Source organism: Mycobacterium sp. NGS18, from assembly GCF_059813185.1.
This window is the reverse complement of the sequence record NZ_JCALEC010000002.1, coordinates 287,858-402,732: the sequence shown is the minus strand read 5'-3', so window position 1 is coordinate 402,732 and position 114,875 is coordinate 287,858. Positions and strand designations below refer to the sequence as shown.

Genomic DNA, 114,875 nt, shown 5'->3' with positions numbered 1-114,875 from the left:
CCCGGGCGTGTCGCCGCGCCCGCCCACGCGGGACGGTCCGCCATCCGGTCAGCACAGCTTCAGACGTTACCGGGTAGGCGGTCACATGCCGAGATCAGCCCACCCCCATCCGTCACTCACCCACCGCCGGTCCCGGGCCCGGTGGGGCAGGATAGAAAAGACAAGACCGGCGAAGCGATCGGTCCGGTGTCGTTCTGGCCACAAGCCGGGAGACACGTCCTGACCTCCAAACCAAGGAGTAATGCGTTGACTACCGAGGCCGTGCGCCAAGATCCGGTCAAAAAGCCAAGCGGCGCAAGTGAATCAGACCGCGTGCGAGTGATCCGCGAAGGGGTGGCGTCCTACCTTCCCGACATCGACCCCGAAGAGACCTCCGAATGGTTGGAGTCCTTCGACGAACTGTTGGACCGGTCCGGTCCGTCCCGCGCCCGCTACTTGATGCTGCGGCTGCTGGAACGCGCCGGCGAGCAGCGGGTGGCGATTCCGGCGCTCACCTCCACCGACTACGTCAACACCATCCCGACCGAACTGGAGCCCTGGTTCCCCGGCGACGAGGACACCGAGCGCCGCTTTCGCCGGTGGATCCGCTGGAACGCCGCGGTGATGGTGCACCGTGCGCAGCGGCCGGGAGTCGGTGTCGGCGGGCATATCTCGACCTACGCGTCGTCATCGACGCTCTATGAGGTCGGCTTCAACCACTTCTTCCGCGGCAAAGACCACCCCGGCGGCGGGGACCAGGTTTTCATCCAGGGCCACGCCTCCCCCGGCATCTATGCGCGGGCGTTCCTGGAGGGCCGGCTGAGCACCCACCAGCTCGACGGCTTCCGGCAGGAGCACAGCCATCCCGGCGGTGGGCTGCCGTCCTACCCGCATCCGCGGCTGATGCCGGACTTCTGGGAGTTTCCCACGGTGTCGATGGGGCTGGGCCCGATGAACGCCATCTACCAGGCCCGGTTCAACCACTACCTGCACGACCGCGGCATCAAGGACACCTCCGACCAGCACGTGTGGTGCTTCCTGGGCGACGGCGAGATGGACGAGCCGGAGAGCCGCGGCCTGCTGCATGTCGGCGCGCTGGAGGGCCTGGACAACCTGACCTTCGTGATCAACTGCAACCTGCAGCGCCTCGACGGCCCGGTGCGCGGCAACGGCAAGATCATCCAGGAGCTCGAATCGTTCTTCCGCGGGGCGGGCTGGAACGTGATCAAGGTGGTCTGGGGCCGCGAGTGGGACGCCCTGTTGCACGCCGACCGGGACGGCGCCCTGGTCAACCTGATGAACGTCACGCCCGACGGCGACTACCAGACCTACAAGGCCAACGACGGCGGCTATGTGCGTCAGCACTTCTTCGGCCGCGACCCGCGGACCAAGGCCCTGGTCGAGGATCTGTCCGACCAGGACATCTGGCACCTCAAACGCGGCGGGCACGACTACCGCAAGGTCCACGCGGCCTACCGGGCCGCCGTCGAGCACAAGGGCCAGCCGACCGTCATCCTGGCAAAGACCATCAAGGGCTACAGCCTGGGCAGCTATTTCGCCGGCCGCAACGCCACCCACCAGATGAAGAAGTTCCGGCTGCAAGACCTCAAGGACTTCCGCGACGAGATGCGAATTCCCGTCTCGGACGCCGAACTCGAGGACAACCCGTATCTGCCGCCGTACTACCACCCCGGCGAGAACGCCCCGGAGATCCGCTATCTGCTGGACCGCCGACGCAGCCTCGGCGGTTTCGTTCCGCACCGCCGCACCCAGGCCCGCGCACTGACGCTGCCCGACTCGAAGCCGTATGCGGCGGTCAAGAAGGGATCGGGCACCCAAGAAGTCGCCACCACCATGGCAACCGTACGGGTGTTCAAAGAGTTGTTGCGGGACAAGGAAATCGGGGACCGGCTAGTCCCGATCATCCCCGACGAGGCGCGCACGTTCGGGATGGACTCGTGGTTCCCGTCCTTGAAGATCTACAACCGCAACGGGCAGCTGTATACCTCCGTCGACGCCGAACTGATGTTGGCCTACAAGGAAAGCGAAGTCGGCCACATCCTGCATGAGGGCATCAACGAGGCCGGCTCGACGGCGTCGTTCACTGCGGTCGGGACGTCGTATGCCACCCACGACGAGCCGATGATCCCGATCTACATCTTCTATTCGATGTTCGGCTTCCAGCGCACCGGCGACGGCCTGTGGGCAGCCGCCGACCAGATGGCGCGCGGTTTCGTGCTGGGCGCCACCGCGGGGCGCACCACCTTGACCGGTGAGGGCCTGCAGCACGCCGACGGACACTCGCTGCTGTTGGCCAGCACCAACCCGGCGGTGGTCTCCTACGATCCGGCGTTCGCCTACGAGGTCGCCCACATCATCGAAAGCGGGCTGGAGCGCATGTTCGGCGCGAACCCGGAGAACGTGTACTTCTACATGACCATCTACAACGAGCCGTATGTCCAACCGGCCGAGCCGGAGGGCTTCGACCCGGCCGGCCTGCTGCGGGGTATCTACCGCTACCGGCAGGCCGCGGAGCCCCGATCCCACACCGCCCAGATCCTGGCGTCCGGGGTGTCGATGCCCGAGGCGCTACGGGCCGGCGACATGCTGGCCGCCGACTGGGATGTGGCCGCCGACGTGTGGTCGGTGACCAGCTGGGGTGAGCTCAACCGGGACGGTGTCGCCGTCGAACGCGAGCGGTTGCGCAACCCGGACCGGGAGGCCGGGGTGCCGTATGTGACTCAGGCACTGGCGGAGGCGAGCGGCCCGGTTGTCGCGGTGTCGGACTGGATGCGCGCGGTGCCCGAACAGATCCGGCCCTGGGTGCCCGGCAATTACGTCACGCTGGGCACCGACGGGTTCGGCTTCTCCGATACCCGCCCGGCCGCGCGGCGTTACTTCAACACCGATGCCGAATCAGTGGTGGTCGCGGTGCTGGCGGCCCTGGCCCGCGACGGGTCCATCGACGCCTCGGTCGCGGCGACGGCCGCGGACCGCTACCAGATCGACGACGTGATGGCCGCGCCTGAGCAGACGTCGGACTCGGGCGTCGCTTGACACGCGCCGCTTGTTGTCGGGAGTGACCAGAAATCAGGCGTAGCTTTTAGGGATGGTTGACAACAGCCCAAGTGGGCAGGTCCTGCCGCGGTCGACCCTGGACCTGCTCAGCGCCGTCCCCGACACGCTGCTGCGCCGGCTCAAGCACTATTCGGGCCGCTTGGCCACCGAGGCGGTCTCGGCGATGGGCGAACGGCTGCCGTTCTTCGCCGACCTGGAGGCCTCCCAGCGCGCCAGCGTCGCCCTGGTGGTGCAGACCGCCGTGGTCAACTTCGCCGAGTGGATGCACGACCCACACGGCAACGTCAGCCACACCGCGCAGGCGTTCGAGCTGGTGCCGCAGGAGCTGACCCGGCACATCGCGCTGCGGCACACCGTGGACATGGTGCGGGTCACCATGGAGTTCTTCGAGGAGGTCGTGCCGCTACTGGCCCGCTCCGAGGAGCAGGTGACGGCGCTGACAGTGGGCATTCTCAAGTACAGCCGCGACCTGGCCTTCACCGCCGCCTCCGCCTACGCCGACGCCGCCGAGGCTCGCGGCACCTGGGATTCCCGGATGGAGGCCAGCGTGGTGGACGCCGTGGTGCGCGGCGATACCGGCCCGGAGCTGCTGAGCCGGGCGGCGGCACTGAACTGGGACACCACCGCGCCGGCCACGGTCGTGGTGGGCACCGCACCGCCGGGCCCGGACGCCTTCTCCGGTCAAAAGGCCAGCCAGGACGTCCGCGACGTCGCCGAACGCCACGGCCGGGCCGCGCTGACCGACGTGCACGGCACCTGGCTGGTGGCGATCGTGTCCGGCCCGCTGTCGCCGACCCAGAAGTTCTTCGCCGACCTACTCGGCGCGTTCTCCGACGGGCCGGTGGTGATCGGACCGACCGCACCGACCTTGACCGCGGCCTACCACAGCGCCAGCGAGGCGATCTCCGGCATGAACGCCGTTGTCGGCTGGACCGGAGCGCCGCGGCCGGTGCTGGCCCGCGAGCTGCTGCCCGAACGGGCTTTGATCGGGGATCCCTCGGCGATCGCGGCCCTGCACACCGATGTGATGCGGCCGCTGGCCGAGGCCGGGCCGTCGCTGACCGAGACGCTGGACGCCTACCTGGACTGTGGCGGCGCGATCGAGGCGTGCTCACGGAAGTTGTTCGTTCATCCAAACACCGTCCGTTACCGACTCAAACGAATTGCCGACTTCACCGGGCGAGACCCCACCCAGCCGCGCGACGCCTACGTGCTGCGGGTGGCGGCCACCGTCGGGCGGCTGGCCAATCAGGCCCAACATGCCAGCTTCAGCAGTGCACCGGTGACATACGCCACGCCGCCGGTGGGCGGGAGCGCACCCGGCGAGCATCGGGTCGGGTGAGGCGGGGCGTACGGTTCGGCTCAGCAGCACGTCCTCAACCGGGCAGTTGTCGCGAAGAGGTATCAAACACGTCGCATCAGATGGCACGTTTGTAGGACTTCCACAAAAACATAAGACAATGTTCATGTTCTAGGACATCCTGCAAACCGCGCTTCACAATGTTCTCTTAAAGACGTGATTGCGTTGCTCGCTCCCGGACAGGGATCCCAGACTCCCGGCATGCTGTCGCCGTGGCTGGAACAGCCTGGTGCCGCCGGCCAGCTGGCCGCGTGGTCGGAGATCAGCGGTCTGGATCTGGTCGCGTTGGGCACCACCGCGACCGCCGAGGAGATCACCGACACGGCGGTCACCCAACCGCTGGTGGTGGCCGCGACGCTGCTCGCCTACGCCGAGCTGTCCCAGCGCCGCAACAGCCCGCTGGGCGCGGACGTGATCGTGGCCGGCCACTCGGTCGGCGAGATCGCCGCCTACGCCATCGCGGGCGTGATCTCCCCCGACGACGCCGTCATGCTGGCCGCCACCCGCGGCCGCGAAATGGCCAAGGCTTGCGCGCTCGAGCCCACCGGTATGGCTGCGGTGCTCGGCGGCGACGAGACCGAGGTGCTGACCCGCCTCGAGCAGCTCGACCTGGTCCCGGCCAACCGCAACGCCGTCGGCCAGATCGTCGCGGCGGGCCCGGTGACCGCGCTGGACAAGCTCGCCGAAGACCCGCCCGCCAAGGCCCGGGTGCGCAAGCTGGCCACCGCCGGCGCGTTCCACACCCAATTCATGGCGCCCGCGCTGGAGGCCTACTCCGCCGCCGCGGAGCAGGTCGCAGCATCCGATCCCGCCGCTACACTGTTGTCCAACCGCGACGGGCAGCCCGTCACCTCGGCGGCCGCCGCAATGGAGAACCTGGTCGCACAGCTGACCCGGCCGGTGCGCTGGGATCTGTGCACCGAGACGCTTCGCGCCCGGGACATCAGCGCGATCGTGGAGTTCCCGCCCGCGGGGACATTGGCCGGCATCGCCAAACGCGAACTTCGGGGGACCCCGACGCACGCCGTCAAATCCCCCGCAGATCTGGACGGGCTGCCTGAGTTCTAACCCTTTTCAAGCCCGCTCCAACCTGCACAACCAGATACGCAGTAATCACCCCGCACACCCCGTGCGGATCCAACCGAAGGGAATCACAGTGCCTGCTAGTCAGGAAGAAATCATCGCCGGTCTTGCCGAGATCATCGAAGAGGTGACCGGTATCGAGCCGAGCGAGGTCACCGTCGAGAAGTCGTTCGTCGACGACCTGGACATCGACTCGCTGTCCATGGTGGAGATCGCCGTGCAGACCGAGGACAAGTACGGCGTGAAGATCCCCGACGAGGACCTGGCCGGTCTGCGCACCGTGGGTGACGTGGTGGGCTACATCCAGAAGCTCGAGGCCGAGAACCCCGAGGCCGCCGCGGCCCTGCGCGAGAAGTTCGGTTCGGAGAGCTAAGTGACCAAGCCCTCCACGGCCAACGGCGGTTACCCCAATGTGGTGGTAACCGCCGTTGAGGCCACCACCTCAATCGCGGCGGACATCGACGGCACGTGGAAGGGTCTGCTGGCCGGCGAGAGCGGCATCCGTACCCTCACCGGTGACTTCACCGAGAAATGGGACCTGCAGGTCAAGATCGGCGGTCAGCTCAAGGACCCAGTCGACGACCATATGGGCCGCCTGGACCTGCGCCGCATGTCCTACGTCCAGCGAATGTCCAAACTGCTCAGCGAGCGGCTCTGGTCGAACGCCGGCACTCCGGACGTCGACAAGGACCGCCTGGCGGTCGTCATCGGCACCGGGCTGGGCGGCGGCGAGAAGATCGTCGAGACCTATGACCTGATGAATGAGGGCGGCCCCCGCAAGGTGTCGCCGCTCGCCGTGCAGATGGTCATGCCCAACGGCGCGGCCGCAGTCGCCGGGCTGGCCCTCGGCGCCCGCGCCGGGGTGGTCACGCCGGTCTCGGCGTGTTCGTCGGGCTCTGAGGCCATCGCCCACGCCTGGCGGCACATCGTCATGGGTGACGCCGACATGGTCGTCTGCGGCGGCGTGGAAGGCATGATCGAGGCGCTGCCGATCGCGGCGTTCTCGATGATGCGCGCGATGTCGACCCGCAACGACGAGCCCGAGAAGGCGTCAAGGCCGTTCGACAAGGACCGTGACGGATTCGTGTTCGGCGAAGCCGGTGCGCTGATGATCATCGAGACCGAGGAGCACGCCAAGGCCCGGGGCGCCAAGCCGCTGGCCCGGTTGATGGGCGCCGGAATCACCTCCGACGCCTTCCACATGGTGGCTCCCGGCCCCGACGGCAAGCGGGCTGGACAGGCCATGAAGCGGTCGCTGGAGTTGGCGGGCCTGACCGCCAAGGACGTCGACCACGTCAACGCCCATGGCACGGCGACCCCGATCGGTGACACCGCCGAGGCGAACGCGATCCGGGAAGCCGGCTGTGAGCACGCCGCGGTCTACGCACCGAAGTCGGCGCTGGGCCACTCCATCGGCGCGGTCGGTGCGCTCGAATCGGTGCTGACGGTGCTCTCGCTGCGCGACGGGGTCATCCCGCCGACGCTGAACTACGAGACGCCGGACCCGGAGATCGGCCTGGACGTGGTAGCGGGGGCGCCCCGCTACGGCGAGTACCAGTACGCGATCAACAACTCATTCGGGTTCGGTGGTCACAACGTGGCACTCGCCTTCGGGCGGTACTGACACTTCCCGTCACAAGAGGAGTTCGGAACACCCATGTCAACACTGGCTACTGGCAACGGTTTACCCAACGTCGTCGTCACCGGTTTTGCCATGACGACCGCTCTGGCCGCCGATGCAGAGTCCACTTGGAAGGCTTTGCTCGACGGCCAGAGCGGGATTCGAGAGCTCACCGACCCGTTCGTCGAGGAATACGACCTGCCGGTCCGCATCGGTGGGCGCCTGATCGAGACGCCCGAGGCATTCGATGAGGGACTGAGCCGAACCGAGCTGCGTCGGCTGTCCTACCTGCAGAAGCTGTCCACCGTGATCAGCCGGCGGGCCTGGGAGCACGCCGGTTCACCCGAGGTCGACAAACGCCGGCTGCTGGTGTCGATCGGCACCGGGATGGGCTCTTCCGAAGAGCTCATCTGGGCCTACGACGGCATGCGGGAACGCGGCCTGCGGGCGGTCTCCCCGCTGACCGTGCAGAAGTACATGCCCAATGGTGCGGCCGCGGCGGTCGGGCTGGATCAGCACGCCAAGGCCGGGGTGATCACCCCCGTTTCGGCGTGTGCGTCGGGCTCGGAGGGCATCGCGCACGCCTGGCAGCAGATCGTGCTCGGCGAGGCCGACATCGCGATCTGCGGCGGGGTGGAGACCCGGATCGAGGCGGTGCCGATCGCCGGGTTCGCCCAGATGCGCATCGTGCTGTCGACCACCAACGACGACCCACCGGGTGCCTGCCGCCCGTTCGACCGGGACCGCAACGGGTTCGTGTTCGGCGAGGGCGCCGCGGTGATGATCATCGAGACCGAGGAGCACGCGAAAGCCCGCGGCGCCAACATCATCGCCCGCATCATGGGCGCCTCGATCACCTCCGACGGCTACCACATCGTGGCGCCCGACCCCGACGGCGCGAGCGCTGGTCGGGCGATGACGCGGGCTATCGAGCTCGCCGGCCTCACTCCCGGCGACATCAGCCACGTCAACGCGCATGCCACCGGAACCTCGGTGGGCGACGTGGCCGAGGGCCACGCCATCAACAACGCGCTGGGCCCCCACGGCGGCGACGCGGCCGTGTATGCGCCGAAGAGCGCGCTGGGCCACTCCGTCGGCGCGGTCGGCGCGGTGGAATCCATCCTCACCGTGCTGGCCCTGCGCGACCAGATCATCCCGCCGACGCTCAACCTGGCCAATCTCGACCCCGAGATCGACCTGGATGTGGTGGCCGACAAGCCGCGCGCCGGTGACTACCAGTACGCGATCAACAATTCGTTCGGATTCGGCGGGCACAACGTGGCGCTCGCCTTCGGCCGGTACTAACGGTCGCCCCAGCGTGACAAGAATCGATTAAGGAGACGCGCGATGACGACCATGGCTCCCGAGACGGTGGGCGAATCACTCGACCCGCGCGACCCGCTGCTGCGTCTGTCGACGTTCTTCGACGACGGCACGGTGGAACTGCTGCACGAGCGTGACCGCTCCGGAGTGCTGGCGGCCGGCGGCACCGTCAACGGCGTGCGCACCATCGCGTTCTGCACCGACGGCACCGTGATGGGCGGTGCGATGGGTATCGAGGGCTGCGACCACATCGTCAACGCCTACGACACCGCGATCGCCGAGCAGAGCCCGATCGTGGGCCTGTGGCACTCCGGTGGCGCCCGGTTGGCCGAGGGGGTGCGCGCCCTGCACGCGGTGGGGCGGGTCTTCGAGGCGATGATCCGGGCGTCGGGCTACGTCCCGCAGATCTCGGTGGTGGTGGGCTTCGCCGCCGGCGGCGCCGCCTACGGCCCGGCGCTGACCGACGTCATCGTGATGGCCCCGGAGGGCCGGGTATTCGTCACCGGCCCCGACGTGGTGCGCAGCGTCACCGGTGAGGACGTCGACATGGCCGCGCTCGGCGGCCCTGACACCCACCACAAGAAGTCCGGTGTGTGCCACATCGTCGCCGACGACGAACTCGACGCCTACGAGCGCGGCCGCCGCCTGGTCGGATTGTTCTGCCAGCAGGGTCATTTCGACCGCAACAAGGCCGAGGCGGAAGAGATCGACCTGCACGCGCTGCTGCCGGAGTCGGCGCGGCGCGCCTACGACGTGCACCCGCTGGTGCACCGGCTGCTCGATTCAGACGCACCCTTCGACGAGTTCCAGGCCAAGTGGGCGCCGTCGATGGTGGTCGGGCTGGGCCGGTTGTCGGGGCGCACCGTCGGGGTGCTGGCCAACAACCCGCTGCGGCTCGGCGGCTGCCTGAACTCCGAAAGCGCTGAGAAGGCAGCCCGTTTCGTGCGGTTGTGCGACGCGTTCGGGATTCCGCTGATCGTGATCGTCGACGTGCCGGGCTACCTGCCCGGTGTCGGCCAGGAGTGGGGTGGCGTGGTACGCCGCGGCGCCAAGCTGCTGCACGCCTTCGGCGAGGCCACCGTTCCGCGGGTCACGCTGGTCACCCGGAAAACCTACGGCGGGGCCTACATCGCGATGAACTCCCGCTCACTGGGCGCCACCAAGGTGTTCGCCTGGCCGGACGCCGAGGTCGCGGTGATGGGCGCCAAGGCCGCGGTCGGCATCCTGCACAAGAAGAAGCTGGCCGCCGCCCCCGATCACGAGCGCGAGGCCCTGCACGAGGAGCTCGCCCTGGAGCACGAGCGGATCGCCGGCGGGGTGGATTCGGCCATCGACATCGGCGTCGTCGACGAGAAGATCGATCCCTCGCACACCCGCAGCAAGATCACCCAGGCGCTGGCCGAGGCTCCGGCCCGGCGCGGGCGCCACAAGAACATCCCGCTGTAATTTTTTCTTGCCGCGAGCGTGCAGAGTTGTCCGCCAAAACCCCAGGTGGGGCCGGAGGGCTGTGCCCGCTCGACGGGGTCATCGCGTGGTGTACCCGCCGTTGGCGAAGATGGTCTGGCCAGTGATCCAGTGCCCGCCGTCGAGTAGGAACGCCACCAACGGCGCGATGTCCTCGATCCGGGTCAGCCGGTTGCCCATCCCCTGCGACTTGTGGAACTCCACCCGCTCCGGGGTCTCTTGCGGATAGAAGAACGGCGTGTCCATCGGGCCGGGGGCGACGCTGTTGACGTTGATGCCCCGAGCGCCGAACTCCTTGGCCGCCGCCCGGGTGAAGTGCTCCACCGGGCTCTTGGAGCCCGCATAAGTGGAGTAGCCGTCGGTGAACGCGCCCAGCAGCGCGGTCACGATCGTCACCACCGAACCGTTGTCGTTGAGGCGCTTACCGGCCTGCTGCAGGAAGAAATACGCCGATTTGGAGTTGATGTCGAACATCGAGTCGTATTCGGCCTCAGTGGTTTCCAGCATGGGCTTGCGTAACACCTTGCCGACGGTGTTGACCGCGAAGTCCACCCCGCCGAATGCGTCCACCGCGGCGTCGAACAGCGCGGTGACATTGGCCGGGCGGGTCAGGTCGCCCTGGACCTTGATCGCCTTGGCGCCGGCGGCCTGCACCGCGGCGACGGTCTTGTCGGCGTCGGGTTCGGAGCCGTCGCTGTTGTAGTGCACCGCGACGTTGACGCCGCTGTTCGCCAGGGTGGTGCTGATCAGCCCGCCCAGGTTCTTGGCCCCGGCCGCGACCACCGCCGATTTGCCCGCAAGGTTGCTCATTGGGTTGTCCCTCCTGTCTCGGATTCCGAAGTTAGTCGGGGGGACCACAAATGGGAAACATTGATATGCGACCTTTCGACAACCATTCGTTGTGGCTAGGGTGGTGTCGGTGTCCACCGTCCCGGATCTGCGCCGGCTGAGCCACTTCATCGCCGTCGTGGACGCCGCCGGCTTCACCCGGGCCGCTGCCCAGCTGCATCTGTCCCAGCAGGCGCTGTCCAGCTCCGTCCGCCAGCTCGAGAAGGACCTCGGAGCGACGCTGCTGATGCGCTCCGGTCGGCGCATCACGCTCACCCCCGCGGGCCAGACGCTGCTCGATGAGGGGCGCACCCTGCTGGCGGCGGCCCGAACGATCACCCAACACACCCGGGCCGCGGCCAGCGCCGAACCGGATGTGTTCGTGGTGGGCCACTCCCCTGCGATCACCAACCATGACGTCTACGCGCTGATCGAACCCGCGATCGCCGGCGCGCCCAGCACCTCGTTCACCGTCCGGCAGATGTTCCCCGACCAGTTGGTCAACGGGGTCCGCGACGGCGCCGTGCACCTGGGACTGCGTCGCGGCGTGGTGCCGCAGGAGCGACTCGCCACAACGGTGATCCGTTACGACACACTGCGTGTCGCGGTGCGCAGCGACCATCCGCGCGCCGGGCGCACCCACCTCGACATGGCCGACCTGGCCGGTGAATTCATTGCACTGTGGGCACCGCCCGGGGCGTCGTACTACAGCGACTTTCTGGTCAACGCCTGCCGGCGCGCCGGCTTCGAACCGCAGTACCGGGTCAGCCGGGTGCAGGGCTGTCCGCCCGAGGTTGCCGCGATCACCGAGGACGCCGCCGCGTTCGTCACCGCCCCGCCGGGGTCGGCCGTCGACGGCGCCGTCACGGTGATCGATCTCGCGGAACCGCTGCTGGTGCCCCTGCAGGCGCTGTGGCAGCCGCACACCAGTTCGGCGGTGCGAGATCTGATTCTGCGCTGACCGGCCACCGAGCACACCGTTGGCGTCATGAATCGTTCGTAAGGCCTTGGCGAATCAATGATTTCGCGTTCCCCACAACCGATTCGACAGATCCGACGGTGGGTGCCCACCATTCCACCGCCCAGTTCAGGGCGCCGAGGACCAACATCTGCGCGATGTACAGATCCAGTTCGGGTCGCAGTAGACCCGCCCGGGCCACATCGTTGATGAGTCGGCGCCAGATTTCGCCATACCGTTCCTCTTCGACGATCTGCCGCTTACGAATCGCCAGTGGCACCTGACCGGCATTGCGGATCCACGCCCTGGCGTAGTCCGAGGCCTGCAGCACGTGGCGTAGATGCGCCTCAGCGCTGGTCAGCAATCGCGTCAGCGGCGGCGTTCCGTCGGGCAAGCCGTCGAGAACCGTAGCGACATACTCGCGCATACCCACGATGCCCGACCACATCACCTCCTCGACCAACTCGTCGCGCGAGGCGTAGTAGTGGTAGATGGCAGGGGCCTGCAGCTGGGCTTCAGCAGCCACGTCGGTCAGACGAAGCCCGGCATAGCCGTTTTCGGACAGCACATGAGCTGCCGCGTCGAGAATTCGCTCGCGTGTCGACATCGATTCAGAAGATGATTCGCCCTCGCCCGCGGGCTCGCTGATCGCTACGGTGCGCCGTCGACTCTGAACCACAGAGCGATGATAAGCGCGGCCCAGCCGGCCCAAGGCCGCCGCAGGCGCCCTTGATTTCCATTCGTGCGCTACCGCGAAGGTCGATGTCGCGAGAACCGTCCTCGCCGATGCGCCACACGTTGGTTAATCTATCATAAAAAATATGCCGGGTTGGTGAGTCGATGCCGATGAATCGGTACCGCGACCGTGCCTTTCCACGTGGTGCACGAGGGGGTTGTGCTGCCGCTCGCGAACGGGCAGCGAGACGACGCCCGATGACGCAGCTACCCGCATATTCGTCGGCGCCAGTCCTTCCGCGATCACGAACACGCACGTTGCTCGATATGATCGAACGGTGCCCAGCGAGCCAAAGGCCCCCACCAAGGACCAGTCGAAATCGGACCGCACCCGGTCACGCATCCTGGACGCCACCGCCCACGTCCTATGCGCCAAGGGCTTCGCCGGAACCCGGCTGACCGATGTGGCCGCACACGCGCAATTGCAGGCACCCGCAATCTATTACTACTTCAAATCGCGTGAGGATCTCATCGAGGAGACGGTGTTCCGCGGCATCCATGACCTGCGAAACCACCTGAAACGAGCGCTGGATGAATTGCCGCCCGATACCTCGCCGATGGACCAAATCCTCACCGCGGCCGAAATACACCTTCGCCACGGACTAGAACTCTCCGATTATGCCCGCGCCTCCATCCGGAACTCCGGTCAGATCCCTGATCGGCTGCGAGCCCGTCAGCAGAAGGAACTCACCGCCTACAACCGCATCTGGAAGCGGCTGATGACCGCCGCGGCAGCCGAGGGCCAGATCCGCGACGACGTCGATCCCAAACTCGCGCAACCGCTTATTCTCGGTGCCCTCAACTGGAGTGCCGAGTGGTGGGATCCCCGCCGGAATTCGGTTGACACGTTGGTGGCCAACGCGCAGGTGTTCATTCGGCACAGCCTGAGTCCCGCGCCAAAGCCCGCCAGACGCAGGGCAAAGGGTCCTGTCTCGGGCTGAGTCGACGCAGCGGAGCTGTAGACCTATGAGTCTTCTCGGAAGTCGATGACCATGCGGCCGTCTATTTGACCACGTTTCATGCGCTCGAAGATGTCATTGACATCGTCGAGTCTTGCGGGTGTCACCTTCGGCTTGATCAGGCCGCGGGCGTAAAAGTCCAGGGCCTCAGCCAAGTCCTGTCGGGTTCCGACAATTGAGCCCCGGATGGTCAAGCGATTCAGCACAATGTCAAAGATCGGTGCCGGGAAGTCTCCGGGTGGTAGACCGTTGAAGACGATCGTCCCGCCGCGCCGCACCAGTCCCACCGCCTGACCGAAGGCCTCCGGGTGCACGGCGGTGACCAGAACGCCGTGCACTCCGCCGGTAGCCTCGCGTGCCTCGACGGCCAGGTCGACGTTGCGTGCGTTCAGGGCGATCTCAGCGCCCAACTCGGTGGCCAGCGCCAATTTGGAGTCATCCACATCGACGGCCAGCACGCGCAATCCCATCGCCAGCGCGTACTGCACGGCAATATGGCCGAGGCCACCGATACCCGAGATCGCCACCCACTCACCGGGGCCGGCTTCCGTTTCCTTCAAGCCCTTGTACACGGTGACACCGGCGCACAAGATCGGCGCCACCTCCAGCGGGTCGGCACCCTCCGGGATGCGTGCCGCGTAGGCGGTGTCGACCAGCATGTAGGTACCGAAGCTGCCATTGACGCTGTAACCGCCGTTGCGCTGACTCTCGCATAGTGTCTCCCAGCCAGTGCGGCAGAACTCGCACTCACCGCACGCCGACCACAGCCAGACGTTGCCGATCCTATCGCCGACCTGAATGTCATCGACGCCGTCGCCGAGTGCGACGACCGTGCCGCAGCCCTCATGGCCCGGAATGAAGGGCGGCTGTGGTTTGACGGGCCAATCGCCGTGTGCCGCATGCAGGTCGGTGTGGCACACGCCGGTGGTCTCCAGCTTTACCAGTGCCTGGCGATTGCCGGGTTTGGGCAGAGTCAACGTGGAAATCTGCAGGGGTGCACCGAATTCGGTGACAACGGCGGCCTGCATGACTTCGGTGACGACATCTGAGGTGTCGACGGTGTCGGTCATCGTCTCGTTCCTTTCTTGGCGAAGTTCGGGAGGCGGGTTTCGCGGCCAGTTTCAGAACAGGCCGGTGGGGGTTTGGGAGTAGGAGACCAGCAGGTTTTTGGTCTGCTGGTAGTGGGCGAGCGCCATCTTGTGGTTCTCCCGGCCGATGCCGGACTGCTTGTAGCCGCCGAACGCAGCATGCGCCGGATAGGCGTGGTAGCAGTTGATCCACACCCGGCCGGCCTGGATGTCGCGGCCGGCCCGGTAGGCGGTGTTGCCGTCGCGGCTCCACACTCCGGCGGCCAGGCCGTAGAGGGTGTCGTTGGCGATGCCGATCGCGTCGTCGTAGTCGCTGAACGAGGTCACCGAGACCACCGGGCCGAAGATCTCCTCCTGGAAGATCCGCATCTTGTTGTGCCCGCCAAAGATCGTCGGCTGCACGTAGAAGCCGCCGGACAGATCGCCGCCGAGTTCGGCGCGCTCGCCGCCGGTGATGACCTTGGCGCCCTCCCCCTTGCCGATCTCGATGTAGGACAAGATCTTTTCCAGCTGGTCGTTGGAGGCCTGCGCGCCGATCATGGTGGCCGCATCCAGCGGGTCACCTTGGCGGATCGCCTTGGTGCGGATCGCGGCCAGCTCCAAAAACTCGTCGTAGATGTCGGCCTGGATCAGCGACCGCGACGGGCAGGTGCACACCTCACCCTGATTGAGGGCAAAGCCCGCGAAGCCTTCCAGAGCCTTGTCGCAGAAGTCGTCGCCGGCCGCCAGCACATCGGAGAAGAAGATGTTGGGACTCTTGCCGCCCAGCTCCAAAGTGACCGGGATGATGTTGTGACTGGCGTACTGCATGATCAGCCGCCCGGTGGTGGTCTCGCCGGTGAACCCGATCTTGGCGATCCGGTTACTGGACGCCAGGGGCTTGCCGGCCTCCACCCCGAATCCGTTGACCACGTTGAGGACTCCGTCGGGCAGCAGGTCACCGATCAGACTCATCAAGAACAAGATCGACGCCGGGGTCTGCTCGGCGGGCTTGAGCACCACCGCGTTACCGGCGGCCAGCGCCGGCGCCAGCTTCCAGGCCGCCATCAGCAGCGGAAAGTTCCACGGGATGATCTGCCCGACGACGCCCAGCGGCTCATGGAAGTGATAAGCGACGGTGTCGTCGTCGAGCTGGCTCAGCGAGCCCTCCTGGGTGCGGATCGCCGCCGCGAAGTAGCGGAAATGATCCGCAGCCAGCGGGATATCGGCGGCCAGCGCCTCGCGGATCGGCTTGCCGTTGTCCCACACCTCGGCGACCGCCAACTGTTCACGGTGCGCGTCGATGCGCTCAGCGATCCTGCTCAAGATCTCCGCCCGCTGGGCCGGGGAGGTCTTGCCCCACCCCGGAGCGGCCGCATGCGCAGCATCCAGCGCCATGTCGATGTCGGCAGCCGTCGAACGCGGAATCTCGCAGAACGGCTCACCGGTGACCGGGGTGATGTCCTCGAAGTACTCACCACCGACCGGCGCCACCCACTGGCCACCGATGAAGTTCCCGTAGCGCGACTCATAACTCATCAGTGCGGTGGGAGAACCCGGACGGGCGAAAACGGTCATCGAAGCTGCTCCATCTCCCTCGGCCGACACTCGTCGGACAGATTGCGTGCGGTGTACGCGCCCAGACCCATAGCTATTTCACCGTCAGGCCGGCATCGACCGGCAGCGTGACGCCGGTGAGGTAGCGGCCCGCGTCCGAGCACAGATACACCATCGCCTCGGTCACGTCGAGGCACTCCACCACCGGCACCGGCAGCAGATTCTCCAGCGCCGCACCGAACTCGGGGTGTTTGGTGATGTACTGCTCAACCTCGGGGTTCTGGATCATCGGTGTGGCGACCCCGGTCGGGTGTACCGAGTTGACTCGGATCCCACGTTCAGCCAGTGTTGTTGCGTAGTAACGCATCAGCCCGACAACGCCATGCTTGGCTGCTGTGTATCCGGCGCCGCCGTGGCTCTTCGTCGCGAATCCACGTCCGACCGATTTGAGGCCGGCCGCTGAACTCGTGATCACCACAGCACCCCCATCGCCGTGCCGGAGCAACGCCGGCAACGCTGCCTCGATGGTGAAGTAGACCCCGTTGAGCATCACGCCGATGGAATCCAGATAGGCAGCCAGCTGCCGTGATTCGTCGCCGAACACCGGTCCGATACCGGCGTTGGCCAGTACATAGTCGATCCGGCCGAACTCGCCGACCGCGTTGTCCACCACCACTTCCAGCTGTGCAAGGTCTTGTACATCAGCTTGCTCCGCGATGATCCGCCGCCCGGTGCTTTCGACCAAACTGACGGTTTCGTCCAGGTCCTCCAGCGTGCTCAGTGCGTACGCGACACTGTCGAGTTGCCGGCACAGATCGATCGCGATGATGTCAGCACCCTCCTGGGCGAAGCGCACGGCATGAGCACGGCCCTGCCCCCTGGCGGCACCGGTGATGAACGCCACCTTGCCTTCGAATCGGCCAGACATCATGTCGCCTCTCGCGGAACGAATTGTCGCCGAACATATCTGCCCGTCCTGCCTCATTGTGGTGTTCATCGCCAGAATGGGAAGGCCAACGAGGGCCTTCGTTGAGGTTGCACAACACCGCCGGCGATCTCTGTGCCACATGACATGGCCCGCAGAGGATCTGCCCGCTTAGCTACTTTCATGGCTCTCGTCCGGTTAGAACGCAGCAAGGGTGTCGCGCAACTAGTGCTCGCCCGCCCGGAGCGGCGCAACGCTCTTGACGAGGAACTCATCGAGGACCTCACCACGGCGATCGCCGAACTAGAGGCCGACGGTGAGATCGGGTGCGTCGTGGTCCGCGGCGACGGCCCAGGCTTCAGTTCGGGCATCGACGCCTCCACCCTGACCCGGCTGAGCACCCCCGAGGGTCTCAGGCGGATCCGCTCCGCGTTTGTGGCGGCCTATGACCGACTCGAGCAGCTGCCGATTCCGACCGTCGCGAGCGTGCACGGCTGGGCAATCGGAGCGGGATTCGAGCTTGCGCTGGCGTGCGACCTGCGCGTAGTCGCTGCCGATGCGACACTGGGTCTGCCCGAGACCCGGATGGGCGTGGTGCCCGACGTCGGCGGCACCGGCCGGCTGACATCGCTCGTCGGCGCTGGCAGAGCCAAGGAGCTGATCCTTACCTCGGCGATGATCGACGGGACGCGCGCGGGCCGCCTCGGTATCGCCAACCGCGTCGCACCCGTCACCAAACTGGCGGCAGTCACCGCGGCGTTGACCGACGAATTGCTTGCTTGTTCGCGCACGGCGAATGGACTGGCCAAACGCATCATCGATGGCTCTGCGCGGCCGACGTGGGAGGACACCCTCGACGCGGAGCTCGACGCCCAACTGCATTGCATCGGGACACCAGAGTTCAGCGCGGCCTGTGGCCGATTCCTCGCCTCGCCGGGCGCCAACACTCCCCAGGCGCGACGATGAAGCGCTTCGAGATCCAGATTCCAGTGGGCGGAGCCACGATCGCGGCGTGGCACTACGCCGCAGACGGTGCCGACTCACGACCGTGCGTGGTGATGGCCCACGGTTTCTGCGGCACCCGGGACGCCGGGTTGGTGGGTTTCGGCGAGCGATTCGCCGAAGCCGGCATCGACACCTTGTGTTTCGACTACCGCGGGTTCGGCGCTTCGGGAGGACGAGCACGGCAAGTCGTGGACTTCCCCGACCAGCTCCGGGACTACCACGCGGCCATTGATTCCGCGCAACGGCTGGCGCACATTAGCGGCGTTGCGGTCTGGGGTACCTCGCTTTCGGGAGGCCACGTCTTCGCGGTCGCCGCCCAACGCCACGACCTCATCGGGGCCATCGCCTTGACTCCGATCGTCGACGGACGCAAGTCGGCACTGCGGATGCGCCGATCTGTTCCGCCCCGTGCCGCGATTCGCTTGGGCACAAGCGCGATCCGAGATGCGATCAGGGCTCGTACCGGACGTCCTCCCCTGTTGGTACCCGCAGCAGGTACGCCGCGCAGTGTCGCGATGCTCACCACGCCGGACGCGCTTCCCGGCTACCTGGCTATCGCAGAGCATGCACCACTGTGGCGCAACGAGTTCGCAGCACGCGTACTGCTGGCGATACCGCGCTACCGACCGGGTCTGCATGCCGACCGCATCACCTGTCGCATGCTCGTGCAGATCGCAGCCGCCGATCGCAACGCACCACCCGACCTGGCGGAGGCGGCCGCCCGGCGTGCCGACGCTGTGGTGAATGAATATGCCGGTGCCGGCCACTTCGATGTCTACGACACCGGCTCGGCCTTCGACGCCGTGGTCACAGACCAGATTTCGTTCCTCGCGTCTCTCTCTGAAAGGACCGCACGATGATCGACCCGACCAACAGTCATCCCCGCGCCTGCGTAATCGGAGCCGGCTCGGCCGGCCTCGCCGCGTGCGCCGGTCTCAAGGGGGCGGGCATCGCCTTCGACTGTTACGAGAAGAGTGACCGGGTCGGCGGCCTGTGGGTTTTCGACAATCCCAGCGGGACGGCTGCCGCGTACCGCACACTCAGTTCCAACGCACCCAAGGCGTACATGGGCTATCACGATTTCCCCATGGCCGCGGACCTGCCCGCTTACCCTAGCCACTGGGACTTCGCCCGCTATTTCGACGACTATGCGCGACACTTCGGTCTGCACAAGCACATCAGCTTCCAAACCGAGGTCACCCATGTAGCCCCGCTCGCCGACGGAGGCTTCTCGGTGAACCTGTCCGATGGTAGTACCAAAGAGTACGACTACGTGTTGGTCGCAAACGGCCACCACTGGGATCCGCGAATGCCGGAACCGATGTTCCCCGGGACCTTCGACGGAACGATCATGCATTCTCGTGAGTACCGCGACGCAGCATTCATGGCGGGCAAGCGGGTCACCGTGGTTGGTATCGGCAACAGCGCCGTCGATATAGCCTGCGAGGCGGCCCATGTCGCCGACAAGACTTATCTGTCAGTACGGCGCGGCGCCCACATCATGCCCAAGTACGCCTTCGGGATGGCACCACCCAATTGGCTGTTGAACTCTGCCTCACACAAACTCGGACGCATAATGCTCGGGGCACTCATGCGGCTGGTGAACGGGCGCGGCCAGGACTACGGGCTCCCGGTACCCGATCATGCATTCGGCAACGCGCACCCGACGATGTCTGCCGGCATCATGGATGAACTGCGACTGGGAAGAATCCAGCCCAAGCCTCAAATCGCCGAACTTCTAGGTGATCAGGTTCGGTTCGTCGACGGCTCGGTTGAGCAGGTCGACTTGATCATCTGCGCCACGGGATACAACATCACGTTCCCCTTCTTCGATGAATCGTACGTCTGTGCGCCCGACAATCAGATCGCGCTCTACCACCGAGTCGTGCATCCCGACCGGCCCGGACTGTTCTTCGTCGGGCTTTGCCAGCCGCTGGGCGCCATCCAGCCACTCGCCGAGTTGCAGGGCAAATGGATCGGCGAGCTGCTGTCGGGCACTTGCGCATTGCCCAGCCCGGAAGACATGCGCCGGGCAATCGCAGCAGACCAGATCGCCCTGCGAAAGCGCTTTGTCGACTCCACTCGTCACACGGTTCAAGTCGACCACAATCACTACCTCAAGGCATTGCGGCGCGAGATCGGTGTGGGCCGGCGACGTGTACGCCGGCCACGTACAAGCCTGGATATCGGACAGGCCCCACGACTGGCGGCTACCACGAATCGGTCAACCTGACCGACAGGGATTCGTTGGCCGGTAAGATGATTTCGGTGGTCGACCGGCTCCCCGCTAACGAGGCCATCATTGTTTGCGCACAAGATCTTCTGGCGCGCCTCGATGATGTGACAGTGCAGCTGTCCAAGCAGCTCGCCGGATCCGTACCCGAGTTCTTCGAGGACGAGGACCTCGTTCGGGAGGTCGAGGCTAGCGCCTACGGCAATGTTGCAGCGATGTTGTCGGTATTCAGGGCCGAGAACACCGCGGAAGACGTGCCGATCCGCGCGGAGGTCACGGCATTCGCCTCCGCAGTCGCCCGCCGCCAGATTCCGTTGGAGTCACTCATCCAGGCTTACCGGGTGGGGCAGACCCTGTTCTCACGACTGTGGATGGATGTCCTGGCCGAACACATCAGCGATCAGCTCGTGTTCATCGAGGCATTGCATCGCAGCTTCGACGAACTGAACATCTACCTTGATCGCGTCGTGGCACAACTCGTCGGCGACTACGAGCGGGAGCGAGAACGCTGGCTGCGCGGCGAAGCCGCACGCCGTGCCGCCTTGGTCGGTCGCCTGCTACGCGGCGACCGCATACCGATCGACCATGCCAGCCGCCAGCTGGACCACGACCTACGCGCTCCACAGACGGCTCTGGTGGCATGGACGGCCTCGCATGGTGAGGTCGAGCGGCAGCTGGCAGCCCTCGAAACACGCCTGGCCGCTGTGGCGTCTGGCGCCGGCGTTTCGCGAATGCTGATGTTGCCGGCCGGCACCTGCACGATGTGGGCGTGGATCGCCGGCGACATTGATGCCGAGAAGCTCGCCGATGCCGGCGGTAAGCCCGACAACCCCGAGGTCCTGGTCGCCGCCGGGCAGACCATCCACGGCGACGACGCGTTCCGGGTCAGCCACGAGCAGGCCCTGCGCGCCCGCCATGTCGCGTCACACATGACCTCGCCACCTCCGCTCACGCTGCACGCGGATGTTGCCACGGTTGCCTTGCTGGCCAACGACTACGACGAGGCTCGTCGCTTCGTCAGCCGCACGCTCGGCAACCTTGCCTGCCGGAATGCAGTTGCAGCCCAGTTGCGGGAAACTCTGCGGGTCTTCCTTCAGGAGGGCGGCAATACTCGTCAGGCGAGCGAACGACTCTTCATGCACCGGAATACCGTGCTGTACCGGTTGCGGCGGGCCGAGGAGTTGATCGGTGTTCCACTAGGCAAGCGGCGTCTGGCCGTGGAGCTGGCACTGCTCTTTGTCGAGATGTTCGGCGACGACATGTTGCCGCCGGATTCCCCATTCGAGGCCAACTTCGGTGACGGCGCTGATGACTCAGCGAACGCTCCCATCGAACGGATCTGAGACCGGTGGCAGATCGCAGCTAAGCTCCGCAGTCGACCGCAGCCCGGTGTCGCTGGCGAAGTTCGCGTTTGAGGACCTTCCCGGCCGCAGACATCGGCAGCGACGCGACGAAATCGACGCTCCGCGGGGCTTTGTAGCCCGCGATGTACCGTTTGGAATCTTCCCTGATACCCTCCGGCGTTGCCGTGTGCCCCGGTTGCAGAACGACCACCGCATGAACCCGTTCGCCCCAATCCGGGTCGGGGACCCCGATGACCGCGCACTGAGCCACTGCCGGATTCCGGGCGATCGCGCTTTCGACCTCGACCGAGTACACGTTCTCGCCACCGGTCACGATCATGTCTTTTATCCGGTCAACAATGAACACGTAGCCGTCTTCGTCCATGCGGCCACCGTCGCCGGTGTGCATCCAGCCGTTGCGAAGGGCCTTTGCAGTTTCATCGGGCTTGTTCCAGTAGCCGAGCATGACGTTGCCGCCACGGACGACGACCTCACCGATGGTTCCCCGCGGCACTTCCACCCCAGCCTCATCGACGATGCAGACCTCGCAGTTGGGAGCAGCCCGGCCGGCCGACTGCAGCAACCCCGCAATGCCGTGATCCTCGGGTCCGAGCAACGTTGCAATCGGCGCCAGTTCGGTCATTCCGTAGGCCTGGGTGAACGCGACCTGCGGCATCGCGACGCCGGCACGCTCGAGTAGCGGCTTGGGGATCGGAGATCCGCCATAGAGAATCGCACGGAGACTGGACAGGTCCAGTGCGGCCAACCCCGGGTAGTCGACGATCGCCTGAACCATGGTCGGCACTAGCGCGATGTCGGTTACCTGATGGGATTCGACGGCCGACAGCACCGCGTTCGGTTCGAAGCGCGGGACCACCACATGGGTACCACCGAGCAATGTCGTCACACCCCAAGCGGTTAAGCCCGCCAGGTGGAACATCGGTGCGGCATGCAGACAACGGCTGTCCTGCCGCGATCGGAAAACATGGCCTGATGCGACCGCGCCGAGCCACGAAGTCATGATCGCGCCGTGCGACAGCATCACGCCTTTGGGTTCCCCGGAAGTTCCACCGGTGTAGAAGATCCCGGCCAGCTCGCCGCCGCCGCGACGCGCATCGGGTACTCCCTTGGCGTCGGCGATCAGCTGCTCGTACCCAACTGTTCCTTCAGGGGGCGCATCTTCGCCGCAGTAGATCACGGTCGACAGATCCTCGCAGTTCGCGCGGATCGCGGGGAGCATTTCCCGGTGTGCGTCGTCGATGATGAGGCACTTGGTGCCGGAATCCCGTAGAGCATAGCCGATCTCAGACGCGCTCCACCGGATATTGAGCGGATTGAGCACCGCGTCGGCCCACGGAACGGCAAGTAGGTACTCGTGATAGCAATGCGAGTTCAGGGCCGAGATTGCGATCCGATCGCCGGATACCACCCCGAGTTCACCGAATCCACCGGCCAGCTTCTCGACCCGCCGGGTCACCTCCCGAAAGCTCTGGGCTCGCCCGCCCCCGACGATCATCGTCTTGTCAGGGGCTTGTTGGCGCCCGCGATGGAGTCCCTGCGTCATGTACATCTTCTGGCCTCCGAGCCCCTCGCCTCAATCACGTAACAGATACTCAAACAACCATAGATAAGCAGAAGCGTCCGTTGGCGCAGTTGTTTCGACACTGTGCGATCGCCGCATTCCTGTCGATCACTTTGGTACACCGCACAATTCGCATCCCGTTGATACCGCGCATCAGTTCGGCGGGCCATGCCGGCGGGACCTGGTGGCGAATCCTCGAATTCGCTCCGATACCCCGGGGTCACACAGGGCGATCGACTGCTCGCGCGTCTCGCAGACAAGCTGTTCACCGAGGGGCGACTGAACCGCCGAGTCGACGAGCTTCCGGGTTGCCACAACCGGACCCCGCCGCCGGCCCAGCTCCCGAGCGAGTGCTGCGGCCTCCTGCATCAGGTCATTGTCGGGGACACAACGCCAGATCAAACCCCACTCTTCGGCCTGCGCCGCCCCGACCCGGCAGCCGGTGAGCATCATCCCGAGTGCCCTCGCCCGGCCAAGCACACGAGCCAGGATCCAACTAGCCCCCGCGTCGGGAACAATGCCGAGGGCACTTACCTGGGGCACCAGAAAGTATGACGACTCCGCCGCGACCACCATGTCGGCGAGCAACGCCAACCCCAAGCCGCCGCCCGCACAGGGACCGTTGACCGCGGCTACCACCGGTACCGGAGCATCGATGATGGCCTGGCACAACGGGTTCAGGCTTGCCGCCATACCGCTCTGCACCGCAGCGGGCAGGTCCCCGCCGGCGCAGTCCAGGTCGATCAGGTCGTATCCGGCGCAGAACCCGGCGCCGGCACCGGTTATCACCAGTGCGTGTACGTCATCACGTCCACCGAGCTCAACCAGCGCGGCACGGATTTGGTCCATGACACTCCAGGTCAGCGCGTTGAGCCGGCCCGGGCGGTCCAGGGTGATGGTGGCAGTCCCCGCGTCGATCGTGGCGCCGATCATGTCAAATGTTGAACCCGCCGGAACAGACCAGAGTCTGGCCGCTGATGTAGTCGGATTCCGGTGTGCACAGCAGGTACACGGCGCCGGCCGCATCCTCCGGAGTGCCGCTGCGACCCAAGGGGATCGACTTCTCCATCTGCACCAGGAGATCCGGATTCACGCCAACCCTGATCTCCCGGCCCTGAATGTCGATACTGCCGTCCTCATCTCCTGCGGTGCTGGTGAGCCGAGTTCGAATCAGGCCAAAAGCGACGGTGTTCACGGTGACGTTGTAACGCCCCCATTCCTTGGACATCGTCTTGGTCAGACCCGTGACTCCGGCTTTGGCTGCGGCGTAGTTCGCCTGCCCTGGGTTTCCGCCCAGTCCCGCCACCGAGGAGATGTTCACGACCTTGCGGCAGGGAGTCGCCAACCCGGCATCTTTGGTCGATCTGACGAGTCGGGAGATCACCGGCTGCGCCGCCCGCAGGATCCGAAAGGGTGCTTTCAGGTGAACGTCCAGGATTGCCTCCCACTGCTCATCGCTCATCTTCTGGATGACCGAATCCCAGGTGTAACCCGCGTTGTTGATGATGATGTCGAGGCCGCCGAAGGTGTCCACCGCGGTGTTGACAAACCGCTCCGGGAAGCCCTCGTCGGTGACGCTGCCCGAGACCGGGACAGCTCGGCCACCCGAATCACAGATGGCGCCCGCTGTTTCGGTAGCCGGTTCATCGTCCAGATCGTTCACGACGACGGCCGCACCCTCCGCGGCCAGTTTCATCGCGATGTGGCTCCCGATGCCGCGGCCGGCCCCGGTGACCAGCGCTACTTTTCCGTCCAACTTTCCCATGACGTCCTCCTGTTGAGTGTTGATGTCAGAGCGCCACGACGGCGTCGCCCGACAACGTGACTGTTCCGTCGGCAAGGGTGACCGTCAGCGAAAGCGTCGCTCGCGCTTCGCCGTCGACCGTGTCGAGCGCGACGATCCGTGCTCGCGCCGTGGGCTCCGAATTCACTGGAGTGACCGCGGCAAAACGCACTCCGTACTCCCGAATCGACTCGGGAGGCACCCAGTTGGTGAGTATTCGGCCCAGGTATGCCATCGACAGCATGCCGTGGGCGAAGACGTCGGCCAAACCGGCGGACTGTGCTACATCGATGTCGATGTGGATCGGGTTGTGGTCACCGGAGGCGCCGGCGAACAGCGCCAGGGTGGTTCGACTGATCCCTGCGAGCCGCAGTGGATCAAGTTCCGCCCCTACTTCGGCAAGTACTTCGCTTGTCATTGCTGCGCCTCCGGATGCCGCACCACCAGAACGGATTTCAGGTCGGCGACTCTCTCGCCGTCAGGGCGGACGACGCTGGTGTCCTTTACCACGAACTCCAGCGCGCCTCCCTTCTTCGAATAGACGTCGACAATCCTTGGCCTCGCGATGAGCTCATCTCCGGCGTACGCCTGGGATCGGTACGCGAATCGCTGTTCGCCATGCAGGACATGGCGCAGATCGATACCCAGGTCACTGACCCAGTCGAAAGGGTCTGGGCGGTCGAGCTCGATCGCCAACAGGAAGGTGGGCGGCACCGGCAACGCCGGGTAGCCGGCAGCCTTCGCTGCTTCCAGGTCGGTGAAAATGGGATTCGTCTCGCCGATGGATTTGGCGAAGAACCTCAGCCGTCCCGCATCGACGACCAGCCGAGTAGGCGACAGCTCGGTTCCGATCACGGATTGGTCCACCGCCATGGTCAGCTCACCTTCTCGTAGAGGCTGACGACAGCGGCACCGCCGAGCCCGATGTTGTGTTGCAGGCCGAGGCGGACACCGTCGACCTGTCGCGGTCCTGCCGTCCCACGCAGCTGCCAGACCAATTCCGCGCACTGCGCCAGGCCAGTCGCGCCAAGGGGGTGTCCCTTGGAAAGCAGCCCGCCGGACGGGTTCGTGACCACGCGTCCGCCGTAGGTGTTGTCCCCATCGGCGATGAACTTCTCCGCGGTTCCCTCCGGCGTCAGTCCGAGGGCCTCGTAGCTGAGCAGTTCATTGGTGGTGAAGCAATCGTGCAGCTCCACCACCGCAATGTCCTCCGGTCCGACACCGGCTGTCTCGTAGACCTGCTGAGCTGCGAGCTTGGTCATGTCGTAGCCGACGATCTTCATCATCGAGCGGTCCGCAAAGGTCGATTCCGGATCGGTCGCCATCGCTTGAGCGCGTACTGCGACCGCTGGTTGCAGCCCGTGCCTTCGCGCGTAGCTCCTGCTGATGAGGACGGCCGCGGCCGCGCCACAGGTGGGCGGGCAGCACTGCAACCTGGTCAACGGCCCGTAGATCACCGGCGCCGCAAGCACCTCCTCGGCCGACACCGGATCCCGAAACACCGCATACGGGTTGTGCGCGGCGTGGGCCCTCGCCTTCACGGCGATCTGGGCGAAGACGGCCGGATCCATCCCGTACTGGTCGCAGTACTCACGGCCGGCTCCGCCGAAGTACTGTGCGGCGAAGGGGGCGTCGCTCTCGCCCTGGATCCCGTGTACCACCGTGTCGAAGCTGGCGAACGGCGTCGGACGGTCGGTGTAGGACATCGCCAGGGCGCCGCGCTGCATCTGCTCGAAGCCCAGTGCCACCACAACGTCAGCGACACCGAACTCGATCGCCTGGCGCGCCAGAAACAGTGCCGAGGACCCGGTGGCACAGTTGTTGTTGACGTTGACCACCGGTATCCCGGTGGCCCCAACCCTATACAGTGCTGCCTGACCGGAGGTCGAGTCACCGTAGACATACCCGACGTAGGCCTGCTGTACCGACTCATACGACAGGCCCGCATCCTTCAATGCGGCCCGAGTCGCCAACTCCCCCATCACATCGTAGGTCTCGCTATTGCGTGGAGTAGTGAAGGGGATCATCCCGACTCCCGCGATCAAGGCGGAAGGACTCATGTGTGTTCAACTCCTCAACTTTGGTGCGCGCGCCATGGTGGTACGCCCGCGTCTCCGTGCCGGCCTGATATCGGCCGGGCACAAACTCTTTCGGCGCCCTGCTGGGCGATGTGAACGGCCGCTGGCCGTCCAGACTTCGTTCATGTCTGGCAAAGCTCGGAGCTGCGACCAGCGCTGTCTGGGCATCGAGTTCTCACTTGATACTGGCGCTCAGGTCGCCCGACATGGCCCGCAGCTGCGGACCCCACGTCGACCAGTCGTGGTCTCCACCCTCCTGAAAGTCGAAGTGCCCGTTGTCGCCACCGACCGCGCGATAGTGCCGATAGAAGGTCAGATTGCTGCCGTGGGCCAGGTCGCAGTAGCCGAGCATCGCAGCAGGGTTGCTGCACACCGGCGTCGCCGGGCTGTAGACCCAAAGTCGGGTCTTGTTGGCGACCAACATTGCCACGTGCACGTCTGGGTCATGCCACTTCCATCGACCGAATTGCTGTGGTCCCCACATTCTTTGAGTATCCGCACCGCCGAACTCCGAGAGGCCCGCTGCGATCGCGCCGGATACGTTCGTCTTGGACGGGGTCAGGAAGCCCGACAACGAACCCGCGTAGCGGTATCGATCGGGGTGGAATGTCGCGATGGTCAGAGCACCGGTCCCGCCTTGCGCGGCGCCGACGATGCCGTGCCCGCCCGGAGCCAGACCTTTGTTGGCAGCCATCCAATCCGGTAGCTCGTGGGAGAGGAAGGTTTCCCACTGACGGCCCCCGTCCTGCTCCCAGTCGGTGTAGAGGGACCACGCCCCTCCTGCAGGCGCCACAACTGATATCCCCTTGCCTCCCAGACTGTTCATGGCGTCCCCGACCGTCAGCCAATTACTCGTCTCGGCCCCGGCGTCGAAGGCGTCCAGCAGGACCACCGCGTGCGGGCCGCCTGCCAGAAATGCCACCGGGATGTCACGGCCCATCGCCGCCGACGGCACCATCAGATACTCGGTGGCGGCCGCACGAGCCGGTGTCGCGTTCCACAGACACGTCGCCAGCACGAAGGCAAGGACGACACTCAGGCCGGACACTTGGCGCTCAGCCCTACCTTCGCGCCCCTGAATCAGCATGATTTTCCTTGTCCGCGAACGCCGCTCATCGGTATCGCATCTCCTCGTCGACGACGTTACCCATTTTTTAATCAATATTCAATAGCTGGCAGCCGGGCAGTCGGCCGGCCACAGTTCGACGGTCGCCCCCGGAGATTCGCGGGCCCCCCGAACCAGGCACCGGATCTCCGGGACCTGCGTTCCGTGCCTGTGCGCGGTGGTGATGCCCGTTGCCACGTGCAGCACCGCACACCCGTCAACTCGCCGGATAGCCGGGCGGCGGATAGACCCCCCGCAGAATCCACGCCCACCAGTTGTTTCCGAACTCAACCTCGTCGCTGGCGTCATAGTCGGGATTCGGATCCAGTGGTACTGGATGAGTTCCCCTCTGAGACATATCGATCGGGTCCAGAGGCTGACCGTAGACTGCCACCACGACGGTTCGGTCCGGGCTGTTCGCCGACCACACACCGATCTGAGTGTGGGCACATTTCGACATGATCTCGAAGTACGCCGGGTTGTAGTACCACTGGTTGATCAACTCGATGCCGCTGATTGCCAGCGCTGGATGGATCGCCACCGTCTCGGCCACCTGACCGCGGAAGCCCGCGGCGTCAGCACGCTGCTGTGGGTTGGATCCGTCCGAACCGATATCTCCATCGAGATGCCGGTTGTTCAAGACGTCGTCGGTGTGCCGTTGAGCCGCGCGTTGCAGCCGCGGGTCGATCCTGATGTCATTGGTGCACCCAGCCTGATGCTGCATCGTGTACACGTTGGCGACCACCCCGTCGTTGAGTCGCTTGTTGTTCGGGATCAGGGTGTTGTTGTCGTTGTCGGCCCGAACGGTAGGTGTTCCCAACAGAACCAGAGCGATGGCGATCACCAGGGCCGGAAGGCCACCACGCCGTCGCTGCCACTCGACGCCCGCTGAGCGATGGGCGCGCAGCACATCCGCCACCGAATTTCGCAAAGACATCACCAGTCTCCTTATGCCTAGGGTTCCGGACTGACCGGAGGGCGGTAGCCGGCCGCCGAGTTCCTCAACTGCCAGATCAACTCGGGACACAGTTCGTTGGCCGCCTGAGAGATCAGGTAGGAGGCCTGGTAGTCATCGGAGGTGTTGAAGTCCCCCTGCACCTCGGCGATGAGTTGGGCGTAGCCGACACCCCGCGACACCTTTGCGCAGATGCCATAGCCATAGTCCAGTGCCTCCTCGGCGCTGGCGAAGTTGTAACCGGGTCTTGTCGTCACACCGATCAGGTACGCCAGCTTCTTGTCCGGCTCGACATCGGCCCGAGCGCAAGGACCACCGGCTACGGTCGCGGCCACCAGTAGCACCGCGCAGGTGAATCCCGTTCTGGTCGGCCATATCCTCGGCCCGCGATGTGGTGGCAACCGATTGTTCCTCATCGCAGCGCGTCAGATCGGATCAAAACCGGAGATGAGCCACCGGCCGTCGACCTTGTCCAATGTCACTCGGATGCTGGATGCCGTATCAGTGGGGGCATCGCTGCCGACGATCGCGGACTGGTTGACAAACACCACGACTATTGCGTGGTTTGGCGTAGCTGTCACCGAGGCTGCACCGGGCACACTCCCCACCGTCGAGATCCGCTTCTCCTTGGCCCCCGGAATGACGACATTGTTCGTCAATTCGATGAATGCGTCCCGGAAATCTCCGGTGAGACGTTCTTGGGCCGCCTTCAGATCAGCTTCGACACTGTCGGGTTGGTACGACAGCATGGCAATCGTCGAATCTTTGGCCGCCTCGACTGATTCAACGCGCGCAACCTCGGAAGCACTGGCCGAAGCATCCCAGTACTTGAGCAGGCCCGCCGCCATCGCGAATATCATCACCAACGCGGGCAGAACTCCGTAGGCAACTACCGATCTCCACGCGTTGGCCCCCTCGGCGCGGCTCGGCCGGTCAACAGTTTCAGTGTTCCCCGGCGGATCCTCGAGCGGCACGGCCTCCGCAGCACCCCCGTCGGAATCGTCCTGCTCGGCCGCATCCGGCGTCGCAGCATCCAAGCCGGTGCCGTCGGACACGACGTCGGTGAGGACCGTCACGGTAATCACTTCCTTGTGCTGTCGTCGATCTACTGTTGGGTACAACGGGTTGAGTTGCTCAGTGGTCCAGCTTCTCGTCAGGGCACGAATGCGACGTTCGAGATCTTCGGCTGCGAGTCGACCTGCGTCAGCGAGATGCGCATTCGCCAAGAACGCGGAACCTGGTCCGCCCCACTGGCATTAGTGGTCTTGACCGTGACGCCGACGAGTACATTCGTCTCTTCGGCACCATCGATCTCGATGCCGGCCTCGGTGACCGTTCCCACTGACTTCGCCTGCGCGGCCTTGACGACTTCGATGAACGGCTGTGAACGGCGGCTGAAGTCGTCGTAGAAGTTGCCTGTCGCCGAGTCCAGGACACGTTGAACGTCTGATTCGGCCTGCTCGTAGTCGATGGTTGTGAGGTTGACCGCACCCTGTCGCGCCGCCTGAAGCAGGAGCCCTCGCTGCAGCTCAGCCTGATGTGCCTGGTACGACCGGATCCCCCACCAGCCACCTAGCCCCGCCAACGCCACGATGATGGCCAATCCGACCAGCATCGCCGCCCGGCCCGGTATTGCCGCCCTTGCCGCGGTCGGCACGGAGTCCTGCACCGAACAGCCCTCCTGGTCGAGGTCTCCCGATTCGGGTGCCGTGCTCAGTTGGTATTCGGGGGCATCATCATCGATTGCCATGTCTGCTCCTGATTCGCGGGACGGGATAAATTGGTCTGGGTGTATACCTGCCCGTCGGGGCCGATATAGCGGCCCGTGCTCGGGTTGTACTCAGCGGCAACCATTGGTGCCGGCGTCGGGTCCGGCTGCACCTCGGTGGAAGTGAGCGCGCCCGGCGGCAGCTGTGGGATGTCTTGGCCGGTAATGGTGGCGTTCGGGTCGCCTTTCCAGTTCCATCCCTCGTTGAGCGGCACATACTCCTCGTCGCTCTCGCACATCTTCACCGTCGGCGCACGTTTGCCCGGCCGGGTCGCGCAGGGCAGGTTGCGAGCGCCGCGGACGTTGAACATCGCGTCCTGCGGAATCCGGCAGTACAGTTGGCCCTCCGGACGTTCCGGGAAGTCCTCGAGGCTGGCCGCTCGTACCTGCTGGGCCGGTAGATATCCCGTCAGGCACGGTGGTGGCAGGTTGACGTTCAAGTTGAAACTCAGGTAGGCGCCGCGGTATCCCTGCTTGGTGTTCCGATTGGCCAGTCCCGCCCCCTGGAGGATTTCGGTCAGCGGCGGCAGCAACACCAGGAGCTGCTCGAGGTTGGGCTGGTAGGTGACGGCAACACCTCCGACGCTGACCAGATTCGCCAAGACGATCGGCAGGGTCGGCTGCAGGCGGTCGAACAACTGGCGAGCCTGATCGACGCCCGAGGGCCCGGTTCTGATCAGCTCGGCGACCGCAGCGTCCTGGGCGTGAAGTTGTTCGGTGACGCCGGCCAGGTTTGTCGCCCACCGTTGGATCGCGTCGCCGGTCTCGATCTGGGTGTCGAGCAACGGTTTGGACTGATCGATCAAGGTGGTCAGTGATCCGACATTCTCGCCTGCCTCGATGGCCAGGCTGTTCGAACCCTTCACGATGCGCGCGATCTCCGGACCGAGGCCACCGACCGCGACGAATGCCTCACCGACTGCGGTACGCAGAGCATCACCCGGGATCGCCTGCAGCCCGCGGTTTGTGGCATCCAGCAGATCGCTGATGTCCGGCGGAATGACCGTCCGCTCGATCGGGATCACGTCGCCGTTCTTCAGCGGTGGGCTGTCACCGTTGCGTGGCACCAGCGCCACGAACTGCTCGCCGATCGCGCTCTGACTGTGTACCTGTGCGTCGAGATCGCCGGGAATGTCTATGCCCGATTTCAACGACAACACCGCAGCAGCTCCTCCGCGGGTCAATGAGACGTCTTGTATGCGACCGACTTCGACGCCGCGATAGGTAACGTTGCCGTTCTTGTACAAGCCACCGGTCTCGGGAAGCTGCATGGTCACCTGGTAGCGCCCGACGCCGAACAAAAGATTCGGCAGTTCCATGTAGCCGAAGGCCATGATCGAGCCGCCGGTCACACTGATGACGATGAAGATCGCCAACTGACTGAGGATCCGTCTGTTCAACATGTCACGGCCCCTGATCGAAGCGGTAGGGAATTACCAGTGGATTACCCGGATTGAACGGGCCGCCCGCCGTACACGGGCTGGGGAACTGGCCGATGGTCCGGCCCCATTGCATTTCGAGTTCGGTCAGATCGCATTCCCACTTGGTCCCGGTGAAGAAGGACGAGTCCAATCTGCTCAGGGTGAGGTCGATAACCGCCGTGAGGTTGGCGGCGTCGCCGCGAAACCATTTCGGGATCGTCTCGGTCGCGAACGGATACGTCGGGTACAAGCCCAGTGCGCGGGTGAGCGCAGGGCCCGCGTTGGCCAACGACTCCAGCACTGGTCCGATGTCCTTCAGTTCTTGGACCAGTGCGTGTTTGGTCCGGTTGATCGAGTCGGTGGCCAAGGCGCCGAACTTCCCGAGCCGGTCCGCGGCATCCGCCAATTGATCACGCTCGTCCTTGAGCACCGAAAGCGCCTTGGGAAGAGTCTGCAGCGCCCGATCCACCACTGGCTTCTGCTCGGCGAACTTGCGGGCGACGTTGTTCAAACTGTCTGTTGCCGCGATGATGTCGTCACTTTGCTCGTTCGCGTCGGCGATGAACGTGTCCAGCTGCGCGATGAGGCTCCGCAGGTCCTTCTCGCGTCCGGCGAATGCGGTGCCCAGGGCCGTGGTGATCTCCTCAATCCGGCCGATCCCACCTCCGTTGAGCAACATCGAGACCGCGGCAAGGGTTTGATCTGTGGTCGGATAACTGCTCGCGGAGGACAGCGGGATCAGTGATCCCTGGCGGAGCTTCCCCTCCGGGGCCACGTTCGCCGGAGCCGCCAGCTCGATGTGCAGCGACCCCAGCAGGCTGGTCTGGCCCAGCCCAACAGTGGCGTTGGCCGGCAAGTCGACGTCGCCGTTGAGCCTGATCGTCAGCAGCGCGTGCCAGCCCTGGCGCTCGATCTTGGCCACGGTGCCCACTGTGACGTCACCGACTCGCACCCGCGAGTTCGGCTCGAGGCGGTTCACCTCGGGCAACTGCGCGAGGATCGTGTAAGCCCCGGGGCCTCGACCCTCCGTGCCCGGTAGGCGCAGTGTGTTCAACCCGCGCCATCCGCAGCCCGATGCAGTGACGGCCACAACCACCAACGCCATTGCAGCCGCCGCGCGGCGACACCACCTGCTCATGATCCCGCCCCACTGGGCAGCATGAGCCCGGGCAGGCCCGCACCAGGGTCGGTGGCCTGGGCTGCCGCCGGGCCCGCAGCCGCGGGCGGTCGCGCGTCGGCCTCCGGCTCCGAAGCGCCGGCGGACGGATTGCCATCGGGCAACGGTGGAACATGGTCCGGGCGCAGCCAGTCCTCGCTGTAGGTGACCTCATTCGGCCGGGCGCTGGCTCCGACGAAAAGGTTCTCTCCCAACGGGAAGAAGTTGTACTGGCGGTTCTTCACGATCGGCGCGAGGTACTGCACACAGAGCTTCGCCGACTGCGCGGCATTCTGTCGCGACGCGGCTTGTATGGCTCCGCAGACGAAGGAGATGGGATCACTCAGATTGTTCGTCGACAAGGCACCGGTCAGGGTCCCCTGGGCGGGCTGATAGATGTTGACGAAGTTCTGCGCGGCGGTGGGTATCACGTGCAGGATCTGTTTGAGGTCATCGACACTGTCCACCAAAGCCTGCGACACCGACGCCAACCTGTCCGACGTGGTACCCAACGCCTCGTGGTTGTCGGCAACGAAAGTCTTGACCTCCTTCACCGCAGTGTTGAGATCCACGACTGCAGAGGCAACCTCATTGGGACTATTGGCCAATGACGAGGACGCGGAAGCCAGGTTCTGGTTCAGGCGTCGTAACACTTCGTCGCTGCCTTGAAGCGCCGTCACCAGCATCGACAGACTCTTCACCGTGCTGAAGATGTCGCCGCTGTGGTCACCGAACGCTGAAATCGCCTCGGAGACTTCGAGGATCGTGTCGCGAATATTCATGCCCTGACCGCGTAGGTTGTCGGCCGAGGTGTTGATGAACTGTCCCAGTGTGCTGACCCCGCCGGGCGTGGTGGGCTCCAGCATCTCGGTGAGATGCTGCAGCTGGGTGCGAAAGTCATCCCACTCGACGGGTACAGCGGTTCGCTCTCGTGGAATGGTCGCTCCATCCGTCAGGACAGGACCACCGGCGTAGGCCGGTGTCAGCTGGATGGCGCGGGCGGTCACCAGCGATGGCGACAGGACCACCGCCTTGGCGTCGGCCGGTACCCGGTGGTGGTCGTCGAACCAGAAGCTGATCTTCACCCGCTCGGGTTGTGCCTCGATAGCATCGATCTCGCCGACCCGCACCCCCAGGATGCGGACCTCGTCGCCCACAAAGATTCCGTTGCTGTTCTCGAAGTAGGCGACTACGTGCGTCCGACCGCCGCCGATACCCGGCTGCGTCAACACAACAGCGCCGCCGGCCAACACGGCCACCAGGACAATAGCCAACCACCGGTTCAGGATTCGCTCGACAATCATCTGCCCGCCCCCGCTTCGGTGTGTGCCCCTTCGGTCGCGGGTACTTCACCGGGCGCCGGCACGAAAACCGGGCTCGGCGTGGGTTCGGGAACCGACTCCGAACCAGCCGGGGCCTGCGCCGGCGGTCCCGGAGGCGGTCCGCCGCGCGGCGGCGCGGGCGGCGGCTCCCGATACGGGTAGCACCCGGTGCCCGGCAGCGCGCTGCCGGGCGAACCGCACAGCTGATCGTCGGGGTTACCGGTAATCGCATCCGGGAGATACAGCCGCGGCTCGCCCCCCTGGCCGGTCCGTGGATACGGTATAGGCAAGGCCGGGGTCCCCTGCTGGCCGATCTGTGGATCGGTGCGCTCGGACGGCAACAAGACATTCGGATCGAGACCCAGGTCGGAGAACGCCGAGTCGATATAGGGCTGAATGAACTGTCCCGGAACCAGATTCGCGACATAGGCTTTGAAGAACGGACCCGACGAGAGCGACTCCCCCAATCCGATCGCATACCAGCTGAACCTCTTGAGGTACTCCTGCACCTCCGTCTTGCGATTGTCGAGGGTGGCCAGTACGCCATTCAGCTTGTCCAGCGCCGGCTTCAGGGTCTGCCCGTTGTCGGCAACGACTCCGCTGAGTTGCCGGCTGACATGAGAGATATTGGTCGAAATCTGGTCCAGCGCCGCACTTTCGCTGTTCAACTGGCTCAGCAGTTCGTTCGTGTCGTTGACCAGATGCACAATCTGGTCACTTCGCGCAGAAAGTACCGATGTCACCTTTCGGGCGTTGGAAAGCAGATTCCGTAGCTGGGCGTCACGTTTGTTGAGGACCTTGGAGAGGCGCCCTACACCGGCTACGGCGATCCTCAGATCCGGCGGGGTGTCCTGGAATGTCTGCGCCAGTGTCTGCAGCGAGTCGGACAACTGCTCGGTGTCGAGGCCGCTGATGGTCGCGGTCAGGTCTCCGAGCGCGTCGGGCAACTGGTAGGCGGGTGTGGTGCGCTGCAGCGGAATGGTCTCCGTCAGCCGGCCGTCACCGCGTGGGGTGACACCGAGCATCTTGGTGCCCAGCAGACTTTTTGTCTTCACCGCCGCCTCAGTTCGATCCCCGAGCCGGATCTTGCTGTCTACCTTGAACCTGACCAGCACCCGCCCTTCGTCAAGCGTGACGCTGTTGACGCTGCCGACACGCATTCCCGAAACCTGTACCTGTGCACCAGCGGTCAGGCCGCCCGCCTCGGCGAAGTACGCCGAGTAGGACTCAGCGGGCGAAACGAATGGAAGTTCGTCGTAGTACCAGGCGCCGACAGCGATGCCGGCCGTCAACACTGACCCGACGATTCCTATCGTCAGCAGATTGCGTTCTTGAAAGGGCTTCACTTCGGTGTGCACCTCCCCGAAGTCTGCTCGGCCACCTTCACGTACATCGGCTGACCGCCCTTGCCATTCAGCTTGAGAGCGACTTCACAGAAGTAGAACGTGAAGTAGTCGCCGTAAAGCGCCTGCCGGTTCAGGATGCGCAGGGCCGCAGGAAGATTCTCAAGCACCTGGTCGACGTACTGCTGATCGGTCAACACGGTGGCGGCAGTGCGATCCGCTTCCTGGACGGCCTTTTTCATGGGCGCACGCGACTGCTGCAACAGGTCGGCGATCGTGGACGTCGCCGCATTGATATGCGCGACACCGTTGCTGATGTCTTCCTTTCGGGCCGCCAGCCCACTCATCAGTTCCGACAGCGAATCAACTGCGGTTGCAAACTGGTCGCTTCGGTCCCCCAAAGACCCCAGGACAGTGCTCAAGTTGGCAATCACATGGCCTATCAGCACATCACGGTCGGCCAGCGTGGCGGTCAGGGCGGCCGTCTGGTTCAGAAACGAGCCAATCGTGACGCCTTGCCCTTGGAACGCCGCGATCAGTTGACCCGCCAATGCGTTGACCTGCTCAGGATCCAGGGCTCGAAACAGCGGCCGGAAACCGCCGATCAGGACGTCCAAGTCCAACGCGGGCTCGGTCCTGTCCACTGGAATGGTTGCGCCCGCACCCAATACCTTCATGCCACCGGCGCCCTCCTCGAGGGCAAGGTAGCGGCCGCCGATCACGTCTCCCCATCGGATCACTGCCCTACTGCCTTCCGTCAGCACGACCGAATCATCAGCGCTGAACTCGACTTCCACGTTCCCATCGCTTTTCAGCGAGATATTCCTGACCTTTCCGACCTCTACGCCGGCGATCCGCACGAAATTTCCGTTCGCCAACCCAGTCACGTCGAGGAACTCGGCCCTGTAGTTGCGGGCCGTGTCGAACCGAAACTGCCCGAATATGGTCAGCAGGGCGAACAACCCCAGCATCGTGACAATCAAAAAGACACCGAGTCGCCACACGGTGTGTCGCAGATTGACTTTCATCGCGATCGACCCCTTCCTGACTGTCTCGTTGTTCCATCACGGAGGCACGGCGGCACAGCGGATCACGGCTCCGGCGGTGTGGGTGGTGGCGGCGCTGGAGGCACACCCGGAAACAGCGGCACACCTCCCGGCCCGTATTGCGGCGCTCCATACGGCGGTGTCCCGAATCCGAGTTCAGGCTGAGGTCCGACCGCCGGACCGGGCAGACACTGGCGGATGGCCGGCGGTAACGGCACGCCACGCGTGACGCGGAACCAGTCGGCATAACAGGACTGCCCGATTCCCGGGTTCGGCCGGACATCAAGACCCGTGCCCCAACCGGTATTCGTGATCAAATGACGCACCGGGAAGTTGTCCGCCACATCAGGCAGGGATCCGCAACCCGGCTTTCCGCCCGGGCCTCCCTTGGCGGCGTGAATCGGCAGATTATCCGGGTATTTGTAGATGTCGTCGCCCAGGAGCAACGCGACATCCACGATGAGCGATGAACCATTGGCGCCGCCCATGTAGTCGGCCAGTCCATAGTCGTCCAGGGCCGTCTTCGCCCCCACCAGAGTGCACGTGAGTTGCGGGTTGTACTTCATCAGCAATGCCGTGGTCGGCTGGAGATCGTTGACCGACCGGACGAAATTCTCCCTGTTCGGGCCGATCAAACTTATCCCGCTGTTGGCGAACCCGGCGACCGTGAGCATCAGTGCATCGAGATCCCGCGAATTGTCGATGATCGTGGAGCTGGTGGTGCTCGCGGATGACAAGATATTCACAATATTTTGGGCCGCGGCCTCGTAGGTATCGCTGGCGTCTTTCAGTGCTCGCCAATCGTCGCGAATCACCTTGCTGCGCGCGTTCAGTGCCACCAGCACGGTATTTGCACCGCTGATCGCCTCACCGATGCGCGCACCCTGTCCGCCCAGGCCCTCGCCAAGCGCCGAGAGGACACCATTCAGCTCTGTCGGGTCCACCTGCCGAATGACGCCGACCAGATTCTGGAAAACCGTGTTGACCTCAGTCGTCACATTGTCCGACCGGAGCACGAGACCGGTAGTCAGGGACTTGGTGCTCGGATCCACCGGGTAGACGAGCTCGACGTACTTGGCGCCGAACGCAGTGGTAGCGGCGATTCGCGCCCCGACATTGGCGGGGATGAGAGCGACCTTGTCCGGATCGATTTCGAGTTTCAAGCTCGCCGGCTGCTTGCCGCCGGAAATCTGACCGACGCGGCCCACCTGGACGCCGCGCATCTTCACCTTGGCGCCGGTCTCCATGACCAGGCCGGTCCGATCCGAGATCAGGGTCACCGGTACATAGGACCGGAATGATCGGTTGAACGATTGCCCCACCAGCCAGACAGCCAACATCACGACGATAGTGAATATCAGTGTCCACCAACGCGGGTGAACACGCGGCTGGCCGTGCCCGATGTCCATTGCTACCCCGCCAGGTGGAAGTTGCCCGATTGGCCATAGACGGCCAATGTGATCGCCACTGTGACCAGCACTGCCGCGAGCACCGAGGCGCGCGTGGCCCTTCCCACCGCCTCGCCTACACCTGCCGGCCCGCCAGAAGCGGTGAACCCGTAGTAGGTGTGAATCACCATGATCACGACGCTGGCGATGGAAACCTGCGCGAACGACCAGATCAGGTCGGTGGGGCTCAAAAAGGTATGGAAATAATGGTCATAAACGCCGGACGACTGGCCGTAGACCACCGTTGTCCCGAAACGAGCGGCGAAAAACGTCATGACCACGGCCACGCAGTAGAAGGGCACCACGACCACGAGGCCCGCCAATACCCTTGCCGATGCCAGATACGCGACCGCCCGAACCCCGATTACCTCTAACGCGTCGATCTCTTCATTGATCCGCATCGCTCCAAGCTGTGCCGTCGCACCGGCACCGATGGTCGCTGCCAAGGCGAATTCGGCGGTCAGCGGGGCAAGAATCCGAACGTTGAAGTAGGCCGATGCGAACCCGGTCAGTGCTTCCACGCCGATCTGACCGAGCTGACTGAAGCCCTGCGCTGCTATGAGCGCACCTGTGGACAGCGTCAAGATCGCGATGACCGCGACCGTTCCGCCGATCATCGCCAACGCACCCACACCCATACTCATCTGGGCAACGAGGCGGATCAACTCGACGCGATAGTAGAGAAACACGTCTCGGATGGACGTCAGCGTCTTCACGTGGAATTGGATCTGGCTGCCGATGCGATCCCAGCCGGCCACCCATTGGTTGATCTTCCGATCAAAACCGGTAGACCCGAATTTCACCACCCGGTTCATAGCGTCACCCGGAATCCGACAGCGGTGACCACCGTATTGATGACGAACAGCGCCAAGAACGAGAACACCACGGTTTCGTTCACCGCGTTGCCGACTCCCGCGGGACCACCACCGACGGAGATACCCATATAACACGCGATCAAGCCGGCGGTGAGACCGAACAACGTGGCTTTGACCAGGCAAATGACCACATCGGCGAGCCCGGTGATCAAGGTGAGGCCGGCGACGAAGGCCCCGGGCGTGACGTGCTGGAAATAGACCGAGAAGGCGAACCCACCGGCCAGGCCGACCAACACGACAAGGGGAGACAACAGGAAGGCGACCAGGGTCGCTGCCAACACGCGCGGAACCACCAGCGCCTGAATCGGATCAATGCCCATCACCCGCAACGCGTCAAGTTCCTCGCGAATAGTGCGCGCCCCCAAGTCCGCGCACATCGCGGTTGCTCCCGCGCCCGCCACCACCAACACCGTGACGACAGGACCGATCTGCAACACAGCACTAAGAGCTGCACCGGTACCCGAGAAGTCCGCGGCCCCGAGTTCGGTCAACAAGATGTTGAACATGAAGACCGCCAGCACGGTGAACGGGATCGACAGGACCAGCGTGGGCACGAGTGAGACCCGCGCGACGAACCACGCCTGCACCAAGAACTCTCGCCAGGCAAACGGAGCCCTGAACGTCTGAACGATAGTGTCGAGCGCCATCGCGAAGAACCCTCCGAGCGCCCGCATCGGCTTGCCGACGACCGCTACGTCACGCATCGCGTCCTCCCCACCGATCGGACGAGCTCGCCTGACGAGGTACCGCCGATCCATGAGGGAAATCCGCCTTCGCCCAGGGCCGAGTCAGCCGTCTCGCAGGATTCGGAGCGTCCAAGCCACTTCCCCCAGCCGTCGGACTGCCTTTGCCGCTGCGGACCAGCGGCGCGGTTCAGCGTTCGAATCGAGATTAAACTAGATTCCTGCAGGGTTGGCAAGGATTGCCAGATCCGCGATTAAAAATGTTGGGCGGTGTCGCTAGCGATATGCTTGTATAGTCTTGTATGCCAACGGTTCTCACTTTTCGCTATGCTTTCACTCCGGCCACTCCGTCATCCGCTGTCGGTCAGACGGATCCATCCAAGGCCGCTAAAATCAAATTTAGACATGGGCGCACACAGCAACCGGGTCCGCGCGCCGCGGCGCGGGTATCGCCATCCCGTCGACGCCCTTGACAACTCGCACCCAACCCGAGACAATTCATCAGACGATGAATTACCTGTCTTCCAACGCACGGAACCGGAGGGATTGCGATGCCCGGATATCTGGCCGCCCTGGCGCTCGCGCTGTGCCCCGTTCTGGTTGCCGCTCGCCTGATCATGCTGCGGCGCAGCGGAACCGACGCGCTGCACTTCGGGAATATCGACAAGACGGACTTCTTGATCCCGCCCTTTGCGCTGATCTACTTCTACGTCATTTTTGCCGGTGCGTTCGGTTGGCCGCTGATCGCCGCCGACCGGTTCTTCAACTCCGCTCCGATCGCCTGGGCCGGTGTCGCGGTCTGCTTCGGGGGCCTGCTGTTCGTCCTACTGAGCCTGCTGGCCTTCGGCACCAGCTTCCGCGTCGGTATCGACACCGATCACCCGGACAAGCTGGTGACCTCGGGTGTGTTCGCGATCAGCCGCAACCCCATCTACGTCGGATTCGCCCTGGTGTTGCTCGGCCAGTTCCTGGTGTTTCCAACCTGGATCCCGTTGCTCTACCTGCTCGCCGCGACGTGGCTGTTCAACCGTCAGGTACTGCGGGAGGAGGCCTTCATGCGTGAGCACTACGGCCGCGAATATGCCGAGTATTGCGGCCGGGTTTGCCGGTACCTGTAGGCGCCCAGCTGCGCGCGAGAATCGCCGACAGCACCCGCTGCAGCTCGGTGTCGGTCTCAGCTCGGCTCAATCGGCCGCGGCGAGAAACTCCCGCGCCACCTCGACTACGCGCTCCCGGTCTCCGGCCACCAGCCCGATACGGGTCCGCCGATCCACGATGTCCTCCACGGTCAGTGCACCCTCGTGGCTGACCGCATACTCGAATTCGGCGCGGATCACGTCGATCCCGTCGGCGACCGGATCTTCCGGCCGCCCGCAGGTGGCGGTGGCCAGCACGTTGGCCGCCTCCGCCCCGTAGCGCAGCACCAGCGACTCGGGCAGGTCGGCCGTCAGCGGCAGTTGCGATCCCGGGTTATCCGGCGCGCCGACGAGCGGCAGGTCGCGGGTACGGCAGGATGTGGCGCTCAGCGCCCGCAATCGCACCGCGCGATCCAGCACATCTTCGGCCATGTGCCGGTATTCGGTCAGTTTGCCGCCGATCACGCTGAGCACCCCGGACTCCGATTCGACGACGGCGTGGTTGCGCGAGACGTCGGCGGTGCGGCCCTCCCCCGTGTCGATGAGCGGCCGCAGACCCGCATAGGAGCCGATGACGTCACCGGCGCCCAGGGTGGTCCCCAGCGCGGTGTTGACGGTGTCGAGCAGGAAGGACACTTCCGCCGGAGTCGGCTGCGGCACATCGGGAATCGGGCCGGGCGCTTCTTCGTCGGTGAGGCCCAGATAGACCCGGCCGAGCTGTTCGGGCATGGCGAATACGAACCGGTTCAGCTCGCCCGGTATCGGCACGGTCAGCGCGGCGGTCGGGTTGCCGAAGGCCGCCGCGTCGAACACCAGGTGGGTGCCGCGACTCGGCCGCAGCCGCAGCGCCGGGTCGAGGTCGGCGGCCCACACCCCGGCCGCGCTGATGACGGCCCGCGCGGCGACGTCGAAGGACTCACCGGAACGCTGGTCGGTCAGGCGAACCGACTCGCCGGTGGCCTGCGAGGCGGCCACATAGCTCAGGATCGTCGCGCCGTGCTGGGCCGCGGTGCGGGCCACCGCCGTGACCAACCGGGCGTCGTCGATCAACTGTCCGTCGTAGGCCAGCAGCCCACCGTCCAGTCCGTCGCGGCGCACGGTCGGCGCCAAGTCGATGACCTGTTCGCGCGAGATCCGTTGCGAGCGCGGCAGTACCGTCGCCGGGGTGCCCGCCAGCCGGCGCAGGGCGTCACCGGCGAGAAACCCGGCGCGCACCAGGGCCCGGTCGCGCCCGCGCATCGAGCCCAGCAGCGGTACCAGCTGCGGCATCGCCCGCACCAGATGAGGTGCGTTGCGGGTCATCAGAATTCCGCGCTCGATCGCGCTGCGCCGCGCGATGCCGACGTTGCCGGTCGCCAGGTACCGCAGCCCGCCGTGCACCAGTTTGGAGCTCCACCGGCTGGTGCCAAACGCCAGGTCGTGCTTTTCGGCCAGCACCACCCGCAGGCCCCGGGTGGCCGCGTCCAGGGCGATTCCCGCGCCGGTGATCCCCCCGCCGATCACGACGACATCAACAGCCGGGCCCTCAGCCAGGGCCGTCAGCTCGGCGGTGCGGCGCGCGGCGTTGAGGGCCGCATCGGCTGTCACGACAGGTACCTGTTCAGCGTGTAGGACAATTCGGCGGCCAGGGCATCCTCATCCAAGAGGGGCGCGACGATCTGCGCGGACTGGATCGCCGACTGGGTGATCAGCAGGCACATCGCGGCGAGCTGACGCGGGTCACCCGCCCGTACGCTGCCGGTCTTCTGGGCATCGGCCAGCTCGGCGGCCGCCAGGTCGATCAGCCGCTGTTGGCTGGCTCCCATGCGCTCGGCGATGTAGACCATCGCCAGGTCCGGTGCGTGATGCAGCACCTGCATGACCACCTCGTCGCGTCGCAGCCGTGCGGCCACCGCGACGATCCGCATCACCAGCGCCTCACGTCCGGTTCCGGGGCGCGCCAGGTCCGTCCAGGCCTCGGCGACCCGCGCGGTGAGCAGCGCGGCGATCACCGATCGACTGTCGGGCCAGCGCCGGTAGACGGTCGGACGGCTGACCCCGGCGCGGCGCGCGATCGCCGCCAAAGTCACCCGCTCAACGCCGAGCGCGAGCAGACAACTCGCCGCGGAGTCGAGGATCCGCTCCCCCACATCGAGCTGCTCATCATTACTAGTTGACAGCATATGTAATACTGTAACGCATGACTGCGCCCGATGCCCAGGATGCCCTCCTTCCCCCGATGAAGTGGAACGCTTGGGGCGACCCGTCGGCCGCCAAACCGCTGTCCGACGGCATCCGCCAGCTGCTGAAGGCGGCGCTCGGCATCGAGGGCACCCCGGTCGCCGAAGTCGCCCCCGATCAGGTCCCGCTGCGCCCGTCGACGCTTACCGATACCCACCACCAGGCACTGGCCGCGATCGTCGGCGAGCAGTTCTGCCGGATCGATCAGGCCGGCCGGCTGTTGCGCGCCGGAGGCAAGTCCACCCTGGACCTGTTGCGGCGCAACGCCTCCGGGTCCCAGGATGCGCCCGATGCCGTGTTGTTGCCCGCGACCGATGACGAAGTCGCCGCGATCTTGAGCTACTGCACCCAACAGGGGATCGCGGTGGTCCCGTTCGGCGGCGGCACCAGCGTCGTCGGCGGCCTCGACCCGATCCGTGGCGACTTCGCCGCGGTGATCTCACTGGACTTGCGGCGCTTCGATGAACTGATCAGCCTCGACAAGATCTCCGGCGAAGCGGAATTCGGCGCCGGCGTCACCGGTCCCGACGCCGAACGCCTGCTCGGCGAGCACGGCTTCTCACTGGGTCACTTCCCGCAGAGCTTCCAGTTCGCCACCCTCGGCGGATTTGCCGCCACCCGGTCATCCGGCCAGGATTCGGCCGGTTACGGTCGATTCGACGACATGGTCCGCGGCCTGCGGACGATCACCCCGGCCGGCGTGCTGGATCTGGGCCGCGCCCCGGCCTCCGCCGCCGGCCCGGACCTACGTCAATTGCTGATCGGCTCAGAGGGCGTGTTCGGCGTCATCACCCGCGTCCGGGTGCGGGTGCATCCGGTGCCGGCGACCACCCGCTATGAGGCGTGGTCGTTCCCCGACTTCGCCACCGGCGCCGCGGCCCTGCGGGCGATCACCCAGACCGGCACCGGCCCCACCGTCGTCCGCCTCTCCGACGAAGCCGAGACCGGTGTCAACCTGGCTAGCACCGAGCAGATCGGCGAACAGCAGATCACCGGCGGCTGCCTGGCCATCACGCTGTTCGAAGGAACCGCCGAGCACACCGAGAGCCGGCACGCCGAAACCCGGGCGCTGCTTGCCGCCCAGGGCGGCACCTCGCTGGGCGAGCAACCGGCACGCGCCTGGGAACACGGCCGCTTCTCGGCGCCATACCTGCGGGATTCACTGCTGGCCGCCGGGGCGCTGTGCGAAACGCTGGAGACCGCCACGAGTTGGTCCAACCTGCCCACCCTCAAGGCCGCCGTCACCGAGGCATTGACCACCGCGCTCGCCGACAGCGGCACCCCGGCGTTGGTGATGTGCCACATCTCGCACGTCTACCCCACCGGCGCATCGCTGTACTTCACCGTCGTCGCCGGCCAGCGCGGCAACCCGATCGAGCAGTGGCGGGCCGCCAAAACCGCTGCCGGCGAAGCGATCATGCGCACCGGCGGGACCATCACCCACCACCACGCCGTCGGCGCCGACCACCGGCCCTGGATGCGCGACGAGGTGGGCGAACTCGGTGTGCAGGTGCTGCGGGCGGTCAAAGCCACCCTGGACCCGGCCGGAATCCTCAATCCCGGCAAACTCATCCCGTGAACAAGCGGATCACGCTGCTGACCAACCCGGCGGCCGGGCACGGCAACGCCCGGCACGCCGCCGAGCGGGCACTCGCCCGTTTCCAGCAGCGCGGCGTCGACGTCAACCACATCGTCGGCGCCGATGCCCGGCACGCCCGGCAGTTGCTCGACGAGGCGCTGGCCGCGGGTACCGACGCGGTGGTGGTGGCCGGCGGCGATGGCGTCATCTCACTGGCGCTGCAGGCGCTGGCCCTCGGCGACGTACCGCTGGGCATCATCCCGGCCGGCACCGGCAACGATCACGCCCGCGAATACGGTTTGCCCACCGGTGATCCCGAGGCCGCCGCCGACGTCGTCGCCGACGGCTGGACCGAGACGGTCGATTTGGGCCGGATCGTCCCGGACGGTGCCGGGCCGTCTTGGTTCGGCACCGTGATGGCGGCCGGCTTCGATTCGCTGGTCAGCGACCGCGTCAACCGGATGCGGTGGCCGCATGGCCGGATGCGTTACAACGTGGCCATGGTGGCGGAGATCTCCAAGCTGCGGCTGCTGCCGTTCCGGCTGACCTTCGACGACGACGAGCCGCTCGACATCGATCTGACGCTGGCGGCCTTCGGCAACACCCGAAGCTATGGCGGCGGCATGCAGATCTGCCCGGGCGCCGATCATTCCGACGGCTTGCTGGACGTCACCATGGTGCACTCGGATTCGCGTACCAAGCTGATCCGGCTGTTCCCCACCGTGTTCAAGGGCACCCATGTGAGCCTGGACGAGGTGAGCACCCGGCGAGCCACCTCAATCCGGGTGGAGTGCCCGGGCATCAACGCCTACGCCGACGGCGACTTCGTCGCCCCACTGCCGGTGACGGTGTCGGCGGTGCCGGGCGCGCTGCAGATCCTGCGGCCCCAATAACGCCGAACAGACGTGAAAGCCCCCAATTACGTGCTCAAAAGGGGGCTTTCACGTCTGCTCGCGGAAGGAGAACTCAGCCCACGCCGCGGCTGAGCCAGGACACCTCGGCGCCGTCGCCGCCGTCGCGGAAGGCCTCCAGGGCCTCGTCCCAGGCAGTGCCCAGCACGGTTTCCAGGTCGGCGGCCAACGCGTCGGCGCCGGCCGCCATCATCGTGCGCAGGCGATTCTCGCCCACCATCACATCACCGTTGGCGCTCATCGCCCCGCTCCACAACCCCAGTTGCGGGGTGTGGCTGAACCGCTGGCCGTCGACCCCGGCGCTGGGGTCCTCGGTGACCTCGAAGCGCAGCACCGACCAGGAGCGCAGCGCGCTGGCCAGCCGGGCACCGGTGCCCACCGGCCCGACCCAGTTGACCACCGAGCGCAGCTGTCCGGGCATGGCCGGCTGCGGCGTCCAATTGAGCTTGGCCTGGGCATTCAGCGTCGAGGTCAGCGCCCACTCGACATGCGGGCACACCGCCGCGGGCGACGCGTGGATGTACACCACGCCGCTGGTCACGTCGGCGAATTGATTCGTCGCGCGCATCAGTTGCTCCTTCGGATCCACGAGGGACGTCTTCCCCAACGGCCTGGCGGAACCGAGCTGAGCAGTGATACTGCTGCATATTCTAGTGTCGTATGGGTCTATTGTGCCTTGTGAGACGCCTGTTGGCTAGTCCCGGGCGTACTCCGATACGACGGAGTCAGCCAGCTCGGGCCACCGGCCCGTCACCCAGTCACCGAAGTCGCGGTCGGTGAGCACCACCAGCACCCGCTCGATCGCCGGATCTGCCCAGATCAGGGTGCCTGACTGGCCGAAATGACCGTAGGTCCGAGGCGAGTTGGCCGCGCCGGTCCAGTGCGGCGACTTGCCGTCCCGGATCTCGAACCCCAGCCCCCAGTCGTTCGGCCGCTGCGGCCCATAACCGGGCAGCACGCCGTTCAGTCCCGGGAACTGCACGCTGGTGGCTTCGGCGTGCAGCTGCGGTGACACCGTGGCCGGTACCAGCAGGTCACCGGCGAAGGCGGCCAGGTCGGCGACGGTCGAGGTGACCCCGAAACCGGCCGCCGCGGCACCGCCGTCCAGCCGGCTGGACGCCATCCCCAGCGGCTCGAACACCGCTTCGGCCAGGTAGTGGCCGAATTCGATGCCCGACGCGTCCTGCACCGCCGCCGCCAGTACCGCGAAGCCGTGGTTGGAGTAGACCCGCCGAGTGCCCGGCTTGGCCAGTACCCGGTCGGAGTCCGCCGAGAGCCCGGAGGCGTGCGCGAGCAGATGCCGCACCGTCGCCCCGGGCGGCCCGGCCGCCGTGTCGAGCTCGACGGCCCCCTCCTCGACCGCGACCTGCACCGCGCGGGCCACCAGTGGTTTGGTCACCGAGGCCAGATAGAACGGCCACTCGGTGTCGCCGTGGGTAGCCAACACGCCTTGCGGGCCGATCACCGCGGCGGCCGCGTGACCGACCGGCCAGTCGTCGAGGGCAGCGAGGGCTCCGGGAGCGTCGAGGGCGGACATCGCAGGCCAGCCTAGAGCCTGCCGAGCCCGGCCTCCGCGCGGATCGCGGCGCGAACCGCCTTGCGGTGACTGGTCGCGCTGCACCCGAACCAGCGCCGGCAGGACCGGCTGAGCACGCTTTGTTCGGCGTAGCCGAGTTCACGGGTCAGGTGCGACAGGCTGATGTCGGTGTCGCGCAGATAGCGGTCGGCGGCATCCCGACGAACCCCGTCGACCAGGGCGGCGAACGTGGTCTGCTCGGCGGCCAGCCGCCGGTGTAATGCCTTGGGGTGCAAGCCCAGTTCGCCCGCGATCAGGCCCAGGGTCACCGTGCCGGTCGGCAGCAGCTGCCGGGTGATGGCGCGTACCGATGCGGCCAGGCCCGACGACTCGGCGGTGATGCCGCGCAGGTAATGCACCATGGCCTGATGGGCGTGGTCGTCGCGGTGCAGCGGGCGGTCCAGGTCGGCGGTGCGGAACGTGAAACCCGCGACCGGTTGGGCGAAGTACGGCCGACAGCCGAAGTAGGCCAGGTACTCGCGCACCGGGGTCAGCGGCTCGTGCGGAAGGTGCACCGACAGCGGCGCATACGGGGCGTCGAACATCATCCGCATGATGCCCAGCGACACCCCCAATGACAGCTCGGTGGTCTGCGGGTGCGGCGGCGACCGCTCGATGAGCACCTCGAAGGCGTAGAACGACTCGGTGCGCCTCGCACCCGGCTGGATCCGCGCCGAGATCGCCGGGCTGTAGGCCGACAGGAAGCGTTCCACGATCGCGAAGCCGGCACCGACGGTGGCGGCCGTGCGCGCCGCCACCCCCAGCGGCCCGAAGTTGCCGATGTCTTGGCGCAGCGCCAGCCGCCGCCCGAAATCCGGTGTGGCGGTCGCACTTGCCGCCCCTTCAACGGCCAGGATCACCGCGCGGTACGGCACGAACACCTCGTGTGTCCCGACCGCCGCGGGCGGCACCCCGGCAGCGGCGAGCAACTCGGCCGGATCACCGCCGAGTTCGCTGACCAGTTCCGGGTAACCGGACAGCGCCGTCCCGCGCACCACCGACATGTCCGCAACTGTCAAAGAAATGTCCGCTGATGTCAAGACTTCGGGCCGGCCGAGGGCCATGCTGGGAACAGCATCCCGCTTGAAAGGAGCTCCCCGTGAGCTTTGACACCGTGATCCGCGACGGCCGGTGGTTCGACGGCACCGGCGCCCCCTCGGCGATCCGCAACATCGGCATCCGCGACGGGCACGTCGTCGCCATCAGCGCCGAACCGCTCGACGAGGCCGGCTGCCCCCAGGTGATCGACGCGGCGGGCAAATGGGTGATGCCCGGCCTGATCGACATCCACACCCATTACGACGTCGAGATCCTCACCGCACCATCGCTGTCGGAATCGGTGCGCCACGGCGTGACCACCGTGCTGGTGGGCTCCTGTTCGCTGTCCACCATCCACGTCGACGGCCCGGATGCCGGCGACCTGTTCGGGCGGGTGGAGGCCATCCCGCGGCAGTACGTGGTCGACACGATCGACCGGTTCAAGACCTGGTCGAGCTGTGCGGACTACATCGCCAGCCTCGAGAAACTGCCGCTCGGCCCGAACGTGACTGCGTTCATCGGACATTCGGACATGCGCTCGGCGACCATGGGGCTGGACCGCGCCACCCGCTCCGACGTCCGGCCCACCGCGGCCGAACAGGCCCGGATGGAACAGATGCTCGACGAGGCATTGCAGGCGGGATTCGTCGGAATGTCTTCCCAGCAGCTGCTTTTCGACAAGATGGACGGCGACGTATGCCGCTCGCGGACATTGCCGTCGACCTATGCCAAGGCGAAAGAACTGCGCCGACTCAAGTCGAAGCTGCGCCGCAGCGGACGGATTCTGCAGGCCGGCCCCGACGTCAAGAACCCGTTCGACGTGATCTCGCAGCTGGCGCAGGCCCTGGGGATCTTCCGCCGGCCGCTCAAGACCACGCTGCTGGCCGCCGCCGACGTCAAGAGCAACCGGCTGGCGATTCCGGCCATGGTCAAGGCGTCACGCATGCTGACCAAGCTGGGCGCCGATTTCCGCTGGCAGCACCTGCCGGTGCCGTTCGAGGTGTACGCCGACGGCATCGACCTGGTGATCTTCGAGGAGTTCGGCGCGGGCGCTGAAGCGCTGCATCTGCGGGAGTCGGTCGAGCGTGACGAGCTGATGCGCGACGAGTCCTACCGGCGGCGCTTCCGCAAGGACTACGCCAACAAGTACGGGCCCCGGGTCTGGCACCGCGACTTCTTCGACGCCGAGATCGTCGACTGCCCCGACGCCTCGGTGATCGGAAAGTCGTTCGGGCAGGTCGGGGTCGAGCGCGGCGGGGTGCATCCCGTCGACGCGTTCCTCGACCTGGTGCTCGAACACGGGACCGCGCTGCGCTGGCACACCACGATCTCCAACGACCGGCCCGAGGTGCTCAAGCAACTCGCCGCAGAACCCGGCATCCAGATGGGCTTCTCGGACGCGGGGGCGCACCTGCGCAACATGGCGTTCTACAACATGGGCCTGCGGCTGCTGCGCCACGTCGTCGACGCCCAACGAGCGGGGCAGGCGTTTCTGACCGTCGAGCAGGCGGTGCACCGGTTGACCGGCGAACTGGCCGACTGGTATCGGATCGACGCCGGCCATCTGCGGGTCGGCGACCGCGCCGACGTCGTGGTCGTCGACCCCGACCGCCTCGACGCCACGTTGGACGCCTACGCCGAGGAGTCTTTCGCGCAGTACGGCGGAATGTCACGCATGGTGAACCGCAATGACGACACCGTCGAGGCCGTGTTCATCTCGGGTCGCGCGGTGGTCTTGGACGGCCGGCCCACCGATGTGCTCGGCACGCAACGCACCGGCAGCTTCCTGCGCGCCGATACCCGCACCCCCGCGGTCGCCGCGCAAGCCACCGCGCCGGGCGCCGCCCCGGCCACCTATGGTTGAGCCCATGAGTCAGACGGTGCGCGCGGTGATCTCGCGGCAAAAGGGCAAGCCGGTCGAGGTGACCGACATCGTGATTCCCGATCCGGGGCCGAACGACGTCGTCGTCGCTGTCAGCGCCTGCGGGGTGTGCCACACCGATCTGACCTACCGCGACGGCGGCATCAACGACAGTTACCCGTTCCTGCTGGGCCATGAGGCCGCCGGCACCGTGGAGGCGGTGGGCTCGGCGGTGAGCGCGGTCGCTCCCGGCGACTTCGTGATCTTGAACTGGCGCGCGGTGTGCGGGCAGTGCCGGGCCTGCAAACGCGGCCGGCCGCACCTGTGCTTCGACACCTTCAACGCCTCGGTGCCGATGACGCTGACCGACGGCACCGAGCTCACCCCGGCGCTGGGCATCGGCGCCTTCGCCGAGAAGACCCTGGTGCATGAAGGCCAGTGCACGAAAGTCGATCCGGCCGCCGACCCGGCGGTGGCCGGGTTGCTGGGTTGCGGAGTGATGGCCGGTCTGGGCGCGGCGGTCAACACCGGCGCGGTGACGCGCGATGACACCGTGGCCGTGATCGGTTGCGGCGGTGTGGGTGATGCTGCGATCGCCGGCGCCGCCCTGGTCGGTGCGAAGAAGATCATCGCCGTCGACACCGACGACACCAAGCTGGCCTGGGCCCGCGACTTCGGCGCCACCGACACCATCAACGCCCGCACCCAGGACCCGGTCGAGACCATCCAGGAGCTCACCGACGGTTTCGGCGCGAACGTGGTGATCGATGCGGTCGGGCGCCCCGAGACCTGGAAGCAGGCGTTCTACGCCCGCGACCTGGCCGGAACCGTGGTGTTGGTCGGCGTCCCGACACCGGAGATGCGCCTGGAGATGCCGCTGATCGACTTCTTCTCCCACGGCGGGTCGCTGAAGTCGTCCTGGTACGGCGACTGCCTGCCCGAACGCGACTTCCCCACCCTGATCAGCCTGTACCTGCAGGGCCGGCTGCCGCTGGAGAGATTCGTCTCCGAACGCATCGGCCTCGACGACGTCGAGGAGGCATTCCACAAGATGCACGACGGCAAGGTGCTGCGCTCGGTGGTGGTGCTGTGAGCAGCCCGATTCAGCGTGTGGTCACCAGCGGCACCTTCGAACTCGACGGCGGCAGTTGGGAAGTCGACAACAACATCTGGATCGTCGGTGACGACTCCGAGGTGGTGGTCTTCGACGCCGCCCACGACGCGGCCCCGATCCTCGACGCGGTCGGCGGTCGCACGGTGACGGCGGTGGTGTGTACGCACGGCCACAATGACCACATCACGGTGGCGCCGCAGCTCGGCGAAGCCCTCGATGCGCCGGTGCTGCTGCACCCGGCCGACGAGATGCTGTGGTGGATGACGCACCCGGACAAGAACTTTGAGCCGATTTCGGAGAGCCAGACGCTGCAGGTGGCCGGTACCGAGATCCGGGCACTGCACACTCCGGGCCACTCGCCGGGCTCGGTGTGCTGGTACGCGCCGGATTTGGGCGCGGTGTTCAGCGGCGACACGCTGTTCTCCGGCGGCCCGGGAGCCACCGGACGCTCGTTCTCGGATTTCCCGACGATCCTGGCGTCGATCTCCGAGCAGCTCGGAAAACTGCCGGCCGACACCGTCGTCTACACCGGCCACGGCGACAGCACCCGTATCGGGGATGAGCTGGTGAACTACGACGAGTGGGTGGCGCGCGGCCACTGACGATGCACCGCGAGGAACGAGCGGTGCGGAGGAAGTGGCCAATTCGGCACGGCCACTGACCCTCAGCGTTCGTTGAGGATTCGCCGCTTTTCGGCCTCGAACTCCGCCTGCGTCAACGCCCCGCAGTCGCGCAGTGCCGTAATGGTTTTGAGCTGCTCGATCCGAACGCCCTCGCCGTCGGGGACGAACTCCGCGCCGGCCGGCGCAGGGCTGCGGCCGCGGACCGGCCAGTACCGCGCTGCGATCAGGCCCACGATGCCGATCCCGAACACCACCGGGAACACCCACACCAGCGACCCGTAGGCACTGGGCGCCCCGAAAGCCAGCCGCGGAGCGATGAAGCCGCCGACCTGCCCATCGGTGCTGATCTGATAGTCGCCCGCCGCCGCCACTCGCATCCGCCACAACCGCCGCCGGGCGTCGTTGTTGACCGTCGTGGTGCCACCGATGCTCTCGGTGAACTCCGGGTCGGCCACCCCGGCCGGCGGCTCGAGACGCAGGCTCAGCGGCGGGACCGGCAGGCCACCGCCGCTGGGACTGGAGATCACCCGGGTATGCAGGCTCACCGTCACCTCCCCGGCCGGCAGCCTGATAGTGCCGGTCCCCGGGATCGGCACCTCGCCGTAGGCGTTGTAGCGGTCCAGCACGAACACGTTGAGGGCCAGCGCGCCCACGAAACCGACGACCCCGACCACCATCAGGGCCACCGAGACCGGGACCGCAAGCCGTCGGACCGGCCGTGCAGCGCTCATTCGGGCAGTGTGCCACGCCTGGCCCCGGAACCGATCCCGCCGGCGCCGGACCGGCTGCCGCCGCATTCGCTACCGTCGGAGGTATCGCCGAAACCGGTCGGAGGTGTCCATGCCAGAGTCGAGCATCGTCGTCCGCCCGGAGCCCGCCGGAACCCCCTCGCGGCGATTGCAAGCGGCCGGGTTGGGCCATGCCACCGCGGTGTTCGAGCAGCTGGCGGCGACTGTTCCGCTGCCTCCCGCGCCGCGTCCGATCGTCGTCGCCGACTACGGCGCCGCCACCGGCTACAACTCGCTGCTGCCGATCGGCGCCGCTATCGCGGCCTTCCGCCGGCGCACCCGGCCCGACCACGCCGTCCTGGTGACCCACACCGACCTGCCCGACAACGACTTCACCGCACTGTTCCGCACGCTGGCCGATGATCCGGACAGCTACACCCGCAGGGACGCGGCCAGCTTCCCGTCGGCGATAGGCCGCTCGTTCTACGCCCAGATCCTGCCGTCGCAAAGCGTCAACCTGGCCTGGACGTCCTGGGCGACGATGTGGCTGCGCCGGCCGGCAGCGGAACTGCCCGAATTCGACGATCACGTCCATGTCGAGCACAGCGACGACGCGGCCGCCCGGCAGGAGTACGCCCGTCGGGCCGCCCAGGACTGGCAGGACTTCCTGGCCTTCCGCGGAAGGGAACTGGCCCCAGGCGGCAAGCTGCTGGTATTGACCGCTGCGGTCGACGCGCAGGGCCGGTCGGGCTACCGGCCCGTGCTCGACGCGATCGTGGCGGTGCTCGACGAACTGGTCGGCGAGGGCTTCATGAGCCGCGACGAGGTCACCCGCATGACCATCCCCGTGCTCGCGCGCAGCGAGAAGGAACTGCGCGCACCGTTCGCCCCCGCTGGAAGATTCGAAGCGCTGACGATCGAGCGGTTGGACGTGTTCGACGCCGAGGACCGGTTCTGGGACCGCTATCTGCTCGACGGCGACGCGGGCGCTCTCGGCGCCCAGTGGTCCGCCTTCACCAGCGCCGCGGTCTTTCCGGCCCTGGCGGCGGCTTTGGCCGGTGGGGCCGGCGACCCGCGGGCGGCCGAGTTCGTGCAGCGCCTGGAGGCCGGGGTCGCCGCTCGGCTGGCGAGCAGCCCGCAACAAGTGCAGATTCCGCTGGCGCTGGTGGTGCTGGCCAAACGAGTGGCGTAACGCTACGGAGTGGCCGGGGTCTCGGGGTGCTCGGGAGCCGGGTGGGCCGGGCCCGCCGGAGCCTCCGGAACCGCCGGCGCAGCTGGTGGAATCGGCGCGGGGTGGGGCGCGAACGCCGGTGGCAGCTCGACGGTCGGCGACACGGTGGTCGTGGTGGCCGACACCGGCACACCGGAATCCGGTTCGTCATCGGCGGCGTGCCGCAGCACCAGCACGGCCACCGTGCCCAGCAGCATGGCGACCAATGCGGCCACGATGACCACCGGAACCGGCCGCCGATACCACTGGGCGTCACCACGGCCGTCGATCTCGTCGGGCTCCGGCGCGGCCGGTTGGCGCGGCGATACCGGCGCCGGGCGAACCGGCGGCGGCGTGATCAGTGGTTTCAGCGCCGCGTTCGGCGGCGTGTCGGCCGGCGGCGGCGGGGGCTCCACCGGCGGCGCGGGGGGCTCGGGGAACGGTGGTGGCTCGGCCGGCGGCGGCGCTTTCTTCGGCGTGGCCACCACGTTGCCCGCGACGCTCAGCGCGGCGCCGATGGCGGCCGTCAGCTGTGGCCGCGGCGAGCTGATGACAGGGGCCCCGAAGCGTTGCGACAGGCCGGTCGTGACGGTCGGCATGTTGGACCCGCCACCGACCGACACGATCGCCGACAGGTCGTCGGGCACAATATCGTTGTCGTCCAAGGTGTTCTGCAACACCGTGAAGAAGCCGTCGAGCGGCTGGCGCAGCGCCTCGTCGAGTTCGGCGCGGGTCAGCCAGACGCCGCCGTGGAATCCCGCCAGCTCGGCGACCGTCTCGGTTGACAGTTGCTCCTTGGCGTCGCGGCACTGGCTGCGCAACCTGGTCAGCGACCCCACGGTCGGGGGTCCGTCGCCGTTGCCGCCCAGATCGGCCACCACATGGTCCAGCAGCGCCTGATCGATCACATCACCGGAGAACGCGGTGACGCGTCGGGGGGCGCCGACCGGTTCGAAACCACGCCCGGCGTCGACCAGGCTGATGGTGGTTCCGCTGCCGCCGAAGTCGCACACCGCGATGGTGCCGTGGTCGGGCAGGCCCGGATTGGACTGCAGGGCGGTCAGCACCGCCGTGGTGTCGGAGATCAGTGTCACCGGATGCTGCGCCCACTCCGAGACCCGGCCCAGCGCGGTGCGCAGCGCGCCGACGGCCTCCCGCGACCAGTGGGCGGGGTGACTGACCGCCACCGCGGGCGGTATCGGGCGCCCCTCGGTCGCGGCGTAGGCCAGTGCGTGCAGTCCGTCGCCGAGCAGTTGCTCGGCGCGGTGGGTGGACCCGTCGCCGGCCACCACCGGCCCGCCGCCGCCGACCCGGTCCACGAAGTCGGTCACCACCAGGCCGCGTTCGTCGAGAGCGGCGTTGACCGCCGAATTCTCCGAGGGCATGCCGATCTGGGAGGGGCGGTCGCGGAACAGCGTCAGCACCGGCCGCCGGGTGATCGCACGATCGGCGGTGACCGCCGCCAGGGTGGTCGCTCCGACGGACATGCCCATCGCGGGGCCCGTGTCATGCGCCATGCTGTCCCGTCCACGATGTTTACCGGCGATCGAACGCACCGGATCGTAGGCAATTTTATCGAGGAGTGTCCTGTTTACCCGGCATTGCAGCGGCATTGGTGCGCCGAACGGCCCGCGACGGGCGTCGAACGCCTGAGAGCCGGCGCGCGCCGGTACCCGGTGGCGCCGCGCCCGGACCAGGCCAGCGGCGCCGGCCGGGCCGTCCGGGTGTGAGTTTGCTCCGGTGCCGCCACCGGGTGCTCGCCCCGACGACACCCGGCAGACACCTCACGGTAACCGCACGCTCACCGCAGCGGAACTCAGTCCAAATTCATATCTTCGATATGACCTGCACAGCGGCGCGTCGCGCGATCGCTCGCGATCCATCGAATGCGTGAATTCCCACCATTATCTGCTTACGTCGCGCCACGACTTATGCCACCATGTACGGGTGAACACACGTCGGATTCTTCGCTCCCTCGGTGTGGTGCTAGCGCTGACCTGGCTGCTGCAGAGCACCGCCGTCACCCCTCCCTCAGCCTTCGCCGAACCCTGTCCCGACGTCCAAGTCTTGTTTGCTAGAGGCACCGACGAGGCCATCGGGGTCGGTGAGACCGGGCAAGCATTCGTCGACGCGCTGCGGCCCCGGATCGGCGAGCGTTCCATGGACGTCTACGCGGTCGACTACCCGGCCACCAACGACTGGCCGACCGGTATTCAGGGCATCCGCGACGCCACCGCCCACATCGAGGCCACCGCGGCGAATTGCCCCAAGACCAAGATGGTGCTCAGCGGCTTCTCGCAGGGCGCCGCGGTGATGGGATTCTCCACCGCCAATGCCATCCCCGACGGCGTCGTCGGCGTGGACGTACCACGGCCGATGGCCCCCGAGGTGGCCGACCACGTCGCGGCGGTGGTGCTCTTCGGCACGCCCAATGAGCGGGCGATGAACTTCCTGGGCCAGCCGCCTCTGGTCATCGGTCCCGCGTACGCCGCGAAGACCATCCAGCTGTGCGTGCCGGAAGACCCGGTCTGCTCCGAGGGAATGAATTTCTCGGCGCACTACCCGGGCGCCTACGACGGGATCGTCGAGGAAGGCGCCGCCTACGCGGCAAACCGGCTGTAACCACTGTGTTTGCCATGCAGCACCGCCGCGGTGGTTTGCTGTCGGGCCTGCGGGTCGCACTGAATTTCGACCCGCGGGCCCCTCGGGAGGCGGCGACATGTCAGCATTCAAGGATGACCTTGCGTGACACTGTGGGCGCCGTCGCCGCCACGGCGACGCTGGCCGGGGCCCTGCTGGGTGCGCCGGCGGGCATACCGGCCGCCGCCGCCGAGCCCTGCCCGGACACCGAGGTGGTGTTCGCCCGCGGCTCCGGGCAACCCCCCGGTCTCGGCGACGTAGGAGAGGCTTTCGTCGCTTCACTCAAGGACCAGTTGCCCAACGGCGACGTGCGGGTCTACCCGGTCGAATACCCGGCGAGCACCGACTACCGCAACAGCGCGCTGCTCGGCGAGAGCGACGCCACCGCGCACATCCAGGCCACGGTTGCCAACTGCCCGAACACCAAACTCGTACTCGGCGGTTATTCGCAGGGCGCCAGCGTGATCGAGATGTCGAGCAATTCGCTGCCTCCCGCGATCGCCCACCATGTCGTCGCGGTGGCGCTGTTCGGTCCGCCGTCGAGTCCGTACTCCACCTCGCTGTGGGGTGGACCGCTGCCGGTGCTCGCCGCGTCGTACCAACCCAAGAGCATCGACTTCTGCCTCGCCGGTGACATCTACTGCGAAGAGAGCGGCAGCGTCATCCCGCACCTGATGTACGTGCAGGACGGCAAGGCCCACGAGGGCGCCGCGTTCGCCGCGAATCGCCTGACGATCAGTTAGACCGCGTCCCCTCAGAACACGCTGGGGATTCGCGCGTCGATCAGGTGCGGCCCCGGTTCGGCCAGGGCGCGCTGGAACTGTTCGGCGAGTTCCTCGCAGGTGGTCGCCACGCTCGCCGGCACCCCGAACCCCTCGGCGATCTTGGCGAAGTCCATGTTCGGCCGCGACAGGTCGAGCAAATCGTTCGCTTTGGGGCCCCCTCCCTCGGCGCCCACCCGAGCCAGCTCCATCCGCAGAATCGCATAGGAGCTGTTGTTGATCAGCACCGTGGTGACGTCGGCGTGCTCCCGCGCCATCGACCACAGCGCGGAGATGGTGTAGGCGGCACTGCCGTCGGCCTGCAGCGCGATCACCGGCCGATCCGGCGCGGCGACGGCAGCACCCAGTGCGACCGGCAGCCCCTGCCCGATCGCCCCGCCGGTGAGCGCCAGCACGTCGTGACGCGGCGCCCCGGCGGTGGCCGCGGGCAGCATCAGGCCAGAGGTGTTGGACTCATCGGAGATGATCGCGCCCTCGGGCAGCAGCACGCCGATCACCTGCACCCAGTTCTGCGGGGTCAGCGGTCCTGCCGGGAGTTCCGGGGCGGCGGCGGGCGCCGGCCGCGGCGAGACACCGGGCGCGACCGCGTCGGCCAATTGCGTCAGCGCGGCGGCCACGTCCGTTTCGAGGCCGGCCAGATTGTGCACCGCACAACCTTCGGGGACCAGGTCGCTGGGCTTGCCCGGATAGGCGAAGAACGACACCGGGGCCCGGGTGCCGGCGACCACCAGGTGCTTGATCCCGTCGAGCTGGAAGGCGGCCTGCTCGGCCAGGTAGCCGAGCCGGTCGATCGCCGGCACGCCGGCGCCGCGGGCCAGCCGGGCCGGGAAGGTCTCGACCAGCGCGCGGGCCCCGGTCGCGGCGGCGATCCGGTCGGTGGCCTGCAGCGCGCCGACGTCGGCAGCGGCGGGTCCACCGATCAACAGCGCCACCGGCTCGCCACTGCGCAGCACCTCGGCGATCTCGGCGACAGCGTGTTCGTCGGGGGCGGCCGCGGGAACCGGGTCGACCGGCCCGGCCGGCTGAGCGCCGTCATCCCAGGAGATGTCGGCGGGCAGGATCAGGTGGGCCACCTGCGCCGGGCTGGCCATCGACGCGGCCACCGCTTCGGCCGCGTCGCGGCCGACCTCGGTCCCGGCGCCGGTGCGACGCACCCAGCCGTGGGTCCAGTCGGTCAGCGGCTCGATGTCGGACTCCAGCGGTGCGTCGTATTTCTTGTGGTAGGTGGCGTGATCCCCGATGACGTTGACCACCGGCACGTGCGCACGGCGGGCGTTGTGCAGGTTGGCCAGGCCGTTGCTCAGCCCGGGACCCAGGTGCAGCAGGGTGGCGGCCGGTTTTGCGGCGATGCGGGCGTAGCCGTCGGCGGCGCCGGTCACCACGCCTTCGAATAGGCACAGCACCCCGCGCATCTGCGGCACCGAGTCCAGGGCGGCGACGAAGTGCATCTCGGAGGTGCCGGGGTTGGCGAAGCAGACCTGCACGCCGCTGTCGACCAGGGTCGTGATCAGGGCCTGTGCTCCGTTGGTCATCTGGCTGCCTTTCTTGCCGGGCACCGAAGAATGCGTGGTGCTCGCGATCTGCTGCCTATAGAAGCACGCCGGGGTTGAGGATGCCGGCGGGGTCGAAGGCGTCCTTGATCCGGCGCATCAGGGCGATCTTGACCGGATCTTCCAGTTCCAGGAAATGTTGGGTCTTGGCCCGCCCCAGGCCGTGCTCACCGGAGATCGCACCACCCAACGCCATCGCCGCGGAGAAGATGTCGTGCAGCAGCCGGTGGCGGACATCGTCGTCGGCGCAGAACACCGCCAGGTGGACGTTGCCGTCGCCGGCGTGCCCGCAGCCGACCACGCCGGCGCCCGACTGCTGCGCGAACGCCTGTGCGCGGGTGAAGAACTCGTGCATGACCGCACGCGGGACCACCACGTCGATGACATCGTGGGCACCAGCAGCCTTGGCCGTCCAGAACGCCTTCTCCCGGGCTTCGATCAGGGCGTGCGCCGAATTGCCCTCCAGCACATAGACATCGACCGCTCCGAGCGAGCCCAACAATTCGCCCAGCTTGGCCACGTCGTCGTCGAGGCGATCGCGGTCACGGTTCTCCACTCCGATCACCAGGTGCGCCTCGGCGGTCTCCCGGATGGCGTCGGGGATGCCCAGGTTGAGGTTCTGCGCGTAGCTGATCGCGGCCAGGGTGAGCTTGTCGACGTATTCGAGGATCACCGGGTCCACCCCGCTGCGCACCACCGTCGGCACCGCGCGCATCACCGCGGGCAGGTCGGCGAACGGGGCCAGCAGGGTAGCCGAGTGCGCCAGCCGCGGGTAGAGCCGCACGGTGACCTCGGTGGCCAGCGCGCAGGTGCCCTCGGAGCCGATGATCAGCTGGGTGAGGTCGTATCCGGTGGACAGCTTGGTGATCTTCCCGCCGGTGCGGATCAGTTCGCCGGTCGGCAGCGCGGCCTGCAGCCCGAGCACGTTGTGGCGGGTGACCCCGTACTTGACCGCGCGCATGCCACCGGCATTGGTGCCGACGTTGCCGCCGACACTGGCCGACAGCTCCCCGGGAAAGACGGTGTACATCAACCCCGCCTCGGCGGTGGCGGTGTCGAGGTCGGCCAGGGTGACCCCGGGCTGCACCACGGCGACCTGGTTGTCGGTGTCGATCTCCAGGACCGCGTTCATCCGCTCGAAGGAGATCAGCAGTCCGTCCGGGCAGGGCCGCGCCCCCGCCGACAGGCCGGTGCCCGAACCGCGCGCGGTCACCGGAGTCTTGGCCTCCGTGGCGGCGGCCAGCAGCGCCGCCACCTGCTCGGCGGTCTGCGGGCGAGCCACATAGCCCGGTGTCACCGGCGCGCCCACCAGCGCCTCGTCGTGGGAGTAGTCGGGGCCGATCTGTTCACCGGTCAGCAGGCCGCCGGCACCGACGATACCGGCGAATTGTGCTGCGACGTCGGTATCTACCGTCCCCATGGAGTCCTCACCTTCCGAATCCGGCGTCCCGCAGCGCCTGGGCCATCGACCCGCCGGCCGGGGCCGCGTCCCGGCGACCGCCGCCGTTACCCCGCCGCTCCCCCCGATTCTGCTTGCCGGTGTTTCGGTCCGCAGCCGGTTTGGCGGCCGGGCCGCGAGACGGTTTGTCCCCCAGCCGCAGGCTCAGCCCGATCCGCTGGCGGTCGACGTCGACGTCAAGCACCTTCACCTTCACCACCTGGCCGGAGCGGACCACCTCGTGCGGATCGGAGACGAAGCGGTCCGCCATCGCCGAGACGTGCACCAAGCCGTCCTGGTGCACCCCGACGTCGACGAAGGCGCCGAACGCCGCGACGTTGGTCACCACCCCCTCCAGGACCATGCCCGCCTTGAGGTCGGCCACCTTCTCCACGCCCGCGGCGAACGTCGCCGTGGAGAACGCCGGCCGCGGGTCACGTCCGGGCTTCTCCAACTCGGCCAGGATGTCGGTCACGGTCGGGATCCCGAACCGGTCGTCGGCGAAGTCACCGGGTTGCAGCGACCGCAGCAGTCGTTCGTCGCCGATGATCTCGGCCAGGGACTTCCCGGAGCGGTCCAGGATGCGCCGCACCACCGGGTAGGCCTCCGGATGCACCCCGGAGGAATCCAGTGGGTCGTCGCCGTCGCGGATGCGCAGGAATCCCGCGCACTGCTCGAATGCCTTGGGCCCCAACCGCGGCACATCGAGCAGCGCGGCCCGATTGCGGAACGGCCCGGTTTGGTCGCGGTGGGACACGATGGCTTCGGCCAACGACTCCGACACCCCCGACACCTTGGCCAGCAACGGCGCCGAGGCGGTGTTGAGGTCGACGCCGACGGCGTTGACGGCGTCCTCGACAACCGCATCGAGGCTGCGCGCCAGGTTTCCCGGCGTGACGTCGTGCTGGTACTGGCCGACCCCGATCGACTTCGGCTCGATCTTGACCAGCTCGGCCAGCGGATCCTGCAGCCGCCGGGCGATCGACACCGCCCCGCGCAGGGTTACGTCGAGATCGGGCAGTTCGCGGGCGGCGTAATCCGACGCCGAATACACCGAGGCACCGGCCTCGCTGACCATCACCTTGGCTGGTGCGGCCGCACCCGCGGACTGCAGGTCAGCGATCAGCTCGGCGGCCAGGGCGTCGGTTTCGCGCGACGCGGTGCCGTTGCCGACCGCGATCAGGTCCACGCCGTGCCGGGCGACCAGTGCGGCCAGCGTCGCCTTGGCCGCCTCCCACTGGCGCTGCGGCTGGTGCGGAAAGATCGCGCAGGTGTCGAGCACCTTGCCGGTGCCGTCCACCACGGCCACCTTCACCCCGCTGCGGAAACCGGGGTCGAGCCCGAGGGTGGTGCGGTTGCCCGCCGGCGCGGCCAACAGCAGATCCTTGAGGTTGCGGGCGAACACCGCGACCGCATCGGATTCGGCGCGTTGCCGCAGCCGCATCCGGGCATCGACCGCCGCGGAGAACGCCAGGCGGGTCTCCCACGCCCACCGCACCGTCTCGGCCAGCCAGAGCGTGGCCGCACCGGGTGCGGTCAAATCAACGCCGAGCGATTTCGCCACCATCGCCTGATACGGCGCGCCGTCGCCGCCGTCGAAGGCCAGCGCCAGGGCCTCTTCCTTCTCGCCGCGCAGTACGGCCAGCACCCGGTGCGACGGCATCCCCTCGAGTGCTTCGCTGAACTCGAAGTAATCGCGGAACTTCTGTGCCGCGGCGTCTTTCGCGGCTTCCGGCGACCGCGGCGCGGTCTTCAAACAACCGGCCGACCAGAATCGCTCCCGGACGGCGCCCACCAGTTCGGCGTCCTCGGCGGCGCGTTCGACCAGAATGGCGCGCGCCCCCTCCAGCGCCGCCGCGGCATCCGCCACCGCGTCGCCGGTGAACTCCGCAGCGACTTTTTGCGGATCGGCCGTCGGGTCGGCCAGCAGCTGGTCGGCCAGCGGTTCCAGACCCGCTTCGCGGGCGATCTGCGCCTTGGTGCGGCGCTTGGGCTTGTAGGGCAGATAGATGTCCTCGACGCGGGCCTTGGTGTCGGCGCCCAGCAATGCGGCCCGCAGCTGGTCGGTGAGCTTGCCCTGTTCTTCGATCGAGGTCAGCACGGCGGCCCGGCGGTCGTCGAGCTCGCGCAGGTAGCGCAGCCGCTCTTCGAGGGTGCGCAGTTGGCCGTCGTCCAGGCTGCCGGTGGCCTCCTTGCGGTAGCGGGCGATGAACGGCACCGTCGCGCCCTCGTCGAGCAGGGCGACGGCGGCCGCGACCTGCCGTTCAGCAACGGCCAGTTCCGCTGCCAGACGGGCGTTCACCGATTTAAGCGTTACGTTCTGGGTCACGCGCAGGGACCCTACCGAACCGCTCCGACGAGAACCGGGACCGACGTGGCGGCGGGGTTTCAAGGCATGATGGCCGCGTGACGACCTACAACGAGATCCGCAACAACGCACCGCTGTGGCCGGGCGTGATGGACCGCTCGCTGTTGGGCAACCGGCAGGCCCAGGCCGCGCTGTATCTGGCCGACGCTGCCAAGCGGGGCAAGTGGCGCCACGTCGTCCGCGAACTGAACCGGGGCGACCACGTCGTCGACGTCAAGGCCTGGCGGCCCGGCGGCAAGACCTGGCTGACCGTGCTGCATCAGGCCGGTTGGCATGGGGCGCCGGCGGATGTGGCGTCCTGGCTCATCGAGCAGGGAGCGCTACGCAGCCAGCGCGATGCCGCCGGGCGCACCGCCTACGACATCGCCGTCGAGCACAACCGGCCCGCGGAGTTGCTGGAGGTGCTCAAGCCGCCGGCGGCGGCGTTGGAGGCCGACCGGATCGCCGCGCTCAATGCCCAGCTGACCGGAATCATCGACGACCTGATCCAGCAGCTGTTCCGCGGTGTCGACCTGCGCCAGATGTTCCGGTATCCCCCGGTCGAGGTGCTGCACGAGCTGCCGGGAAAGCAGCTGTGGTTCCCGGTGCCCTACCTGTGGGGCGGTTTCCGGGTCGGGTTGGCGGACAACGACATCGAACTGTTCGGCGGCTACCGCGAACTCGATCCGGTCGGTGAGGTGCATGTCGCGACGGTGGGGTATCGAATCACCCCAGAGGGGCCATCGCAGGTCTACGAGGGCTACGAGTAGTCCCGCAGTTGCCCTTTGGCGATCTTTCCGCCGGATGAGCGCGGCAGTTCCTCCAGGACGACCAGGCGTTCGGGCAGCAGTTCTTTGGACACCCCGAGCGACAGCAGGTGCTCAACGAGTTCGGGCAATTCGAGGCTTCCCGCATTGACCAATTCCACGTAGACGCATACCTTTTCGCCGAACACCTCATCGGGCATCGCAATCGCGGCGGCCACCGCGATCGCCGGGTGGGTCATGACGGCATCCTCGACCTGAGCGGCGCTGATGTTCTTGCCGCCGCGCAGGATGAAGTCCGACGTCCGGCCGGTGACGCTCAGATAACCTTCGGCGTCGATCTCGCAGATGTCACCCATGCGCATCCACCCGTCGGGGGTGAACAGCTTGTCGTGATCAATCCCGTTCAGATAGCCGAGGCTGGTCGCCGGGCCGCGGCAGGCCGGCTGGCCGCGGCCAGTGCCGGTCACGTCGGTGTTGCCATCCTCGCCGCCGAACAGCCGGACCCGCATCTCGCCGACGATCCGCCCGCCGGTGCGCAGCCGCTTCTCCAACGGGTCGTCGAGGGTGGTTCCGCTGAGCAGCCCGGTTTCGTTGGAGCCGTAGAACTGCAAGATCTTCGCGCCGGTGAGCTCCTCGAACTCCGCGGCCGGCCGGTAGGGCAGCGCCTCCCCGCCGGTGAAGACCACACGCAGCGAACTCAGGTCGAAATCGCGGCTGGCCGCGTCGGCCATCATCATCGTCAATTGTGTGCTCACACAGCACAACACGGTGACCCGATGCTGCGCGATGGCTGCACAGGTCGCCGCCGCACTGAAGCGGTCCAACAGCACGGCGGTAGCGCCGAGGTGGATCGGGGTGGTGTGGCTGGTCCACAGCCCGAAGCCGAACGGCGTGGGGATGATCGGCGCGAAGACGTCGTCGGCCCGCAGCGCGCCGTTGACGACCGCGCATTGGTGAAAGTAGTGCCAACGGTTCTGGGTGTGCACCACACACTTGGGCAGCCCGGTGGTGCCGGAGGTGGAGTTGATCAGGAAGACGTCGTCGGCGCCGAGTCGCGGCCCCGGCACGGCGTTTTCGGCGGCCGCGCCCAGTTCATCGATGCTCAGCGTTTCGATCGGCAGGCCGGTGGCTGCCGGGTGCCGCTGTTCGTCGGTGATCAGCAGCTTGGCTTGCGCGCCGGCCAGGATCGCGTTGACCTCTCGGGTGCCGGCGCGCGCACCGATGCCCACCACCACCGCGCCGCACCGTTCGATCGCCACGAACAGCACATGGATGGCTGCGGAGTCGCGGTGCCACACCGCGATCCGGTCATGCGGGCGCACGCCGATACCGGCCAGCTGCGCCGCCAGGGTGTCTGCCGCCGCGTCGAATTCCCGCCAGGTCAGTCCCGCACCGAGGTAGTCGACATAGGCGGCGCGCTGCGGGAATCGTTGCGCGTTGCGGCGAACCGCATCCGACAGCGTGGTCGCAGACCACCAGCCGGCGTCGTGATAGCGGGCCGCGTCTGCGGCGGTGAAAGCGGGCGAATCCCAGGCGATTTGGCCAGACATCGGGTCAGTAGAGGTAGTCTTCGCCGCTTGCCCGCACCGTGATGTCACTGATGCTGATGCCCCACGGTTGGTCGATGACGTGAACCACGGCGTCGGCGAGGTCCTCGGGAGTGATCAGCCAGTACTTCACCGAGTCGATGTCGGTCTGCTCGGCCGTCAGGGTGCCGTCGGCGAACGCGGTGAGCGACTGCGTGTAGCTCGCAGCGCGGGATCCGACGATGCCCATGATCGCCGCGCCGTTGACCACGCCGCTGGCCAGGTTGGTGCCCAGCACGCCGGTCGGCTTGACGGTGCTCACCTTGATCTTTCCCTTGGCCTCGCTGCGCAACGAGTCCGACAGCACGGTGACCGCTGCCTTGGTCGCGCTGTAGACGCCCGAGCCCGCCACCCCGGCGTTGCCGTAGATCGACGAGATGTTGACCACGTGGCCCCGGCCCTGTTCGATCATCTGGTCGTAGACGGCCGAGATCCCGTTCACCACGCCTTTGATGTTGATGTCGATCGCACGGTGCCACTGCTGCCAGGCCCGCGCGTGGTCGGCGAAGTAGGCCAGCGGCATCACGCCGGCGTTGTTGACGATCACATCGACCGCGCCGAAGGTCTGCACCGCGTGCTGCACCGCGGCCGTCATCTGCGCCATGTCGGTGACGTCGGCGACGTAATGGGTGCCGGAGTGTCCGGCCGCGCGGATCCCGTCGAAGACGGCCGCGAGGTTCGCCTCGCCGATATCCACCCCGACGGCGTGGGCACCTGCGGCGGCGCACTTCTCGGCGATGAGTTTGCCGAATCCGCCGCCGGCGCCGGTGACGACGACGACCTTGTCCTGCAGGTGCTGCGACACAGTCGGCCTCCCGACAACGCGAAACGGAGCGAACGTATTCGGTGCAGTGTAGGTGGCCGCTGTTGTCCCGGTGGCGCACGCCCGATTTGCCCAGCGACAGGCCGGACGGCCAAACCCCGCCCGAGGAGTCCGGACGTTATGGTCACAGCGTGAAACGTCGAACAGCGCTGGGGCTGCCGCTCCTGTTGGCGGCGGGTCCCACCCTGAGCCGGATCCCGCGGGCCGGCGCAGACCCCGGCCGGTGGTCGATCGACCGGGCCAACCGCTGGTATCAGGCGCAGGGCTGGCCCGTCGGCTCCAACTACATCACCTCGACCGCCGTCAACCAGCTGGAGATGTTTCAACCCGGAACCTTCGACCTGCGGCGCATCGACGCCGAGCTGGGCTGGGCCCGCTCGGCCGGCTTCAACACGGTGCGGGTCTTTTTGCACGACCAACTGTGGGCGGCCGACCGGAAGGGCTTCCAGTACCGGCTGGCCCAGTTCGTCTCCGTCGCCGCCCGGCGCCGCATCAAACCGATGTTCGTGCTGTTCGACTCCTGCTGGGACCCGCACCCCAAGGCGGGACCGCAGCCGGCACCGCGGCCCGGCATCCACAACTCACGCTGGGTGCAGAGCCCGGGCGCCGAGCGGCTCGGTGACCGCGACTACTACCGCACCCTGTATGACTATGTCACCGGTGTGATGACCCAATTCCGGTACGACGAGCGGGTTCTGGCCTGGGACCTGTGGAACGAGCCGGACAACATGGCCCGCGAGTACAGCAGCGTCGAGCGGTCCGACAAGCTCGACCTCATCAGTGACTTGCTTCCCCAGGTGTTCAACTGGGCCCGGTCGGTCGATGCCCGTCAGCCGCTGACCAGTGGGATCTGGGAGGGCTCGCGGCAGGGCAGCGCCATCGTCAACACCCAGCTCAACAGCTCCGACATCATCACCTTCCATTCCTATGACAAGCCGGCGATGTTCAGTGAGCGGATCGCCGAGCTCGCGCCGCTGGGTCGGCCGATGATGTGCACCGAATACCTGGCGCGCACCAAGGGCAACACCATCGACGGAATTCTGCCGATCATGAAGCGTCACAATGTGGGCGCCTACAACTGGGGTTTCGTCGCCGGGCGGACACAGACCTACCTGCCGTGGGATTCCTGGGACAGCCCCTACGACTCCGCCCCGCAGGTCTGGTTCCATGATCTGGTGCAGCCCACCGGCCGCGCCTACCGCAACCTGGAGATCATGACGATCAGCAACCTGACCGGTCGCTGACCGGGAAGACCGCGCCGGATTCGGGCGACGTTGGCGCGACCGGCTGATAGCCGACCGGTTCAATGATGAAATTATTGGCGGCAATGTCGTCGGGCCGCGGGTGCGGTGATCGGCGTTCACGGGTCTGACTTGAGGAGTCGATGATGAGCGAGACCGCGCCGGGTTCGCGGGCTGGGTCACGGGTTGGGCGCTATCTCCTCAAACGCCTGCTGGGCCGCGGTCCCACCGGCGAGGTCTATGAGGCCGTCGACACCCACAAGGACCGCACCGCCGCGGTCAAACTGCTCGCACCGGCGTTGGGCCGCGATCCGGCGTTTCGGGAATGGTTGCAGCGGGAGGCGCTCACCGTCGGGCGGGTCCAGGAGCCGCACGTCGTCCCGGTCCGCGATTACGGCGAGCTCGACGGCGAAGTGTTCATCGACATGCCGCTGGTGCCCGGCGCCGACCTGTCCGCCCTGTTGAAACGTACCGGTGTGCTGCCCGCGTCCCGCGCGGTGAACATCGTGTGGCAGGCCGCGTCCGCGCTGGATGCCGCGCACGCCGCCGGGGTGATCCACCGGGGCGTCAAGCCGCGCAACATCCTGCTGACCAGTGATGACTTCGTCTACCTGGTGGATTTCGGGATCGCCGGTGCGCCCGGGGCGAACGCGACCGACGCCGAACAGGGGGGCGCCCGCTGGAAGTATTCCGCACCGGAGCTGTTCTCCGGCGGTGACTTCGGCCCGGCGGTCGACGTCTACTCGTTGGCGTGCCTGCTCTACCAGTGCCTGACGGGTTCGCCGCCGTACCGCGCCGACAGCGTCAAGATGCTGGCCAATGCTCATCTGAGCAAGCCGATTCCGCGGCCCAGCTATGCCGGGTCGACGATCCCACCCACCTTTGACGCGGTGATCGCCATGGGGATGGCCAAGGACCCCAGGGAGCGCTTCGCCAACGCCGCCGAGCTGGCCACCGCGGCCTATCAGGCGTTGAGTGCACCTGATCAACACCGGACGTTGCAGATGTACGAGGCCGGCCAGCAGTCCACCCCGCCATTGATCGAGCAGCCGAAGCCGAGCGTGCCGCCGGAGACCCCGAACCCGCCGCCGGCTCCGCCCGTCACCGCAGCAGAACCCGAATCCGCTCTTCCGGCAGCACCCTCGGTCGGCACCGCCCGCCCGGTCGCGCAAGCGAGCGTCCCGCGCATTTCCACCCCCGACGACGACTGGTTCAGCTCGCCGCGGCCGTTGCCCGGCTACCGCCACCCCGGTAGACGCAAGCAGCTGCTGGGTCTTGCGGCGGCACTGGCCGTGGTCGTCGGGCTGATCGCCTGGATGACGAACCGGTCTGGTACCGACGAGCTCGTTGCCGATACCGCCGACGCGGGGGCCGTCGCGGCAGCGAACGGGCCCGCGACGTCCCTGGCGTCCGCTGAATCCCAGGCCCGGTTGCTCAAGCTGCTGCCCCCCGGTTATCCGCAGGACACCTGCACCCCGGCCACCCCGATGGGTGGCGCCATCGCGGAGGTGAACTGCGGCCGCAACATCGACGTGGACGGCCCGCCCTCGGCGACCTACTCCTTGTTCCCGGACGCCGGGGCGCTGCACCTGAGCTTCGACAACACCGTGCAGGCCGCCACCGTCGTCGTCTGCCCCGGCCGGATCCAGTCGCCGGGCGCCTGGCACCGGACCGCCACCCCGGACAAGCCCAGCGGGATGCTGCTGTGCGGTATGCGGCAGGGTTCCCCGACCCTGGCGTGGACCAACGACGCCAATCTGGTACTCGCCCGTCTGCACACCGAACACAGCGCGCCCTCGCTGGAGCAGCTCTACACCTGGTGGAGTTCGCATTCCTGATCGCCATTCACCAACGGCGCCGCGCGCTATTTGCGATTGAACCCTGAGACGTAAACAAACGTCATGGTCAAATCCGTTAGGATTTGCGGTCTGGAGTGCACAACCCCCGAAATCCAGTCGAACCGAGGAGTCAACCGACAATGAAGTTGATCACAACCGCGTTAGCCGCAGCCGGAGCGTTGACTGTAGCCGGAGCCGTCAGCATCGCGACCGCCGGCGCGGACGCCGGTGACGTCACCGCCACGACCCACCCGCTCGGAACCCAGGGCACCGTGGACAACGGCGGAGTCATCCAGGGCTGGACGGTCAGCGACCTGCGCCCCAGCACCGATGCCATCCCCTACCAGCCGCACGGGACCCTGTGGGAGGCCACCGCCACCGACGTGGCCATCCAGGGCAACGTCACCCCGGTCATCGCCAACCTCGGTGCGCGTTCCGCCAGCGGCCAGACCTACCCCGCGCTGTTCACCGTTGCCACCCCGCAGGGAGTGAACCCCTCCAACCTGGCGCAGGGCGAGAAGACCAGCGGCAAGATCTACTTCGACGTCACCGGCGACGCGCCCAACAGCGCGGTCTACCAGTTCGCCGGCAAAGACCAGCTGATCTGGACCCAGGCCGCTTCGGCCGCCCCGTCCGGTGGTTCGTCGGCCCCGTCCGGCACCGCTGGACACAACCCGGCGGCCACCAGCCCGAAACCGGCCCAGTCGGGCACGCAGACCAACCCGGCCGGCAACCAGACCACCGGCAGCACCCCGGCTGCGGCCGGTAGCCAGGGCACCCCGCTGCCGGCCGAGGCCGACGGCACCCCGGCGGCCACGGCCAACACCGAGGGCACCCCGGCAGCGGCCAACGGCTCGGAGACCCCGGCTTCGGCTTCGGCGGGCACCCCGGAGGCTTCGGCTCCCGCGGCTACCGGAAACACCCCGGCGGCGGCGGGCAGCTCCGGCACGCCGCTTCCGGCGGAGAGCGCCGCTGCGCCGGCCGCGGGATCGGAAGGCACGGCTCCGGCCAACCCGCAGGGCAGCGAAGCCGGCAACTCGCCGGTTCCGGCGGGAAGCCAGGGCACGCCGGCGGCCAGCGGCGCGAGCAACGCGACCGGATAGCACCGAGCACGTCGTAGTTCATCGGTCCGGCCCGGCCTCCGCTCCCGCGGGGCCGGGCCGGACTACGTTTCACGGCAGCCCGACCGGTGGCCCGTTACGATTCAGTACTTGAGTACCAATAAGCGGGATGCCACCGACCTGAGGAGTCAGACCCATGAAGTCGATCTCGACCGCCCTGGCAGCGGGAGCACTGGCTGTCGCCGGCGTGTTCAGCACCGGGACCGCCGCCGCGGACGGCCCTGACCCGGCCCCGGTCACCCATCCGCTCGGAGCCCAGGGCACGCTGCCCGAGGGGCCCGGCGTGCACGGCTGGACGGTCAACGATTTGCGGCCCAGCACCGACGCCATCCCCTACCAGCCGCGTGGCACCCTGTGGGAGGCCACCGCCACCGACGAGGCGATTCAGGGCACGGTTGTCCCGATCGTCGCCAACCTCAGCGCCCGCTCGGCCAGCGGCCAGAACTATCAGTCGCTGTTCACCGTGGCCACTCCGCAGGGCATCGTGCCCACGGGCCTGTCCCAAGGCCAAAAGACCAGCGGCAAGGTTTATTTCGACGTCACCGGCGATGCCCCGGACAGCCTGGTCTATCAGGCCGGCGGCGCCGATTTGATCCGATGGGTGGCACCGGCACCGCAGCCGCAGGCCCGGCCGGCCGCGCCGCAGCCGCAGGCTTCGACAAACGGAGGCAACAGCAATCGGGCGCCCGCGCCGGCGCAGAGCCCGTCGTCACGCCCGGCTGCGCCGCCCGCCGGCAGTTCCGGCACCCCGCTGCCCGAAGGCAGTGCCGGCACGCCGCTTCCGGCCGAGGCCCCTTAGCGCTGCGCCGGCCCTCGGCCGGTCAGAGCGTGAATCGCCCGGCGAACCCGCGCAGCGGCAGGTCGGCACTGGTCAACAAGCCCGGCGGGGCGGCCACCACGGATCGGATCGCGTTAAGGGCGGGCAGGCCGGTCACGGTCATTCCGATCGAGGCGAAGTTGTCCGGGTTGGACAGATCCACACCGGGTTTGGGCAAGATCATGTGTTTGTTGTAGACGCACGGGTCGCCGGTGACCCGAGTGATGTAGCAGCCCTTGATCTTCCAGTTCGGTTCGGTGTGCGGGGTCATTTGCCACTCCAGGTGGGTCTCGATGCGCGCGACGCCGTTCACCATGCCCTGGTATTTGATGTAGCTGCCGCCCAGCGATCCTTGGGGCAGGGTGTACCAGCCCAGGTCGACGTCTTTGGTGCACACGCCCAGCTCGTAGCTGAAGGTGACCTCATCGAGGGTCAGGTCGAAGCAGTCGGCCATCATCAGCACGCTGTCGGCGAAGACGCGGGTGAACTTCTCCAGTTTGGCCGGGATCTCCGGGTCGTCGGCCGGCTGGCCGTAGCCGACTTCGATCCAGGTCTCCTTGGAGTGGTGACACGACACGTCGACCGATTCGATGGTGGTGACGTTCTCGATGTCGGCGACGTCGGCGGCTGCCACCACGCCCAGGATCTGGTTGAGCCCCGGGTTCATCCCGGTGCCGTAGAACGTCGCGCCACCCTTTTCGCAAGCTTCGGAAAGTAGCTGAGTCACCGGCTTTCCCGACGGGTGCGGGTGGTTGTGGTCGCGGTGCCAGCCGGTGATCCAGTCAGCGGTGGTGACGATGTTGATGCCCGCCTCCAGCACCCGCACGTAGAGATCCTCATCGGGGAACACCCCGTGAAAGGTCAGCACGTCGGGCTTGGCGGCGATGATCTCCTCGATGCTGCCGGTCGCCTTGACCCCGTTGGCCGCGGTGCCCGCCAGCTCCCCGGTGTCCTTGCCGATCTTGTCCGGCGAATAGCAATGCACACCAATGAGTTCGAGGTCGTCCCGGGCGGCGATCCGCTTGATCATCTCGGAGCCGACGTTGCCGGTGGCGACCTGGAACACGCGGATCGGTGCAGCGGATGCGGTCATGCGGGTGAGCCTTTCTGGGCGTAGACCTCGGCAGCACTGCCGCCGATGCCGTCGGGATAGAACTGTTTGGCCCACTGGCGGATTGCGGTGAAGCCTTGGTATTCCGCGGTGGCCAGCGCCGGTGGATCCGAGTAGCGCTGATGCGACCAGATGTGGATGTCTTGTTCGAACTGGCGGATCACTTCCCGCCCGAACTCGGCCGCCCTCGTCTCGGCGCGCGCCGGATCCCCGCCCGGTGTGCGGCCGATATAGACCATGAATCGCACATCGGAGGTGGAGTCATCGACGGGGGTGATCGCCGAGATGGTGCGGTTGTCGATCATCCCCCAGCTCTTGGTCACCGCGATGCCCAAGCCGCCGTTGATGGCCTCCACACCGCTGTTGACGTCTTCGATGCGCTGGCCGTCGTCGCCTTCGAAGGTGATGGTGAAGTCGACGTAGGACACCGGTTCGGCGAAGTCGTGGCGGGTGAACACCGGCACGATCGGAGTCCGGTGCACGTACTTGAAGTGCGCGAAATCCACCCCGTTCTCCAGGACGTACTGCGGGTGCATTTCCAGGGTCTGCCGGTAGAGGCGCTGTTGGGGGTAGTAGTCGGCGGCGCTGCGATCATCGAAGGCGGCGAACACATCCGGCGCGTCGAAGAACGGCTCGCGGCGGTGCACATCGTGCCAGATGTAGACCGACTCGTTGCGCTCGATGACCGGGTAGGTGCCGATCCGCCGGCCGCGGTTGGGCTTGTCCTGGTAGGGAATGCAGACGTTGCGGCCCTGGGAGTTCCACTGCCAGCCGTGAAACGGGCATTGCAGCACCTCCCCGTGGACGGTGCCGCCGTAACCCAGGTGCGCACCGAGGTGCTCGCAGTAGGCGTTCATCACGGTGAGCTGACCGGATTCGGCGCGCCAGGCGACCATCTCCTGGCCGAAGTACTTCATGGTGTGGACGTCGCCGATGCCGATCTCGTCGGACCACGCGACCTGGAACCAGCCGGTCGGCTTCATCGACAGCGGCGGTTTGGCCATGGGCTGGTGTCCTCTCGGCGGTCTTTCCCGGGCGGCTGTGTCGCAGCATAGTTCGCCCTCCCGAGGAATCATAGTGCCCACTATGTAAATGTTGCTAGGATTCCCGGAATGACCCGACCGGCGCCGCGGCGCAGCAACAAGCGCGGGCAGGCGACCCGCGAGGCGATGCTGGATGCCGCGGTGCGCTCGCTGGCCACCGGGGACCCAGGGGCGGTGTCGGCCAGCCGGATCGCCAAGGAGAGCGGCGCCACCTGGGGTGCGGTGCAGTATCAGTTCGGCGACGTCGACGGCTTCTGGGCGGCGGTGCTGCACCGGACCGCCGAGCGCCGGGATGCGACGATGTCGGCGTTCGCCGGGCTGGAAAGTGTTGCGCCGCTACGGGATCGAGTGGCCGCGATCATCGACACGCTCTATCACGGGCTGGCGTCGCATGACTCCCGCGCGATCGAGAACCTGCGGGCCGCGCTCCCCCGCGACCACCACGAGCTGGAGCGGTTGTATCCGCGCACGGCCGCGGAATTGTTCTCCTGGGGCAAGAGCTGGCTACAGACCTGTCACCGCGCATTCGCCGACCTCGGGGTCGACCCGGTGCGGGTGCGCGAGGTGGCCGCCCTCATCCCGGGCGCCATGCGCGGGCTGGTCTCCGAGCGTCAGCTGGGCTCCTATGCCGACCTCGAGGAGGCGCGGCGCGGTCTGACCAATGCGCTGGCCGCCTATCTCGAAGGGTCCCGGGTCAGCTGAGGTCAATGCTCCCTCAGCCCGTCGAGAGTTCGGGGACGCCGCGGCCCAGGCCGCGGAATCCTGCGCACGGTTCCTTGGCGCCGACCACGAACGGCAGCGCCTTGAACCGGAATTTCATCCGGCCGCCCCATCCCATGGCTTCGGCGGGCGGTTGCGCCGCCGAGTTCGCCAAATCCAGGTAGTACGTCGAGGTTTCGCCGAGGCCCTCGAAGTCGTGCATCAGCGGCAGGCAGGTTTGCCGGACCGGCTCGTCGAGGCACTGTGCGACGGGATCGGTCATCAACACGTACTCGGGCACCGGCACCTGATTTTTCAGCATCCGGTGCACCAGGATGACGTCGAGGCCGGCGAGTTCGGTGTGGCGCTTGACCTTCTGCTCGGCCACCTCGCCCTCGTGGGCGACGAACTTCAACGACAGGTTCATCAATTGCTTGCAGCAGTCGCAGTTGCACTTGCGGCCGTTCTCCATACGGGACCGCCGGTTGAGAAACGCCTGGTGCATCCGCGCCAGTCGGTCGCTGACCAGGGCCTGGGCGTCGCCGTTGGGCGCCCAGAAGAAGGCCGCGTCGCCCTCCAGCTTCGCCAGCTTCATGCCTTTGGCGGCGTCGATGACCGATTCCAGCAGCGCGGCCACCGCCATCTGGGCGTGCACCAGGTGGGTCCGGTTCCAGTTCATGTAGGCGGTGTAACCGCCGATGTCGGCGATGACGAGCACCGCGCGCCGGATGGCCATGAACTCAAGAGTGTAGTTTCGCCCCGCCGGTAACGCCACGGCGATTCTTGCGTGCGGTTGCCCCGCCGCTTGGGTCAGGAGCTCTCGTCGCGGCCAGCGCCGTACTCTTTGCTTTCCTGCTGGTACTGCCACAATTCGGCTCGTACCGCGGCGTCGAACGCACGGTCCAGACTCGCGTGCGCCACCCGCCTTGCCACCCGGCGCATGGCATCGACCAGATCGGCGGCCCAGGCGAGTTCGGCATCGTTGCCGGGTAGCCACCCGGTGCCTCGCTGGCGCACCACCTCCGAATATCCGCTGCGGGCCATGACTCCGGCCGCCTCGTCTAGCTTCTCGTCGACGACGCCCACCGCGTCCAGCAGCGCTGCCAGTGGCATACCGCGGGAGACCAAGGCGGCGAAGTCCTCGACCAGACGCAGATCGGTTACCACGTAGTTGTTCTCGACGTCGGTCGGCTCGATCACCCCGCTATCGGCCAATCGACGCAGCATCGGCTCATCCAACCCGCCCAGCCGGGTCTCCAGTTCGTCTCGGCTCATGTTCTGCGACACCGGGTTCGACCACGGAGTGGTCACCAGCTCGGCCAGATCGGCGAGATCGAGCACCTCGACCAGGCCCTCACCGCGCTGCAGCCCGGTCAGAAACTTCAGAATGTGCTTGACCGTGAAGCCCTCGCTGAGCAACCGGATGATCGCCTGCAGCTGGCTGAGGTGCCGGTCGGTGTAGATCGCGACCCGGCCCCGGCGCTGGGGCCGGGGCAGCAGGCCGTTCTCCTGGTAGACCCGCACGTTACGGGTGGTCGTACCCGCCTCCCGTGCCAGGTCGTCGATCCGGTACTCGGTCACCAGCGCAGCCTAGGTGGTCAGGACCGGGTCGCGGCTGGTCTCGGCCACGGTGATCTTGAAGTCTTTCAGGTCAACCGTCTTGAGCTGGTTGACGTATTGGGTGGCAAACCCCGGGAACATGGTGGCGTTGAAGCCGTCCTCGGTCAGATACCAGCTCTGGCACCCGGAGTTCCAGGTCGTGGACTTCAGCCGCCGCTGGATGTTCTGGTTGTAGCGGGCCTGAACCTCGGGCCGCACGTCCAGCGACTTCCAGTCGAACTGCAGCAGTTTGGCGATCGCCTCGACGATGTAGTCGATCTGGGCCTCCATGTAGACCAGTGCCGAGTTGTGGCCGGGCCCCGAGTTCGGGCCGAAGGTGAAATACAGGTTCGGATAACCCGACACCGCGACACTGCGGTAGGCGTAGGCGCCGCGGCTCCACTCCGAGGCCAGATCCCGGCCGTCCAGGCCGGTGACCGGGAACGGGGTCCCGGCCTTGGAGACATCGAAGCCGGTGGCGAACACGATGGCGTCGAACTGGTGCTCGATCCCCTCAACGGTGCGAATGCCCTTGGGCGACAACCGGGCGATCGGCCAGGTCACCAAGGTGCAGTTATCCGCCTGCAGTGCCGGGTAGTAGTCGCTGGTCATCAGCAACCGCTTGCAGCCGGCCGAGAAGTCCGGTGTCAGCTGGCGACGCATCCAGGGATCCTTCACCTGCAGACGCAGGTTGGCGGCACTGAGGGCCTCCACCAGCCTCGTCAGCGGGGTGTCCCACACCACGCCGAGGGCCACCGACTCGTGCCCCCAGTACCAGGCGGACCGCATCAGCTTCTCGGCCAGCGGCACGTGCTTGTAGATCTGCTTGAGGCGATCACCGGTCGACGTGTTGAGTTTGGGCAGCACCCAGCCGGGCGTGCGCTGGAACACCTTGACCGACTTTGCGACCTTGACCAGCTCCGGGATGATCTGCACGCCACTGGATCCGGTGCCGATGACGGCCACCTTCTTGCCGGCGAAGTCGTAGTCGTGATCCCAACGGGCACTGTGGATCTTGTGGCCTTCGTAGGTCTCGATGCCCGGGATATTCGGGAAGCTGCAATTTGCCAGCGGCCCGGAGGCCACGATCACGGCCCGGGCCCGCAGCGGCTCCCGGTCGGAAAGACCGACGGTCCACTCCCCTGCCTCGGCGTCGTACTCAACCCCGGTCACGTTGTGCTCGAACCGAATATGCGGTGCGATGCCGGCGGATTCGACCATGCTGTCGATGTAGCCGAGGATCTCCGCGCTGCCCGAATAGGTCTGCGACCACTCCGGGTTTCGGGCGAAGCTGTAGGAGTACAGCCGCGAGGGAATGTCACATTCGGCACCGGGATAGGTGTTGTCTCGCCACGTGCCACCGACGCGTGATTCGCGTTCGAGGATGACGAAATCGGTGATGCCCTGCGCCTTGAGGCGGATGGCGGCACCGACGCCGGCGAACCCGCCGCCGATGATCGCTACGGAGATCGTCATGTCCTGCCCCATCACGCGACCGGCTCGTAGGTCAGTTCGTCCGACCACGACGGGGTGTACTCCACCAGTGACTTGGGGATGACGCTGGTGACCGCAACCAGGGAGTCGGCCAGCCAGTGGTACTTGGAGGTGCGGTCGATCACCTTCTTGCTGTGCCAGGAGATGAACTGGTACATCGGCACCCGGCGGACGAAAGCGCTTCGCTCACCGACGTTCCGGAAGCGACGCATGGCCTGGTAGAGGCGTTCTTCGTTGACACCCATCGCCACGATGTTGTCGCGCATCTTGTTCAGCAGCGGGAAGTAGCTCAACGTACCGATCAGCAGCGCCGGGTTCATCCAGCTGCCGACGAACTCGACCGCCAGCTTGCGCAGGTCCGCGTGGCCCAGAATGTCCATCACCTCGAAGTCGACGGCGAGGTGGCGCGACTCGTCGGAGTTGATCCGCTTGAACACTTCCTGGGCCACCGGGTCTTTGACCTCGTCGGTGATGAACTTGATCAGCGCGCCGTCCAGGGCCACCTCCAGCATGGGGATGACGGTGCCCAGAATCGACAGCGACATGCCATCGGAGAACTTGTCGAGCCAGGTGATCACCAGCTGCACGTTGACGCTCGGCGGCGGGATCTCGTCGTCCTCCAGCATGCCCCACCGGCGCATCAACGCGAGCTCGGCGTTGGCGTGCTTCTGCTCCTCGGCGTGGAAGTGCTCATAGATGCTCTTCAGCGTCGGGGTCGGGGCCTTCTTGGCAAGCGCCGCGAAGCCCCGGGCGCCGACGTTCTCGATCCACATCAGGTCGGTCATGAACGGCTTGAGCTTGGCCCACAGCTCCGGCTCGATCAGCTCGGCTCCCGGGGCATCCCAGTCGATATCGACCAAGGCCCACTGCTTGTCCTTGATCTTCTGCAGCATGTCGTCGAGGTCCATCGCCATGATCGGCTGTATTCCTTTCGTGAGACGGGTCAGTTCTTGGGCAGGACGCGGCCGAGCAGGCCGGCGCCACGGGCGTACAGCGCGGGGAAATGTCGCTTCAGGTGCCAGATGACGGTGGCGTCGATCTGCGGCACCACATACAGCCGGCCGCTGTCGTGCGCGTCCAGCGTGCGCGCCGCGACGCTGTCAGCGGACAGTCCGGTCCAGCGGGCCAGCTGCTGACTCAGGCTCATCGAACCGGGAGTGATCCGGCCGTCGGTGAAGACGTTGGTCTTGACAAAGGTCGGGCAGAGCACGGTGACGGCGATGTCGGTGCCGTCGAGTTCGGCGGCCAGCGTCTCGGACAGCGACATCACACCGGCTTTCGACACGTTGTATGCCGCCATCGAGGGGGCGGCGGCGAACCCGGCCGCTGAGGCCACGTTGATGATTCCGCCGCGACCGGCCTCGCGCAGAAGCGGGGTGAAGACCTCGCAGCCGTAGACCACGCCCCACAGGTTGATGCCAAGGGCCCAGTCCCAGTCCTCGAAGCCGATGTCACCCACGGGCTTTCCCCCGATGCCGACGCCGGCATTGTTGATGACCAGGGTCGGCGCGCCGCCGAATATCTCCTGAGCCTGCTCAGCCAGCCGCTCGACCGCGTCACGGTCCGAGACGTCGCACTGCACCGCGTGCCCGGTGCCGGTGGGCAGCTGCTCGATCAGCGCCACCGTCTCGGCCGCGCGTGCTTCGTCGATATCCGCGCAGATGACGTCGCCGCCGCGGCGCACCAGTTCCAGGGCGAAGGAACGTCCGATGCCGCTGCCGGCGCCGGTGACCACCGCCTTGGCGCTGACGGTGCGCTGCTCACGGCGAAAAACGTTGAGCACCGTGTCGATTCCAAACATCAGCTCACCTCTTCGAGTTCGTCAGATCGGGTGTCACCGAACACCTCGGCGATGAAGGCCGCCGCTCGGCGCAGCGCTGACGACGCCTCGGGCGCCAGCCGCGGCAGGGCTTGGAAGACGTGCACCATCCCCGGCCAGATCTCCAGGGTCCTGGTTGCGCCGGCCCGGCGCAGTTCCGCATCCAGGTAACGCGCATCGGCGCTGAGCATCTCGAACCCACCGGCCTGAATGAGCATCGGCGGCAACCGATCCGCTTTGCCGAAGTCGAGGCGAAGGCGCGGGTCGGCCGGGTCCTGTCCGTGCAGGTAAAGCCCCACCATTCGGCGCGCCGCGCGCGCCGACATCGCCGGGTCGCGGCGAACCGCTTCCTGCTCCAGGGCCAGATCCAGGCTGAGATCGATCAGCGGCGAGAACAACACCACGCCGGCCGGCCGGAGATCCGGGTCGTCGGCGTGGGCGAGCAACAGGTCACAGGTCAGGTGCCCGCCCGCGGAGTCCGCACCGATCACGATGTCCGATGCCGCATAGCCCTGGCCCAACAACCACCGGTAGCCGGCTTCGACGTCGTCAGCGGCGGCCGGGAACCGGTGCTCGGGCGCCAGCCGGTAGTCCACCACGAACATCGGCAGACCGGTGGCCTGCGAGAGCCTCGCGACCAGCTTGCGGTGGGTGCGCGCCGAGCAGATCACGTAGGCGCTGCCGTGCACGTAGTAGCCGGCCCGCTTGCCGAACTCGACGCCCGGCCCGAGCACCCATTCGCCCCGCACCCCCGGAGCGGTCACCGGTTCGATCCGGGTTCCGCCGGGCATCGACCCGAACGTGGCCATGATGGTGGCGATCAACCCACGTCCGAACCTCACACCCGGCCGATTCATCGGGATCGCGCTGGTGAGGCATCCCAGCGTCCAACGGGCGGTGGTGCCGGACAGCACCGCACGCAACGAAGCGCGGGTCGGCACGGCCGGCAGGTGGGGTCCGTCGGGCTCCATCACGCCTGCGAGGACATCATCGATTGCGCCATTTGTCAATGGCACGGTCCGTGATGACGCGATGTCAAGGGTGGGCAGGCGGCGCAAGCGACCTGATGACGCCCTCAACGTCGCTCAGGAAATATTTCGAATCCTTGGACGGAATTGACGCCAGCGGTAATAATTCAACTTAGGCAACCGGTGCCCAACCAGCGCGACCGACATCCGCCCCTAGAGGTGTCGGCCAACGCAATCACGCGCCCTGCAGAACAGCGGGGCGACCCCATCTGACCTCTCCGAACAAGGGGGACATCATGAAGAAAATGATCCTCGGCGCCGCACTGTGCGGAGCCGCGCTGGCACTGGCCGGCGCAGCCCACGCCAACGCCGACACCGCCGCCGACACCACCATCCAGGCCAGCTACGACTTCCTGTACGGCTCAAGCGAGGCGTTGGTCCTGGGCCCGACCGGAATCGCGACACCGAGCGCCAACTACATCAGCAACGGGATCGACCTGTACCTCGATCCGCTGGGGTACGAGGGCACCGTCGCGTCGTCACAGGCGCTGACGCTCCCCAACTCCTATGACTTCCTTGAGAGTGTCCCGGGCGGGGAAAAGATTCTCATCGACGCGGTCTTGGCCGAGTACAACGACGGCGCCATGGGTTGCGACCATGCAGGTGTGTGCAGCGATCCGCTGACCATTTTCACCTACTCCCAAAGCAGCCTGATCGCCGCTTACGCCCAAGACGACCTCGTGAAAGCCGGCGTCCCCGAGGACGCGTTACGTTTCGTGATGCTCGGCGCCACCCCCGGCGCGGTCCCCACCGACATGTACCCCACCGAAGTATTCAATATCGAAGGCGACATATACACGACGCACTCGTTAACCCAGAGTTGGATAGACCTGCTGTTCGGGAACACAAACTGGGAGGACGTGCTGTACGGGTTGGCAGTCCACAACGCCTACCTCGGGTTGACGGCGGCCCAGATCGACGCGGCCACATCGGTTACCGAGGGGCTGACCACGTTCAACGAGATCGACGCACTCACGATGCCCGAGCTGTTCCAAGCGCTGTTCACCTCGTTCTTCCACGTGTGATGCATGGGGTGTGAGTTGAGCGTCTGCAGTGTAGGACTCGCGCACGTGTGACCGCTGTTCGGCCGCTGCCGTTGACTTCGACGGCAGCGGCCGGGCACTGGGCTTAGCCAACTGGGAGCACCAGCCGGTGCGGGCATCGAGGGGACCGTCGTAACAATGTCGCGCGGCGATATTTTGATTTCGGAGACGGAGATTGGCGTAACCTGAAATAGTTACGCCGTCGACAACCGCTGCCACAGGGCGCTCGCTATCTACTGCGGGGTCGGCCAACGCAATCACCTGCCGATCAGCGCAGCTCGGCGCCATCATCTGTGAACTTGCAACCAGGGGGACCTATGAAGCAAGTGATCGTTGGCGCCGCCCTGTGCGGCGCCGCGCTGGGGTTGGCCGCCGCCGCCAACGCCGCCGACGACAGCTATGACTTCCTCTACGGATCAACCAACGCGTTGATCCTGGGCCCGACAGGCATCCCGACACCGAATGCCGCCTACATCAGCGATGCGCTCAACCTGTACCTCGAACCGAATGGGTATGAGGGCACCACCGCCTCGACGCTGGCACTGACCACTCCCGAAACCAACGACTTCGACCAGAGCGTCGCGCAGGGCGAAGCCATTCTGGTCAACGCGGTCCTCGCCGACTACGCCGCCGGCGACATGGACTGCGACGCCTCCGGTGTGTGCAGCGACCCGCTGACCATTTTCACCTACTCGCAGAGCAGCCTGGTGGCCTCCCTCGCCGAACAGCAACTCGCCGACGCCGGCGTCCCCAGCGACGCTCTGCGTTTCGTGATGCTCGGCGCCAACACCAGCGTCGTTCCCAACGACCTGTACCCGACCGACGTGTACAACATTCACGGTGATGCCTACGCGGAACCCGGCGTCTTGGGCATGAGTTGGCAGGACCTCATGCTCGGTCTGGAACTCCACGAGGCTTACCTCGGGTTGACGCCGGCCGAAATCGACTCGGCCACAACGGTCGTCGACGGAATGACCACGATCAACGACATTCCCACACTCACCTCCACCGAACTGTGGGATGCGCTGCTCAACGCGCTCAGCGCCGGGTGAGGCATCGGGCCGCATCGAATCGAGCGGCTCCGCGCAGTGTCAAGGATCAGCCGAAGTAGCTGTCAAGCATCACCCGACGTCATACAGGAACTGGTGGGGCGGGCGGGGCTCGAACCCGCGACCAACGGATTATGAGTCCGCGGCTCTAACCGACTGAGCTACCGCCCCCGGCGCCTACCGGCGACCATGACATTAGCGCCCGCGCGGCTCACCGACGACATGGTGGTGTGTTCGATGCGCCCCGCCCACAACGACCATGGTCGTCACGGACCCGCTGATTAAGAGTCAGCGGTTACGCCTCGGGAGCCTTCGGCAGATCGAGGGCGGCCAAACGAACCGGGTCGGCGATCGACACGATGCCCACCAGGCGACCATTCCGCACCGTGCACGCCATCAGGCTCAGTGGCCGCCCGGTCGGGCCCCAGCCGAGGATGCCGGGTTCGCCGTTGACCAGGACACGACGTGCGGTGATGCGCGCCCCCTGCCCGCGGCGGACCGCCTCCACCACCTCGCCGGATCCGGTCGTGACGGTGACGCCGCGGGCCGTGTGCTGGCGCCAGGTGATGTCGGGATCGAGCACCCGCAGCAGTGCGTCGAAGTCGCCCAGCTGGGCGGCCGATAGGAAGGCATCGACGACCTCGCGCTGCTCATGACGATTTCCCGCCGGCCTGGGTACGTCCTGGACTTTGCGGCGCGCCCGGCTGGCCAGCATTTTGGCGGCGTCGGCCGATTTGCCGACGATCGGCCCGATCTCGGCGAACGGGACCGCGAACATGTCGTGGAGCACGAACGCAAGCCGTTCATCGGGACGCAACGACCCCAGCACCACCAGCAGTGCCAGTCCCACCGAATCCGCCAGCACCGCAGCATCTTCGGGAATGTCACGGTCATCGGTCACGATGAGTTCCGGGAGATCTTGGTCGATCGAGACCTCGGGCCGCGCGGCGCGCGAGCGCAGGGTGTCGATGCAGATGCGGCTGATCACGGTCGTCAACCACCCGGGCAGGTTGTCGATCGCGTCCACGTCCTGGCGGGACAGCCGCAGCCACGACTCCTGGACGGCATCTTCGGCGTCCGATCGCGAGCCCAGCACGCGATGCGCCAACGCCAGCAGGCGCTGACGCTGCTGTTCGAAAGCTTCCGCCAGCTGCGATTCGGTGGTCATGGGTTACCTCTCGTGGTCCTGGTCCGTCATAGGTGATGACGAGCCCCACCCGACCGAGGTAACCACGAAGGAGTACCCCATGAACACCGCGCTGTGGATCATCGCCGGCGTCGTCGCCGCCGGGTTTGTCGCCGGCGGCGCCACCCTGCTACTGCTGCCGAAGGAGAAGTACCGGGCGTTGGGCAGCAACCAGCACTGGGTCGACGACTTCGGCGGCGGTCAGCTCAAGGCCATCGGGACCATCAAGCTGATCGGCGCGATCGGGCTGGTGCTTCCCGCGGCCGTCGGTGTGGCACCACGGCTGGTGCCGATCGCCGCGTGCGGCCTGATGCTGTTCATGGCCGGGGCCGCCACAACCAGGTTCCGCCGCAGCGAGTGGGGCTACCTGGCCGGCGACGTCGTCTTCATCGCCCTGTTCGCGTTCCTGGCCTGGGGCCGGTTCGCCCTGCAGCCGTTCGCCTGAACTCGCCGCGCCACCGCACGGGCACGAGCATCGGCACCTCGGTGCGGTACTGCTCATACTCGTCGCCGAGCATTCCGATCAGGTCGCGCTCCTCGAGCTGGAGCGCGATGAGGATGTAGCCGGTGCTCGCCGCGGCGAACAGCAGGTGGCCGGCGGTCATGGTGGGCGTCGCCCAGAACGCGACCACGAAACCGAGCATCAGCGGGTGCCGCACCACCCGGTACAACGCCGGAGCACGGAACCCGACCAGTTTGTACGGCTTCGCCCGCCAGGCGGCGTACACCTGGCGCAATCCGAGCAGATCGAAGTGGCTGATCAGGAACGTCGACGTCAGCGCGATGGCCCAGCCGAGCCAGAACAGGACGTGAATCCCGATGCGCGCTGCTGGCGTCGTCACGTCCCAGATGACTGCCGGGATCGGACGCCACTGCCAAAACAACAGGGCCAGAACCAGATTCGATGCCAGAACGTAGGTGCTGCGCTCGATAACCTGCGGCACCACGCGAGTCCACCACCGCTTGAACGCCGGGCGCGCCATCACGCTGTGCTGCGCGGCGAACACGCCCAGCAACACCACGTCGATCACGATCGCTTCGCCCACCGGCGCCTGCGGGCCGCGGTCGACGCTGCGCGGCACAAGCAGGTCTCCGACGAAACCGATGGCGTAGAGGAAGACGACCAGGAAAGCCAGATAGTTGAGCACCCCGTAGGCGAGTGCGAGGAAGCGGGCCATGGCGCCCTCCCGAGCTGAGGAATACACCATGGTAACCCCGTCGAGCCGCAGGTCACTAGGGTTTTTTTGGGCAGCTGATCGCCGCCTGGCGGCACCCGCTTACGATCCCAGGATGACCGCGGAAACGTTCGTCACCCACGCGCCGGGCGATGTGCGCATCATCGCCGACCGCCACGGTGACCCCGACGCCCGCGCCGTGGTGTTCCTGCACGGCGGCGGGCAGACCCGTCGTTCCTGGGGCAGGGCCGCCGCGGCGGTGGCCGAGCGTGGCTGGCAGGCCGTCACCGTCGACCTGCGCGGGCATGGCGAATCGGACTGGGCGGCCGAGGGCGACTACCGATTGGTCAGCTTCGCCACCGACGTCCATGAGGTGCTGCGGACCCTGCCGACGGACCCGGTGTTGGTGGGCGCCTCACTGGGTGGGTGCGCCGCGATGCTGCTCTGCGGCGAGCTGGCTCCCGGTGCGGCCAGCGCGGTGGTGCTGGTCGACATCGTGCCCAACATGGACTCCTCCGGCGCGGAACGGGTGCAGGCGTTCATGGCCGAGAACATGGAGTCCGGCTTCGACTCCCTCGATGAGGTCGCCGACGCGATCGCCGCCTACAACCCGCACCGGCCCCGCCCCACCGACCTCACCGGCCTCACCGCCAACCTGCGTCGCCGCGGCGATCGCTGGTACTGGCATTGGGATCCGCAATTCATCAGCGGCCCCGAGCACCAGGGACCCCTGGAGATCCACGACGTCGACCGGCTCAATACCGCGGTGCAGACCATCCTCGACGACGGCGTACCGATGCTGCTGGTGCGCGGCCAACTCAGCGACCTGGTCAGCGAGGGCAGCGCCGAGGCGTTCTTGGCCCGATTCCCGCAGGTGCAGTTCATCGACGTCGCCGGCGCCGGTCACATGGTCGCCGGCGACCGCAACGACATCTTCGCCGACGCCATTTTGGGCTTTCTGACCCGCCACGGCGACTGACGTCAGCTGAACACCGTCTGCCCGTCGGCGTCGAGCAGGTAGCGCTCGGTGCCCTCGGCGACCCGCGGTGCGTCGGCCCCCAGCGAGACCGCGATCTTGTTGCCGGCGTTGCGCATCACGTCCAAGGTCAGCTCGACGGCCTGCTCGTCGGTGAAGTGCCGGCGTACCCCGGCGGCCACCTCGGCGTCGATGTGCGTCGGCGTCCAGATCAGTGCGTCGACGTAGCGCAACGCCGCCTTCTGCGGCTCGCTCAGCACCCGCGAATCCTCGAACCGCTCGATCTGCTCATAGAGCGACTCCGAGCCGCCGGCATCCAAGGCGGTGGTCTCCCGCAGCGACTTGCACAGCCGGCAATCGTGCTGGGCCGCACCGCGCAACCGCACCACCTCTGAGGTCACCGCGTCCAGGGACCGCAGCCGGGCGACGGCGGGCATGAATCCGTTGAACAGCGCATCTGCCGGCTGGACCGAGTCATCCGAGGCAACCGGCTCCGGCCAGGACACCGGCACACCCAGCGCCTCCAGTCCGGCACGCACCCGGGGCGCGAAGTCGGCGACAAATATCCGCACCACGGCATCAAAGGTGCCGTCGCCCAGCACCGCCCGCATCCGGGCGCGCTGCTCGTCGGTGATCATCGAGACGTCGATGCGGAATTGTTCGGCGAACTCGGCCACCGCGGGATCTGCGTCGGCCGCCACCTCGCCCGACACCGCCACCAATCGGTTCAGTTCATCCAGGACGTCCATGTCAAGGATTATGGACTGAACAGCAATAGGGTGAAAGCCATGCGCGTCGTCGTCATCACCAAACACGGGCCGCCCTCGGTGCTTCAGGTGCAGGATCGCCCCGACCCGCCACCACCTGGCAGCGGCCAGGTCCAGGTTGCGGTACACGCGGCAGGGGTCAACTTCGCCGACCACCTCGCCCGCGTCGGGCTGTATCCCGAAGCACCCAAGCTGCCCGCCGTGGTCGGCTACGAGGTGGCCGGGACGATTACAGCCGTCGGTGACGGTGTCGATGCGGCCCGCGTCGGCGAGCGGGTGCTGGCCGGGACCCGCTTCGGCGGCTACGCCGAGATCGTCAACACCAACGCTGCCGACACGGTGGCGCTTCCCGAGGCGATGAGCTTCGAGCAGGGCGCCGCGATACCGGTGAACTACGCGACGGCCTGGGCGGCGTTGCACGGCTACGGGTCACTGCGTTCCGGTGAGCGGGTGCTGGTGCACGCCGCAGCCGGCGGCGTCGGCATCGCGGTGATCCAGCTGGCCAAGGCCGCCGGGGCGATCGTGCACGGCACCGCCTCTCCGGGCAAGCATGACCAGCTCAACGCGTTGGGCATCGACCGTGCCATCGACTACCGCCGCGACGGCTGGTGGAACGGCCTGCCGCCGTATGACCTCGTGCTCGACGCGCTCGGCGGCACATCCGTGCGGCGATCATTCGCGTTGCTGCGCCCCGGCGGACGGCTGGTGGCCTACGGTCTTTCGTCGCTGCAACAGGGCGAGAAGCGCTCACTGCGCCGGGCGGCACCGCAGGCGCTGGCGATGCTGCGCGGCTTCAATCTGCTCACACAGATGGAAGAGTCCAAGACCGTCATCGGCCTGAATATGTTGCGGCTGTGGGACGATCGCGGCACGCTCGAACCCTGGATCACTCCGCTATCCGAGTCGCTGGCCAACGGAACCGCGGCACCGCTCGTTCATGCGGCGGTGCCGTTCGCCGACGCCCCGGAAGCACACCGCATCCTGGCTGCGCGCGAAAACGTCGGCAAGGTGGTGCTGGTGCCCTGAGCCGGCAGCGAGCTCAGACGGTGCGGGCCAGCCGCTGCGCCAGCAGCTCGGCGAACCGCGCCGGATCCTCCAGCGAGCCACCCTCGGCCAGTAACGCTGTGCCGTAAAGCAATTCCGCGGTCTCACCCAACTCGGCGTCCTCGCCGCGCTCGTTGTGCGCCTGGCGCAGGCCGGTGACCAGCGGATGGCCGGGGTTCAGTTCCAGGATGCGCTTGCCGACCGGAACCTCCTGACCGCTGGCGCGGTAGATGCGCGCCAACGCCGGCGTCATCTCGAAGGTGTCGGTGATCAGGCAGGCCGGAGATTCGGTCAGCCGGGTCGACAGTCGCACCTCTTTGACGTGGTCGTCCAAGGTCTGCTGCAGCCAGGCGATCAGCTCGGCGAAATCCTTCTCCTGCTCTTTGCGCTCCGCTTCATGGGCGGTCTTGTCCTCCTCGGAGTCCAGATCCACCTCGCCCTTGGCGGTTGACTGCAGGGGCTTCCCGGCGAAGTCGGCGACCGTGTTCACCCAGACCTCATCGACCGGGTCGGTGAGCAGCAGCACCTCGTAGCCCTTGGCCTTGAACGCCTCCAGGTGCGGTGATTTCAGCAGCTGCTGACGGGACTCGCCGGTGGCGTAGAAGATCTGCTCCTGACCGTCTTTCATGCGTTCGACGTACTCGGCCAACGTGGTCGGCTCGGAGTCGCTGTGCGTCGAGGCGAAGGAGCTGATCGCAAGCAGCGTCTCTTGATTGTCGAAGTCCGACAGCAGCCCCTCTTTGACGACGCGACCGAACTCGGTCCAGAAAGTGCGGTAGTCCTCCGGCCGCTGCGACTGCAGCTCCTTGATGGTCGAGAGCACCTTCTTGGTCAGCCGCCGGCGAATCGCGTTGATCTGCCGATCTTGCTGCAGGATCTCGCGGGAGACGTTGAGCGACATGTCCGCCGCGTCGACGACACCCTTGATGAAGCGCAGGTACTCCGGCATCAGCTGATCGCAGTCGCCCATGATGAACACCCGCTTGACGTACAGCTGCACCCCGACCTGCGCATCCCGGTTGAACAGGTCGAACGGGGCGTGCGACGGGATGAACAACAGCGCCTGGTATTCGAAGGTGCCCTCGGCCTTCATCGCGATGACTTCGAGCGGCTCGTCCCAGGCGTGCGCGATGTGTTTGTAGAACTCGTTGTATTCCTCTGGCGAGACTTCGTCTTTGGGGCGCGCCCAGAGCGCCTGCATCGAGTTCAGCGTCGCGGTCTCCACCGTGACCGTCTCTTCGCCGCCCTCCTCGGCAGGCGGGGTCCGGCGCTCGACCTGCATGCGGATCGGCCAGGCGATGAAGTCGGAGTACTTCTTGACCAAACCCCGGATGGTCCACTCCGCGGTGTAGTCGTGCAGCTCGTCTTCGGCGTCTTCGGGCTTGAGGTGCAAGGTGATCGAGGTCCCCTGCCGCGCGCCCTCCACCGGCTCGATGGTGTAGGTGCCGTCGCCGCTGGATTCCCACCGGATGGCTTCGCTCTGGCCGGCCTTGTGGGTGAGCATCTCGACCCGGTCGGCGACCATGAACACCGAGTAGAACCCGATACCGAACTGCCCGATCAGCTCCTCGGACGCTTTGGCGTCCTGCGCTTCCCGGAGCTGCTGGCGCAGCTCGGCGGTGCCGGACTTGGCCAGCGTGCCGATCAGGTCCACCACCTCGTCGCGCGACATGCCGATCCCGTTGTCACGCACGGTCAGGGTGCGGGCCGCCGTGTCGACCTCGATCTCGATGTGCAGGTCGGAGGTGTCGACCTCGAGGTCCTTGTTGCGGAACGCCTCGAGCCGCAGCTTGTCCAGCGCATCGGAGGCGTTGGAGATCAGCTCCCGCAGGAATGCGTCCTTGTTGGAGTAGACCGAGTGGACCATCAAATCCAGCAGCTGACGGGCCTCAGCCTGAAATTCCAGCTGCTCCACACGTTCGCTCATAGCGTCGAATTTTACCGACGGGCTCGTCATGCGCCTCGGCGGGTTGAACCCGCGGACCGGCTTTACCGGATCTTGACCGCACGTTGAATCGCCCCACCGACGATGACGACGTGACTACCATTCAAGCCGTGGAGCTGGGGGTTTTGGGACCTCTCCAGGCCCGGCACACCGGCGCCCCGGTCATCATCCCGGGCGCCAAACCGCGCGCCATCCTCACGATGCTCGGACTGCACGGCGGTTCGGTCGTGTCAGCCGAGACGCTGATCGATCTGCTGTGGGGCGACGATCCACCGCGCACCGCCGCCAAGGCGCTGCAGACCCACATCTCCTCGCTGCGCCGGGTGTTGGGCGATGGCTTCGTCCTCACCGAGGGGGCGGGCTGGATCCTGCGCACCACTGAGGTTGACGCCCCGCGGTACAAGCTGGCCACCAAACGGGGCCGTGATGCCGCGGCGGCCGGCGACACCACCCACGCCGTGCTCTGCTTCGAGGAGGCGCTGGCCCTGTGGCGGGGCACTCCCGAGCTGCCCGATTCCCGCCGCGGAATTGCCGAGAAGACCCGCTGGATCGAGGGCCATGCCGCGCTGGTCGAGGATCGGGCCGATGCGCTGCTCGCGGCGGGCCGGGCCGCGGAGGTCGTCGGCGAACTCGAAGCCGCGGTGGGCGACGCACCGTTGCGCGAGCGGCGATGGGGCCAGCTGATGTTGGCCCTCTACCGGGCCGGCCGCCAGGGTGAGGCACTGGGCGCCTACCAGCGGGCCCGGACCCTGTTGGCCGACGAGCTCGGGGTAGACCCCGGGCCGGAACTTCGGCGCCTGGAGGCCGCGATCGTCGCCCAAGATGCCGCGCTGGATTACCCGATGTCACAACACCCGCCGTCGGTGACGCGCGCCGTGACCTTTGTGCTCACCGACATCGAGGGATCCACGGCTGCGTGGGAGGCGGACGCCGGCGCGATGGCGGTTGCGTTGGCCCGCCACGACGAGCTCGCCGAACAAATCGTCACGTCCCGCGGCGGACGGCTGATCAAGACGCGCGGCGAAGGCGATGCCACGTTCTCGGTCTTCGAACGCCCGTCGGCGGCGGCCGCCGCCGCCATGGAGCTGCAAGATGCGATCCTTCACGAGCCGTGGGCCCTACCCGAGCCGATCCGTATCCGGGTGGCCTTGCACACCGGCGAGGTCGAACTGCGCGACGGCGACTACTTCGGCCGCGCGGTCAACCGGGCCGCCCGGCTGCGGTCCCTGGCCCTCGGCGGCCAGATCTTGTGCTCGGGCGCCACGGCCGAGCTCGTCATCGACACCCTGCCCGACGACGTGGTGCTCGCCGACCTCGGGATGCGCCAGCTCCGCAACCTGCCGCGCCCCGAGCATGTTTTCGAGCTTCGCCTAGAGGCCGCCCCGCCCTCTGCGGGGACCGGCGGTGAGCCCTTCGAGCGGCCCGCCGTGCCCGCGGTGGCGACCGGTCCCGGGCCGTTCGTGGGACGCGGCCGCGAACTGGAACGCCTTGCCGCGGCGTGGCAGACCGCACTCGGCGGTGGCCTGCACGCGGTACTGATCGCCGGCGAGCCCGGGGTCGGCAAAACCCGGTTGGCCGGCGAATGGTCCCGCCAGGCTTACCAGCAGGGCGCCGTCGTGTTGTACGGCCGATCCGACGAGGACCTCGGTGCGCCCTATCAGCCCTTCGCCGAGGCGCTGCGTGCGCTGGTGCCCTGCATCGGCGCCCGGCGGCTGCGCGGACTGCGGGGCGTGGAAGCACTGCTCCCGCTGGTGCCCGGACTGACCGATGTGCTCCCCGATCTGTCCGCGCCACCTCGGGCGGACCCCGACACCGAACGCTACGCACTGTTCGACGCCGTCGTCGCGCTGTTGGGACTGGCCTCCGCGAGCGCACCCGTCGTCTTGATTCTCGATGACCTGCACTGGGCGGCCAAACCCACCCTGTTGCTGTTGCGGCATCTGCTGCGCTTCGGCGACCACACCCGCGTGCAGGTGCTCGCGACGTATCGCAGCACCGACCTCGACCGTTCCCATCCGCTGGCAGCGATGCTGGCCGATCTGCACCGGGACGGCACCGCGAATCGCCTGGCGCTCGGTGGCCTCGATGAGGACGACGTGACCGCCTACGTCGCCGAGGCCGGATATGACGACGAGGATCTCGCCCGCGCCTTGGCCTCGGTAACCGGAGGCAACCCGTTCTTTTTGATCGAGGCTCTGCGCCACGTGGACGAAAGCGGCGGCGTGTGGGATCCGAGCACCTTGCCGCAGGGCGTTCGGGAAGCCGTGAGCCGCAGGCTTTCCCGGCTGCCGGCCGAGACCAACAAAGCCCTTGCCGCCGCGGCGGTCGTCGGCAGCCACTTCGCTCTGGAGCTAGTGGAACGCGTCGTCGACCAAGACCTCGTCGATGCCTTCGACGAGGCAGCCAAGGCCGGCATCGTCATCGAAGAACCCGGTGGCCGATACCGGTTCAACCACGCCCTGGTCCGGCAGTCACTACTTGCCGAACTGGCATCCGTGCGTCGCATGCGGCTGCACCAGCGCATTGCCACCACACTGGAGAACACCCCCGGCGCGGACGACGAACTGCTGGCCGAGCTGGCGCATCACTATTTCGAATGCGCATGGGCGGGAAACGCCACCAAGGCCGTCGAATACTGCCGGCGGGCCGCCGACCAGGCGATGGCCCGGCTCGCCTACGAGGGTGCCGCCGATCTCTACGACCACGCCTTACACGCACTGGACGAGGTCGACGAGGAGCTGACCGACCGCGAAGATCAGGCTGCTGAGCTACTGGTCGCGCGCTGCGAGGCACTGCTGGCTGCCGGCGATATGGCTTCGGCGGCCGGCGCCGTCTCCCAACTGCAAGCGGCCACAGTCGATTCGGCCCAGCTGACGGCATGGGCGACCTGCTTCGATGGGCAGTTGACGATGCTGGTCCATCCCGAGCGGTTGGACGAGGTCGAGGCCGCATTGGGTGCGGCTGCCGACAAACTGGCTGAATTGGACGATGCCGCAGGCGAAGCCAAAGCCCATACCGTGCGGGCCGGGTGCCTCGCTCGGCTCGGGCGGATCGGCGACTGCGAAACCGCGTTGGACAATGCGCTTACCGCGGCGCGGCGCGCGCATGAACACCGCCGGGTCAACGCCGTGCTGGCGGGTGCGCCGCTGGCGGCGCTGTGGGGCCCCAATCCGGTTCCACGGGCCGGCGGCCGGTGTCTGGACGTGGTGCGGTTGCTGCGGATTACGACCGACTCCCCCGCGGTGGAAGCGTCCTCGACGCGGTGCCAGGCCGTGTTGGAGGCCTTCCGCGGCCGCACCGCCGCGGCCCGACGGATGATCGACTCGGCGCGGCGCACGGTCACCGAGCTCGGTCTGCGCCATGCGCTGCTTGAGGTTGAGCAGTTCGCCGGAATCATTGAACTGGTCGCCGACGACCCGGTCGGCGCCGAGCCGCATTTGCGTCAGGCCTACCGCGGCTTTCGTCGGATGGGGCTGGACGCCGATACCGCCGAGACCGCTGCCCTGTTGGGTCGTACCTGCCTTGCCCTGGACCGGGATGCCGAGGCCGATGACTTGTGTTCGGAGAGCGAGCGGCTCGCCGGTAATGCGTTGAAGGCCTCGATCGCGTGGCGCACGCTGCGGGCGCTGCTGTTGACGCGACTCGGGGATCATGACGAGGCCCGGCGGATGGCCGAGTCCGCCGTCGGCCTGGCCGGGCGCACCGACGGTCTGGTCGATCACGGCGATGCGTGTCTGGCGCTGGCGACGGTGTTGAACGCCGCCGGGGATGTGGCGGGAGCGCGGGCCGCCGCCGAGCAGGCTGTCGAGTTGTACGAACGGAAAGGGGCGGCGGCCCTTGCCGAGAAAGCGCGGCTGGTGCTCGGAGAGCGCCTCCCGCCACCCGCCGCGAATCGGCCCGAAGAGCCAGCAGTCGAATTGGACACCGCTGCCGTGCGAGTGGGCGAACACGTGATGGCTGCTATTCATCGGAAAGCCTGGGAGGAGTTCGAGCAACTTTTCGCGCCCGACCTCGTCGTCGAGAGTCGCCGGAAAGTCGTCGGCCTTGCGCTGCCCTCGGACGCGGTGCGACTGGTAATGCGGCGTGAACTCGAGGCGGGAGCGCAAATCGACCACGTCATGATCGCCGCACGAGGTGACCGGCTCGCTTTATCCCACATGATCACGACCATTCCCGACGCCAGTCCGGGGGCGCCGCAGGACGAGCTGCTCCAGCTGTACGGCATCGATGAGGAGGGCCGCGTCGCATTGCAGATCTGGTTCGACGTCGACGACATGGACGCGGCGATCGCCGAACTCGATTCGCTACACGCGCGATTCGAGGAAGAAGGCAAACACGTGCGGCCCTTGGAGAACAAGGCAGCGCTGGTAATCGAGCAGCTTTACCCGCAGTTCGCGGCTCGCGACTGGGCCGCCATCGCCGAAGCAGCGGCCGACAACTATGTCATCGACGATCGCCGGCGGACAGTCAACACCGGGATCCGGTATGGCCGAGATGCCGGGATCCGCGAGTTGCAGGCTGCCGCCGAGGTCGGCTTCACGACCATCCTGTCGAGCGCTGTGGCAACCCGCGGCGAGCGCCTCGTTCTAACCCGCGTTCGCGCCGGCGGCCGCGACCCCGAGGCGGTTCAAAACGAGGCCCTCAACGTGGTCGAGATCGACGCGGACGAGAAGGTTGTGGCGGCCGTAGTGTTCGACCTCGAAGATGTCGACGCCGCCTTCGCCGAACTCGACACCCGTTACCTCGCCGGCGAAGCGGCCGCGCATGCGGACACATGGTCGGTGTTAGCACAGACGTATTCCGCAGCGAATGAACAACAACTCCGACTGGCACCGGACTGCGTGAACATCGACCACCGACGCCTCCCAACAATTGAGCCGGGCGACTTGGCCTCATACATCCGTGCCTCATGGGACGACGCGCAGAAGTTCCTCGCCTACATCGAGGCGGTGCATCGACTGGGCACACGCGGAGCGGTCTTCACCCAAGCGGCGCACGGGACGTCGCACCAGGGCTTCGACGCCGAATGGCGAGAAGTCATCCTGGTGACATTCGAGGGCAGTCTGATCAACTGCTGCGAGCTCTTCGACGAGGCAGACCTCGACGCCGCGCTGGCGAGGTTTGAAGAACTGGGCCCGCCGCCACCGCGGCGGGAGAACGCGGCAGCCCAAGTAGTCGCTCGCTACACGGCACACTTCGCGGCCCGCGATTGGGTTGGGCTCGCCCAGGCGATTGCCGACGACATCTCCACTGACGATCGCCGGCGAGCCGCAAACGCAGGGCTTCGACACGGCCGAGCTGCCGAGATCGCAAACATGCGGGCAGTCGCCGACGTCGGGATCACCCACCTGACGTTCGCTGTCATCGCGGTCCGCGGGGAGCGCCTCGTCCTCGCGCACGCCTCGGGCGGCGACGACACACCCGAGGGGTTCGCGCCCGAATTGCTGGGCGTCTTCGAAATAGGTTCCCACAACCAGATCGCGGCAATCGTCCTGTTCGATCTCGAAGATTTCGACGCCGCCGTCGCCGAACTCGACGCCCGCTATCTCGCCGGCGAAGCGGCTGCGCATGCGCGCACATGGTCGGCGATCACCGACATCTACGCCGCGTTCAACCGGTATGAACTTCCCACCGTGGACTGGGTCAACGTCGACCACCGGCGAGGCATGCCGTTCACACCCAGCGACCTCGACGCGGCCCTCCGGTCCTTCTGGGATCTCACGCCCGACTTCAGGATCGAGATCGAGACGGTGCATCGACTCACCGATCTCGGCGCGGTCGTCACTCATCGCTCGCACGGGCGCTCGCCCGAAGGGTTCGAAGTCGAGTGGCGCATGATTCAACTTCTGGTTGTCGAAGGCGACCGGATCACCCGCTGCGAGCTGTTCGACGAGACAGATCTCGACGCCGCCCTCACGCGCTTCGAAGAACTGCACCAGCAGCCGCGTCGGCTGGAGAACGCGGCAAGCCGTGCCTACCAACGGTTCCAGGCCTACTTCGGAGGCCGCGACTGGGAAGCACTGGCCGCGATACTCACCGACGACGTATCCACCGAAGACCGTCGTCGGGTGGTGGGCTCCGACATTCGGCGAGGCCGTGATGCGGTGATCACCGAACTTAGCGCACTCGCCAGTACCGGCACGGCGAATCAGGCACTCGCATCAGATGTGCTGGCCACCCGCGGCGAGCGCCTTATCCTCACACGTACCCGATACACGTCCGGCGACCAGCGAACCGCGTACTACTTTGAGGGCCTGGAGATCGTCGAGGTCGACGCCAACGAGCGGGTGGCGGCGCGGGTCGGCTTCGATCTCGACGACTTCGACGCCGCCGTCGCCGAGCTCGACGCCCGCTACCTTGCCGGCGAAGCAGCTTTGCATAGGCGAACATGGTCGGCGATCGCAACGGGTTCACCGCGCTTGGCCGAGGTGAAATACCTCTGATGAAGCGCGATTTCGTCGATGTCGATCATCGGGCACTTGCGACGATCGGGCAGGGAAATCTGATCGAATACCTCCGTGTCGCGCTGGCTGACACGGTGCACAACGTCATTTACGTCGAGGCCGTTCATCGGTTGACGGATCTCGGCGCCGTTGTCACCCACGTCGCCAAGGGGACATCGCAAGACGGCTTGGACGTCGAGTGGCGCGTGCTTGACACCGTCACGGTCGACGGCGACTTGTTCAGCCGCTGCGAGATGTTCGATGAGGACGATCTCGACGCGGCGCGCGCGAGATTCGAAGAGCTGAGCCCACAGCCGCGTCGGCTGAAGAACGCGGCAAGCCGTGTGGCCGAACGCCTTCTGGCGCACTTCGCGGCACGCGACTGGGATGCGATGACGACACTGTTCATCGGCGACTCGTCCACCGACGATCGTCGCCCGCTGGTGGGCGTAGGCCTACGGTGCGGCAGGGACACCGTCATCGCCGACTGGCGGGCGACCGCCGATGTCGGAGTCCAGAACGTAATGTCCACCGTCGTCGTAACTCGCGGCGAACGCCTCGTGCTCAGTCGTTGCCGATTCTCGGGCCGTGACCAGCGGCCAGCGGCGTTCCATACCGACGTCCTCGGCTTACTCGAGCTCGATACCAACCAGCGCATCGCGGCGTGTGTCATGCTCGACCTCGACGACTTCGACGCCGCCCTCGCCGAGCTCGACGCCCGCTACCTCGCCGGCGAAGCGGCCACCTACGCGCACACCTGGTCGCTGGTCACCGGCGCTTACGCCGCATTGAACCGGCGCGAGATCGCCGCGACCGCACCAGACTGGGTGAACATCGACCACCGCCGCGGGGCAGGTTTCCAGGCCGGCGACATGATTGCGTACCTGCAGGCCGCCTGGGAGGATTCGCCCGACACCAGGATCTACATTGAGCAGGTGCATCGGCTCAGCACCATCGGAGCCGTCGTCACCCATGTGGCGCATGGGGTTTCACAGGGGGGCTTCGACGCCGAGTGGCGGGATACCAACGTCATCACGATCGACGGAAATGCGGTCAACCGTTGCGAGAACTTCAACGAGACCGACCTCGGCGCCGCCCTCGTCAGGTTTGACGAATTGCAGTCGCTTGCGTAATCGATATCATATTTGATAGCGTTGGACATGCCCAACGTACTGATCCGTGATGTGCCGGTCGACGACCTCGACCAGATCCGGTCAGCGGCTGCCGCGCGCGGCGTCTCGTTGCAGGCCTATCTGCTTGAGGCAATGCGCGCTCAAGCGGCCCACCTTCGCCGTCGGGCTGCCCTGGACCGCACCGCGGCACGCCTGGCGCGGCAGCCGGCTGTCAGCGAACAAGACCGGACCGCTGTGCTCGATGCCATCGACGAAGCACATGGCGACCGTGGCGCACAGCTGAGTCGCCCGACGTGATCGTCGATGCCTCGGCTGTGATCGACGCTGTCACCGACTCCGGGCCCCGCGGACAAGCAGCCCGTCAAGCGCTCGCCGACCACCCGGCCTCGGAACCGCTGCTTGCACCCGGGCATCTCGCGATCGAAATCCTGTCCGGCTTGGTGGCGGCGGCGTACCGGCCATCTCATCCACTGCAGCCCGATGAGATCGAACAGGCTCTGCTCGATGCCGCGGCGTTCGAGATAAAGATTGAGGGCACCCCCTGGGACGACGTCCGGCGCGCCTGGGAGTTGGCGCAAGCGTCGTTGCGCTACCCCGACGCCGTCTACGTCGCCAGCGCCGAACGGCACGGCATCGCGCTGCTCACCAGCGATACCCGCATCGAACGATCCGGTGCTCCGATCCGCTGTGCCATCGTCACGATCCGACCCAATGGTGGCTGATCTGAGGCTGCACGCTCACTGCGCCTGACTGACCGACGACATGTGGAAGTCGGGAATTCGCAAGGACGGCATCACCGCCCGGGTCGCCCAGTCTCCCCACTCCCGCGGCAACGTCGGCTCGGCGATTCCGGCCTGGCTGGCGCGGCGCAAAAGATCCAACGGGCTCTCGTTGAACCGGAAGTTGTTGACCGCCGCGGTCACCTGGCCGTCCGCGACCAGATAGACGCCGTCGCGGGTCAGCCCGGTCAGCAGCAGCGTGGTGGGGTCGACCTCGCGGATGTACCACAGCGTGGTCAGCAGCAGACCGCGCTCGGTGGAGGCGATCATCTCGTCCATGCTGGCCGAACCGCCCGTCATCAACAGGTTGTCGGCGGGCAGGGCGACCGGAGCACCGAATTCCGCGGCGGCAGCCCGCGGGTAGGCCAGCGCGTTGATCACCCCGCCGCGGATCCAGTCCACGCAGCCGATGTCCAGACCGTTGTCGAACACCGATGCCGTCTCCGAAGAGGTGCCGGTCGCCACGAACGGCGCGCACTCGAGTTCGAACGCGTGCGGGTCGGAGTACAGGGTCAGCGGCAGATCGGTGAGCCGCTCCCCCACCCGGGTGCCGCCGCCGGGCGCCGACAGCGCGGTGCGGCCCTCCTGGGCGCCGCGGCCACTCATCGTCCAGCCCAGATAGATCATCATGTCGGCCACCGTGGACGGCGGCATCAACGTCTCGTACCGCCCGGCCGGCAGTTCGACGGTGCGCGCCGCCCACCCCAGCCTCGTCGACAGCTGCTCGAGCAGCGAATCGGTCGGCACATCAACGAAATACGGGCTGCTCACTCCGGCCCAGGCACTGGCGCCGTCGCGTTTGGCATTGATCTCCACCGTCCCGGTGGGCTGGGTGAAGCGGCGCCGCAGCCCGGTCGAGGACGCCAAAAACGTCGTCGCCATCTCGTGTCGGGCGAAGCCGTACAACTGGTCGGTACCGCGAAAGCCCCGGCTCAACGACGCCGCCAGTCCGGCGAAGACCTCGGCGCCGGTTCCCGGCACCTCGGCATCCCAATCGTCCGGCACGCCGGTGCCACTCACCAGCGCTGCGGCGTCGCGGGCTTCCGGCGCCCCCGCGGCGGCCTCCGCGGATGCCGCCACCAGCTCGGGGATCAGCGCGGGATCCACCTCCGCCGAGCACAGCGATCCGACCCGGGGCCCCTCGTCGTCGCGGGCGATCGTGACCACCGTGGTGGTCCGGCTGTGGGACACCCCGTTGGTAGTCATCGAATTGCCCGCCCAGCGCAGCGAAGCTTCGGCGCGGTCGGTGACCAGCACGATGGTCTCGGTTTCGGTGCCGGCGTGCTGACCGCTGCCCGCGGCCTTCAGGGCAAGGTCGATCACCTGCTGCGCCGGAATCATCCCCTGCCCCCCTCGGCCCGTGTGTTGAGCACGTTGATCCCCCGGAACAGTGCCGACGGGCAGCCGTGGCTGACTGCGGCCACCTGACCGGGCTGGGCTTTGCCGCAGTTGAACGCCCCGCCCAGCCGCCACGTTTGCGGCCCGCCGACGGCCTCCATCGCGTTCCAGAAGTCCGTGGTGGTGGCCTGATAGGCGAGGTCGCGTAGCTGGCCGTCGAGCCGGCCGTCGCGGATCCGGAAAAACCGTTGCCCGGTGAACTGAAAGTTGTAGCGCTGCATGTCGATCGACCAGGATCGGTCGCCCACGATGTAGACCCCGTCGTCGACCCGGGCGATCAGATCATCGGTCGACAGGTCCTCGTCGCCCGGCTGTAGCGACACGTTGGCCATCCGCTGGATCGGGACGTGGTGCGGAGAGTCGGCGTAGGAGCAGCCGTTGGATCTGGCCTGACCAAGCCGCGGCGCAAACACCCGGTCCAGCTGGTAACCCACGAATCGCCCGTCGCGCACCAGATCCCAGCGCTGGGCGGCCACACCTTCGTCGTCGTAGCCGATGCTGGCCAAGCCGTAGGGCACGGTGCGGTCGGCGGTCACGTTCATCACCGGCGACCCGTAGCGCAACGTGCCGAGCTTGTCCGGGGTGGCGAACGAGGTGCCGGCGTAGGCCGCCTCATAGCCGATGGCCCTATCGTATTCGGTTGCGTGCCCGATTGATTCGTGAATGGTCAGCCACAGGTTGGTCGGGTCGATCACCAGATCGGTCGGCCCGGGCGTCACGCTGGGGGCTTTCATCTTCTCGGCCAGCAATTGTGGCAGCTCAGCCAGTTCCTCAGTCCAGTTCCACACCTCATCGCCGGCCACCGCCTCCCAGCCCCGCGCGGTCGGCGGCGCCAGCGTGCGCATCGAATCGAAACCGTCCGGCCCGACGGTGACCGCCTCGCAGACCGGCATCAGCCGCACCCGCTGCTGGGTGATCGAGGAGCCGAACGTGTCGGCGTAGAAACTCTGCTCCTTGACCGCGGTCAGCGCGGCCGTCACGTGGTGCACCCCATCGGCGGCGAGTAGCCGCCCCGAGTAGTCCTCCAGCACGTCGATCTTGTCCGCGGTGGGCACCTCGAACGGGTCGATGCGATAGTCCGACACCCAGCTGGCGTCGCGGTACACCGGCTCGGCGGCCAACTCGACACGCTCGCCGTTGAGGGCGGCCAGCGTCGCGGCCACCTGCACGGCACGGCGTGCGGTGTCAGCGGCGACGCCGGGGGCCAGCTCGGCATGCGAGGCGAAGCCCCAGGTCCCGTCGACGATCACCCGGACCGCCATCCCGAGTTCGCGGTTGACGACGGCGGTCTCCAGTTCACCGTCGCGCAGCCGGACGATCTCGGTGGCGATCCGGTGAATCCGCAGGTCGGCGTGCTCGGCGCCGGCCCCTCGGGCCGCCGACAGGGCGGCATCGGCCAACTCGTGGCGGGGCAGGGCCAGAAAATCGGCGTCGATCTCCCGGTTCGATGTCACCGGTCCACGGTAACGAGCGGTTTTAATACCTGCATGGCAGACTCGCCGCGCCGCTCCACCGCCCTGGGCTACGCGCTGCTGGCCCCCAGCCTGTTCGGCGTGGTGGCGTTCCTGCTGCTGCCGATGTTGGTCGTGGTGTGGCTGAGTCTGCACCGCTGGGACCTGCTGGGGCCGGTCAGTTATGTCGGCGCCGACAACTGGCGAGCGGTGCTGACCGATCCGGTGTTCGGAAATTCGCTTGTGGTGACGGTGCTTTTCGTCGCTATCGTCGTTCCCGCCCAGACCCTGCTGGGCCTGGGGGTGGCGGTGTTGTTGGCCCGTGAGCTGCCCGCCAGCGGCGTGTTCCGAACCGTGTACGTCCTGCCGTGGATCTGCGCACCCTTGGCGATCGCGGTCCTGTGGCGCTGGATTCTGAGCCCCACCGACGGCGCGGTGAGCACCGTGCTCGGGCATCGCATCGAATGGCTGACCGATCCCGGATTGGCGCTGCCGGTGACCGCGGCGGTGGTGGTGTGGACCAACGTCGGCTATGTCGCGCTGTTCTTTTTGGCCGGCATCCTGGCCATTCCCGCCCAGGTGCTGTCGGCGGCACGCATCGACGGGGCCAACGGCTGGCAGCGGTTCTGGCGGGTCACGTTGCCGATGCTGCGGCCCACGATGTTTTTCGTGCTGGTCACCGGCGTGGTCAGCGCGGCGCAGGTGTTCGACACCGTTTACGCGCTGACCGGGGGCGGCCCGGCGGGCCGCACGGATCTGATCGCACACCGCATTTACGACGAGGCGTTCGGGGCAGCCGCGATCGGACGCGCGGCGGTGATGGCACTGGTGCTGTTCGCCGTGCTGGTCGGTGTCACGGTGGTGCAGCAGTTGTCGTTCGGACGGCGGGTCAGCTATGACCTCACGTAGCGCCGGCGTCTACGCCCTGCTGACGCTCGGCGCGCTGATCACCCTGGCGCCGTTCGCACTGGGGCTGTTGACGTCGTTCACCCCGGCACGTCAGTTCGCCACCGGCACCCCGTTGTCCTGGCCCGACCCGCCGACTTTGGACAACTTTCGTGATCTCGGCGGTGCCGGATTCGGCCGGGCGGCCGCGGTCACCACACTGATGACCGCAGTGATCGTGCTGGGCCAACTGAGTTTCTCGGTGCTGGCCGCCTACGCGTTCGCGCGGCTGGACTTCCCGGGCCGCGACAAGTTGTTCTGGGTGTACGTCGCCACCCTGATGGTGCCGGCCACCGTGACAGTGGTGCCGCTGTATCTGATGATGGCGCAACTGGGTCTACGCAACACCTTCTGGGCGTTGGTATTGCCGTTCGTGTTCGGGTCCCCGTACGCGATCTTTTTGCTGCGCCAGTACTTTCGCGCGGTGCCCGACGATTTGGTCAACGCTGCGCGTCTCGACGGCGCGAACACCCTGGACGTCATCGTGCACGTGATGATGCCGGCCAGCCGGCCGATTCTGGTCACGCTCGGGTTGATCACCGTGGTCTCGCAGTGGAATAACTTCATGTGGCCGTTGGTGATCACCAGCGGCGACAAGTGGCGCGTGCTCACCGTTGCGACGGCCGCCCTGCAGTCCCGCTACAACGCGCAGTGGACGCTGGTGATGGCCGCGACGGCGGTGGCGATGATTCCGCTGGTCGTGCTGTTCGTGGTGTTCCAGCGCCGGATCGTGGCCTCGATCGTCGTCACGGGGATCAAATGAGCCGGCCGCGGTTCTCCACCGTGTTCGCGACCGCGGTGATCGCCGTAGCCGCCTTGTTCGGGGTGGCGGCGGTGCTGCTCGATCACGCCCCGACCCGATCGGCCGGCGCCAAGACGGTGGTGACGGTGCGGCTGTGGGACGAACAGGTCGCGACCGCCTACCGACAGTCGTTCGCCGCGTTCCACCGCGCCCACCCCGACATCGAGGTGCGCGCCAACGTCGTGTCCTACGCCACGTACTTCGACACGCTGCGCACCGACGTGGCCGGCGGCGGCGCCGACGACATCTTCTGGCTCTCCGACGCCTACCTGGCCGGGTATGCCGACAGTGGCCGGCTGATGAAAATCGATGCCTCCGGCGCGGATTGGGAGCCGTCGGTGGTCGGCCAGTTCACCCGCGACGGGACGCTGTGGGGAGTACCCCAGCTCACCGACGCCGGTATCGCGGTGTATTACAACGCGGATCTGCTGGCCGCCGCCGGAGTCGATCCCGCCCGGTTGGCGCAGCTGCGCTGGGATCCGCATGGCGGCAACGACACCCTGCGGCCGCTTCTGGCCGAACTCACCCGCGATGCTGCCGGGCGCAGTGCGGGCACAGCGGGTTTCGACGAACGCCGGATCCGGCAGTGGGGCTACAACGCCGCCAACGATCCGCAGGGCATCTACCTGAACTACCTCGGCTCGGCCGGCGGGGTGTTCCAGCGCGACGACGAGTTCGCCTTCGACAACCCGGCTGCGGTGGCCGCCTTCGACTACCTGGTGCGACTGATCAACGACGACCACGTGGCCCCGCCGGCCTCGGACACCAACATCAACGGTGATTTCTCCCGCAACCAGTTCCTGGCCGGGAAGATGGCGCTGTTCCAGTCCGGCACCTACAACCTGGCGGCCGTGGCCGAGCAGGCCGCGTTCCGGTGGGGGGTGGCGATGCTGCCGGTCGGCCCCGTTGGTCGGGTCAGCGTCACCAACGGTATCGCCGCCGCCGGCAACGCCGCTTCAGCGCACCCCGGGGCGGTGCGAAAAGTGTTGGCCTGGCTCGGCAGCCGCGAAGGCAACCAATACCTGGGCCGCCAGGGGGCAGCGATCCCCGCCGTGCTCAGCGCGCAGCAGGTCTACTTCGACTACTGGGCGCACCGCGGCGTCGACGTCACCCCGTTCTTCGCGGTGCTGGCCGGCGCCCGCATCCCCGCACCCGGTGGATTCGCGGGATTCCCGGCCGGCAACCAGGCGATCAAACCCTATTTCGACGAGATGTTCCTGGGCCGCGCCGATGTCGCCACCACCTTGCGCAAGGCACAAGACGCCGCTAACGCGGCAGCGCGCCGGTAGCGACCCCCGCTATTGTCCCGAGATTGCAATCATGCCGGAAAATTCGCGAAATCACCTGCGTGAGTGCAATCTCGGGGTGAGGGTGCCCCGCCACCCCCGCGACCGCAATGCGCGATAGACGCGTTCGATCACGTCGTCCGCACGGTCCTCGGCGATCACCTTGATGTTGAGCCAACCCAGCTGCGGCAGCTTGCGCTGGCGGCGTTCACCACGGACGTACTCACGGCGGTCGGCGCGGTGCTGATCCCCGTCGTACTCGGCGGCGACGCGGAACTCTTCCCACCCCATGTCGAGCATGGCGAACAGGTGGTAGTTGATGTGCACCGGAATCTGCGTCGTCGGGATCGGGAACCCGGCATCGATAAGCAAGAGCCGCAACCAGCTCTCTTTCAGTGATGCCGCACCGCCGTCGACCAGTGGCAGCAGTTCCCGAAGCTGCTGCAATCCCCTGGCCCCGGGATACCGATCGGCGAGCTCCAGAACACGCTCGACCGCGAACGGCGTCGCGCGCATCAACGCATCCATCCGGGCCAGGGCCTGCCCGCGCGGCAGGTGGCGCCCCATGTCAAAAGCCGTGCGGGCAGGAGTGGTCACCGGAAGGCGCCCGACGAACGTCAGCTCGTCATCGGCGACCGCCTCGTTACGCGCGATCACCCCGCTGGGCGGCCGGCCGTTATGCAGCAGCATCTCGACCACCGTGTCGTCGTCGACCCAGCGCGCCCCGTGCAATGCGGAGGCCGCGACACCGGCGATGATTCCGCGCCGACGCGACCACAGCCAGGCGCCTTCGATCCGGTCCCTCAAAGTGGGGACCGGCTGGTCTGCAGGGAGGTAGACGTCGGGGAAGATGCGCCGGCACCGCCCCAGCCGATGTCGGGAGATCGTGCCTTGGCCGACCGCTTCGCTGCCGAGGAATGTCTTCATGCCCGGAAAGCATGCGCGTGGGCACCGACAGCACGCCGAGATTGCACTCACGCAGGGAAAAACGGCGGAAAGTCTGCGTGAGTGCAATCTCGAGAGGGGAGATGGGAGACGGGAGACGGGAGACGGGCTCCCATCTACCCCGCCGCCACCTCGAGCGCCACGCCCGCCCCGCAGATCACGACGACCAATACCAACGCCACCGCGTCACCGAACCGCGGCCGCGCCGGGGACGCCGAAATCTGGCCCACGCCACCGCGAGCGGTGATCGCATCCCCCATCTCGTCGGCGCGGCGCAGCGTGACGGTGATGGCCGCGGTGATCAGGTCGATCGCCTCGCGCGCCCAGCGACGACGGCGCTCCCGGCGGGTGCGCGGCCGGATCCTGGGCCGCAACCCGCGGGCGGCGTAGAGCACCCGGAATTCATCGATCAGCATCGGAAACGCGCGCAACGCCAGGGCCAGGGCAACGGCCCACTCGTCCACCGGGATTCGCAGCAGCCGCAGTGGCCGGCCCAGAGTGGTTACTGCAGGCGCGATTTCGGCGACGTTGGTGGTCCACGACACCATCGCGCCCAGCCCCAGCAGCACGATCGACAGGGCGGTGATGCGCAGGAAGTACAGCAGGCCGCCCAGCCCGGCCGGTTCGCCGCCGGCCATGGCCGCGGTGGCACCGCCGACCACCAGCAGGACCCACAGCCAGCGCGGCACCGACGGCAGGGCGCCCCGCGGAATACGGGCGACCCGGGCCGCGGTGAACACCAGCAGCGCCACCGCGCCGATCGGCCCCCAGCCCGGGTAGAAGGTCAGCAGCACCGAGATGCCGAAGACGACAAGCAGTTTGGTCCCCGCCCACAAGCGATGCACGGCGGAGTCGCCGGGCACTGGGCGCAGCAGCACCACCGGGCGCGGGTTGCGACGCTGCGCTTTAGTCATGCCGCACCCGCCGGTGTCGGCACCAGCACGCCGTCCTGCAGGTGCAGGGTCCTGGGGCACAACGCCCCCAGCCCGGCGAAGTCATGGGAGATGACCACCACGGTCAGGCCGGTCTCGCGCCGCAGGTCCTCCAACAGCCGCAGCAGCCCGTGCCGGCTGGTGGCGTCCAGACCGGCGAGCGGTTCGTCGAGGATCAGGGCTCGCGGCGAGCGGGCCAGCAAGCCCGCCAGCACCAGCCGGCGCATCTGACCGCCGCTGAGCTGGTCGATGCGCCGACCCGCCAGCGCCGCATCCAGGCCGACCGCCGCCAGCGCGCCGTCGATCCGGGCGCGGTCCTGCGGTGAGAAGCCGGCCGCCGAGGCCACCTCCAGCCCGACGTGGCTGCGCATCAGCTGCAGCCGAGCCGCCTGGAACGACAATGCGACCGCCCCCACCTGTTCGTCGGAGGGCCGGCCGCCGAGCAGGCAACTGCCCGCGGTCGGCGTCGTCAGGCCGGCCATGATCCAAGCCAGCGTCGACTTCCCGGAGCCGTTGCCGCCGTGGATCAGCAACCCGTCGCCCTCGTCGATGGTGAAGCTGATGTCGCGCAGTGCGGTCTTGGCCCACGGGGTTCCGCGGCCGTACTCATGTCCGACGCCGGACAGTTCCAGCACCGGCGGGCCGGAGCGGCTGGTGGACGGCGCGGTAGGCACGTCGGCGGTCTCCACCATGGCGGTGTTGTCCGGCGAGCCGGACAAATCGATGGTTCGGTCGGCGCTGCCGACCTCATCGTTGTAGTGGGTGATGTGCACCAGTGCGGTGCTGTGTCGCTCAGAAAGCCCCGAGAGCACTCCGAGAAGCGCCTCGCGGCCCTGCGGGTCGACCATGCTGGTGACCTCGTCGGCGATCAGCAGTGCCGGTTCGCGGGCCAGGGCCGCGGCCACTGCCAGGCGCTGCAACTCACCGCCGGACAGACCGCCGGTGTCACGCTCGGCGAATCCGGACAGGCCGACCTCCCCCAGCAGCCGGTCGATGCCGGTGGTGGTGCCCGGCGGCAGGCCCCACACCACGTCGTCGGCGACGCGGGTGCCCAGCACCTGGCTCTCCGGGTGCTGCATGACGACGGCGGTGCCGCCGGGGGCGCCCAAGCCCACCGCGCCGGGGCGCTCGACGGTGCCCGCCGTGGGAGCGCGTCCGGCCAGCAGCAGCATCAGGGTGGTCTTGCCCGACCCGTTGGCGCCGGTGACCGCGACGTGTTCGCCCGGGTGTACCTCCAGGCTGACCGGCCCCAGGGCGTCGTGGCCGGTCTGGGGGTAGCGGAACCGCACCTGGTCCAGCCGTACCGGGACCGGCGCGACCGGGCCACTTTCGGCGGGCAGGTCCAGTTTGTGCACGTCGGGCACCCCGCGCAGCCGGTCGAGCACCCGCGATAACGCCCAGAAACCCAGCAGCGAGACGATCATGACGCTGACGGTCGTCTGCGCCAGAAGCAGCCAGTGCCAGTAGCGCAGCAGCACCCCGAGGAATCCGGTGAGGTCGGCGGCAGCTTGCTGGAATTCCGGCAGCGGCACCTTGGCCATGGCGGCCGCGACGCCGTTCACGTTGGCGGTGATCGCATCGAAGATCAGGTGCCGCAGCCGCGACAGTACGGTCAACGCCGCCACCACGCCGGCGCCGAAGAGGGCGCCGGCCACTGCCGAGGCCGCGATCACCGTCGGCAGACCGCGGCGGTGGCGTTTGATAGTTCCGGTCAGCCCGCCGATGTAGGCGCAGTTGACCACCGTCATGAAGCCGCCCATGCCGGCGATCAGAAACGCGATGGTCGCGGCGGCCACCGTGGCCGCGATCAGCACCCGAATCCGGTAGCGGTAGGCCAGCAAGCCCATCGGCACCGTGCCGAGCAGCGCCAATCCGGCGGCGAAGGGCACCACGACCGCGATGATCGCCGTCGCCGCGCACAGCGCCGCCATCACCGCGGCCTGCGCGATCTCGACGGGTTGCATAGACCGGTCCCGAACGCGGCTGGGGCCCTGGCCGGTCTTCGTCACCCGTCGATTCTGCCAGCCGGGCCGGACAGGTCCCGAAAGGCGAGGACGACCGAGTTCCTCAACTTTCTTCCACTGCTGTGCAATACTCGCGCGATGGCCGCCGCCCCCGCCCACGCCAGCCTGGGCGCCGACCTGCTCAGCGTCGTCGCCCGACTCAACCGGCTGGCCACCCAACGGGTCGCCCTGCCGATACCCGGAGCGCAGGCCCGACTGCTGTCGACCATCGAGGATCTCGACGAGGCCCGTATCTCCGAGTTGGCCATGGTCGACCACTGCTCGCAGCCGACCATGACCACCCAGGTGCGCCGACTCGAGGACGCCGGCCTGACCACCCGCACGCCCGACCCGCAGGACGCCCGCGCGGTACTGATCCGAATCACCGACAAAGGGGTGCAGACCCTGGACCAGGTTCGCCGGGACAGGGCCGCGGCGATCGACCCGGAGCTGGACCGCCTGCCGGCTGATGATCGCCGCACGCTTGCCGACGCGGTTGAGGTGCTGCACCGCTTCCTGGCCGAGACCGCTGCGGCACGGCCGGTCCGCTAGCAAGCGGACCAGCAGGAATTCGGCTCGGAAGTTTCCAGCCTGAGCGGTTTGTCGAATATGCTCAGTGCGGCATCGGCCCGAAGCGATTCCAGGCCTCCGGCGGCTCCCGCACTGGGCTGGCGGTCTTCGGGGGAAGGACATCGTGGCGGATAGATTGGCGTTGGTCACCTCGATCGCCGCCCAGCTGATGGCCACCACACCATCGACGGCGCCGGCGGTCAGCGAGCGGGTGTTGCAGACGCTGGTCGAGCAGCTCAACGTCGACGCCGGGTTCCTGCGCCACAACGACCACGAGATCAGGGCGTCCAAGCTGGTCGCCGAATGGCCACCGCGCACCGCCCCGCCGGACCCCGATCCCCTGGCGGTCGTCTCGTTCACCACCGCCGACCCGGTGTTCACCACCTGCGCGCACGGCAAGCGGGTCGCCGTGATCCGGCCGGAGGCGGCCGAGTCCGGCTATGTACGCCAGATGGCGATGGACCACGCCATCGAGTCCCTGTCGGTGGCCACCGCGCCGCTGATCTCGGGGCCGGTGACCACCGGCATGCTCTACCTGGTCAAGTTCCGCCGGCCCAAGTGGCGCCCGGAGGAACTCAACACCATCGAGGCGATCGCGTCGCTGTTCGCGCAGTTGCAGGCCCGAGTCGTCGCCGAGGAGCGGCTGCGCTACCTGGCCGACCACGACGACCTGACCGGTCTGCACAACCGCCGCGCGCTGGTCGCGCACCTCTCCGATCGGCTCGTCGAGGGCAACCCGGGCCCGGTCGGCGTCTTCTACATCGACCTCGACCGGCTCAAGCCGATCAACGACTACCTCGGGCACTCCGCCGGCGACTGGTTCATCCAGGACTTCGCCCGCCGGCTCCGGGTCTACGCCGGTAACCGGACCATGACGGCCCGCATCGGTGGCGACGAGTTCGTCGTCATCCCGGACTGGCCGATGTCGATGGCCAGTGCGGAGACCTTCGCCGATCGGCTGCAGGGCGCCTTGCGCGACAAGGTGGAGATCCAGGGCCACACCGTCACCAGCACGGTCAGCGTGGGTGTGACGGTGGGGCTGCCCGGCGAGGACACCGCCGCGGGATTGCTGCACCGCGCCGACGAGGCGGTGCTGGCCGCCAAACGCGGCGGCGGCAACCAGACCGTCAGCTCCACCGACGACATGTCGCTGAAGAGTTTGTTCCGCAAGGACATCGAACTGCACCTGCAGGGCAAGATCGACGATGAGTCACTGCTGCTGTACTACCAGCCCGAGGTCGACCTGTGGAGTGGCGCGATCGTGGCGGTCGAGGCGCTGGTGCGCTGGCGGCACCCGACCCGTGGGCTGCTGCTGCCCGGCTCGTTCATCAGCATCGCCGAATCCGCGAACCTGGCCGACGATCTGGGCCGGTGGGTCATGCGCAGTGCGTGCGCGGAATTCAGCTCATGGCAGGCCAACGGCGTCCGGACCAACGCCACCCTGCGGGTCAACGTGTCCCCGGTGCAGTTGGCCGCGCGGGGATTCGTGCAGAACGTGGTGGAGACCGTCGACGAGTTCGGCCTACGGCCGGGGTCGCTGTGTCTGGAGATCACCGAGCGCGCGGTGGTACAGAACATCGAGAGCACCCGGCGCACCCTGGCCGAGCTGCGCGAAGCCGGGGTGCAGATCGCCATCGACGACTTCGGCACCGGCTATGCCGTGCTGTCGCATCTGAAGGATCTGCCGGTCGACACGCTCAAGATCGACACCGTGTTCGTGCGTGAACTGGGCGTCAACCCCGGCGATCTCGCGATCGTCCGGGCGATCATCGCGCTTGCCGAGGCATTCGGCCTCCAGGTGGTCGCCGAGGGCGTGGAAACCTCCGCGGCCGCACTCACCTTGATGCGGCACGGCTGTCACCGGGCGCAGGGCTTCCTGTTCTCCCGCCCGGTGCCCGGCCCCGCCGCCGAAGCGATGCTGGCCTCGCGCTGGATAGCGATGCCTTTCCTAGCCGACAGCCAGGCCCTGGTGATCTGACAAGAACAACGCCCGGTAGAACGCGGCACACAACCGCACCCCCGGCTGCCTGCCGGCGAGCGCAGCGGTCGGTGCGGTGCACCAACGCGGCTCGGCGTGCGGCGGCAATCGGCGGTGCGGACCCCTCGAGGTGCCCCGGGCGAAGCTGTGGGAGGAACGCACCGATGCCGGCAACGACGCACGCTGCTGCGCGCCCGAGCCGTGCAAACCAGTTCCTCGCATAAACGGGGATAGTACATACCTTTTGGACGATGCTCAACTCAAATGAGACTGCTAGTCAGAGCGTGCCGGTCGTCGACGGCGTCGTCCGCGCCGGCCGACTCTCCGGCAGCGGGAAGGACGCCCGCCTGGCGGGCTCCGCCCGTCATAATCAGAGGCATGGAGCGACGGCGTAACGCGCAAACCCCTCAGACCCCGATGGAGACTTTGCGGCAGTTGCCGGCCCTGGTCGTACTCGAACGGATTCCGGTACCGGTGCTCGCGATCGTCGACGACGGCACCATCTTGTTCGCCAACACCGGCTTCGCCGACATGCTGGGCTACACCCAGGAAGAGGTGCTGGCCCTGGAGTTCAGGCAGATCTTCGGCGAAGTCCCGCCCGCTGAGGAATCAGCCCTGGCGGTGATGCACTCGTTGGCCAACCTCGTTGTCTCCCTGGAACATCGGGATGGTTCGACGGTGCGGGCGTTGATGAGCAAGTCAGCGCTCGAACGTGCCGACGACCGGGTTGCGCTCGCGACGTTCCAAGACCTGACCGAGCAGCTGTGGCTCGATGAGCGGTAGCGCCTCAGCGCTCCACGGTTGAGTCGCCGCCGCTGTCCAGGCCGGGACTGTCCTGGTAGCGCAGCGCCTCGCGGGCCAAGAATTGCTCGAAGTACGACAGCGAGTCCGCGGCCACGATCGCCGGGAGCAGCATCTCCCACATCCCGGTCAGCCGCGCGACAGCGTCGCCGGCGCGCGACACCAGCCAGGTGCCGAGCATGGCCCCGGTGATCGACTGGGCGACCCGTCCGGGGTCGAGGCCCTCGCGCAGGTCGCCCTCGGCGATCGCGCGGGCGGTCTGCGCGGCCACCGCGGCCGCCCATTCTCCGGCGACCTCACCACCGAGATCGTTGGATTCGGACAGTGCGAAAACCAGGTGGCCCGCTGCGCGCGCCTCCTTGTCGGTGGCCAACGCCGCGGTGACGGCGAACATGCCGTGGATCATGCCCTCCAACGCCGGCGACGACGGCTGGCACATGCTCCGGAAGGTGTTGAGCATGGTGGCGAATCCGCCCTCGATGATGGCGACGACCAGCGCTTCCATCGAGTCGAAATGATGGTAGAGAGCGCCTTTGGTCACTCCGGCCCGGTCGATGATCGCGGTGCGTCCGGTGGCGACGTAGCCGACCTCGCTGAACACGTCGATAGCGGCATCGAGCAGTTTCCGCCGGGTCGCCTCGGATCGAACCTGACGTGCCATCAGCCGACCCGGTCGCCGGCCACGGGGGATGTGGCCGACGTGGTTCTGATGGCCAGCGCCGTGCGGCGCCGCAGGAACTGGAGGAAGTAGTCGAGCCGGTCGGTGGGCACCATACCGGGAAGCACGACGGTCATGGCCCGCTCGATCTGGCGCAGGAACTGCTCGGGCTCGTCGAGGTTGCCGGCTTGTCGCAGGCCCAGGTACAGCGTCAACAGCACCCGGGCGACGTCTTGGGGATCGCTGTCGACGACGTCGCCTTCGGCGATCGCCCGTTCGGCCACCACGCTCAGCGCTTGGACCGCGTTGTTGAGCACGGTGGTCTGCAGGCCCTCGGCGCGGCCGACCACCGGCAACAGATGCAGCACCGCGCGCGCGGTGTCCCGGCAGATATCTTCGATCGCCATCAGGTAGCCGACGTCGATCAGGGTCTCCAGGCCGGAGAGCTTCCGGTCGACCAGCGCCTGGACGGCCGCCCCGGCCCGGGCCAGTTGCTCGTCGATGACGGCCAGAGCCAACGCATGCTTGGAGCGGAAATGAAAATACATCGCGCCCTTGGTCAATTCCGCGTCCGCGAGGATGTCGTCTAGGCCGACGTCGTGATAGGGCCGCTGGGCGAACTGGTGCGCAGCGGCGCGGATGATCTGCTGGCGCGTAGCATCGGCGCGCCGGTCTGTGGGTTCAGCCAACGCGCGATCTCAGCCTCGTCACTGACCGGCACTCGTACCGCATTGTGCTAACGCTATCAAAGCATTGTTGAAAGTGACTCTTTTCGATACTCCGAATCGTCAATTGCCGCACGCGGCATTCGAAAAATATCAAATACGCTGCGGCCGGGTGCATTCGGTCTGCGCAGGCCCGGCCTGTGGTGTGAAGTCAGCGCGCGGCCATCGCAAACACCACGAACTGTGTCACCTGCCGCGGCGAGAAGTTGTCGTCGCTGACCAGCACCACCGCTTGCCGGCCGTCGGGCAGTCGTGGCCCCAGCGTGATCCCCTCGATGTTGTCCAGCGGGTCCAGGCCCGGCGTCGCGGACAGGTCGGCCAGCAGCGTCTTGGCCATCGGGGTCACGGCGTGTCCGGCCAGTGCCGGCACTCCCAGCACGTCGGTGGCGCCGGCGATCTCGGCGCGATACAGCCGCACCGTCGGGCGGGTGCTGAACGCCCGCTCGATCACCAGGAACGCGGTGTCCGACAGCGCCACCAGGTCGGTGAGGCCGTTGGTTTCGGCGGGCGCGGTCGCCGGCTCCAGCGGGTAGGCGTACTGGGCCACCGGAGCGCGTGGCTTTCCGTCTGCATCCAGGCGATAGGCGGTGATGCGGGTCAGCGCGCCGCGAGCCCGATCCGGTAGGGCGCCGTCGTCGTAGCCGGGTCCCTCCATCGCGGCGAACAGCAGCCGGCCATCGGCGGTGACGGTGAGGCCCTCGAGTGTCGTGTTGCGGCGCGGCCCGGTGCGCTGCGCGGACATGGCCAGCTCCGGCGGGATGGCGAACCGGCCGAGGTAGCTGCCGTCGAGGCCGGCAACCCTGACCCAGGGGTCGGCCAGCATCGGGCCGGGCGGGGCGCCGGTGAGCCGCTCACCCTCCGACGACCAGTACAGCCGCTGTCGGCCGCTGTCGAACGCGATACCTTCCGGGTCCGGCGGCACCACCGGCGGCGAATGGTCGAGGTGCAGCGGGCCGAACGGCCGCCCGCTCTCGTCCAGCAGCGGGTGGACGGCGGTGATCGTCGCCTCGTCGACGCCGCGCTGCGACACCGACAGCCGCACGGTGTAGAACCGGGCCGGCCCGCTGGCCGATCGGTCATCGCTGATCACGTAATAGCAGTCCCGGCCGGGGTCATAACTGATTCCGGACAGGCCGCCGACCGTGGTGCCCTCGAAGGTGCTGTTCGGCGGCAGTTGGAGCTGCCCCAGATACTCCAGTGCCGGAATCGCCGGCGCCCGGCACGGTGCGCAGCCGGCGACCAGTAGCAACGCCAGCGACAACAGCCGGGCCAGCTTGGAGCGCACACCCGTAATGTAAACCCGGTTTGCCGGTCGTCCCGCGCGGATACGGTGCAGGAGTGACCACTTCCGAAGCTCTGCGCGACACCTTGGACGGCCGCTGGCGTGCGGTGAAGAACCAGGTTCGGGCTACCCTCTCCGATGAGAAGTTCCGTCCGCACTACACCCCCAACACGGTGATCGCCCGTGCCAAGGTCGCCGAACAGCTGAAGATCATGGCCGGCACCGGCGTGGCCGCCGACAGCTTCCGCAAGGAGCACGGCGGCACCGGTGACGTGGGAGCGGCGGTCAGCATGATCGAGATGCTGGCGATGTCGGATCTGTCCCTGATGGTCAAAGCCGGAGTGCAGTGGGGGCTGTTCGGCGGCGCCGTGGAAAACCTGGGCACCGAGCGCCACCACCAGGCCTACGTCGGAAAGATCATCGACCTCGAGCTGCTCGGCTGCTTCGCGATGACCGAGACCGGCCACGGCAGTGACGTGCAGGCGCTGGAGACCACCGCCACCTACGACCCGGACACGGGCGAGTTCGTCATCGATTCCGCGACCGGTACCGCGCGCAAGGACTACATCGGCGGTGCTGCCGAAACCGCCACTATCGCCGCGGTTTTCGCGCAGCTGATCACCGAGGGCAAAAGCCACGGCGTGCACTGCTTCCTGGTGCCGATCCGGGACGCGGACGGCAACGACCTACCCGGCGTCACCACCTCGGACAACCACTACAAGGGCGGTCTGCCCGGAGTGGACAACGGCCGCATCGTCTTCGATCACGTCCGGGTTCCGCGGGAGAACCTGTTGAACAGATACGCCGACGTCGAGCCCGACGGCAGCTACCGGTCGTCGATCGAGAGCGACGGCCGCCGATTCTTCACCATGATCGGCACCCTGATCCGGGGCCGGGTCTCGGTGGGCGGCAGCGCGGGGGCGGCCGCTCGGGTTGCCTTGGACATCGCCACCAGATATGCGTTGCAGCGCAGGCAGTTCGGGGCGCCCAGTGCGGACGGGACCGAACACGAGGTGCTGATCATGGACTACCTGGCGCATCAGCGCCGGCTGTTCCCGCTGATCGCCCGGTCCTACGCGCTGCAGTTCGCCCAGAACGAGCTGGTGGGCAAATGCCATGACCTGCAGACCGCCGACGACCCCGACGCCGAAGAGCAGCGTGAGCTCGAGGCGCGGGCGGCCGGGCTCAAGGCCGCCAACACCTGGCACGCGTCGCGGGCGATCCAGGAGGCGCGGGAAGCCTGCGGGGGCGCCGGCTACATGGCCGAGAACCGGCTCATCGCGTTGCGCGCCGACACCGACGTGTTCACCACCTTCGAGGGCGACAACCACGTGCTGACCCAGCTGGTGGCCAAGCAACTGCTGACCGCCTACGCCGACGACATCGCCGGGATGAGCCCGGTGGACTGGGTGCGGTTCGCCGCCGAGACCGTCGGCGACCGGGTGCTCAAACGCACTGCGGCAGAGACGATCATCCAGACGATCGTCGACGCCCGCCAGGACAGCGAGGAGGAGGGCAGCCTGTTCAACCGGGGCACCCAGGTGCACATGTTCGAGGACCGCGAGGAATATCTGCTGACGTCGGTGGCACGCCGGTTGCGAGCGAAGTCCGAGGAGATGAGCGACTTCGACGCCTTCAACGCCGTCCAGGACCACGTGCTGCACGCGGCCGCGGCCCACATCGACCGGGTGGTGCTGGAGGCGTTCGTCGCCGGCATCGACTCGTGCCCGGACCCCG

At 67.1% G+C, this 114,875-nt stretch carries 99 protein-coding genes, 1 tRNA gene and 1 pseudogene (2 of these 101 running past the window's edge); 43 read left to right on the top strand and 58 right to left on the bottom strand.

Annotated features, from left to right (window positions below):
- Positions 1-55 carry the 5' end (the start) of an Rv2240c family protein gene (locus AC5Y31_RS05375; protein ID WP_065025918.1) on the bottom strand. Its footprint begins 533 nt before the window's first position, so only the first 55 of its 588 coding nucleotides appear in the window; its start codon is at positions 53-55; its stop codon lies beyond the left edge, outside the window.
- A gap of 191 nt (positions 56-246) precedes the next feature.
- On the opposite strand from AC5Y31_RS05375, the gene aceE reads away from it, so the two are divergent.
- The 7 genes from aceE to AC5Y31_RS05340 all read left to right on the top strand — a co-directional run bounded on the left by aceE (position 247) and on the right by AC5Y31_RS05340 (position 9,890).
- Positions 247-3,036, top strand: coding sequence for a pyruvate dehydrogenase (acetyl-transferring), homodimeric type (aceE, locus tag AC5Y31_RS05370; RefSeq protein WP_499978678.1), 2,790 nt, complete (start codon positions 247-249; stop codon positions 3,034-3,036).
- A 52-nt stretch (positions 3,037-3,088) separates the two neighbouring features.
- Positions 3,089-4,399 carry a PucR family transcriptional regulator gene (locus AC5Y31_RS05365; protein WP_065025920.1) on the top strand — a complete coding sequence of 437 codons (1,311 nt, stop codon included), beginning with the start codon at positions 3,089-3,091 and terminating at the stop codon, positions 4,397-4,399.
- Between the two features lie 174 nt (positions 4,400-4,573).
- Positions 4,574-5,485, top strand: a complete 912-nt coding sequence (locus AC5Y31_RS05360) for an ACP S-malonyltransferase (RefSeq protein WP_499978676.1) — start codon at positions 4,574-4,576, stop codon at positions 5,483-5,485.
- 88 nt (positions 5,486-5,573) lie between these two features.
- Positions 5,574-5,873 (top strand): meromycolate extension acyl carrier protein AcpM, encoded by a 300-nt coding sequence (gene acpM / locus AC5Y31_RS05355; RefSeq protein WP_024440584.1) that lies wholly within the window; start codon positions 5,574-5,576, stop codon positions 5,871-5,873.
- The gene (gene kasA / locus AC5Y31_RS05350) at positions 5,874-7,124 is read left to right on the top strand and encodes a 3-oxoacyl-ACP synthase KasA (protein ID WP_065025922.1); all 1,251 of its coding nucleotides are present in this window, start codon (positions 5,874-5,876) and stop codon (positions 7,122-7,124) included.
- Between the two features lie 33 nt (positions 7,125-7,157).
- Positions 7,158-8,426 (top strand): 3-oxoacyl-ACP synthase KasB, encoded by a 1,269-nt coding sequence (gene kasB / locus AC5Y31_RS05345; RefSeq protein WP_065025923.1) that lies wholly within the window; start codon positions 7,158-7,160, stop codon positions 8,424-8,426.
- 42 nt (positions 8,427-8,468) lie between these two features.
- Positions 8,469-9,890: an acyl-CoA carboxylase subunit beta gene (locus AC5Y31_RS05340; protein WP_065025924.1), complete on the top strand. Its 1,422-nt coding sequence runs from the start codon at positions 8,469-8,471 to the stop codon at positions 9,888-9,890.
- A 78-nt stretch (positions 9,891-9,968) separates the two neighbouring features.
- Here the strand turns inward: AC5Y31_RS05340 and AC5Y31_RS05335 are convergent, their stop codons facing one another.
- A complete protein-coding gene (locus AC5Y31_RS05335; protein WP_065025925.1) occupies positions 9,969-10,718 on the bottom strand; it encodes an SDR family oxidoreductase in 750 nt (249 codons plus the stop codon).
- Positions 10,719-10,821: 103 nt separating this feature from the next.
- Between AC5Y31_RS05335 and AC5Y31_RS05330 the strand changes: the two genes are divergently transcribed.
- Positions 10,822-11,697, top strand: a complete 876-nt coding sequence (locus AC5Y31_RS05330; RefSeq protein WP_499978996.1) for a LysR family transcriptional regulator — start codon at positions 10,822-10,824, stop codon at positions 11,695-11,697.
- A 25-nt stretch (positions 11,698-11,722) separates the two neighbouring features.
- Here the strand turns inward: AC5Y31_RS05330 and AC5Y31_RS05325 are convergent, their stop codons facing one another.
- Positions 11,723-12,301 carry a TetR/AcrR family transcriptional regulator gene (locus AC5Y31_RS05325; RefSeq protein ID WP_499978994.1) on the bottom strand — a complete coding sequence of 193 codons (579 nt, stop codon included), beginning with the start codon at positions 12,299-12,301 and terminating at the stop codon, positions 11,723-11,725.
- Between the two features lie 406 nt (positions 12,302-12,707).
- On the opposite strand from AC5Y31_RS05325, the gene AC5Y31_RS05320 reads away from it, so the two are divergent.
- Positions 12,708-13,370, top strand: coding sequence for a TetR/AcrR family transcriptional regulator (locus AC5Y31_RS05320; protein WP_499978669.1), 663 nt, complete (start codon positions 12,708-12,710; stop codon positions 13,368-13,370).
- Between the two features lie 23 nt (positions 13,371-13,393).
- On the opposite strand, the gene adhP is transcribed toward AC5Y31_RS05320, so the two are convergent.
- From adhP to AC5Y31_RS05305, 3 genes are all read right to left on the bottom strand, one after another.
- On the bottom strand, positions 13,394-14,458 hold the full coding sequence (gene adhP, locus AC5Y31_RS05315; RefSeq protein WP_499978666.1) for an alcohol dehydrogenase AdhP: 1,065 nt from the start codon (positions 14,456-14,458) through the stop codon (positions 13,394-13,396).
- A gap of 51 nt (positions 14,459-14,509) precedes the next feature.
- Positions 14,510-16,033, bottom strand: a complete 1,524-nt coding sequence (gene exaC / locus AC5Y31_RS05310) for an acetaldehyde dehydrogenase ExaC (protein ID WP_499978663.1) — start codon at positions 16,031-16,033, stop codon at positions 14,510-14,512.
- A gap of 73 nt (positions 16,034-16,106) precedes the next feature.
- Entirely contained in the window at positions 16,107-16,940 is an 834-nt protein-coding gene (locus AC5Y31_RS05305; RefSeq protein WP_499978661.1) for a mycofactocin-coupled SDR family oxidoreductase, read from the bottom strand.
- A 180-nt stretch (positions 16,941-17,120) separates the two neighbouring features.
- On the opposite strand from AC5Y31_RS05305, the gene AC5Y31_RS05300 reads away from it, so the two are divergent.
- The 4 genes from AC5Y31_RS05300 (at position 17,121) to AC5Y31_RS05285 (ending at position 21,518) form a co-directional block, all read left to right on the top strand.
- Positions 17,121-17,903, top strand: a complete 783-nt coding sequence (locus tag AC5Y31_RS05300) for an enoyl-CoA hydratase/isomerase family protein (protein WP_499978660.1) — start codon at positions 17,121-17,123, stop codon at positions 17,901-17,903.
- Between the two features lie 86 nt (positions 17,904-17,989).
- Entirely contained in the window at positions 17,990-18,802 is an 813-nt protein-coding gene (locus AC5Y31_RS05295; protein ID WP_499978659.1) for an alpha/beta hydrolase, read from the top strand.
- Positions 18,799-20,175, top strand: a complete 1,377-nt coding sequence (locus tag AC5Y31_RS05290) for a flavin-containing monooxygenase (RefSeq protein WP_499978658.1) — start codon at positions 18,799-18,801, stop codon at positions 20,173-20,175. The genes AC5Y31_RS05295 and AC5Y31_RS05290 overlap by 4 nt, the downstream gene beginning before the upstream one ends.
- 35 nt (positions 20,176-20,210) lie before the next feature.
- A complete protein-coding gene (locus AC5Y31_RS05285; RefSeq protein WP_499978657.1) occupies positions 20,211-21,518 on the top strand; it encodes a PucR family transcriptional regulator in 1,308 nt (435 codons plus the stop codon).
- A gap of 19 nt (positions 21,519-21,537) precedes the next feature.
- Here AC5Y31_RS05285 and AC5Y31_RS05280 read toward each other — a convergent pair whose 3' ends face one another.
- The 19 genes from AC5Y31_RS05280 to AC5Y31_RS05190 form a co-directional block, all read right to left on the bottom strand.
- Positions 21,538-23,088 (bottom strand): acyl-CoA synthetase, encoded by a 1,551-nt coding sequence (locus AC5Y31_RS05280; RefSeq protein ID WP_499978656.1) that lies wholly within the window; start codon positions 23,086-23,088, stop codon positions 21,538-21,540.
- 165 nt (positions 23,089-23,253) lie between these two features.
- Positions 23,254-24,033, bottom strand: a complete 780-nt coding sequence (locus AC5Y31_RS05275; RefSeq protein ID WP_499978654.1) for an enoyl-CoA hydratase/isomerase family protein — start codon at positions 24,031-24,033, stop codon at positions 23,254-23,256.
- A 1-nt stretch (position 24,034) separates the two neighbouring features.
- Complete coding sequence (locus AC5Y31_RS05270) at positions 24,035-24,865, bottom strand: SDR family NAD(P)-dependent oxidoreductase (RefSeq protein ID WP_499978652.1); 831 nt, start codon at positions 24,863-24,865, stop codon at positions 24,035-24,037.
- Between the two features lie 25 nt (positions 24,866-24,890).
- A complete protein-coding gene (locus AC5Y31_RS05265; RefSeq protein ID WP_301636823.1) occupies positions 24,891-25,301 on the bottom strand; it encodes a MaoC/PaaZ C-terminal domain-containing protein in 411 nt (136 codons plus the stop codon).
- The gene (locus tag AC5Y31_RS05260; protein WP_499978650.1) at positions 25,298-25,756 is read right to left on the bottom strand and encodes a MaoC family dehydratase N-terminal domain-containing protein; all 459 of its coding nucleotides are present in this window, start codon (positions 25,754-25,756) and stop codon (positions 25,298-25,300) included. The genes AC5Y31_RS05265 and AC5Y31_RS05260 overlap by 4 nt, the downstream gene beginning before the upstream one ends.
- Before the next feature lie 2 nt (positions 25,757-25,758).
- Positions 25,759-26,943, bottom strand: coding sequence for a lipid-transfer protein (locus AC5Y31_RS05255; RefSeq protein ID WP_499978648.1), 1,185 nt, complete (start codon positions 26,941-26,943; stop codon positions 25,759-25,761).
- Between the two features lie 193 nt (positions 26,944-27,136).
- Positions 27,137-28,048, bottom strand: a complete 912-nt coding sequence (locus AC5Y31_RS05250; RefSeq protein WP_499978646.1) for an alpha/beta hydrolase-fold protein — start codon at positions 28,046-28,048, stop codon at positions 27,137-27,139.
- A 235-nt stretch (positions 28,049-28,283) separates the two neighbouring features.
- Positions 28,284-28,910: a CAP domain-containing protein gene (locus AC5Y31_RS05245; RefSeq protein ID WP_499978991.1), complete on the bottom strand. Its 627-nt coding sequence runs from the start codon at positions 28,908-28,910 to the stop codon at positions 28,284-28,286.
- Between the two features lie 110 nt (positions 28,911-29,020).
- Complete coding sequence (locus AC5Y31_RS05240) at positions 29,021-29,437, bottom strand: DUF732 domain-containing protein (protein ID WP_499978644.1); 417 nt, start codon at positions 29,435-29,437, stop codon at positions 29,021-29,023.
- Positions 29,438-29,446: 9 nt separating this feature from the next.
- On the bottom strand, positions 29,447-30,097 hold the full coding sequence (locus AC5Y31_RS05235) for an Rv1363c family protein (RefSeq protein WP_499978642.1): 651 nt from the start codon (positions 30,095-30,097) through the stop codon (positions 29,447-29,449).
- 77 nt (positions 30,098-30,174) lie between these two features.
- Positions 30,175-30,771 carry an Rv1363c family protein gene (locus AC5Y31_RS05230; protein WP_499978640.1) on the bottom strand — a complete coding sequence of 199 codons (597 nt, stop codon included), beginning with the start codon at positions 30,769-30,771 and terminating at the stop codon, positions 30,175-30,177.
- The gene (locus AC5Y31_RS05225; RefSeq protein WP_499978638.1) at positions 30,735-32,192 is read right to left on the bottom strand and encodes an MCE family protein; all 1,458 of its coding nucleotides are present in this window, start codon (positions 32,190-32,192) and stop codon (positions 30,735-30,737) included. Before AC5Y31_RS05225 ends, AC5Y31_RS05230 begins: the two co-directional genes overlap by 37 nt.
- A 1-nt stretch (position 32,193) precedes the next feature.
- On the bottom strand, positions 32,194-33,348 hold the full coding sequence (locus AC5Y31_RS05220; protein ID WP_499978636.1) for a virulence factor Mce family protein: 1,155 nt from the start codon (positions 33,346-33,348) through the stop codon (positions 32,194-32,196).
- Positions 33,345-34,670 carry an MCE family protein gene (locus AC5Y31_RS05215; RefSeq protein WP_499978634.1) on the bottom strand — a complete coding sequence of 442 codons (1,326 nt, stop codon included), beginning with the start codon at positions 34,668-34,670 and terminating at the stop codon, positions 33,345-33,347. Before AC5Y31_RS05215 ends, AC5Y31_RS05220 begins: the two co-directional genes overlap by 4 nt.
- Complete coding sequence (locus tag AC5Y31_RS05210) at positions 34,667-36,046, bottom strand: MCE family protein (RefSeq protein ID WP_499978632.1); 1,380 nt, start codon at positions 36,044-36,046, stop codon at positions 34,667-34,669. Before AC5Y31_RS05210 ends, AC5Y31_RS05215 begins: the two co-directional genes overlap by 4 nt.
- On the bottom strand, positions 36,031-37,059 hold the full coding sequence (locus AC5Y31_RS05205) for an MCE family protein (RefSeq protein WP_499978630.1): 1,029 nt from the start codon (positions 37,057-37,059) through the stop codon (positions 36,031-36,033). The genes AC5Y31_RS05210 and AC5Y31_RS05205 overlap by 16 nt, the downstream gene beginning before the upstream one ends.
- 62 nt (positions 37,060-37,121) lie before the next feature.
- Positions 37,122-38,486, bottom strand: coding sequence for an MCE family protein (locus AC5Y31_RS05200; RefSeq protein ID WP_499978628.1), 1,365 nt, complete (start codon positions 38,484-38,486; stop codon positions 37,122-37,124).
- Positions 38,487-38,488: 2 nt separating this feature from the next.
- Positions 38,489-39,340: an ABC transporter permease gene (locus AC5Y31_RS05195; RefSeq protein ID WP_499978624.1), complete on the bottom strand. Its 852-nt coding sequence runs from the start codon at positions 39,338-39,340 to the stop codon at positions 38,489-38,491.
- Positions 39,337-40,104, bottom strand: a complete 768-nt coding sequence (locus tag AC5Y31_RS05190) for an MlaE family ABC transporter permease (RefSeq protein ID WP_499978987.1) — start codon at positions 40,102-40,104, stop codon at positions 39,337-39,339. The genes AC5Y31_RS05195 and AC5Y31_RS05190 overlap by 4 nt, the downstream gene beginning before the upstream one ends.
- A 530-nt stretch (positions 40,105-40,634) precedes the next feature.
- Between AC5Y31_RS05190 and AC5Y31_RS05185 the strand changes: the two genes are divergently transcribed.
- Positions 40,635-41,201 carry a methyltransferase family protein gene (locus AC5Y31_RS05185; RefSeq protein ID WP_499978620.1) on the top strand — a complete coding sequence of 189 codons (567 nt, stop codon included), beginning with the start codon at positions 40,635-40,637 and terminating at the stop codon, positions 41,199-41,201.
- 66 nt (positions 41,202-41,267) lie between these two features.
- Here AC5Y31_RS05185 and AC5Y31_RS05180 read toward each other — a convergent pair whose 3' ends face one another.
- Together AC5Y31_RS05180 and AC5Y31_RS05175 are read right to left on the bottom strand one after the other, a co-directional pair.
- Positions 41,268-42,806, bottom strand: a complete 1,539-nt coding sequence (locus AC5Y31_RS05180) for a glycerol-3-phosphate dehydrogenase/oxidase (RefSeq protein ID WP_499978617.1) — start codon at positions 42,804-42,806, stop codon at positions 41,268-41,270.
- Complete coding sequence (locus tag AC5Y31_RS05175; protein ID WP_065024944.1) at positions 42,803-43,381, bottom strand: TetR/AcrR family transcriptional regulator; 579 nt, start codon at positions 43,379-43,381, stop codon at positions 42,803-42,805. The genes AC5Y31_RS05180 and AC5Y31_RS05175 overlap by 4 nt, the downstream gene beginning before the upstream one ends.
- Positions 43,382-43,437: 56 nt before the next feature.
- Between AC5Y31_RS05175 and AC5Y31_RS05170 the strand changes: the two genes are divergently transcribed.
- The gene (locus AC5Y31_RS05170) at positions 43,438-45,018 is read left to right on the top strand and encodes an FAD-binding oxidoreductase (RefSeq protein ID WP_499978985.1); all 1,581 of its coding nucleotides are present in this window, start codon (positions 43,438-43,440) and stop codon (positions 45,016-45,018) included.
- Positions 45,015-45,911 (top strand): diacylglycerol kinase, encoded by an 897-nt coding sequence (locus AC5Y31_RS05165; RefSeq protein WP_499978614.1) that lies wholly within the window; start codon positions 45,015-45,017, stop codon positions 45,909-45,911. Before AC5Y31_RS05170 ends, AC5Y31_RS05165 begins: the two co-directional genes overlap by 4 nt.
- A gap of 73 nt (positions 45,912-45,984) precedes the next feature.
- Here AC5Y31_RS05165 and AC5Y31_RS05160 read toward each other — a convergent pair whose 3' ends face one another.
- The 3 genes from AC5Y31_RS05160 to AC5Y31_RS05150 form a co-directional block, all read right to left on the bottom strand.
- A complete protein-coding gene (locus AC5Y31_RS05160; protein WP_064855248.1) occupies positions 45,985-46,497 on the bottom strand; it encodes a DUF3145 domain-containing protein in 513 nt (170 codons plus the stop codon).
- Between the two features lie 126 nt (positions 46,498-46,623).
- On the bottom strand, positions 46,624-47,466 hold the full coding sequence (locus AC5Y31_RS05155; protein WP_499978608.1) for a serine hydrolase domain-containing protein: 843 nt from the start codon (positions 47,464-47,466) through the stop codon (positions 46,624-46,626).
- Between the two features lie 11 nt (positions 47,467-47,477).
- Positions 47,478-48,509 carry an AraC family transcriptional regulator gene (locus AC5Y31_RS05150; RefSeq protein ID WP_499978605.1) on the bottom strand — a complete coding sequence of 344 codons (1,032 nt, stop codon included), beginning with the start codon at positions 48,507-48,509 and terminating at the stop codon, positions 47,478-47,480.
- Positions 48,510-48,604: 95 nt separating this feature from the next.
- On the opposite strand from AC5Y31_RS05150, the gene AC5Y31_RS05145 reads away from it, so the two are divergent.
- From AC5Y31_RS05145 to AC5Y31_RS05135, 3 genes are read left to right on the top strand one after another with little or no spacing between them, the layout of a single operon-like run.
- Positions 48,605-50,407, top strand: coding sequence for an N-acyl-D-amino-acid deacylase family protein (locus AC5Y31_RS05145; protein ID WP_499978602.1), 1,803 nt, complete (start codon positions 48,605-48,607; stop codon positions 50,405-50,407).
- A 4-nt stretch (positions 50,408-50,411) separates the two neighbouring features.
- Entirely contained in the window at positions 50,412-51,497 is a 1,086-nt protein-coding gene (locus AC5Y31_RS05140; RefSeq protein WP_499978600.1) for an S-(hydroxymethyl)mycothiol dehydrogenase, read from the top strand.
- Positions 51,494-52,120: an MBL fold metallo-hydrolase gene (locus AC5Y31_RS05135; RefSeq protein ID WP_499978598.1), complete on the top strand. Its 627-nt coding sequence runs from the start codon at positions 51,494-51,496 to the stop codon at positions 52,118-52,120. Before AC5Y31_RS05140 ends, AC5Y31_RS05135 begins: the two co-directional genes overlap by 4 nt.
- Before the next feature lie 62 nt (positions 52,121-52,182).
- Here the strand turns inward: AC5Y31_RS05135 and AC5Y31_RS05130 are convergent, their stop codons facing one another.
- Positions 52,183-52,872, bottom strand: a complete 690-nt coding sequence (locus tag AC5Y31_RS05130) for an SHOCT domain-containing protein (RefSeq protein WP_499978595.1) — start codon at positions 52,870-52,872, stop codon at positions 52,183-52,185.
- A 109-nt stretch (positions 52,873-52,981) separates the two neighbouring features.
- Here AC5Y31_RS05130 and AC5Y31_RS05125 point away from each other — a divergent pair, with 109 nt between their 5' ends.
- Positions 52,982-54,061 (top strand): class I SAM-dependent methyltransferase, encoded by a 1,080-nt coding sequence (locus AC5Y31_RS05125; RefSeq protein WP_499978593.1) that lies wholly within the window; start codon positions 52,982-52,984, stop codon positions 54,059-54,061.
- A gap of 2 nt (positions 54,062-54,063) precedes the next feature.
- Here AC5Y31_RS05125 and AC5Y31_RS05120 read toward each other — a convergent pair whose 3' ends face one another.
- Positions 54,064-55,596: an Hsp70 family protein gene (locus AC5Y31_RS05120; protein WP_499978590.1), complete on the bottom strand. Its 1,533-nt coding sequence runs from the start codon at positions 55,594-55,596 to the stop codon at positions 54,064-54,066.
- Positions 55,597-56,026: 430 nt separating this feature from the next.
- Here AC5Y31_RS05120 and AC5Y31_RS05115 point away from each other — a divergent pair, with 430 nt between their 5' ends.
- Positions 56,027-56,701 carry a cutinase family protein gene (locus AC5Y31_RS05115; protein WP_082947178.1) on the top strand — a complete coding sequence of 225 codons (675 nt, stop codon included), beginning with the start codon at positions 56,027-56,029 and terminating at the stop codon, positions 56,699-56,701.
- 113 nt (positions 56,702-56,814) lie between these two features.
- Entirely contained in the window at positions 56,815-57,462 is a 648-nt protein-coding gene (locus AC5Y31_RS05110; RefSeq protein ID WP_499978587.1) for a cutinase family protein, read from the top strand.
- Positions 57,463-57,473: 11 nt separating this feature from the next.
- Here the strand turns inward: AC5Y31_RS05110 and AC5Y31_RS05105 are convergent, their stop codons facing one another.
- Genes AC5Y31_RS05105 through AC5Y31_RS05095 form a run of 3 tightly spaced genes read right to left on the bottom strand, consistent with a single transcriptional unit; the run spans position 57,474 to position 62,818 of the window.
- Positions 57,474-59,033 carry an acetolactate synthase large subunit gene (locus tag AC5Y31_RS05105; RefSeq protein WP_499978585.1) on the bottom strand — a complete coding sequence of 520 codons (1,560 nt, stop codon included), beginning with the start codon at positions 59,031-59,033 and terminating at the stop codon, positions 57,474-57,476.
- Positions 59,034-59,088: 55 nt separating this feature from the next.
- Positions 59,089-60,471, bottom strand: coding sequence for an FAD-binding oxidoreductase (locus AC5Y31_RS05100; protein ID WP_499978583.1), 1,383 nt, complete (start codon positions 60,469-60,471; stop codon positions 59,089-59,091).
- Between the two features lie 7 nt (positions 60,472-60,478).
- A complete protein-coding gene (locus AC5Y31_RS05095; protein WP_499978582.1) occupies positions 60,479-62,818 on the bottom strand; it encodes a Tex family protein in 2,340 nt (779 codons plus the stop codon).
- A gap of 77 nt (positions 62,819-62,895) precedes the next feature.
- Between AC5Y31_RS05095 and AC5Y31_RS05090 the strand changes: the two genes are divergently transcribed.
- Positions 62,896-63,606, top strand: coding sequence for an ankyrin repeat domain-containing protein (locus tag AC5Y31_RS05090; RefSeq protein ID WP_499978579.1), 711 nt, complete (start codon positions 62,896-62,898; stop codon positions 63,604-63,606).
- Here AC5Y31_RS05090 and AC5Y31_RS05085 read toward each other — a convergent pair.
- Both AC5Y31_RS05085 and AC5Y31_RS05080 read right to left on the bottom strand, forming a co-directional pair.
- Positions 63,597-65,153, bottom strand: coding sequence for a class I adenylate-forming enzyme family protein (locus tag AC5Y31_RS05085; protein WP_499978575.1), 1,557 nt, complete (start codon positions 65,151-65,153; stop codon positions 63,597-63,599). The genes AC5Y31_RS05090 and AC5Y31_RS05085 overlap by 10 nt on opposite strands.
- 4 nt (positions 65,154-65,157) lie before the next feature.
- On the bottom strand, positions 65,158-65,994 hold the full coding sequence (locus tag AC5Y31_RS05080; protein ID WP_499978574.1) for an SDR family oxidoreductase: 837 nt from the start codon (positions 65,992-65,994) through the stop codon (positions 65,158-65,160).
- 149 nt (positions 65,995-66,143) lie between these two features.
- Between AC5Y31_RS05080 and AC5Y31_RS05075 the strand changes: the two genes are divergently transcribed.
- The 4 genes from AC5Y31_RS05075 (at position 66,144) to AC5Y31_RS05060 (ending at position 71,011) form a co-directional block, all read left to right on the top strand.
- Positions 66,144-67,256, top strand: coding sequence for a cellulase family glycosylhydrolase (locus AC5Y31_RS05075; RefSeq protein ID WP_499978571.1), 1,113 nt, complete (start codon positions 66,144-66,146; stop codon positions 67,254-67,256).
- Positions 67,257-67,399: 143 nt separating this feature from the next.
- Positions 67,400-69,091: a serine/threonine-protein kinase gene (locus tag AC5Y31_RS05070; protein WP_499978569.1), complete on the top strand. Its 1,692-nt coding sequence runs from the start codon at positions 67,400-67,402 to the stop codon at positions 69,089-69,091.
- Positions 69,092-69,231: 140 nt separating this feature from the next.
- A complete protein-coding gene (locus AC5Y31_RS05065; protein ID WP_499978567.1) occupies positions 69,232-70,194 on the top strand; it encodes an MPT63 family protein in 963 nt (320 codons plus the stop codon).
- Between the two features lie 154 nt (positions 70,195-70,348).
- On the top strand, positions 70,349-71,011 hold the full coding sequence (locus AC5Y31_RS05060; protein ID WP_499978564.1) for an MPT63 family protein: 663 nt from the start codon (positions 70,349-70,351) through the stop codon (positions 71,009-71,011).
- 22 nt (positions 71,012-71,033) lie between these two features.
- On the opposite strand, the gene AC5Y31_RS05055 is transcribed toward AC5Y31_RS05060, so the two are convergent.
- Positions 71,034-72,122 (bottom strand): NAD(P)H-dependent amine dehydrogenase family protein, encoded by a 1,089-nt coding sequence (locus AC5Y31_RS05055; protein ID WP_499978562.1) that lies wholly within the window; start codon positions 72,120-72,122, stop codon positions 71,034-71,036.
- Positions 72,119-73,144: an aromatic ring-hydroxylating dioxygenase subunit alpha gene (locus AC5Y31_RS05050; RefSeq protein ID WP_499978558.1), complete on the bottom strand. Its 1,026-nt coding sequence runs from the start codon at positions 73,142-73,144 to the stop codon at positions 72,119-72,121. The genes AC5Y31_RS05055 and AC5Y31_RS05050 overlap by 4 nt, the downstream gene beginning before the upstream one ends.
- Positions 73,145-73,252: 108 nt before the next feature.
- Here AC5Y31_RS05050 and AC5Y31_RS05045 point away from each other — a divergent pair, with 108 nt between their 5' ends.
- Positions 73,253-73,885: a TetR/AcrR family transcriptional regulator gene (locus AC5Y31_RS05045; protein WP_499978556.1), complete on the top strand. Its 633-nt coding sequence runs from the start codon at positions 73,253-73,255 to the stop codon at positions 73,883-73,885.
- A 13-nt stretch (positions 73,886-73,898) separates the two neighbouring features.
- Here the strand turns inward: AC5Y31_RS05045 and AC5Y31_RS05040 are convergent, their stop codons facing one another.
- From AC5Y31_RS05040 to AC5Y31_RS05015, 6 genes are all read right to left on the bottom strand, one after another.
- Entirely contained in the window at positions 73,899-74,618 is a 720-nt protein-coding gene (locus AC5Y31_RS05040; RefSeq protein WP_499978554.1) for a DUF2652 domain-containing protein, read from the bottom strand.
- Between the two features lie 74 nt (positions 74,619-74,692).
- Positions 74,693-75,463: a MerR family transcriptional regulator gene (locus AC5Y31_RS05035; RefSeq protein ID WP_301636748.1), complete on the bottom strand. Its 771-nt coding sequence runs from the start codon at positions 75,461-75,463 to the stop codon at positions 74,693-74,695.
- A 9-nt stretch (positions 75,464-75,472) separates the two neighbouring features.
- A complete protein-coding gene (locus tag AC5Y31_RS05030) occupies positions 75,473-76,957 on the bottom strand; it encodes a flavin-containing monooxygenase (RefSeq protein WP_499978552.1) in 1,485 nt (494 codons plus the stop codon).
- A gap of 11 nt (positions 76,958-76,968) precedes the next feature.
- The gene (locus AC5Y31_RS05025) at positions 76,969-77,889 is read right to left on the bottom strand and encodes a reductase (protein WP_065026096.1); all 921 of its coding nucleotides are present in this window, start codon (positions 77,887-77,889) and stop codon (positions 76,969-76,971) included.
- A gap of 29 nt (positions 77,890-77,918) precedes the next feature.
- Positions 77,919-78,776 carry an SDR family NAD(P)-dependent oxidoreductase gene (locus AC5Y31_RS05020; protein WP_499978548.1) on the bottom strand — a complete coding sequence of 286 codons (858 nt, stop codon included), beginning with the start codon at positions 78,774-78,776 and terminating at the stop codon, positions 77,919-77,921.
- Positions 78,776-79,765 carry an alpha/beta hydrolase gene (locus AC5Y31_RS05015; protein ID WP_499978980.1) on the bottom strand — a complete coding sequence of 330 codons (990 nt, stop codon included), beginning with the start codon at positions 79,763-79,765 and terminating at the stop codon, positions 78,776-78,778. Before AC5Y31_RS05015 ends, AC5Y31_RS05020 begins: the two co-directional genes overlap by 1 nt.
- A 293-nt stretch (positions 79,766-80,058) precedes the next feature.
- Here AC5Y31_RS05015 and AC5Y31_RS05010 point away from each other — a divergent pair, with 293 nt between their 5' ends.
- Together AC5Y31_RS05010 and AC5Y31_RS05005 are read left to right on the top strand one after the other, a co-directional pair.
- Positions 80,059-80,847, top strand: a complete 789-nt coding sequence (locus AC5Y31_RS05010; RefSeq protein ID WP_499978546.1) for a PE-PPE domain-containing protein — start codon at positions 80,059-80,061, stop codon at positions 80,845-80,847.
- 335 nt (positions 80,848-81,182) lie between these two features.
- Positions 81,183-81,917, top strand: coding sequence for a PE-PPE domain-containing protein (locus AC5Y31_RS05005; RefSeq protein WP_499978544.1), 735 nt, complete (start codon positions 81,183-81,185; stop codon positions 81,915-81,917).
- A 91-nt stretch (positions 81,918-82,008) separates the two neighbouring features.
- Here AC5Y31_RS05005 and AC5Y31_RS05000 read toward each other — a convergent pair.
- Together AC5Y31_RS05000 and AC5Y31_RS04995 are read right to left on the bottom strand one after the other, a co-directional pair.
- Positions 82,009-82,085, bottom strand: a tRNA-Ile gene (locus tag AC5Y31_RS05000).
- 124 nt (positions 82,086-82,209) lie between these two features.
- A complete protein-coding gene (locus tag AC5Y31_RS04995) occupies positions 82,210-83,082 on the bottom strand; it encodes a sigma-70 family RNA polymerase sigma factor (RefSeq protein WP_499978542.1) in 873 nt (290 codons plus the stop codon).
- Positions 83,083-83,161: 79 nt separating this feature from the next.
- On the opposite strand from AC5Y31_RS04995, the gene AC5Y31_RS04990 reads away from it, so the two are divergent.
- Positions 83,162-83,545: a DoxX family protein gene (locus tag AC5Y31_RS04990; RefSeq protein ID WP_499978540.1), complete on the top strand. Its 384-nt coding sequence runs from the start codon at positions 83,162-83,164 to the stop codon at positions 83,543-83,545.
- Here the strand turns inward: AC5Y31_RS04990 and mddA are convergent.
- The gene (gene mddA / locus AC5Y31_RS04985) at positions 83,487-84,278 is read right to left on the bottom strand and encodes a methanethiol S-methyltransferase (protein WP_499978537.1); all 792 of its coding nucleotides are present in this window, start codon (positions 84,276-84,278) and stop codon (positions 83,487-83,489) included. The two genes, AC5Y31_RS04990 and mddA, sit on opposite strands and share 59 nt — an antisense overlap.
- A 112-nt stretch (positions 84,279-84,390) precedes the next feature.
- On the opposite strand from mddA, the gene AC5Y31_RS04980 reads away from it, so the two are divergent.
- Positions 84,391-85,254, top strand: a complete 864-nt coding sequence (locus AC5Y31_RS04980) for an alpha/beta fold hydrolase (protein ID WP_499978534.1) — start codon at positions 84,391-84,393, stop codon at positions 85,252-85,254.
- Between the two features lie 2 nt (positions 85,255-85,256).
- Here the strand turns inward: AC5Y31_RS04980 and AC5Y31_RS04975 are convergent, their stop codons facing one another.
- Positions 85,257-86,000 carry a carboxymuconolactone decarboxylase family protein gene (locus tag AC5Y31_RS04975; protein ID WP_499978532.1) on the bottom strand — a complete coding sequence of 248 codons (744 nt, stop codon included), beginning with the start codon at positions 85,998-86,000 and terminating at the stop codon, positions 85,257-85,259.
- A gap of 39 nt (positions 86,001-86,039) precedes the next feature.
- Between AC5Y31_RS04975 and AC5Y31_RS04970 the strand changes: the two genes are divergently transcribed.
- Complete coding sequence (locus tag AC5Y31_RS04970) at positions 86,040-87,044, top strand: synaptic vesicle VAT-1 family membrane protein (protein WP_499978529.1); 1,005 nt, start codon at positions 86,040-86,042, stop codon at positions 87,042-87,044.
- A 13-nt stretch (positions 87,045-87,057) separates the two neighbouring features.
- Here AC5Y31_RS04970 and htpG read toward each other — a convergent pair whose 3' ends face one another.
- Positions 87,058-88,989, bottom strand: coding sequence for a molecular chaperone HtpG (htpG, locus tag AC5Y31_RS04965; protein ID WP_499978525.1), 1,932 nt, complete (start codon positions 88,987-88,989; stop codon positions 87,058-87,060).
- 128 nt (positions 88,990-89,117) lie between these two features.
- Here htpG and AC5Y31_RS04960 point away from each other — a divergent pair.
- From AC5Y31_RS04960 to AC5Y31_RS04950, 3 genes and pseudogenes are all read left to right on the top strand, one after another.
- Positions 89,118-96,583 (top strand): annotated as a pseudogene (locus AC5Y31_RS04960) (ATP-binding protein).
- 27 nt (positions 96,584-96,610) lie between these two features.
- Positions 96,611-96,880 carry a hypothetical protein gene (locus AC5Y31_RS04955; protein ID WP_499978521.1) on the top strand — a complete coding sequence of 90 codons (270 nt, stop codon included), beginning with the start codon at positions 96,611-96,613 and terminating at the stop codon, positions 96,878-96,880.
- A complete protein-coding gene (locus AC5Y31_RS04950) occupies positions 96,877-97,305 on the top strand; it encodes a type II toxin-antitoxin system VapC family toxin (protein WP_499978519.1) in 429 nt (142 codons plus the stop codon). Before AC5Y31_RS04955 ends, AC5Y31_RS04950 begins: the two co-directional genes overlap by 4 nt.
- A gap of 15 nt (positions 97,306-97,320) precedes the next feature.
- On the opposite strand, the gene AC5Y31_RS04945 is transcribed toward AC5Y31_RS04950, so the two are convergent.
- On the bottom strand, positions 97,321-98,703 hold the full coding sequence (locus AC5Y31_RS04945) for a metallopeptidase TldD-related protein (RefSeq protein WP_499978518.1): 1,383 nt from the start codon (positions 98,701-98,703) through the stop codon (positions 97,321-97,323).
- Positions 98,700-100,214 (bottom strand): TldD/PmbA family protein, encoded by a 1,515-nt coding sequence (locus AC5Y31_RS04940; protein WP_499978516.1) that lies wholly within the window; start codon positions 100,212-100,214, stop codon positions 98,700-98,702. Before AC5Y31_RS04940 ends, AC5Y31_RS04945 begins: the two co-directional genes overlap by 4 nt.
- A gap of 33 nt (positions 100,215-100,247) precedes the next feature.
- Here AC5Y31_RS04940 and AC5Y31_RS04935 point away from each other — a divergent pair, with 33 nt between their 5' ends.
- The 3 genes from AC5Y31_RS04935 to AC5Y31_RS04925 are packed head-to-tail and all read left to right on the top strand — an operon-like array spanning position 100,248 to position 103,247.
- Positions 100,248-101,120: a carbohydrate ABC transporter permease gene (locus AC5Y31_RS04935; protein WP_499978512.1), complete on the top strand. Its 873-nt coding sequence runs from the start codon at positions 100,248-100,250 to the stop codon at positions 101,118-101,120.
- Positions 101,107-101,919 carry a carbohydrate ABC transporter permease gene (locus tag AC5Y31_RS04930; protein WP_499978508.1) on the top strand — a complete coding sequence of 271 codons (813 nt, stop codon included), beginning with the start codon at positions 101,107-101,109 and terminating at the stop codon, positions 101,917-101,919. The genes AC5Y31_RS04935 and AC5Y31_RS04930 overlap by 14 nt, the downstream gene beginning before the upstream one ends.
- Positions 101,916-103,247: an ABC transporter substrate-binding protein gene (locus AC5Y31_RS04925; RefSeq protein ID WP_499978505.1), complete on the top strand. Its 1,332-nt coding sequence runs from the start codon at positions 101,916-101,918 to the stop codon at positions 103,245-103,247. The genes AC5Y31_RS04930 and AC5Y31_RS04925 overlap by 4 nt, the downstream gene beginning before the upstream one ends.
- A gap of 51 nt (positions 103,248-103,298) precedes the next feature.
- On the opposite strand, the gene AC5Y31_RS04920 is transcribed toward AC5Y31_RS04925, so the two are convergent.
- The 3 genes from AC5Y31_RS04920 to AC5Y31_RS04910 form a co-directional block, all read right to left on the bottom strand.
- Positions 103,299-104,171, bottom strand: coding sequence for a type IV toxin-antitoxin system AbiEi family antitoxin (locus tag AC5Y31_RS04920; protein ID WP_499978503.1), 873 nt, complete (start codon positions 104,169-104,171; stop codon positions 103,299-103,301).
- Between the two features lie 134 nt (positions 104,172-104,305).
- Positions 104,306-105,103 carry a CbiQ family ECF transporter T component gene (locus AC5Y31_RS04915; RefSeq protein WP_499978499.1) on the bottom strand — a complete coding sequence of 266 codons (798 nt, stop codon included), beginning with the start codon at positions 105,101-105,103 and terminating at the stop codon, positions 104,306-104,308.
- Positions 105,100-107,085 (bottom strand): ATP-binding cassette domain-containing protein, encoded by a 1,986-nt coding sequence (locus tag AC5Y31_RS04910; protein ID WP_499978975.1) that lies wholly within the window; start codon positions 107,083-107,085, stop codon positions 105,100-105,102. The genes AC5Y31_RS04915 and AC5Y31_RS04910 overlap by 4 nt, the downstream gene beginning before the upstream one ends.
- A gap of 138 nt (positions 107,086-107,223) precedes the next feature.
- Between AC5Y31_RS04910 and AC5Y31_RS04905 the strand changes: the two genes are divergently transcribed.
- The 3 genes from AC5Y31_RS04905 (at position 107,224) to AC5Y31_RS04895 (ending at position 110,455) form a co-directional block, all read left to right on the top strand.
- Positions 107,224-107,676 (top strand): MarR family winged helix-turn-helix transcriptional regulator, encoded by a 453-nt coding sequence (locus tag AC5Y31_RS04905; RefSeq protein ID WP_499978497.1) that lies wholly within the window; start codon positions 107,224-107,226, stop codon positions 107,674-107,676.
- 187 nt (positions 107,677-107,863) lie between these two features.
- Positions 107,864-109,672 carry a putative bifunctional diguanylate cyclase/phosphodiesterase gene (locus tag AC5Y31_RS04900; RefSeq protein WP_499978971.1) on the top strand — a complete coding sequence of 603 codons (1,809 nt, stop codon included), beginning with the start codon at positions 107,864-107,866 and terminating at the stop codon, positions 109,670-109,672.
- Positions 109,673-110,089: 417 nt separating this feature from the next.
- Entirely contained in the window at positions 110,090-110,455 is a 366-nt protein-coding gene (locus AC5Y31_RS04895) for a PAS domain-containing protein (RefSeq protein ID WP_109401098.1), read from the top strand.
- Between the two features lie 4 nt (positions 110,456-110,459).
- On the opposite strand, the gene AC5Y31_RS04890 is transcribed toward AC5Y31_RS04895, so the two are convergent.
- The 3 genes from AC5Y31_RS04890 to AC5Y31_RS04880 form a co-directional block, all read right to left on the bottom strand.
- Complete coding sequence (locus AC5Y31_RS04890; protein WP_499978494.1) at positions 110,460-111,134, bottom strand: TetR family transcriptional regulator; 675 nt, start codon at positions 111,132-111,134, stop codon at positions 110,460-110,462.
- Positions 111,134-111,820: a TetR family transcriptional regulator gene (locus AC5Y31_RS04885; protein ID WP_499978491.1), complete on the bottom strand. Its 687-nt coding sequence runs from the start codon at positions 111,818-111,820 to the stop codon at positions 111,134-111,136. The genes AC5Y31_RS04890 and AC5Y31_RS04885 overlap by 1 nt, the downstream gene beginning before the upstream one ends.
- Positions 111,821-112,007: 187 nt before the next feature.
- Positions 112,008-113,141 (bottom strand): esterase-like activity of phytase family protein, encoded by a 1,134-nt coding sequence (locus AC5Y31_RS04880; protein WP_499978488.1) that lies wholly within the window; start codon positions 113,139-113,141, stop codon positions 112,008-112,010.
- Between the two features lie 53 nt (positions 113,142-113,194).
- Between AC5Y31_RS04880 and AC5Y31_RS04875 the strand changes: the two genes are divergently transcribed.
- On the top strand, positions 113,195-114,875 hold the 5' portion of the coding sequence (locus tag AC5Y31_RS04875) for an acyl-CoA dehydrogenase family protein (protein ID WP_499978485.1). Its footprint extends 239 nt past the window's final position; 1,681 of the gene's 1,920 nt are visible here — the first part of the coding sequence; its start codon is at positions 113,195-113,197; its stop codon lies beyond the right edge, outside the window.

Excerpts from the sequence above, each read along its gene's own strand:
- AC5Y31_RS04935 (WP_499978512.1), top strand. The coding sequence starts at position 100,248 with ATGGCAGACTCGCCGCGCCGCTCCACCGCCCTGGGCTACGCGCTGCTG.
- AC5Y31_RS05250 (WP_499978646.1), bottom strand. The coding sequence starts at position 28,048 with ATGCTGATTCAGGGGCGCGAAGGTAGGGCTGAGCGCCAAGTGTCCGGC.
- AC5Y31_RS05015 (WP_499978980.1), bottom strand. The coding sequence starts at position 79,765 with ATGGAGCCCGACGGACCCCACCTGCCGGCCGTGCCGACCCGCGCTTCG.
- AC5Y31_RS05340 (WP_065025924.1), top strand. The coding sequence starts at position 8,469 with ATGACGACCATGGCTCCCGAGACGGTGGGCGAATCACTCGACCCGCGC.
- AC5Y31_RS04970 (WP_499978529.1), top strand. The coding sequence starts at position 86,040 with ATGCGCGTCGTCGTCATCACCAAACACGGGCCGCCCTCGGTGCTTCAG.
- AC5Y31_RS05110 (WP_499978587.1), top strand. The coding sequence starts at position 56,815 with ATGACCTTGCGTGACACTGTGGGCGCCGTCGCCGCCACGGCGACGCTG.
- AC5Y31_RS05055 (WP_499978562.1), bottom strand. The coding sequence starts at position 72,122 with ATGACCGCATCCGCTGCACCGATCCGCGTGTTCCAGGTCGCCACCGGC.
- AC5Y31_RS05240 (WP_499978644.1), bottom strand. The coding sequence starts at position 29,437 with ATGAGGAACAATCGGTTGCCACCACATCGCGGGCCGAGGATATGGCCG.
- AC5Y31_RS04925 (WP_499978505.1), top strand. The coding sequence starts at position 101,916 with ATGAGCCGGCCGCGGTTCTCCACCGTGTTCGCGACCGCGGTGATCGCC.
- AC5Y31_RS04930 (WP_499978508.1), top strand. The coding sequence starts at position 101,107 with ATGACCTCACGTAGCGCCGGCGTCTACGCCCTGCTGACGCTCGGCGCG.
- AC5Y31_RS05060 (WP_499978564.1), top strand. The coding sequence starts at position 70,349 with ATGAAGTCGATCTCGACCGCCCTGGCAGCGGGAGCACTGGCTGTCGCC.
- AC5Y31_RS05100 (WP_499978583.1), bottom strand. The coding sequence starts at position 60,471 with ATGGGGACGGTAGATACCGACGTCGCAGCACAATTCGCCGGTATCGTC.
- AC5Y31_RS05020 (WP_499978548.1), bottom strand. The coding sequence starts at position 78,776 with ATGTTTGGAATCGACACGGTGCTCAACGTTTTTCGCCGTGAGCAGCGC.
- AC5Y31_RS05040 (WP_499978554.1), bottom strand. The coding sequence starts at position 74,618 with ATGGCCATCCGGCGCGCGGTGCTCGTCATCGCCGACATCGGCGGTTAC.
- AC5Y31_RS04920 (WP_499978503.1), bottom strand. The coding sequence starts at position 104,171 with ATGAAGACATTCCTCGGCAGCGAAGCGGTCGGCCAAGGCACGATCTCC.
- AC5Y31_RS05280 (WP_499978656.1), bottom strand. The coding sequence starts at position 23,088 with ATGTACATGACGCAGGGACTCCATCGCGGGCGCCAACAAGCCCCTGAC.
- AC5Y31_RS04905 (WP_499978497.1), top strand. The coding sequence starts at position 107,224 with ATGGCCGCCGCCCCCGCCCACGCCAGCCTGGGCGCCGACCTGCTCAGC.
- AC5Y31_RS05220 (WP_499978636.1), bottom strand. The coding sequence starts at position 33,348 with ATGAGCAGGTGGTGTCGCCGCGCGGCGGCTGCAATGGCGTTGGTGGTT.
- AC5Y31_RS05365 (WP_065025920.1), top strand. The coding sequence starts at position 3,089 with ATGGTTGACAACAGCCCAAGTGGGCAGGTCCTGCCGCGGTCGACCCTG.
- AC5Y31_RS05155 (WP_499978608.1), bottom strand. The coding sequence starts at position 47,466 with ATGTCCGCCCTCGACGCTCCCGGAGCCCTCGCTGCCCTCGACGACTGG.
- AC5Y31_RS05205 (WP_499978630.1), bottom strand. The coding sequence starts at position 37,059 with ATGAAAGTCAATCTGCGACACACCGTGTGGCGACTCGGTGTCTTTTTG.
- AC5Y31_RS05185 (WP_499978620.1), top strand. The coding sequence starts at position 40,635 with ATGCCCGGATATCTGGCCGCCCTGGCGCTCGCGCTGTGCCCCGTTCTG.
- AC5Y31_RS04895 (WP_109401098.1), top strand. The coding sequence starts at position 110,090 with ATGGAGACTTTGCGGCAGTTGCCGGCCCTGGTCGTACTCGAACGGATT.
- AC5Y31_RS05260 (WP_499978650.1), bottom strand. The coding sequence starts at position 25,756 with ATGGCGGTGGACCAATCCGTGATCGGAACCGAGCTGTCGCCTACTCGG.
- AC5Y31_RS04975 (WP_499978532.1), bottom strand. The coding sequence starts at position 86,000 with ATGGACGTCCTGGATGAACTGAACCGATTGGTGGCGGTGTCGGGCGAG.
- AC5Y31_RS05070 (WP_499978569.1), top strand. The coding sequence starts at position 67,400 with ATGAGCGAGACCGCGCCGGGTTCGCGGGCTGGGTCACGGGTTGGGCGC.
- AC5Y31_RS04900 (WP_499978971.1), top strand. The coding sequence starts at position 107,864 with ATGGCCACCACACCATCGACGGCGCCGGCGGTCAGCGAGCGGGTGTTG.
- AC5Y31_RS04890 (WP_499978494.1), bottom strand. The coding sequence starts at position 111,134 with ATGGCACGTCAGGTTCGATCCGAGGCGACCCGGCGGAAACTGCTCGAT.
- AC5Y31_RS05050 (WP_499978558.1), bottom strand. The coding sequence starts at position 73,144 with ATGGCCAAACCGCCGCTGTCGATGAAGCCGACCGGCTGGTTCCAGGTC.
- AC5Y31_RS05005 (WP_499978544.1), top strand. The coding sequence starts at position 81,183 with ATGAAGCAAGTGATCGTTGGCGCCGCCCTGTGCGGCGCCGCGCTGGGG.
- htpG (WP_499978525.1), bottom strand. The coding sequence starts at position 88,989 with ATGAGCGAACGTGTGGAGCAGCTGGAATTTCAGGCTGAGGCCCGTCAG.
- AC5Y31_RS05305 (WP_499978661.1), bottom strand. The coding sequence starts at position 16,940 with ATGTCTGGCCGATTCGAAGGCAAGGTGGCGTTCATCACCGGTGCCGCC.
- AC5Y31_RS05170 (WP_499978985.1), top strand. The coding sequence starts at position 43,438 with ATGAAGTGGAACGCTTGGGGCGACCCGTCGGCCGCCAAACCGCTGTCC.
- AC5Y31_RS04990 (WP_499978540.1), top strand. The coding sequence starts at position 83,162 with ATGAACACCGCGCTGTGGATCATCGCCGGCGTCGTCGCCGCCGGGTTT.
- AC5Y31_RS04955 (WP_499978521.1), top strand. The coding sequence starts at position 96,611 with ATGCCCAACGTACTGATCCGTGATGTGCCGGTCGACGACCTCGACCAG.
- AC5Y31_RS05325 (WP_499978994.1), bottom strand. The coding sequence starts at position 12,301 with ATGTCGACACGCGAGCGAATTCTCGACGCGGCAGCTCATGTGCTGTCC.
- kasB (WP_065025923.1), top strand. The coding sequence starts at position 7,158 with ATGTCAACACTGGCTACTGGCAACGGTTTACCCAACGTCGTCGTCACC.
- AC5Y31_RS05160 (WP_064855248.1), bottom strand. The coding sequence starts at position 46,497 with ATGCGCGCGACGAATCAATTCGCCGACGTGACCAGCGGCGTGGTGTAC.
- AC5Y31_RS04945 (WP_499978518.1), bottom strand. The coding sequence starts at position 98,703 with ATGATTCCGGCGCAGCAGGTGATCGACCTTGCCCTGAAGGCCGCGGGC.
- AC5Y31_RS05270 (WP_499978652.1), bottom strand. The coding sequence starts at position 24,865 with ATGGGAAAGTTGGACGGAAAAGTAGCGCTGGTCACCGGGGCCGGCCGC.
- AC5Y31_RS05065 (WP_499978567.1), top strand. The coding sequence starts at position 69,232 with ATGAAGTTGATCACAACCGCGTTAGCCGCAGCCGGAGCGTTGACTGTA.
- AC5Y31_RS05120 (WP_499978590.1), bottom strand. The coding sequence starts at position 55,596 with ATGGCGCATGACACGGGCCCCGCGATGGGCATGTCCGTCGGAGCGACC.
- AC5Y31_RS05275 (WP_499978654.1), bottom strand. The coding sequence starts at position 24,033 with ATGATCGGCGCCACGATCGACGCGGGGACTGCCACCATCACCCTGGAC.
- AC5Y31_RS05030 (WP_499978552.1), bottom strand. The coding sequence starts at position 76,957 with ATGACGATCTCCGTAGCGATCATCGGCGGCGGGTTCGCCGGCGTCGGT.
- AC5Y31_RS05140 (WP_499978600.1), top strand. The coding sequence starts at position 50,412 with ATGAGTCAGACGGTGCGCGCGGTGATCTCGCGGCAAAAGGGCAAGCCG.
- AC5Y31_RS05335 (WP_065025925.1), bottom strand. The coding sequence starts at position 10,718 with ATGAGCAACCTTGCGGGCAAATCGGCGGTGGTCGCGGCCGGGGCCAAG.
- mddA (WP_499978537.1), bottom strand. The coding sequence starts at position 84,278 with ATGGCCCGCTTCCTCGCACTCGCCTACGGGGTGCTCAACTATCTGGCT.
- AC5Y31_RS05190 (WP_499978987.1), bottom strand. The coding sequence starts at position 40,104 with ATGCGTGACGTAGCGGTCGTCGGCAAGCCGATGCGGGCGCTCGGAGGG.
- AC5Y31_RS04910 (WP_499978975.1), bottom strand. The coding sequence starts at position 107,085 with ATGCAACCCGTCGAGATCGCGCAGGCCGCGGTGATGGCGGCGCTGTGC.
- adhP (WP_499978666.1), bottom strand. The coding sequence starts at position 14,458 with ATGACCGACACCGTCGACACCTCAGATGTCGTCACCGAAGTCATGCAG.
- AC5Y31_RS05010 (WP_499978546.1), top strand. The coding sequence starts at position 80,059 with ATGAAGAAAATGATCCTCGGCGCCGCACTGTGCGGAGCCGCGCTGGCA.
- AC5Y31_RS05200 (WP_499978628.1), bottom strand. The coding sequence starts at position 38,486 with ATGGACATCGGGCACGGCCAGCCGCGTGTTCACCCGCGTTGGTGGACA.
- AC5Y31_RS05290 (WP_499978658.1), top strand. The coding sequence starts at position 18,799 with ATGATCGACCCGACCAACAGTCATCCCCGCGCCTGCGTAATCGGAGCC.
- AC5Y31_RS05230 (WP_499978640.1), bottom strand. The coding sequence starts at position 30,771 with ATGGCAATCGATGATGATGCCCCCGAATACCAACTGAGCACGGCACCC.
- AC5Y31_RS05265 (WP_301636823.1), bottom strand. The coding sequence starts at position 25,301 with ATGACAAGCGAAGTACTTGCCGAAGTAGGGGCGGAACTTGATCCACTG.
- AC5Y31_RS05085 (WP_499978575.1), bottom strand. The coding sequence starts at position 65,153 with ATGTCTGGCCAAATCGCCTGGGATTCGCCCGCTTTCACCGCCGCAGAC.
- AC5Y31_RS05255 (WP_499978648.1), bottom strand. The coding sequence starts at position 26,943 with ATGAGTCCTTCCGCCTTGATCGCGGGAGTCGGGATGATCCCCTTCACT.
- AC5Y31_RS04995 (WP_499978542.1), bottom strand. The coding sequence starts at position 83,082 with ATGACCACCGAATCGCAGCTGGCGGAAGCTTTCGAACAGCAGCGTCAG.
- AC5Y31_RS05300 (WP_499978660.1), top strand. The coding sequence starts at position 17,121 with ATGGCTCTCGTCCGGTTAGAACGCAGCAAGGGTGTCGCGCAACTAGTG.
- AC5Y31_RS05175 (WP_065024944.1), bottom strand. The coding sequence starts at position 43,381 with ATGCTGTCAACTAGTAATGATGAGCAGCTCGATGTGGGGGAGCGGATC.
- AC5Y31_RS05215 (WP_499978634.1), bottom strand. The coding sequence starts at position 34,670 with ATGATTGTCGAGCGAATCCTGAACCGGTGGTTGGCTATTGTCCTGGTG.
- AC5Y31_RS04980 (WP_499978534.1), top strand. The coding sequence starts at position 84,391 with ATGACCGCGGAAACGTTCGTCACCCACGCGCCGGGCGATGTGCGCATC.
- AC5Y31_RS05025 (WP_065026096.1), bottom strand. The coding sequence starts at position 77,889 with ATGGCGATGGACCTCGACGACATGCTGCAGAAGATCAAGGACAAGCAG.
- AC5Y31_RS05130 (WP_499978595.1), bottom strand. The coding sequence starts at position 52,872 with ATGAGCGCTGCACGGCCGGTCCGACGGCTTGCGGTCCCGGTCTCGGTG.
- AC5Y31_RS05225 (WP_499978638.1), bottom strand. The coding sequence starts at position 32,192 with ATGTTGAACAGACGGATCCTCAGTCAGTTGGCGATCTTCATCGTCATC.
- AC5Y31_RS05195 (WP_499978624.1), bottom strand. The coding sequence starts at position 39,340 with ATGAACCGGGTGGTGAAATTCGGGTCTACCGGTTTTGATCGGAAGATC.
- AC5Y31_RS04915 (WP_499978499.1), bottom strand. The coding sequence starts at position 105,103 with ATGACTAAAGCGCAGCGTCGCAACCCGCGCCCGGTGGTGCTGCTGCGC.
- AC5Y31_RS05125 (WP_499978593.1), top strand. The coding sequence starts at position 52,982 with ATGCCAGAGTCGAGCATCGTCGTCCGCCCGGAGCCCGCCGGAACCCCC.
- AC5Y31_RS05105 (WP_499978585.1), bottom strand. The coding sequence starts at position 59,033 with ATGACCAACGGAGCACAGGCCCTGATCACGACCCTGGTCGACAGCGGC.
- exaC (WP_499978663.1), bottom strand. The coding sequence starts at position 16,033 with ATGACCGTTTTCGCCCGTCCGGGTTCTCCCACCGCACTGATGAGTTAT.
- AC5Y31_RS05045 (WP_499978556.1), top strand. The coding sequence starts at position 73,253 with ATGACCCGACCGGCGCCGCGGCGCAGCAACAAGCGCGGGCAGGCGACC.
- AC5Y31_RS05150 (WP_499978605.1), bottom strand. The coding sequence starts at position 48,509 with ATGTCGGTGGTGCGCGGGACGGCGCTGTCCGGTTACCCGGAACTGGTC.